The 115,343-nt window shown below is 71.6% G+C and carries 100 protein-coding genes and 4 pseudogenes (2 of these 104 cut by a window edge); 76 read left to right on the forward strand and 28 right to left on the reverse strand.

The window, feature by feature from the left end:
- Both ffh and ftsH read left to right on the forward strand, forming a co-directional pair.
- Positions 1–1,193, forward strand: the 3' portion of a protein-coding gene (gene ffh, locus IO33_RS0121255) for a signal recognition particle protein (RefSeq protein WP_031167316.1). Its footprint begins 358 nt before the window's first position; 1,193 of the gene's 1,551 nt are visible here — the last part of the coding sequence; the start codon falls outside the window, past its left edge; its stop codon occupies positions 1,191–1,193.
- 80 nt (positions 1,194–1,273) lie between these two features.
- On the forward strand, positions 1,274–3,214 hold the full coding sequence (ftsH, locus tag IO33_RS0121260) for an ATP-dependent zinc metalloprotease FtsH (protein WP_031167318.1): 1,941 nt from the start codon (positions 1,274–1,276) through the stop codon (positions 3,212–3,214).
- 3 nt (positions 3,215–3,217) lie between these two features.
- Here ftsH and IO33_RS0121265 read toward each other — a convergent pair whose 3' ends face one another.
- Positions 3,218–4,117 (reverse strand): hypothetical protein, encoded by a 900-nt coding sequence (locus tag IO33_RS0121265; RefSeq protein WP_031167320.1) that lies wholly within the window; start codon positions 4,115–4,117, stop codon positions 3,218–3,220.
- Between the two features lie 522 nt (positions 4,118–4,639).
- Here IO33_RS0121265 and IO33_RS0121270 point away from each other — a divergent pair.
- From IO33_RS0121270 to IO33_RS0121350, 17 genes are all read left to right on the forward strand, one after another.
- Positions 4,640–5,236: a hypothetical protein gene (locus IO33_RS0121270; protein WP_031167322.1), complete on the forward strand. Its 597-nt coding sequence runs from the start codon at positions 4,640–4,642 to the stop codon at positions 5,234–5,236.
- 316 nt (positions 5,237–5,552) lie between these two features.
- Positions 5,553–5,972, forward strand: coding sequence for a 30S ribosomal protein S16 (gene rpsP, locus IO33_RS0121275; protein WP_023546467.1), 420 nt, complete (start codon positions 5,553–5,555; stop codon positions 5,970–5,972).
- A gap of 5 nt (positions 5,973–5,977) precedes the next feature.
- A complete protein-coding gene (locus IO33_RS0121280) occupies positions 5,978–6,217 on the forward strand; it encodes an RNA-binding protein (RefSeq protein ID WP_003973401.1) in 240 nt (79 codons plus the stop codon).
- An 82-nt stretch (positions 6,218–6,299) separates the two neighbouring features.
- Positions 6,300–6,890 (forward strand): ribosome maturation factor RimM, encoded by a 591-nt coding sequence (rimM, locus tag IO33_RS0121285; RefSeq protein WP_031167328.1) that lies wholly within the window; start codon positions 6,300–6,302, stop codon positions 6,888–6,890.
- The gene (gene trmD / locus IO33_RS0121290) at positions 6,887–7,720 is read left to right on the forward strand and encodes a tRNA (guanosine(37)-N1)-methyltransferase TrmD (RefSeq protein WP_031167330.1); all 834 of its coding nucleotides are present in this window, start codon (positions 6,887–6,889) and stop codon (positions 7,718–7,720) included. Before rimM ends, trmD begins: the two co-directional genes overlap by 4 nt.
- Positions 7,721–7,855: 135 nt before the next feature.
- Positions 7,856–8,206, forward strand: coding sequence for a 50S ribosomal protein L19 (gene rplS / locus IO33_RS0121295; protein ID WP_019760519.1), 351 nt, complete (start codon positions 7,856–7,858; stop codon positions 8,204–8,206).
- Positions 8,207–8,251: 45 nt separating this feature from the next.
- Positions 8,252–8,953 carry a signal peptidase I gene (gene lepB, locus IO33_RS0121300; RefSeq protein WP_031167334.1) on the forward strand — a complete coding sequence of 234 codons (702 nt, stop codon included), beginning with the start codon at positions 8,252–8,254 and terminating at the stop codon, positions 8,951–8,953.
- A complete protein-coding gene (lepB, locus tag IO33_RS0121305; RefSeq protein ID WP_031167550.1) occupies positions 8,946–10,037 on the forward strand; it encodes a signal peptidase I in 1,092 nt (363 codons plus the stop codon). The genes lepB (IO33_RS0121300) and lepB (IO33_RS0121305) overlap by 8 nt, the downstream gene beginning before the upstream one ends.
- Positions 9,925–10,905, forward strand: a complete 981-nt coding sequence (gene lepB / locus IO33_RS0121310) for a signal peptidase I (RefSeq protein ID WP_167349461.1) — start codon at positions 9,925–9,927, stop codon at positions 10,903–10,905. Before lepB (IO33_RS0121305) ends, lepB (IO33_RS0121310) begins: the two co-directional genes overlap by 113 nt.
- A 172-nt stretch (positions 10,906–11,077) precedes the next feature.
- Entirely contained in the window at positions 11,078–11,830 is a 753-nt protein-coding gene (gene lepB, locus IO33_RS0121315) for a signal peptidase I (protein WP_031167338.1), read from the forward strand.
- Complete coding sequence (locus IO33_RS0121320; protein WP_031167341.1) at positions 11,820–12,344, forward strand: NUDIX hydrolase; 525 nt, start codon at positions 11,820–11,822, stop codon at positions 12,342–12,344. The genes lepB (IO33_RS0121315) and IO33_RS0121320 overlap by 11 nt, the downstream gene beginning before the upstream one ends.
- A 56-nt stretch (positions 12,345–12,400) precedes the next feature.
- Positions 12,401–12,709, forward strand: coding sequence for a DUF2469 domain-containing protein (locus IO33_RS0121325; RefSeq protein WP_003965949.1), 309 nt, complete (start codon positions 12,401–12,403; stop codon positions 12,707–12,709).
- A gap of 58 nt (positions 12,710–12,767) precedes the next feature.
- The gene (locus tag IO33_RS0121330; RefSeq protein WP_107069347.1) at positions 12,768–13,163 is read left to right on the forward strand and encodes a YraN family protein; all 396 of its coding nucleotides are present in this window, start codon (positions 12,768–12,770) and stop codon (positions 13,161–13,163) included.
- A gap of 1 nt (position 13,164) precedes the next feature.
- The gene (locus IO33_RS0121335) at positions 13,165–14,790 is read left to right on the forward strand and encodes a YifB family Mg chelatase-like AAA ATPase (protein ID WP_031167344.1); all 1,626 of its coding nucleotides are present in this window, start codon (positions 13,165–13,167) and stop codon (positions 14,788–14,790) included.
- Positions 14,787–15,947 carry a DNA-processing protein DprA gene (gene dprA, locus IO33_RS0121340; RefSeq protein WP_031167345.1) on the forward strand — a complete coding sequence of 387 codons (1,161 nt, stop codon included), beginning with the start codon at positions 14,787–14,789 and terminating at the stop codon, positions 15,945–15,947. The genes IO33_RS0121335 and dprA overlap by 4 nt, the downstream gene beginning before the upstream one ends.
- A 322-nt stretch (positions 15,948–16,269) precedes the next feature.
- Positions 16,270–17,112 (forward strand): RNA polymerase sigma factor WhiG, encoded by an 843-nt coding sequence (whiG, locus tag IO33_RS0121345; RefSeq protein WP_031167347.1) that lies wholly within the window; start codon positions 16,270–16,272, stop codon positions 17,110–17,112.
- A gap of 118 nt (positions 17,113–17,230) precedes the next feature.
- Positions 17,231–17,788: a TetR/AcrR family transcriptional regulator gene (locus tag IO33_RS0121350; protein WP_031167350.1), complete on the forward strand. Its 558-nt coding sequence runs from the start codon at positions 17,231–17,233 to the stop codon at positions 17,786–17,788.
- Between the two features lie 48 nt (positions 17,789–17,836).
- On the opposite strand, the gene IO33_RS0121355 is transcribed toward IO33_RS0121350, so the two are convergent.
- Positions 17,837–18,424: a M23 family metallopeptidase gene (locus IO33_RS0121355; protein ID WP_245235844.1), complete on the reverse strand. Its 588-nt coding sequence runs from the start codon at positions 18,422–18,424 to the stop codon at positions 17,837–17,839.
- A gap of 273 nt (positions 18,425–18,697) precedes the next feature.
- On the opposite strand from IO33_RS0121355, the gene rpsB reads away from it, so the two are divergent.
- From rpsB to IO33_RS0121380, 5 genes are all read left to right on the forward strand, one after another.
- Entirely contained in the window at positions 18,698–19,603 is a 906-nt protein-coding gene (gene rpsB, locus IO33_RS0121360; protein WP_031167355.1) for a 30S ribosomal protein S2, read from the forward strand.
- A gap of 149 nt (positions 19,604–19,752) precedes the next feature.
- Positions 19,753–20,589 (forward strand): translation elongation factor Ts, encoded by an 837-nt coding sequence (gene tsf / locus IO33_RS0121365; RefSeq protein ID WP_031167357.1) that lies wholly within the window; start codon positions 19,753–19,755, stop codon positions 20,587–20,589.
- Positions 20,590–20,816: 227 nt separating this feature from the next.
- Positions 20,817–21,575: a UMP kinase gene (gene pyrH / locus IO33_RS0121370; protein ID WP_031167360.1), complete on the forward strand. Its 759-nt coding sequence runs from the start codon at positions 20,817–20,819 to the stop codon at positions 21,573–21,575.
- A 175-nt stretch (positions 21,576–21,750) separates the two neighbouring features.
- Complete coding sequence (gene frr / locus IO33_RS0121375) at positions 21,751–22,308, forward strand: ribosome recycling factor (RefSeq protein ID WP_014675285.1); 558 nt, start codon at positions 21,751–21,753, stop codon at positions 22,306–22,308.
- Positions 22,308–23,453, forward strand: a complete 1,146-nt coding sequence (locus tag IO33_RS0121380; RefSeq protein ID WP_078963822.1) for a phosphatidate cytidylyltransferase — start codon at positions 22,308–22,310, stop codon at positions 23,451–23,453. Before frr ends, IO33_RS0121380 begins: the two co-directional genes overlap by 1 nt.
- 78 nt (positions 23,454–23,531) lie before the next feature.
- Here IO33_RS0121380 and IO33_RS0121385 read toward each other — a convergent pair whose 3' ends face one another.
- Complete coding sequence (locus tag IO33_RS0121385) at positions 23,532–24,182, reverse strand: YceI family protein (RefSeq protein ID WP_031167365.1); 651 nt, start codon at positions 24,180–24,182, stop codon at positions 23,532–23,534.
- 181 nt (positions 24,183–24,363) lie between these two features.
- On the opposite strand from IO33_RS0121385, the gene IO33_RS51735 reads away from it, so the two are divergent.
- Positions 24,364–24,861: a hypothetical protein gene (locus IO33_RS51735; RefSeq protein ID WP_031167367.1), complete on the forward strand. Its 498-nt coding sequence runs from the start codon at positions 24,364–24,366 to the stop codon at positions 24,859–24,861.
- Between the two features lie 79 nt (positions 24,862–24,940).
- Positions 24,941–25,240: a hypothetical protein gene (locus IO33_RS0121395; protein WP_031167369.1), complete on the forward strand. Its 300-nt coding sequence runs from the start codon at positions 24,941–24,943 to the stop codon at positions 25,238–25,240.
- 95 nt (positions 25,241–25,335) lie between these two features.
- Here the strand turns inward: IO33_RS0121395 and IO33_RS0121400 are convergent, their stop codons facing one another.
- A complete protein-coding gene (locus IO33_RS0121400; RefSeq protein WP_031167371.1) occupies positions 25,336–25,776 on the reverse strand; it encodes a VOC family protein in 441 nt (146 codons plus the stop codon).
- A gap of 129 nt (positions 25,777–25,905) precedes the next feature.
- On the opposite strand from IO33_RS0121400, the gene rlmN reads away from it, so the two are divergent.
- The 5 genes from rlmN to IO33_RS0121425 all read left to right on the forward strand — a co-directional run bounded on the left by rlmN (position 25,906) and on the right by IO33_RS0121425 (position 31,812).
- A complete protein-coding gene (gene rlmN, locus IO33_RS0121405) occupies positions 25,906–27,012 on the forward strand; it encodes a dual-specificity RNA methyltransferase RlmN (RefSeq protein WP_031167372.1) in 1,107 nt (368 codons plus the stop codon).
- A 213-nt stretch (positions 27,013–27,225) separates the two neighbouring features.
- Complete coding sequence (locus IO33_RS0121410; protein ID WP_031167374.1) at positions 27,226–28,299, forward strand: thiamine ABC transporter substrate-binding protein; 1,074 nt, start codon at positions 27,226–27,228, stop codon at positions 28,297–28,299.
- A gap of 38 nt (positions 28,300–28,337) precedes the next feature.
- On the forward strand, positions 28,338–29,939 hold the full coding sequence (locus IO33_RS0121415; RefSeq protein WP_031167376.1) for an ABC transporter permease: 1,602 nt from the start codon (positions 28,338–28,340) through the stop codon (positions 29,937–29,939).
- Positions 29,940–29,968: 29 nt separating this feature from the next.
- Positions 29,969–30,988, forward strand: coding sequence for an ABC transporter ATP-binding protein (locus IO33_RS0121420; protein WP_031167379.1), 1,020 nt, complete (start codon positions 29,969–29,971; stop codon positions 30,986–30,988).
- Positions 30,989–31,014: 26 nt separating this feature from the next.
- Positions 31,015–31,812, forward strand: coding sequence for a maleylpyruvate isomerase family mycothiol-dependent enzyme (locus IO33_RS0121425; protein ID WP_031167381.1), 798 nt, complete (start codon positions 31,015–31,017; stop codon positions 31,810–31,812).
- 131 nt (positions 31,813–31,943) lie between these two features.
- Here IO33_RS0121425 and IO33_RS0121430 read toward each other — a convergent pair whose 3' ends face one another.
- From IO33_RS0121430 to IO33_RS0121455, 6 genes are all read right to left on the reverse strand, one after another.
- The gene (locus tag IO33_RS0121430; protein ID WP_031167385.1) at positions 31,944–32,642 is read right to left on the reverse strand and encodes an LAETG motif-containing sortase-dependent surface protein; all 699 of its coding nucleotides are present in this window, start codon (positions 32,640–32,642) and stop codon (positions 31,944–31,946) included.
- 261 nt (positions 32,643–32,903) lie between these two features.
- Entirely contained in the window at positions 32,904–33,311 is a 408-nt protein-coding gene (locus IO33_RS0121435) for a VOC family protein (protein ID WP_031167387.1), read from the reverse strand.
- A gap of 108 nt (positions 33,312–33,419) precedes the next feature.
- On the reverse strand, positions 33,420–34,847 hold the full coding sequence (locus IO33_RS0121440) for a hypothetical protein (RefSeq protein WP_031167389.1): 1,428 nt from the start codon (positions 34,845–34,847) through the stop codon (positions 33,420–33,422).
- Positions 34,829–35,569, reverse strand: a complete 741-nt coding sequence (locus IO33_RS0121445; RefSeq protein ID WP_031167392.1) for an ABC transporter ATP-binding protein — start codon at positions 35,567–35,569, stop codon at positions 34,829–34,831. Before IO33_RS0121445 ends, IO33_RS0121440 begins: the two co-directional genes overlap by 19 nt.
- A gap of 210 nt (positions 35,570–35,779) precedes the next feature.
- Entirely contained in the window at positions 35,780–37,144 is a 1,365-nt protein-coding gene (locus tag IO33_RS0121450) for an aspartate aminotransferase family protein (protein ID WP_031167394.1), read from the reverse strand.
- Between the two features lie 19 nt (positions 37,145–37,163).
- Positions 37,164–37,685 (reverse strand): Lrp/AsnC family transcriptional regulator, encoded by a 522-nt coding sequence (locus tag IO33_RS0121455; protein WP_031167396.1) that lies wholly within the window; start codon positions 37,683–37,685, stop codon positions 37,164–37,166.
- 205 nt (positions 37,686–37,890) lie between these two features.
- Here IO33_RS0121455 and IO33_RS0121460 point away from each other — a divergent pair, with 205 nt between their 5' ends.
- Positions 37,891–39,327 (forward strand): gamma-aminobutyraldehyde dehydrogenase, encoded by a 1,437-nt coding sequence (locus tag IO33_RS0121460; protein WP_031167398.1) that lies wholly within the window; start codon positions 37,891–37,893, stop codon positions 39,325–39,327.
- 66 nt (positions 39,328–39,393) lie between these two features.
- Here the strand turns inward: IO33_RS0121460 and IO33_RS0121465 are convergent, their stop codons facing one another.
- Positions 39,394–40,398 carry an aldo/keto reductase gene (locus tag IO33_RS0121465; RefSeq protein ID WP_031167400.1) on the reverse strand — a complete coding sequence of 335 codons (1,005 nt, stop codon included), beginning with the start codon at positions 40,396–40,398 and terminating at the stop codon, positions 39,394–39,396.
- 141 nt (positions 40,399–40,539) lie between these two features.
- On the opposite strand from IO33_RS0121465, the gene IO33_RS0121470 reads away from it, so the two are divergent.
- The 9 genes from IO33_RS0121470 (at position 40,540) to IO33_RS0121510 (ending at position 48,583) form a co-directional block, all read left to right on the forward strand.
- On the forward strand, positions 40,540–41,388 hold the full coding sequence (locus IO33_RS0121470) for a helix-turn-helix transcriptional regulator (RefSeq protein ID WP_051926881.1): 849 nt from the start codon (positions 40,540–40,542) through the stop codon (positions 41,386–41,388).
- Between the two features lie 122 nt (positions 41,389–41,510).
- Positions 41,511–42,674 (forward strand): ABC transporter substrate-binding protein, encoded by a 1,164-nt coding sequence (locus IO33_RS0121475; protein ID WP_209438891.1) that lies wholly within the window; start codon positions 41,511–41,513, stop codon positions 42,672–42,674.
- Between the two features lie 133 nt (positions 42,675–42,807).
- Entirely contained in the window at positions 42,808–43,758 is a 951-nt protein-coding gene (locus IO33_RS0121480; RefSeq protein ID WP_245235845.1) for a hypothetical protein, read from the forward strand.
- Between the two features lie 31 nt (positions 43,759–43,789).
- The gene (locus IO33_RS0121485; protein WP_031167409.1) at positions 43,790–44,446 is read left to right on the forward strand and encodes a hypothetical protein; all 657 of its coding nucleotides are present in this window, start codon (positions 43,790–43,792) and stop codon (positions 44,444–44,446) included.
- Positions 44,430–45,389, forward strand: a complete 960-nt coding sequence (locus IO33_RS0121490; protein WP_063765771.1) for an inositol monophosphatase family protein — start codon at positions 44,430–44,432, stop codon at positions 45,387–45,389. The genes IO33_RS0121485 and IO33_RS0121490 overlap by 17 nt, the downstream gene beginning before the upstream one ends.
- 142 nt (positions 45,390–45,531) lie before the next feature.
- The gene (locus tag IO33_RS0121495; RefSeq protein ID WP_037685759.1) at positions 45,532–46,380 is read left to right on the forward strand and encodes a helix-turn-helix domain-containing protein; all 849 of its coding nucleotides are present in this window, start codon (positions 45,532–45,534) and stop codon (positions 46,378–46,380) included.
- Positions 46,352–46,624 (forward strand): DUF397 domain-containing protein, encoded by a 273-nt coding sequence (locus tag IO33_RS0121500; RefSeq protein ID WP_031167415.1) that lies wholly within the window; start codon positions 46,352–46,354, stop codon positions 46,622–46,624. The genes IO33_RS0121495 and IO33_RS0121500 overlap by 29 nt, the downstream gene beginning before the upstream one ends.
- Before the next feature lie 88 nt (positions 46,625–46,712).
- Complete coding sequence (locus tag IO33_RS0121505) at positions 46,713–47,651, forward strand: NAD-dependent epimerase/dehydratase family protein (protein WP_209438890.1); 939 nt, start codon at positions 46,713–46,715, stop codon at positions 47,649–47,651.
- Positions 47,648–48,583 carry an RNA polymerase sigma-70 factor gene (locus tag IO33_RS0121510; protein ID WP_390990920.1) on the forward strand — a complete coding sequence of 312 codons (936 nt, stop codon included), beginning with the start codon at positions 47,648–47,650 and terminating at the stop codon, positions 48,581–48,583. The genes IO33_RS0121505 and IO33_RS0121510 overlap by 4 nt, the downstream gene beginning before the upstream one ends.
- A gap of 61 nt (positions 48,584–48,644) precedes the next feature.
- Here the strand turns inward: IO33_RS0121510 and IO33_RS0121515 are convergent, their stop codons facing one another.
- Positions 48,645–49,937 carry an ArsB/NhaD family transporter gene (locus IO33_RS0121515; RefSeq protein ID WP_425347970.1) on the reverse strand — a complete coding sequence of 431 codons (1,293 nt, stop codon included), beginning with the start codon at positions 49,935–49,937 and terminating at the stop codon, positions 48,645–48,647.
- A gap of 101 nt (positions 49,938–50,038) precedes the next feature.
- On the opposite strand from IO33_RS0121515, the gene IO33_RS0121520 reads away from it, so the two are divergent.
- Both IO33_RS0121520 and IO33_RS0121525 read left to right on the forward strand, forming a co-directional pair.
- Complete coding sequence (locus IO33_RS0121520; RefSeq protein WP_031167424.1) at positions 50,039–55,930, forward strand: WD40 domain-containing protein; 5,892 nt, start codon at positions 50,039–50,041, stop codon at positions 55,928–55,930.
- An 86-nt stretch (positions 55,931–56,016) separates the two neighbouring features.
- A complete protein-coding gene (locus tag IO33_RS0121525; RefSeq protein WP_031167426.1) occupies positions 56,017–56,538 on the forward strand; it encodes a hypothetical protein in 522 nt (173 codons plus the stop codon).
- Positions 56,539–56,732: 194 nt separating this feature from the next.
- Here the strand turns inward: IO33_RS0121525 and IO33_RS0121530 are convergent, their stop codons facing one another.
- Together IO33_RS0121530 and IO33_RS0121535 are read right to left on the reverse strand one after the other, a co-directional pair.
- On the reverse strand, positions 56,733–57,419 hold the full coding sequence (locus tag IO33_RS0121530; RefSeq protein ID WP_031167428.1) for a glycerophosphodiester phosphodiesterase: 687 nt from the start codon (positions 57,417–57,419) through the stop codon (positions 56,733–56,735).
- A 20-nt stretch (positions 57,420–57,439) separates the two neighbouring features.
- Positions 57,440–58,589: pseudogene (locus IO33_RS0121535) on the reverse strand (adenosine deaminase).
- A gap of 232 nt (positions 58,590–58,821) precedes the next feature.
- Between IO33_RS0121535 and IO33_RS0121540 the strand changes: the two are divergent.
- Both IO33_RS0121540 and IO33_RS0121545 read left to right on the forward strand, forming a co-directional pair.
- Positions 58,822–59,547: a DUF4190 domain-containing protein gene (locus tag IO33_RS0121540; RefSeq protein ID WP_031167432.1), complete on the forward strand. Its 726-nt coding sequence runs from the start codon at positions 58,822–58,824 to the stop codon at positions 59,545–59,547.
- 108 nt (positions 59,548–59,655) lie between these two features.
- Entirely contained in the window at positions 59,656–60,111 is a 456-nt protein-coding gene (locus IO33_RS0121545) for a DUF4190 domain-containing protein (protein WP_031167434.1), read from the forward strand.
- Between the two features lie 86 nt (positions 60,112–60,197).
- Here the strand turns inward: IO33_RS0121545 and IO33_RS0121550 are convergent, their stop codons facing one another.
- A complete protein-coding gene (locus IO33_RS0121550) occupies positions 60,198–60,761 on the reverse strand; it encodes a riboflavin biosynthesis intermediates N-glycosidase (RefSeq protein ID WP_031167436.1) in 564 nt (187 codons plus the stop codon).
- 209 nt (positions 60,762–60,970) lie between these two features.
- Between IO33_RS0121550 and IO33_RS0121555 the strand changes: the two genes are divergently transcribed.
- The 8 genes from IO33_RS0121555 to IO33_RS0121590 all read left to right on the forward strand — a co-directional run bounded on the left by IO33_RS0121555 (position 60,971) and on the right by IO33_RS0121590 (position 70,790).
- On the forward strand, positions 60,971–62,506 hold the full coding sequence (locus IO33_RS0121555) for a gamma-aminobutyraldehyde dehydrogenase (RefSeq protein ID WP_031167438.1): 1,536 nt from the start codon (positions 60,971–60,973) through the stop codon (positions 62,504–62,506).
- 85 nt (positions 62,507–62,591) lie between these two features.
- The gene (locus IO33_RS0121560) at positions 62,592–63,839 is read left to right on the forward strand and encodes an ABC transporter substrate-binding protein (protein WP_031167440.1); all 1,248 of its coding nucleotides are present in this window, start codon (positions 62,592–62,594) and stop codon (positions 63,837–63,839) included.
- Positions 63,840–63,847: 8 nt separating this feature from the next.
- On the forward strand, positions 63,848–64,999 hold the full coding sequence (locus IO33_RS0121565; RefSeq protein ID WP_031167442.1) for an ABC transporter ATP-binding protein: 1,152 nt from the start codon (positions 63,848–63,850) through the stop codon (positions 64,997–64,999).
- Positions 64,999–65,928 (forward strand): ABC transporter permease, encoded by a 930-nt coding sequence (locus tag IO33_RS0121570; RefSeq protein WP_031167444.1) that lies wholly within the window; start codon positions 64,999–65,001, stop codon positions 65,926–65,928. Before IO33_RS0121565 ends, IO33_RS0121570 begins: the two co-directional genes overlap by 1 nt.
- Positions 65,928–66,728, forward strand: a complete 801-nt coding sequence (locus IO33_RS0121575) for an ABC transporter permease (protein WP_031167446.1) — start codon at positions 65,928–65,930, stop codon at positions 66,726–66,728. Before IO33_RS0121570 ends, IO33_RS0121575 begins: the two co-directional genes overlap by 1 nt.
- A gap of 37 nt (positions 66,729–66,765) precedes the next feature.
- The gene (locus tag IO33_RS0121580; RefSeq protein ID WP_031167448.1) at positions 66,766–68,196 is read left to right on the forward strand and encodes an NAD(P)/FAD-dependent oxidoreductase; all 1,431 of its coding nucleotides are present in this window, start codon (positions 66,766–66,768) and stop codon (positions 68,194–68,196) included.
- Between the two features lie 180 nt (positions 68,197–68,376).
- Positions 68,377–68,835, forward strand: coding sequence for a hypothetical protein (locus tag IO33_RS0121585; RefSeq protein WP_031167450.1), 459 nt, complete (start codon positions 68,377–68,379; stop codon positions 68,833–68,835).
- Positions 68,836–68,978: 143 nt separating this feature from the next.
- Entirely contained in the window at positions 68,979–70,790 is a 1,812-nt protein-coding gene (locus IO33_RS0121590) for a chitinase (RefSeq protein WP_031167453.1), read from the forward strand.
- 70 nt (positions 70,791–70,860) lie between these two features.
- Here the strand turns inward: IO33_RS0121590 and IO33_RS52565 are convergent.
- Together IO33_RS52565 and gabT are read right to left on the reverse strand one after the other, a co-directional pair.
- A pseudogene (locus IO33_RS52565) lies at positions 70,861–71,115 on the reverse strand (phosphatase PAP2 family protein); the annotation flags it as partial.
- Between the two features lie 660 nt (positions 71,116–71,775).
- A complete protein-coding gene (gabT, locus tag IO33_RS0121595) occupies positions 71,776–73,110 on the reverse strand; it encodes a 4-aminobutyrate--2-oxoglutarate transaminase (protein WP_031167455.1) in 1,335 nt (444 codons plus the stop codon).
- A gap of 313 nt (positions 73,111–73,423) precedes the next feature.
- On the opposite strand from gabT, the gene IO33_RS0121600 reads away from it, so the two are divergent.
- The 4 genes from IO33_RS0121600 to IO33_RS0121615 all read left to right on the forward strand — a co-directional run bounded on the left by IO33_RS0121600 (position 73,424) and on the right by IO33_RS0121615 (position 80,961).
- Positions 73,424–75,904 carry a hypothetical protein gene (locus IO33_RS0121600; protein ID WP_031167457.1) on the forward strand — a complete coding sequence of 827 codons (2,481 nt, stop codon included), beginning with the start codon at positions 73,424–73,426 and terminating at the stop codon, positions 75,902–75,904.
- Positions 75,905–76,002: 98 nt separating this feature from the next.
- Entirely contained in the window at positions 76,003–77,694 is a 1,692-nt protein-coding gene (locus tag IO33_RS0121605; RefSeq protein WP_031167459.1) for a PucR family transcriptional regulator, read from the forward strand.
- A gap of 220 nt (positions 77,695–77,914) precedes the next feature.
- Positions 77,915–79,360: an aldehyde dehydrogenase family protein gene (locus tag IO33_RS0121610; protein ID WP_031167461.1), complete on the forward strand. Its 1,446-nt coding sequence runs from the start codon at positions 77,915–77,917 to the stop codon at positions 79,358–79,360.
- A gap of 230 nt (positions 79,361–79,590) precedes the next feature.
- Positions 79,591–80,961, forward strand: a complete 1,371-nt coding sequence (locus IO33_RS0121615) for a S53 family peptidase (protein WP_031167463.1) — start codon at positions 79,591–79,593, stop codon at positions 80,959–80,961.
- On the opposite strand, the pseudogene IO33_RS52570 reads toward IO33_RS0121615, so the two are convergent.
- The 3 genes and pseudogenes from IO33_RS52570 to IO33_RS0121625 all read right to left on the reverse strand — a co-directional run.
- Positions 80,873–81,627 (reverse strand): annotated as a pseudogene (locus tag IO33_RS52570) (fibronectin type III-like domain-contianing protein); the annotation flags it as partial. The gene IO33_RS0121615 and the pseudogene IO33_RS52570 overlap by 89 nt on opposite strands.
- Positions 81,594–82,514, reverse strand: a complete 921-nt coding sequence (locus IO33_RS0121620; protein ID WP_037685762.1) for an alpha/beta hydrolase — start codon at positions 82,512–82,514, stop codon at positions 81,594–81,596. The pseudogene IO33_RS52570 and the gene IO33_RS0121620, both read right to left, overlap by 34 nt.
- 76 nt (positions 82,515–82,590) lie before the next feature.
- Entirely contained in the window at positions 82,591–83,460 is an 870-nt protein-coding gene (locus IO33_RS0121625) for an alpha/beta fold hydrolase (RefSeq protein WP_031167467.1), read from the reverse strand.
- A 102-nt stretch (positions 83,461–83,562) separates the two neighbouring features.
- On the opposite strand from IO33_RS0121625, the gene IO33_RS0121630 reads away from it, so the two are divergent.
- The gene (locus IO33_RS0121630; protein ID WP_037685763.1) at positions 83,563–83,934 is read left to right on the forward strand and encodes a winged helix-turn-helix transcriptional regulator; all 372 of its coding nucleotides are present in this window, start codon (positions 83,563–83,565) and stop codon (positions 83,932–83,934) included.
- Here IO33_RS0121630 and IO33_RS50475 read toward each other — a convergent pair.
- Positions 83,926–84,063: a hypothetical protein gene (locus tag IO33_RS50475; RefSeq protein ID WP_157857882.1), complete on the reverse strand. Its 138-nt coding sequence runs from the start codon at positions 84,061–84,063 to the stop codon at positions 83,926–83,928. The genes IO33_RS0121630 and IO33_RS50475 overlap by 9 nt on opposite strands.
- Before the next feature lie 326 nt (positions 84,064–84,389).
- Between IO33_RS50475 and IO33_RS0121640 the strand changes: the two genes are divergently transcribed.
- Positions 84,390–85,511: an FAD-dependent oxidoreductase gene (locus IO33_RS0121640; protein ID WP_031167472.1), complete on the forward strand. Its 1,122-nt coding sequence runs from the start codon at positions 84,390–84,392 to the stop codon at positions 85,509–85,511.
- A 276-nt stretch (positions 85,512–85,787) separates the two neighbouring features.
- On the opposite strand, the pseudogene IO33_RS47570 reads toward IO33_RS0121640, so the two are convergent.
- Both IO33_RS47570 and IO33_RS44365 read right to left on the reverse strand, forming a co-directional pair.
- Positions 85,788–86,021 (reverse strand): annotated as a pseudogene (locus tag IO33_RS47570) (hypothetical protein); the annotation flags it as partial.
- A complete protein-coding gene (locus tag IO33_RS44365; RefSeq protein ID WP_037685766.1) occupies positions 85,984–86,169 on the reverse strand; it encodes a hypothetical protein in 186 nt (61 codons plus the stop codon). The gene IO33_RS44365 and the pseudogene IO33_RS47570, both read right to left, overlap by 38 nt.
- Positions 86,170–86,252: 83 nt before the next feature.
- On the opposite strand from IO33_RS44365, the gene IO33_RS0121655 reads away from it, so the two are divergent.
- Positions 86,253–86,732: a hypothetical protein gene (locus IO33_RS0121655; protein WP_031167476.1), complete on the forward strand. Its 480-nt coding sequence runs from the start codon at positions 86,253–86,255 to the stop codon at positions 86,730–86,732.
- A gap of 884 nt (positions 86,733–87,616) precedes the next feature.
- Positions 87,617–89,554: an acyl-CoA dehydrogenase family protein gene (locus IO33_RS0121660; protein ID WP_031167478.1), complete on the forward strand. Its 1,938-nt coding sequence runs from the start codon at positions 87,617–87,619 to the stop codon at positions 89,552–89,554.
- Positions 89,555–89,588: 34 nt separating this feature from the next.
- Here the strand turns inward: IO33_RS0121660 and IO33_RS0121665 are convergent, their stop codons facing one another.
- Complete coding sequence (locus tag IO33_RS0121665) at positions 89,589–90,068, reverse strand: hypothetical protein (RefSeq protein ID WP_031167481.1); 480 nt, start codon at positions 90,066–90,068, stop codon at positions 89,589–89,591.
- A gap of 347 nt (positions 90,069–90,415) precedes the next feature.
- Between IO33_RS0121665 and dxr the strand changes: the two genes are divergently transcribed.
- The 6 genes from dxr (at position 90,416) to IO33_RS0121695 (ending at position 97,679) form a co-directional block, all read left to right on the forward strand.
- A complete protein-coding gene (gene dxr, locus IO33_RS0121670) occupies positions 90,416–91,687 on the forward strand; it encodes a 1-deoxy-D-xylulose-5-phosphate reductoisomerase (protein ID WP_031167483.1) in 1,272 nt (423 codons plus the stop codon).
- Between the two features lie 8 nt (positions 91,688–91,695).
- Entirely contained in the window at positions 91,696–92,985 is a 1,290-nt protein-coding gene (locus IO33_RS0121675; RefSeq protein WP_209438894.1) for a M50 family metallopeptidase, read from the forward strand.
- 170 nt (positions 92,986–93,155) lie between these two features.
- The gene (gene ispG / locus IO33_RS0121680) at positions 93,156–94,313 is read left to right on the forward strand and encodes a flavodoxin-dependent (E)-4-hydroxy-3-methylbut-2-enyl-diphosphate synthase (RefSeq protein WP_031167487.1); all 1,158 of its coding nucleotides are present in this window, start codon (positions 93,156–93,158) and stop codon (positions 94,311–94,313) included.
- A gap of 175 nt (positions 94,314–94,488) precedes the next feature.
- A complete protein-coding gene (locus tag IO33_RS0121685; protein ID WP_031167489.1) occupies positions 94,489–95,337 on the forward strand; it encodes a GNAT family N-acetyltransferase in 849 nt (282 codons plus the stop codon).
- Positions 95,338–95,357: 20 nt separating this feature from the next.
- Entirely contained in the window at positions 95,358–95,888 is a 531-nt protein-coding gene (locus IO33_RS0121690) for a GNAT family N-acetyltransferase (protein ID WP_031167491.1), read from the forward strand.
- Between the two features lie 87 nt (positions 95,889–95,975).
- The gene (locus tag IO33_RS0121695; protein ID WP_031167493.1) at positions 95,976–97,679 is read left to right on the forward strand and encodes a proline--tRNA ligase; all 1,704 of its coding nucleotides are present in this window, start codon (positions 95,976–95,978) and stop codon (positions 97,677–97,679) included.
- Positions 97,680–97,801: 122 nt separating this feature from the next.
- Here the strand turns inward: IO33_RS0121695 and IO33_RS0121700 are convergent, their stop codons facing one another.
- From IO33_RS0121700 to IO33_RS0121710, 3 genes are all read right to left on the reverse strand, one after another.
- A complete protein-coding gene (locus IO33_RS0121700; protein ID WP_031167495.1) occupies positions 97,802–98,719 on the reverse strand; it encodes an aminoglycoside phosphotransferase family protein in 918 nt (305 codons plus the stop codon).
- Positions 98,720–98,780: 61 nt separating this feature from the next.
- Positions 98,781–99,290 (reverse strand): ferritin-like domain-containing protein, encoded by a 510-nt coding sequence (locus IO33_RS0121705; protein ID WP_031167497.1) that lies wholly within the window; start codon positions 99,288–99,290, stop codon positions 98,781–98,783.
- The gene (locus IO33_RS0121710; RefSeq protein WP_031167499.1) at positions 99,287–99,790 is read right to left on the reverse strand and encodes a hypothetical protein; all 504 of its coding nucleotides are present in this window, start codon (positions 99,788–99,790) and stop codon (positions 99,287–99,289) included. The genes IO33_RS0121705 and IO33_RS0121710 overlap by 4 nt, the downstream gene beginning before the upstream one ends.
- Positions 99,791–100,098: 308 nt before the next feature.
- Between IO33_RS0121710 and rimP the strand changes: the two genes are divergently transcribed.
- From rimP to IO33_RS0121755, 9 genes are all read left to right on the forward strand, one after another.
- Positions 100,099–100,626 carry a ribosome maturation factor RimP gene (gene rimP, locus IO33_RS0121715; protein WP_031167502.1) on the forward strand — a complete coding sequence of 176 codons (528 nt, stop codon included), beginning with the start codon at positions 100,099–100,101 and terminating at the stop codon, positions 100,624–100,626.
- Between the two features lie 2 nt (positions 100,627–100,628).
- On the forward strand, positions 100,629–101,615 hold the full coding sequence (nusA, locus tag IO33_RS0121720; protein WP_031167504.1) for a transcription termination factor NusA: 987 nt from the start codon (positions 100,629–100,631) through the stop codon (positions 101,613–101,615).
- Between the two features lie 122 nt (positions 101,616–101,737).
- Positions 101,738–102,034 (forward strand): YlxR family protein, encoded by a 297-nt coding sequence (locus IO33_RS47580; RefSeq protein WP_078963826.1) that lies wholly within the window; start codon positions 101,738–101,740, stop codon positions 102,032–102,034.
- A gap of 145 nt (positions 102,035–102,179) precedes the next feature.
- Positions 102,180–105,260: a translation initiation factor IF-2 gene (gene infB / locus IO33_RS47585; protein WP_078963828.1), complete on the forward strand. Its 3,081-nt coding sequence runs from the start codon at positions 102,180–102,182 to the stop codon at positions 105,258–105,260.
- A gap of 192 nt (positions 105,261–105,452) precedes the next feature.
- Positions 105,453–105,746 (forward strand): DUF503 domain-containing protein, encoded by a 294-nt coding sequence (locus IO33_RS0121735; RefSeq protein WP_031167509.1) that lies wholly within the window; start codon positions 105,453–105,455, stop codon positions 105,744–105,746.
- Positions 105,747–105,797: 51 nt separating this feature from the next.
- Positions 105,798–106,250: a 30S ribosome-binding factor RbfA gene (gene rbfA / locus IO33_RS0121740; RefSeq protein ID WP_031167510.1), complete on the forward strand. Its 453-nt coding sequence runs from the start codon at positions 105,798–105,800 to the stop codon at positions 106,248–106,250.
- Complete coding sequence (gene truB, locus IO33_RS0121745) at positions 106,247–107,152, forward strand: tRNA pseudouridine(55) synthase TruB (protein ID WP_031167511.1); 906 nt, start codon at positions 106,247–106,249, stop codon at positions 107,150–107,152. The genes rbfA and truB overlap by 4 nt, the downstream gene beginning before the upstream one ends.
- 257 nt (positions 107,153–107,409) lie before the next feature.
- Positions 107,410–111,942 (forward strand): hypothetical protein, encoded by a 4,533-nt coding sequence (locus tag IO33_RS45980; RefSeq protein WP_425347971.1) that lies wholly within the window; start codon positions 107,410–107,412, stop codon positions 111,940–111,942.
- Positions 111,943–112,081: 139 nt separating this feature from the next.
- A complete protein-coding gene (locus IO33_RS0121755; RefSeq protein WP_031167516.1) occupies positions 112,082–113,029 on the forward strand; it encodes a bifunctional riboflavin kinase/FAD synthetase in 948 nt (315 codons plus the stop codon).
- An 82-nt stretch (positions 113,030–113,111) separates the two neighbouring features.
- Here the strand turns inward: IO33_RS0121755 and IO33_RS0121760 are convergent, their stop codons facing one another.
- Positions 113,112–115,343, reverse strand: the 3' portion of a protein-coding gene (locus tag IO33_RS0121760) for an SCO5717 family growth-regulating ATPase (protein ID WP_031167517.1). It continues 1,476 nt past the right edge of the window; 2,232 of the gene's 3,708 nt are visible here — the last part of the coding sequence; its start codon lies off the right edge, out of view; it ends in the stop codon at positions 113,112–113,114.

Raw genomic sequence — 115,343 nt, forward strand, 5'->3', positions numbered from 1 at the left:
TCGCCCGCTGGCTGAAGGAGCAGGGCCACTCCCCGCTGCTCGTCGCCTGTGACCTCCAGCGCCCCAACGCCGTGAACCAGCTGAGCGTCGTCGCCGAGCGTGCCGGTGTCGCGGTCTACGCGCCCGAGCCGGGCAACGGCGTCGGCGACCCGGTCAGGGTCGCCAAGGACTCCATCGACTTCGCGAAGTCCAAGGTCCACGACATCGTGATCGTGGACACCGCCGGCCGCCTGGGCATCGACCAGGAGATGATGCAGCAGGCCGCGGACATCCGGGACGCGGTCTCCCCGGACGAGATCCTGTTCGTCGTCGACGCGATGATCGGCCAGGACGCCGTCAACACGGCCGAGGCCTTCCGCGACGGCGTCGGCTTCGACGGCGTGGTGCTCTCCAAGCTCGACGGTGACGCCCGCGGTGGTGCCGCCCTGTCGATCCGGCAGATCACCGGCAAGCCGATCATGTTCGCGTCGAACGGCGAGAAGCTGGACGAGTTCGACGCCTTCCACCCGGACCGGATGGCCTCCCGCATCCTCGACATGGGTGACCTGCTCACCCTGATCGAACAGGCGGAGAAGACCTTCAGCCAGGAAGAGGCCGCCAAGATGGCCTCGAAGCTGGCGTCCAAGAAGGGCCAGGACTTCACCCTGGACGACTTCCTGGCCCAGATGGAACAGGTCCGGAAGATGGGCAGCATCAGCAAGCTGCTCGGCATGCTCCCGGGCATGGGCCAGATCAAGGACCAGATCCAGAACATCGACGAGCGCGACGTCGACCGCATGGCCGCGATCATCAAGTCGATGACCCCGGCCGAGCGCCAGGACCCGACGATCATCAACGGCTCCCGCCGCGCCCGTGTCGCCAAGGGTTCCGGCGTCGAGGTCAGCGCGGTCAAGAACCTGGTCGAGCGGTTCTTCGAGGCCCGCAAGATGATGTCCCGCATGGCCCAGGGCGGCGGTATGCCGGGCATGCCGGGGATCCCCGGCATGGGCGGCGGCCCCGGCCGGCAGAAGAAGCAGCAGAAGAAGGCCAAGGGCAAGCAGCGCTCCGGCAACCCGATGAAGCGCAAGCAGCAGGAGCTGGAGGACGCCCAGCGCCGCGAGGCCGCGGCCCAGGGCGGGAACGCCTTCGGGCTGCCGCAGCAGGGCGGCCAGGACTTCGAGCTGCCGGACGAGTTCAAGAAGTTCATGGGCTGAGCGCGCCCCGCCGGCTCCGGGTCCGTCCCGGGTTCGGCGCTGGGCATGCCAGGGGTTGGTCATTGTCGTACGGTCCCGATATGACCAACCCCGCGCCGCCACGCAAGTCACCCGACCAGCCCTGGCGTACCGAGGGCGCTCCCGACGAGCCGCCGCCGCAGCCGCCCGGCGGGCGCCGGATGCGTGGCGGCTGGTGGCGGTTGGCCGTCACCGCGTTGATCGTGTACCTGATCGCCAACCTGGTGCTGTCCTACTTCGACCAGGCCAACGAGCCCACGATCTCGTACACCGAGTTCAGCAGGCAGGTCGACGACGGCAACGTCGCCAAGATCTACGCCAAGGGCGACTCGATCCAGGGCCAGCTGCGCAAGGGGCGGAAGAACCCCGAGGGCGGCGGGAACTACACCAAGTTCAACACCGAGCGCCCCTCCTTCGCGCACGACGACCTCTGGGCGAGCCTGACCAAGCACGACGTCACGGTCACCGCCGAACCGGTCGTCCAGCACCGCAGCTTCCTCGCCAACCTGCTGATCTCGCTGGCGCCGATGCTGGTCATCGTCGGCCTGTGGATCCTCGTCGCCCGGCGGATGAGCGCCGGCCTCGGCGGCGCGGGCGGCATGCTGGGCCGCAAGGCGCCGCCGAAGCCGGTCGAGCTGGTGCCGGGGGAGAAGCGCACCACCTTCGAGGACGTGGCCGGCATCGACGAGGTCGAGGGCGAGCTGAACGACGTCGTCGACTTCCTGAAGAACCCCGACGCCTACCGCCGTATGGGCGCCAAGATGCCCCGCGGGGTGCTGCTCGCGGGCCCGCCCGGCACCGGTAAGACGCTGCTCGCGCGGGCGGTCGCCGGTGAGGCGGGCGTGCCGTTCTTCTCCGCGTCCGCGTCCGAGTTCATCGAGATGATCGTGGGCGTGGGCGCCTCCCGGGTGCGGGAGCTGTTCGCGGAGGCCCGCAAGGTCGCCCCGTCGATCATCTTCATCGACGAGATCGACACCATCGGGCGGGCCCGCGGCGGCGGCGCCTCGATGGGCGGGCACGACGAGCGCGAGCAGACCCTGAACCAGATCCTCACCGAGATGGACGGCTTCTCCGGCTCCGAGGGCGTCATCGTGATCGCCGCCACCAACCGCGCCGACATCCTCGACCCGGCCCTGACCCGCCCCGGGCGCTTCGACCGCATCGTCCAGGTCTCGCCCCCGGACCGCGGCGGACGCGAGGCCATCCTGGAGATCCACACGCGGGAGATCCCGCTCGCCGAGGACGTCGACCTCGCCCAGGTCGCCCGTACGACCCCGGGCATGACCGGCGCCGACCTGGCGAACCTCGCCAACGAGGCCGCCCTGCTCGCGGTCAAGCGGAAACAGGAGCGCGTCACCCGGTCCGACATGTCCGACGCCCTGGAGAAGGTCCAGCTGGGCGCGGAACGCCCCCTGGTGATGCCCGAGGAGGAGCGCCGGCGCACCGCCTACCACGAGAGCGGACACGCCCTGCTCGGCATGCTCCAGCCGGGCGCCGACCCGGTCCGCAAGATCACCATCGTGCCGCGCGGCCGCGCCCTCGGCGTCACCCTGTCCACACCGGACGCCGACAAGTACGCGTACACCGAGGAGTACCTGCGCGGCCGGATCATCGGCGCCCTCGGCGGGATGGCGGCCGAGCACGTCGTCTACGACGTGATCACCACCGGCTCCGAGAGCGACCTGGAGCAGGTCACCAACATCGCGCGCGGGATGGTCTCCCGCTGGGGCATGAGCGAGGAGGTCGGCCGCCTCTCCGCGCTGCCCAACGACGCCCAGCAGGCCTACGGCCTCGCCGCCGCCCCGCAGACTCTCGACGTGATCGACACCGAGATGCGGCGGATCGTGGACGAGTGCTACGAGGAGGCCTGCCGCAAACTCCGCGACCACCGCGGCCAGTTGGACGCCCTCGCGCAGGCGCTGCTGGCGAACGAGACGCTGGAGGAGGCGGACGCGTACCGGATCGCCGGGATCACGCGGCTGACCAAGGACCTGGACCGGTAGGGGTCAGGGCACGCGGGCCACGAGGTAGCGGAACACGTTCGGCATCCACACGGTCCCGTCCGGGCGCCGGTGCGGATGCAGGGCCTCCGTCAGCTCCTTGTCGACCTGCTTGGCGTCGGTCGCCGTGATCGCCGCGTCGAACAGGCCCGTCGACAGCAGCCCGCGTACGGCGCTGTCGGCATCGGCGTACCCGAACGGGCAGGCCACCCGCCCCGAGCCGTCCGGCTTCAGCCCCGCCCGCTGGGCGACCTCCTCCAGGTCGTCCCGCCGGGCGGGCCGCCAGCCGCGTGCGCGGCGCAGCGGATCGGCCAGTTTCGTCGCCATCCGCAGCACCGAGGAGGTGGCACAGCGCTCCGGCGGCCCCCAGCCGGCCAGCACGACCGCGGCCCCGTGCACGGCCAGCGGCAGCGCGTCCGCGAGCAGCTCGACCACCCCCTCGGAGTCACCGGCGCGGCAGCCGATCGGCTCGAAGACGGTCACCAGGCCGTACCCGGCCGTCTCCGCGCCGGCCGCCTCCCGGGGCGAGCCGTCGACGAGTCGCGCGAGCGCACGCGCGGGTGGACGGCTTCTTCCGCCGTGCCCGGCCGCGCCGCCGCTGCCGCCCCGCGGGGCGGCAGGCAGCAGACGTTCGCGGGCGAGGGCGAGCCGTTCGGGCGAGGCGGTGTCGACCCCCGTGACCACGGCACCTCTGCCCGCCGCCAGCAGCAGCGCGAGCCCGGCACCGCAGCGCAGGCCCAGCAGCCGGGTGCCGGGGCCCACTTCGAGCCGTTCGTAGACGGCTTCATAGAGCGGCACCAGCATCCGCTCCTGGATCTCGGACCAGTCACGCGCGCGTGCGCTCAGGTCCGCGCGGGGTGCGGAATCCGCGCCGGACACGTGCTGCCGCACGAGCGTAGGTGTCATAGGTAAGCGCCCCAATCCGCCGACAGTTCGCCGTTGTGCCAGATTGCGTGGTCCCCGTGCCGTACGCGCACACTTCCCACGTAAGCCAGGTAACTCCCGGCTCGCGGCTCCGTCCAGGGGGCGTGGGGTTCCGCTTGGGCTCGGGACGCGGGTGTGGCGAGATTTCACATGCCGGTCATCTGGACGGCCATACGGTGGCCGATTCCGGGGAACCGGCCGGTGCGGGGCGCCTGAGGGCAGGCGGTAACGTCACGGCCGTCACAGACGCTGACCGAGGTGAGGCGTCGCGACGAGAGAGGCCGAAACGTCTCTTGCGCAACCGCCGACCGCGGCTGCATGGGGCCCTACAGGCCGGGGCGTACGGAGGACTACGCGCCGGCTTGATATGAGCTGTGAGGCTTCTCCACAGATCAGCGCACCCGCCCTCGTCCGGACGCATCAGTGGCAACTGACGGGTACGTGCAAATTATTTGGGATGACCCCGAATAGGAACACATTCGAGCTCCCGCTCGTTGTCATTACGTGAGCACGACACAGACACCACCTGTTCTCGCCGCAGAGCTGGCGCAGGCGTGGGCCGACATTCAGCGGTACCACCCCGAGCTGCCGGACCTCGCCGCGCCAGAGTCCCTGATCGGGGAGTCGTCGTCCGCGTGCGGTCACGAACTCTCCTTCGAGCGACTGCTCCATGAGGCAGTCCACGGCATCGCCGCCGCCCGCGGGATCCGCGACACCTCCCGCGCCGGCCGCTACCACAACCGCCGTTTCCTCGTGATCGCCGAGGAACTGGGCCTCGACCACCCCGAGGAGCCGCACCCGAGCAGCGGCTTCTCGCTGGTCACGCTCAACCCCGAGGCCAAGCGCCGCTACCGCCCGACCATCGAGCGGCTGCAGCGCGCGCTGAAGGCCCACACGGCGGCCACCATGTCGGACACCACCCGCAGCTTCCGCGGCCCGGCCGCCCGGCACGGCTCCTCCGGCGGCGGCGTCCGGGTCAAGGCGGTCTGCGACTGCGGCCGCAACGTCCGTGTGGTCCCCTCGGTCCTGGCCCAGGCCCCGATCGTCTGCGGCGGCTGCGGCAAGCCGTTCCGGATCCCGGAGGTGGCGGGAGCGGCATAACCGCCGACGGGCCACGGAGTACCGGCATCTCGTGGGTGCCGGTGGCGGGCCGAGCGGCAACTACACAGCAGCGGGCGGCGCACCCGACGTGACCTCACCTCCACGCCGGGTGCCTCCCAGCCATGCCCGAGCGCGGCTCACACACCCTCGGCCGGAGGCGCCCCGCCGGGTGTGGCACAATGGCTAGCTGTACTCGACAGCCGCACAGGACCCCTCTCTCCTCCGGCTGACGCGTCCATCGGGCACTCGGGTACCGCAACCCCACGCGGCAGTCTCGCCGTGCCCAACCACGTCAAATCCAGGAGAATCCACTCCCGTGGCAGTCAAGATCAAGCTGAAGCGTCTGGGCAAGATCCGTTCGCCTCACTACCGCATCGTCGTCGCCGACTCCCGTACCCGCCGTGACGGCCGGGCCATCGAGGAGATCGGCAAGTACCACCCGACCTACAACCCGTCGGTCATCGAGGTGGACGCCGACCGCGTGGCGTACTGGCTGGGTGTCGGCGCGCAGCCGACCGAGCCCGTTCTCGCCATCCTGAAGAAGACCGGCGACTGGCAGAAGTTCAAGGGCGAGCCGGCTCCCGCGCCGCTGCTCGTCGCCGAGCCGAAGCCGGCCCGTCCGTCGTTCGAGGCTCTCGGCGGTGACGACGAGGGCAAGGGTGAGGCGATCACCCAGAAGAAGAAGGCTGAGAAGAAGGACGAGGCCGCGGCTGAGTCCGAGTCGACCGAGGCCTGAGCAGCATGCTCGAAGAGGCGCTTGAGCACCTCGTGAAGGGCATCGTCGACAACCCTGACGATGTGCAGGTCGCCTCGCGCAACCTGCGCCGCGGGCGCGTGCTCGAGGTCCGGGTCCACCCGGACGACCTCGGCAAGGTGATCGGCCGCAACGGCCGTACCGCGCGTGCCCTGCGCACCGTCGTGGGCGCCATCGGCGGTCGCGGTGTCCGCGTCGACCTGGTCGACGTGGACCACGTCCGCTGACGCTTCATCGCAACCGGCTCGGGCCGGGGAGGGCCACTGGGCCGTCCCCGGCCCGCAGTCGTATGACAGGAGATCAAGCACAGTGCAGCTGGTAGTCGCACGGATCGGCCGTGCCCACGGCATCAAGGGCGAGGTCACCGTAGAGGTGCGCACCGACGAGCCCGAGCTGCGGCTCGGCCCGGGCGCCGTCCTGGCCACCGACCCGTCCTCCGCCGGACCGCTCACCATCGCCGCCGGCCGCGTGCACAGCGGCCGCCTCCTCCTGCGCTTCGAGGGCGTCACCGACCGCAACGCGGCCGAGGCCCTGCGCAACACCCTGCTGATCGCCGAGATCGACCCGGAGGAACTGCCCGAGGGTGAGGACGAGTACTACGACCACCAGCTCATCGACCTCGACGTGGTCACCGAGGACGGTGAGGAGGTCGGCCGCATCACCGAGATCTCGCACCTGCCCTCCCAGGACCTGTTCATCGTGGAGCGCCCCGACGGCAGCGAGGTGCTGATCCCCTTCGTGGAGGAGATCGTCACCGAGATCGACCTGGAGGAGCAGAAGGCCGTCATCAGCCCGCCGCCGGGCCTGATCGACGACCGCGCCGAGATCGCCTCCCCGAGGGAGGACACCGGGGGAGAAGCAGGGGCGGGGTCCGGGGAAGAAGCCGGGGAAGACGCATGAGGCTCGACGTCGTCACGATCTTCCCGGAGTATCTGGAGCCCCTCGACGTCTCCCTCGTCGGCAAGGCACGCGCGCGCGGGCAGCTCGACGTCCATGTGCACGACCTGCGGGACTGGACGTACGACCGCCACAACACGGTCGACGACACCCCGTACGGCGGCGGCCCCGGCATGGTCATGAAGACCGACCCCTGGGGCGACGCCCTGGACACGGTCCTCGCTGACGGCTACGAGAGCGGTGCCCAGGCCCCCGCGCTGATCGTCCCCACCCCCAGCGGCCGGCCCTTCACCCAGGAACTGGCCGTCGAACTCTCCGAGCGCCCCTGGCTGATCTTCACGCCGGCCCGCTACGAGGGCATCGACCGGCGTGTGATGGACGAGTACACGACCCGAATGCCCGTCTACGAGGTCTCCATCGGCGACTACGTGCTCGCCGGCGGCGAGGCCGCCGTACTGGTCGTCACGGAGGCCGTCGCCCGGCTGCTGCCCGGCGTCCTCGGCAACGCCGAGTCGCACCGCGACGACTCCTTCGCACCCGGCGCGATGGCCGGCCTCCTCGAAGGCCCCGTCTACACCAAGCCGCCCGTCTGGCGCGGCCGGGACATCCCCGACGTGCTGCTCAGCGGCCACCACGGCAAGATCGCCCGTTGGCGCCGCGACGAGGCCCTCAGGCGCACGACCGCCAACCGGCCCGACCTGATCGAGCGCTGCGATCCCAAGGCCTTCGACAAGAAGGACCGCGAGATGCTCTCCATCCTGGGCTGGGAGCCCGACCCGGAGGGGGAGCCGTACGGCCGATTTTGGCGGCGGGCCGAGGGCGTGGAAGAATAGACCGCTGTTGTGTGTCCGTCCGGCGTGCGCCCCTGCCACAGGGGGAGACGACGTCCGCCCCGACCCGCACACGGCTTCGTGCAAACACCTAGTTTCCGTTGATGACCTGTGGCATCAGCGAAGAAAGCAGACGAAATGTCTCACCTGCTCGACTCCGTCGACGCCGCGTCGCTGCGCAGCGACGTCCCGGCCTTCCGCCCGGGTGACACCGTCAACGTCCACGTCCGCGTCATCGAGGGCAACCGCTCCCGTGTGCAGCAGTTCAAGGGCGTTGTGATCCGCCGCCAGGGCGCCGGTGTCCGCGAGACCTTCACGGTCCGCAAGGTCTCGTTCTCCGTCGGCGTCGAGCGCACCTTCCCGGTGCACACCCCGATCGTCGAGAAGATCGAGCTCGTCACCCGCGGTGACGTGCGTCGCGCCAAGCTGTACTACCTCCGTGACCTGCGCGGCAAGGCCGCGAAGATCAAGGAGAAGCGCGAGAGCTGAGCGCTCGCCGGGATCCATGGCGGGGCGGGATAGCATCTCGCTCCGATGGACACCGAAGCACAGCCGACGAAACGCGACCGCTCCTCCCACCCGGATTCCCCGGGGCCGGAGGAACGGTCGCGTTTCGCGTTGGTGGCGAGGGTCACCGACTGGCTGCCGGGCGGCCGGATCACCCTCACCCTCTTCGTCTGCCTGGTGTTTTTGCTGGTCCTCAACGCTTTCGTGGTGCAACCGTTCCAGATTCCGAGCGGATCCATGGAACAGGGTTTGAGGATCGGCGACCGCGTTCTCGTAAATAAGTTGGCGTACCGTTTCGGTGCTCAGCCGCGCCGCGGGGATGTGATCGTGTTCGACGGCACGGGGTATTTCGGGGACGCGGACTACATCAAGCGCGTCGTCGGGGTGGGGGGAGACCATGTCGTCTGCTGTGACAAGGAGGGAAGGATCGAGGTGAACGGCCGCGCGGTCGACGAGTCGGCGTTCCTCTATCCGGGGGACGGTGCCTCCAGCGTGCCCTTCGACATCGCCGTGCCCGCCGGCCGCCTGTTCGTCCTCGGTGACCACCGCAGCGACTCCAGCGACTCCCGGGACCATCTCGGCTCGCCCGGCGGCGGCATGATCCCGGTCGTTGACGTCATCGGCCGCGCCGACTGGATCCTGTGGCCCCGAGCCCACTGGACGCACCTGACCCGGCCGTCCGCCTACGCGCGCGTGCCCGCCGCCGCGGCGGAGGGCACCCATGGGTAACCGCGGCAAGCCGCGCGGGGTGCCCAGCAGCCCCGCCGAAAATCTGCTGCCCACCGGATCGCGCCGCGCCTCCGCGCCCAGCGGCGGCCGTACGCGCGCGGAGCGGCGGAAACTGCAGCGCAAGGTCAAACGCAAGCGCCGGCGTTCAGCCGTCCGGGAGATCCCCCTTCTGGTCGGTGTCGCCGTCCTCATAGCGCTGGTCCTGAAGACCTTCCTCGTCCAGGCCTTCGTGATCCCGTCCGGCTCGATGGAGCAGACGATCCGGATCGGCGACCGCGTCCTGGTCGACAAGTTCACCCCGTGGTTCGGCTCCAAGCCGCAGCGCGGGGACGTCGTGGTCTTCCACGATCCGGGCGGCTGGCTGGCCGACGAGCAGACGACCAAGAAGCACGACCCGGTCGTCGTCAAGCAGCTCAAGGAAGGCCTCACCTTCATCGGCCTGCTGCCGTCCGACAATGAGAAAGACCTGATCAAGCGGGTCATCGGGGTCGGCGGCGACCACGTCAAGTGCTGTGACGCGGGGGGCCGTGTCACCGTCAACGGCGTACCGCTGACGGAAGGTGACTACCTCTATCCGGGGAACGAGCCGTCCGCCACGCCCTTCGACATCACCGTCCCCAAGGGCCGGCTGTGGGTGATGGGCGACCACCGCGCCAACTCCGCCGGCTCCCGCGCGCACCAGAACACCGACTACGGCGGCACGGTCTCCGAGAAGTCCGTCGTCGGCCGGGCCGTCGTCATCGGCTGGCCGGTCGGCCACTGGACACGTCTGCGGGAACCTAAAACCTTCGCAAGCGTCACCGACTCCGTGTCGCGTACGACCGCCGGTCCCCGGGCGTCGCATAGGGTTACCTCCGAGAATCCGAACGGAATGACCGAGCTCCCGACCCCTGCGGAACTCCCGCTCGTTATGGGAGTGGTGGGCCTGCGTCGTATGTGGGGCAGGCGGCGGCACAGAGTAAGGAGTTGGCGTGGGGGACGTGGCGGTTGGCGCACGGTCGGGGCACGACGGCGAGGAGCACCGCGGGCACCCCGTGGAAGCGAACGCCCCCGTGCCGGACGGCGACATGACCTCAGAGAATGAACCAGCGGGCGCCGACGGCGGGCCGGAGGACGGGCAGCGGCCGACGACCGAGGGCGCGCGTACGGGCGATGCGCCCGGCAGGCCGAGGAAGCCACGCTCCTTCTGGAAGGAGCTGCCCATCCTCGTCGTCATCGCGCTGGTCCTGGCGCTGCTGATCAAGACGTTCCTGGTGCAGGCGTTCTCGATCCCGTCCGCCTCGATGCAGAACACCCTCCAGGTGGGTGACCGCGTCCTGGTCGACAAGCTCACCCCCTGGTTCGGCTCCGAGCCGGAGCGCGGCGAGGTCGTCGTCTTCCACGACCCGAGCGGCTGGCTGAACGGCGAGCCGACACCGACCCCGAACCCGGTGCAGCGGGTCCTCAGCTGGATCGGCCTGATGCCGTCCGCCAACGAGAAGGACCTCATCAAGCGCGTGATCGGGGTCGGCGGCGACACCGTGCAGTGCAAGAACACCGGCCCGCTGCTGGTCAACGGCAAGGCGCTGAACGAGCCGTACGTCTACCCCGGCAACACCCCGTGCACGGACGACGAGCTGGGCGGCCAGTTCAAGGTGACGGTCCCCAAGGGGTACATCTGGGTGATGGGCGACCACCGCCAGAACTCCCGTGACTCGCGCTACAACCAGTCCGACAAGTACCACGGCATGGTTCCGGTGAAGGACGTCGTCGGTCGCGCCATCGTCAAGGCCTGGCCGATCAACCGCTGGGGCACGCTGCCCGTCCCGGACACCTTCGACCAGCCCGGGCTGAACGACAAGGCGGCCGCGGCCGCGCTTCCGTACGCACCGCAGGGGCTCGCCTTCACGGCTCTCGTGCCGGTGGCCCTGTGGCGGCGCCGCGTGCGCGCCAAGGCCACGGCCGGGAAGTAGCCGCGGCGCGACCGCGCCGACCGGGTTCCTCAGGGCACCGGGGTCCGCGCCTGGTCGAGTACTGCGGCAGTGCATGGGGCGGTCCCCTCGGATTTCGATCCGAGGGGACCGCCCCAGCTGTTCACCTGGCGCGATATGGTGCTCTGCGCGAGGCGCGGGATCGGGAGTAGACATGACAAAAGCCGGGCGTGGCAAGGGAAACTCTGGTGCCGACTGGGGCGGAAGGCTCTCCGGCCTGGCCGTCGCCCTCGGCCTGCTGCTGTTCCTCGGCGGCTTCGGCTGGGCGGCGGTGAGCTACCGGCCGTACACCGTGCCCACCAGCTCCATGACCCCCACGATCGACACCGGTGACCGCGTGCTGGCGCAGAAGGTCGACGGTGGCGAGGTCAAGCGCGGTGACGTCGTCGTCTTCGAGGACAAGAGCTGGGTCACCGGCGCCAAGGTGGTCAAGCGCGTGGTCGCGGTCGGCGGCGACACCGTCTCCTGCTGCACCGACGGCAAGCTGACCGTCAACGGCAAGCAGATCGACGAGCCCTATCTGCCCAAGGGCAGCCTGGCCGAGAACAAGAAGATCCCGACGGTGACGGTCCCCGAGGGCCGTCTGTTCCTCCTCGGTGACGAGCGCCAGGGTTCCCTGGACTCCAGCGCCCACCTCACCGACGCCGCCAAGGGCACGGTCTCCCGGGACGCCGTGACCGCGCGGGTGGACGCCGTCGTGTGGCCCTGGAAGGGCCCGCTCAAGCGCCCCACCGGTTTCGAGGCGCTCGGCACCCTCTCGCAGCCCGGGCCGCTGCCCACCATCGAGCTGCTGATCGCCGCCGGCGCCGTCCTGGTCCTGGCCGGCGGCGCCTATGGCCCGATCGCCAAGCGCATGGGCCGCTCGCGTGCCGGCAGTGCCCGCCCGGAGGCGGCCGGTGTCCGCTGAGTCCACGCGGACCTGCGAGGCCTCCTGCGAGGGCGGCCTGCGCAAGGTCGCCCGGGTGGTCCTCCTCGATCCCGAGGACCGCATCCTTCTGCTCCACGGCCATGAGCCGGACGACAAGGCCGACGACTGGTGGTTCACCCCCGGCGGGGGCCTGGAGGGCGCCGAGACACGCGAGGAGGCCGCGCTCAGGGAACTCGCCGAGGAGACCGGCATCACCGACGTCGAACTCGGCCCGGTGCTGTGGCGGCGCAGATGCTCCTTCCCGTTCGCGGGCCGCCGCTGGGACCAGGACGAGTGGTACTACCTGGCCCGTACGGCGCAGACGGCGACCGCGCCGACGGGGCTCACGGAGCTGGAGCGGCGCAGTGTCGCCGGAGCGCGTTGGTGGACGTGTCAGGAACTGACCCGGTCACGTGAGACGGTGTATCCGACCAGACTCGCCGAGCTGCTGCGCACGCTGCTCGACGAAGGTCCCCCGGACAGTCCTGTGACCCTCGACCCGGAAATCGTCTGAGGACTCGTCGGACTGGCGCACAATGGGGGGATCGCACGGCTGAAGGGGAACATGCCATGAGCGCCGAGGACCTCGAGAAGTACGAGACCGAGATGGAGCTGAAGCTCTACCGGGAGTACCGAGATGTCGTCGGTCTGTTCAAATACGTGATCGAGACCGAGCGGCGTTTCTATCTCACCAACGACTACGAGATGCAGGTGCACTCGGTCCAGGGTGAGGTGTTCTTCGAGGTGTCGATGGCTGATGCCTGGGTCTGGGACATGTACCGGCCGGCGCGCTTCGTGAAGCAGGTCCGGGTCCTCACGTTCAAGGACGTGAACATCGAGGAGCTGAACAAGAGCGACCTGGAGCTGCCGGGCGGGTGACGGGGTTTTCCACAACGGCCGGGTGGTCCACCAAGATCAACACCGCTCGGCCGGATGCGTGACCGTTGGCGCCGGAGGTGGTGCCGACATGAGCAGGGCACGCAACGGACTCGGCAGGTACGGCGAGGACCTGGCCGCCCGGCGGCTGGCCGAGGGCGGAATGACGATCCTGGGGCGCAACTGGCGCTCCGGCAGGTCCGGCGAGATCGACATCGTGGCCAGGGACGGGGACGTCCTCGTCGTGTGCGAGGTGAAGACCCGCAGGGGCGGGACCTTCCAGCATCCGATGGCCGCGATCACACCCGAGAAGGCCGAACGCCTGCGCGGCCTGGCCGAACGCTGGACGCAGGCCCACGGCGGAGCCCCGCCGGGCGGCGTCCGCATCGACCTGATCGGCGTCCTGCTGCCCCGCCGCGGCGCCCCCTGTGTCGAGCACGCGCGGGGGGTGGCCTGACATGGGATTCGCCCGCACCTGCTCGGTGGCCCTGGTCGGCGTGGAGGGCGTCGTCGTAGAGGTCCAGGCCGACCTGGAACCCGGAGTCGCGGCCTTCACCCTGGTCGGCCTCCCGGACAAGAGCCTGACGGAGAGCCGCGACCGGGTCCGGGCCGCCGTGGTGAACTCCGGCGCGGCCTGGCCGTCGAAGAAGCTCACCGTCGGCCTCAGCCCGGCGTCGGTGCCCAAGGCCGGCTCCGGCTTCGATCTCGCCGTCGCCTGCGCGGTGCTCGGCGCCGCCGAACGGATCGATCCGCGCGTCCTCGCGGACATCGTCATGATCGGGGAGCTCGGCCTGGACGGCCGGGTCCGCCCGGTCCGCGGCATCCTGCCGGCCGTCCTCGCCGCGGCCGACGCGGGCTACGAGCAGGTGGTCGTACCGGAGTGCGCCGCCGCCGAGGCCTCGCTGGTCCCCGGGGTCTCGGTGCTCGGCGTCCGCAGTCTGCGGCAGCTCGTCGCGGTCCTCACCGAAGAGCCCGTCCCCGAGGAGGAACCGGACGGGCAAGGGCGTCCCGACCCCCTCCTGGCGGGCCTGCGCATGCCCGGTACGGGCGCGGCCACCGGCATGCACAGCGTCGGTGCCGCGCAGCACGACCACGATCACGACCTGGCGGACGTCGTGGGCCAGACCTCGGCCCGCACGGCCGTGGAGGTGGCCGCCGCCGGCGGACACCACCTGTTCCTCGAAGGACCGCCCGGCGCGGGCAAGACCATGCTCGCCGAACGGCTCCCCGCCGTCCTTCCCCGGCTCACCAGGGCGGACTCGCTCGAGGTCACGGCGGTGCACTCGGTGGCCGGGCTGCTGCCGCCGGGCAAGCCGCTCATCGACGTCGCCCCCTACTGCGCCCCGCACCACTCGGCCACGATGCAGTCACTCGTCGGCGGAGGCCCCGGCATCGCCCGGCCCGGCGCGGTCTCCCTCGCCCATCGCGGCGTGCTGTTCCTGGACGAGGCGCCCGAGTTCCGCAGCCAGACCCTGGACGCCCTGCGCCAGCCGCTGGAGTCCGGGCACGTCGTGATCGCGCGCAGCGCCGGTGTCGTCCGCTTCCCGGCCCGCTTCCTGATGGTGCTGGCGGCCAACCCCTGCCCCTGTGGACGCTTCTCGCTGCGCGACTCCCTGTGCGAGTGCCCGCCGTCGGCGATCCGCCGCTACCAGTCCCGGCTCTCCGGTCCCCTGCTGGACCGGGTGGACCTGCGGGTCGAGGTCGACCCGGTCACCCGTGCCCAGCTCACCGAACCCGGGGCCCGCGGCGAGTCCACGGCGACCGTGGCCGAGCGGGTGCGGCAGGCCCGCGAGCGTACGGCGGCCCGCCTGGCGGGAACCCCGTGGCGCACCAACAGCGAGGTGCCGGGCCGGGAGCTGCGCAGCCGCTACCACCCCCTGGCCGGCGCGATGGGCGAGGCCGAGCGCAGCCTTGAGCGGGGCGTGCTCACCGCCCGCGGCATCGACCGGGTCCTGCGCGTCGCCTGGACGGTCGCCGACCTCGCCGGACACGACCGTCCGGACGCTACGGACGTCGCCCTGGCCCTCCAACTGCGCACCGGGGTCCCCCGAGGAGTGCCGATGGCCATCGGGGCACTGACATGACCACGGACGAGGGCCCCGGGGACGAGCTGCTCGGGCGGGTCCTTCTCTGCCGGGTTCTGGAGCCGGGGGACGAGGCCGGCGGGCGCTGGGTCCGGGAGCTCGGGGCGGGGGAGGTGGTGCGCCGGTTACGGGAGGGCGTGCGGGCCCTGCCGGGTGTGAGCGAGGCGCGGTGGGCCGGGCTGGTCGAGCGGGCCCGGCGGGCCGAGCCGGAGCGGGATCTCGCGGCGGCGCGGGCCGCCGGGGCGCGGTTCGTGGGCCCCCACGACGCGGAGTGGCCCCGGCAGCTCGATGACCTCGGGGACGCCCGGCCGACCGGGCTGTGGGTGCGCGGGCGGCCCAGTCTGCGGATGTGGGCGCTCAGGTCGGTGGCCGTCGTCGGGGCCCGTGCCTGCACCGAGTACGGCACCCATATGGCCGCCACCCTCGCCGCGGGACTCGCCGAGCGCGGCTGGGTCGTGGTCTCGGGCGGCGCCTACGGCATCGACGGCGCCGCCCACCGAGGCGCCCTCGCCGCCCGCGGGGCCACCGCCGCCGTCCTGGCCTGCGGCGTCGACCGGCCGTACCCACGCGGTCACGCCGCCCTGATCAGCCGGATCGCGGACCAGGGACTGGTGGTCGGTGAGCTGCCCCCGGGCGACCATCCGACGCCGAGCCGGTTCATCCTGCGCAACCGCGTCATCGCCGCGCTGACCACGGGCACCGTCGTCGTGGAGGCCGCCGCGCGCAGCGGCTCGCTGGCCACCGCGCGGGCCGCGGCCCGCCTCGGACGCTTCACCATGGGCGTGCCCGGCCCCGCCACCAGCGCCCTCTCCGCCGGCGTGCACGAACTGCTGCGCGGTGAGGCAACGCTGGTCACCGATGCGGCGGAAGTCGTGGAACTCGTGGGTGACATGGGTGAGCTGGCGCCGGCCCGCAGGGGCCCCGTCCTCCCACGCGACCTGCTGGAACCCCCGGTCCGGGCGGTCCTCGCCGCCCTGCCCGGCAACCGCGCGGCGACCGCCGAGGAGATCGCGCTCGGCACGCCGACCACGCGGGACGAGGCGATCGCGAGATTGTACGAACTCCGAGCACTTGGATACGTCGAACGACACGGCGACGGCTGGAAGTTGACACGCCAGGCCGTGATGTCGGTCCGCAGGGGTCACCGTCCGTGCTGACCGAGCGTGTTCGGCCGTCCGGGGGAATGCCCGACGCCCTTGAGGTTTCCCGGAGTTGGCGCTCCGACCGGTCACGCAGAGCGAGCCGCGGAAGGCGCGCGCGAGGCCGGCGGGAGCGCCCCGCGCACGGGTGGTGCCTCGGTGTTCGCACACCGCGACAGCTCAGTCACGCTACGCTCACGAAGGCGACCGCACAGATCCCGCCAACTCGACACCAGACCGACAGCCCACCCAGTCAGCCCGCTTCCCCGCACCCCGTCCCACTCTCCCCTTCTTCACAGCACTTCACGGCACTTCACGGCAGAACGGCACAAGGCGACGAATGCCCCAGCACACCTCCGGGTCCGACCGGGCGGCGATCCCCCCAGCCGCTCGCGACGGTGGCAGCGTGCGGCCGCCCGCTCCCTCGACGCTCGACGAGCTGTGGCGGTCGTACAAGGCGACGGGGGACGAGCGGCTGCGGGAGCAGCTGATCCTGCACTACTCGCCGCTCGTGAAGTACGTGGCGGGGCGGGTGAGCGTGGGGCTGCCGCCCAATGTGGAGCAGGCCGACTTCGTCTCCTCGGGCGTCTTCGGGCTGATCGACGCGATCGAGAAGTTCGACATCGACCGGGAGATCAAGTTCGAGACGTACGCGATCACCCGGATCCGGGGCGCGATGATCGACGAGCTGCGGGCGCTGGACTGGATCCCGCGGTCGGTGCGGCAGAAGGCGCGGAACGTGGAGCGGGCCTACGCCACGCTGGAGGCGCGGCTGCGGCGCACCCCCACCGAGGGCGAGGTGGCCGCGGAGCTGGGCATGGAGGTCGACGAGCTGCACGCCGTGTTCAGCCAGCTGTCGCTGGCCAACGTGGTCGCGCTGGAGGAGCTGCTGCACGTCGGCGGTGAGGGCGGGGACCGGCTCAGCCTCATGGACACGCTGGAGGACACCGCCGCGGACAACCCGGTGGAGGTGGCCGAGGACCGGGAGTTGCGCCGCTTTCTCGCGCGGGCGATCAACACGTTGCCCGAGCGGGAGAAGACCGTGGTCACCCTCTACTACTACGAGGGGCTCACCCTCGCCGAGATCGGCAACGTGCTGGGTGTCACCGAGAGCCGGGTCAGCCAGATCCACACCAAGTCGGTCCTGCAGCTGCGGGCCAAGCTGGCGAGCTTCGGGCGCTGAGCCGCCGGCGCCGGCGCCCGGCGCCACAAGAGAGACCGGCGGCGCGGTGGTGAGTGGCTCCCGTTCGGGTGGGGTCCTCCGTAAAGTGGTTGACGTGCCAAGGATTCGAGCGGCCTCCGTGGCCGAGCACCGGTCGATGCAGCGAGCCGCCCTGCTGGACGCGGCGCGGTCCCTGCTGTCCGAGGGCGGAACCGATGCGCTGACCTTTCCCGCGCTGGCCGAGCGGACGGGGCTGGCGCGGTCGTCCGTGTACGAGTACTTCCGGTCGCGGGCCGCCGTGGTCGAGGAGCTGTGCGAGGTCGACTTCCCGTTGTGGGCGGCCGAGGTGGCTGCCGCGATGGAGCGCGCGCCGTCCGCCGAGGGCAAGGTCGAGGCCTATGTCCGGCAGCAGCTGGCGCTGGTCGGGGACCGGCGGCACCGGGCGGTCGTGGCCATCTCCGCGAGCGAGCTGGACGCCGGGGCGCGGGAGAAGATCCGGGCCGCGCACGGGGGACTGGTCGCGATGATCGCCGAGGCGCTCGGCGAGATGGGGCACGAGCAGCCCCGGCTGGCGGCGATGCTGCTGCAGGGGGTCGTGGACGCGGCGGTGCGGCGCATCGAGCTCGGTGCCGCCGAGGATCCCTCCGTGGTGACGGACGCGGCGGTGGCCATGGTGCTGCGAGGCGTCAGAGGCTGAGCCCGGCCACGGCGGCGCGGCGCTCGCACGGCGGCCGCCGTGCGAGCGCTACCCCGGCAGGGGCACGCCCAGCACCGGCAGCAGTCTCGGCGGCCCCCCGTGCAGCAGCCAGGGCGGGAGGAGGGACAGGGGGTCCAGGTAGGCCTCACCCTGGCGCAGACCCCAGTGGACGCAGGTCGCCGCACCGCAGTGGGACCCCGTCGGCTCCACCGCCCCCACGACCTCGCCCGGCCCCACGGTGTCCCCCTTGCGCACCGACGGAGTCACCGGCTCGTACGTCGTACGCAGATCCGTGCCCGCCAGGCCGACCGAGACCACCCCCTTCCCCGCCACCCGGCCCGCGAACGTCACCCGGCCGGCCGAGACCGCGCGGACGGGTGCACCGGCGGGCGCGGACAGGTCCACGCCCCGGTGGCCGGGGCCGTACACCGTCGCCGGGGGCTCCCAGCCCCGTAACACCAAGGGGCGTACGCCCACCGGCCAGATGCGCGCGACCGCCGGGACCGGGGGCCGGGAGGGTGGACCGGGGGCCGGCGCAGGGGCGTCCGCCCAGGCCCCGGGGGACAGCAGGGCCACCGGCCCCAGGCCGAGGAGCAGACCCGCCGACACCAGGGCATTTCGCATCGCTCGTCGCATGCGGCCACCGTCCCGCATCCCCGCCGATCATGGCCGGAGCCTGTGGACCACGCCCCGGTTGTGGACAGCGGCGTCACCCGGCGCCCCGGCGGTCCCGTACACTTCTTCTGGCGATCCGGGTCACCGGGTCGACTTCGCACGCCCCGACACCAGTCCGCCCAGCGGTCGGTGTCAGCGCCTCTCGGTCCTCAGCGGCAAGGCGCGTCGCGGGCGTCAGGCGCGGGAGCCGTCCGGCATCCGCGGCACAACCGAGAACACCAAGGAGATACGGCCATGGCCGTCGTCACGATGCGGGAGCTGCTGGAGAGCGGCGTCCACTTCGGTCACCAGACCCGTCGCTGGAACCCGAAGATGAAGCGCTTCATCTTCACCGAGCGCAACGGCATCTACATCATCGACCTGCTCCAGTCGCTGTCGTACATCGACCGCGCCTACGAGTTCGTCAAGGAGACCGTCGCCCACGGCGGCACGGTCATGTTCGTCGGCACCAAGAAGCAGGCGCAGGAGGCCATCGCCGAGCAGGCCACCCGCGTCGGCATGCCCTACGTCAACCAGCGCTGGCTGGGCGGCATGCTCACCAACTTCTCGACCGTCTACAAGCGTCTGCAGCGCCTCAAGGAGCTTGAGCAGATCGACTTCGAGGACGTCGCCGCGTCCGGTCTGACCAAGAAGGAGCTTCTCGTGCTCTCGCGCGAGAAGGCCAAGCTGGAGAAGACCCTCGGCGGTATCCGCGAGATGCAGAAGGTGCCCAGCGCCGTCTGGATCGTGGACACCAAGAAGGAGCACATCGCGGTCGGCGAGGCCCGGAAGCTCAACATCCCGGTCGTCGCGATCCTCGACACCAACTGCGACCCCGACGAGGTCGACTACAAGATCCCGGGCAACGACGACGCGATCCGCTCCGTCACCCTGCTCACCCGCGTGATCGCCGACGCCGTCGCCGAGGGCCTCATCAGCCGCTCGCGCGTCGCCACCGGTGACAAGGGCGAGAAGGCCGCGGGCGAGCCGCTCGCCGAGTGGGAGCGCGACCTGCTCGAGGGTGAGAAGAAGGACGAGGCTCCGGCTGCCGAGGCCGCTCCGGTCGCTGAGGCTGCTGCCGAGGCCGCTCCGGCCGCTGAGGCTGCCGCCGAGGCCGCTCCGGCCGAGGGCGAGAAGGCCGCCGAGGGCGAGCAGGCCTGACGTCAGCGTTGACAGCGGGGGCGGTGACATCAAGTCCGCCCCCGCTGTTCACCCGTAGGTCGGCACCGCGTACGGGATCCGCGGCTACATGTGGATCACGAACCGTGCGGATCTGACACCTCCAGACTTCGAGAAAGACTCACAGACTCATGGCGAACTACACCGCCGCCGACGTCAAGAAGCTCCGTGAGCTCACCGGCGCCGGCATGATGGACTGCAAGAAGGCGCTGGACGAGGCCGAGGGCAACGTCGAGAAGGCCGTCGAGGCGCTGCGTATCAAGGGCCAGAAGGGCGTCGCCAAGCGCGAGGGCCGCTCCGCCGAGAACGGCGCCGTGGTCTCCATCATCGCCGACGACAACTCCTCCGGCGTCCTGGTCGAGCTGAAGTGCGAGACGGACTTCGTCGCCAAGGGCGAGAAGTTCCAGGCCGTGGCCAACGCCATCGCCGAGCACGTCGCGAAGACGAACCCGGCCGACCTGGAGGCCCTGCTCGCCTCCGAGATCGAGGCCGGCAAGACCGTCCAGGCGTTCGTGGACGAGGCCAACGCCAACCTCGGCGAGAAGATCGTCCTGGACCGCTTCGCGCAGTTCGCCGACGGCTTCGTGCTCGCCTACATGCACCGCACCATGCCCGACCTGCCCCCGCAGATCGGTGTCCTGGTCGAGCTGGACAAGCCGAACGCCGAGGTCGCCAAGGGCATCGCCCAGCACATCGCCGCCTTCGCGCCGAAGTACCTCTCCAAGGACGAGGTGCCGGCCGACGTCGTCGAGTCCGAGCGTCGGATCGCCGAGGAGACCACCCGCGCCGAGGGCAAGCCCGAGGCCGCGATCGCCAAGATCGTCGAGGGTCGCCTCAACGGCTTCTTCAAGGACGCCACGCTGCTCGGCCAGCCGTACGCGCTCGACAACAAGAAGTCGGTCCAGAAGGTGCTGGACGAGGCCGGTGTCACCCTGAAGCGCTTCTCGCGCATCAAGGTCGGCATCTGAGTCCGTACCGTGATCGACGCACGGCCCACGGAGGGATTCCGGGAACAATCCCGGGAGGAATCCCGATAGGGTCGTAAGCAGTCGTCCGCGCACACCGCCACACCCCGGCGTGGGGCGGACGGCAGCAGATCTGACGAGGAGGCCATTGCCGCGCATGGGAGCGAAAAGCGACCCCATCGGCAATGGCCTTCTTCGTATGTGCAACACGTGAAAGAGGCGGGATCCCCATGACCACCAAGGCCCAGAAGAGCGACGACGGCAAAGTACGCGGCCGGTTTCTGCTGAAGCTGTCCGGAGAGGCCTTCTCCGGTGGCGGGGGCCTGGGCGTGGACCCGGACGTGGTGCACAAGATCGCCCGCGAGATCGCAGCCGTCGTGCGCGACGGCGCCGAGATCGCGGTCGTCATCGGCGGCGGCAACTTCTTCCGCGGCGCCGAACTCCAGCAGCGCGGCATGGACCGGGCCCGCTCCGACTACATGGGCATGCTCGGCACCGTCATGAACTGCCTCGCCCTCCAGGACTTCCTGGAGAAGGAGGGCATCGACAGCCGGGTGCAGACCGCCATCACCATGGGCCAGGTCGCCGAGCCGTACATCCCGCTGCGCGCCGTGCGCCACCTGGAGAAGGGCCGCGTGGTCATCTTCGGCGCCGGTATGGGCATGCCGTACTTCTCCACCGACACCACCGCCGCCCAGCGCGCCCTGGAGATCGACGCCGAGGCGCTGCTCATGGGCAAGAACGGCGTGGACGGGGTCTACGACTCCGACCCCAAGACCAACCCGGACGCGGTCAAGTTCGACGCCCTCGGGTACGGCGAGGTCATCACCCGCGACCTCAAGGTCGCCGATGCCACCGCCATCACGCTGTGCCGCGACAACAAGCTCCCGATCCTCGTCTTCGAGCTTCTCGCGGAGGGCAATATCGCCCGCGCCGTCAAGGGTGAGAAGATCGGCACCCTGGTGGGTGACCAGGGCAGCCGGGACTGACCCGGGATCAACCCGGCCGGTGGTGTGCGGCCCTGTAAGGGGGCCGGACCCGGGCCGGGGGATGGACAATGTCCTGCCGGTCGGGAACCGTGCAGGAAGAAGACGCGACGCAGCCGGCCGCCGCCCGACAGAGGAACCGCAGCCGGGCCTTACTCAAGACACGCAGGAGCAAGTGGTGATCGAAGAGACCCTCCTCGAGGCCGAGGAGAAGATGGAGAAGGCCGTCGTGGTCGCCAAGGAGGACTTCGCCGCGATCCGCACCGGCCGTGCGCACCCGGCGATGTTCAACAAGATCGTGGCCGACTACTACGGCGCCCCGACGCCGATCAACCAGCTGGCCTCGTTCTCCGTGCCGGAGCCGCGCATGGCGGTCGTGACGCCGTTCGACAAGAGCGCGCTGCGCAACATCGAGCAGGCGATCCGCGACTCCGACCTGGGCGTCAACCCCAGCAACGACGGCAACATCATCCGGGTGGTGTTCCCCGAGCTGACCGAGGAGCGTCGCCGCGAGTACATCAAGGTCGCCAAGGGCAAGGGCGAGGACGCGAAGGTCTCGATCCGTTCCGTGCGCCGCAAGGCCAAGGACGCCATCGACAAGCTGATCAAGGACGGCGAGGTCGGCGAGGACGAGGGCCGTCGTGCGGAGAAGGAGCTCGACGACACCACGGCGAAGTACGTCGCCCAGGTGGACGAGCTCCTGAAGCACAAGGAAGCGGAACTGCTCGAAGTCTGATGAGCGACTCTTCCTGGGGGGCGCCGCCACCGGCGGGGCAGGCCCGCTACTGGGGGCCCACCGAGGGTGGGCCTGTCCAGGGGGCCGCCCCGGCGGGTCCCGCGTACGATGCGCCCAAGGCGCAGCACACTCGCCCCATGCCCATCGTGCCCGACGAAGCCGCCTACGGCGGAGCCCAGGACGACGACCGGCGGGCCGCTCGGGTGAGCGGCTCCCTGTTCCAGGACGAGTTCCGCCCCGAGCCCGCGCCGGTCCGGACCGTCCCGGCCGAGAACCAGAATCCGGAGCCCATGCCCGACGCCCAGCAGGCGGCGCCAGCGCCGCGGAAGAAGAGCGCGGGCCGTGACCTGAGCGCGGCCATAGGGGTCGGGGTCGGGCTCGGTGTGGTGATCGTCGCCTCCCTGTTCGTCTGGAAGCCCGCGTTCGTCGGCGTCATCGCCGTCGCCGTGGTCGTCGGGCTGTGGGAGCTGACCAGCAGGCTGCGGGAGCGCAAGGGCATCAAGGCGCCGCTGGTGCCGCTCGCGGTCGGCGGTGCGGCCATGGTCGTCGCCGGGTACGTCCGCGGCGCCGAGGGGGCGTGGGTCGCCATGGCGCTGACGGCCCTGGCCACCCTGGTCTGGCGGATGACGGAGTCGCCGGAGGGCTATCTCAAGGACGTCACGGCGGGCGTCTTCGCCGCCTTCTACGTGCCGTTCCTGGCCACGTTCGTCGCGATGACGCTGACCGCGAAGGACGGGCCGTGGCGGGTCCTGACCTTCCTCCTCCTGACGGTCGTCAGCGACACCGGCGCGTACGCGGTCGGCTGGCGGTTCGGCAAGCACAAGCTGGCCCCGCGCATCAGCCCCGGCAAGACCCGCGAGGGCCTGCTCGGCGCGGTGCTGTTCGCGATGGTGGCGGGCGCCCTGTGCATGCAGTTCCTGATCGACGGCGGCACCTGGTGGCAGGGCCTGCTGCTGGGCCTCGCGGTCGCGGCCAGCGCCACGCTGGGCGACCTCGGCGAGTCCATGATCAAGCGCGATCTGGGGATCAAGGACATGGGCACCCTGCTCCCCGGCCACGGCGGCATCATGGACCGGCTCGACTCGCTGCTGCCCACCGCGCCGGTGGTCTGGCTGCTGCTGGTGATCTTCGTAGGTTCCGCCTGACCTCCGTGTCGTACGCCTCCGGGCCCCCGTCCTGTGTGCAGGACGGGGGCCCGTCGCCGTGACCGGCCGAATGCGGTCTCAGGTGGCGCGGATGGCGGCGATGTCGAACTGGAGTCGGACCTTCTCGCTCACCATGGATCCGCCCTGGACCAGTCTGGCGTCGTAGGTCAGCCCCCAGTCGGACCGGTTGATGGTGGTCGTGCCGTCGAATCCCACCCGCTCGTCACCGAACGCGTCGGTGACATGGCCGATGTAGGTGAGCTCCAGGTCGACGGGGCGGGTGGTGTCCCTGATGGTGAGATCGCCGGTCATGAGGTAGACGTCCTTGCCGGCGAGCCGCACGGTGGTGCTCGTGAAGGTCATCCGCGGGTACGTCGCCGCGTCCAGGAACTGGCGGCCCGCCACGTGGGCGTCACGCTGCTCGACACCGGTGTCGACACTGGCGGTGTACAGCACGAGGTCGGCGCGGGAACGGGCCGGGTCGCGGCCGTCGAAGTACAGACGGCTCTCGTACTGCGTGAAAGCACCGCGGACGGTCGTCACCATCGCGTGCCGCACGGAGAACCCGATTCTGCTGTGCGCCGGGTCGATCAGCCACTCGCCGGTGAGGCCCGCCAGCTCCGGGTCGGGCAGTACGGCGGTGGCACTGGCCACCGGGGCGGCGGTCGCCACGGGAGCGGGGGACGGCTGCGCGCGCCGCTGGAAGGAGTTGCGGCCGAAAAGGTTCATGGCTCATCTGGTTACGTCAGCCCACGGGGTGGGACAAGGCCCGACCAGGAAACCCGACCGTTCGTCAGCAGAACTTCACAGCCGTCTCGGCTCCACCGGCCGCGTGTGTCTGCGGGCACAACGGGTGATCCGTTCGGCGTGGAACGCCGTACGTCCTGCCCCAAGCCGTTCACTGGGAGGTGTGATCAGGCTCGATACGGTGCTCGCAGGCCTCGGCGGAGCCCTTGGCGGAGGTTTCTGCGGGGCCACGGCCCACTACGCGATCAGGACTCTGAGACAGCGCCGCAGGGACGAGGACTCGGGGCTCAGAGCTCAGCGACAAGCCGTCCACCAGCAGTTCGTGCAGGTGTGCGCGGCAAGGGATTGGGTGGCTGGGCTACCGCAGGTGATCAGCGCGTCGGACTCCCCCGGGCACCGGCAGCAGATCCAGGACGAAGCGATGCTGCACCACAGCGCGTGCCACGCGACCTGGGACATGGCCCAGGCGGACATCGACAGTGACGAGGTGCGCTCGGCCACGGCGAGGCTCGATCGGGAGATCGCCGCCGTGTTGGGTCAGGTGGCGAAGGGGGACTTCGCCCCGGATCTGAATCCGCTGGCGCAGCGCCTCGACGAGCTGACGGCCGCCGCGAAGCACCGGCTCAGCGCCAGCCCGCGATCTTCCAGGCCGTCACGCTGAGTGAGCGGCTCAGCGGGGCCGGAGCGGGTGCCGATCCGATGCGGCGCATGAGGCCCCTCCCGGTGACAGGATCGGAGTTATGAACACCAATACGGACTGGGCGTACCGGGTGTTCGAGCCGCACGGCTCCGAGGGCTGGCGCCCCTACGGCAGCGACCCCGACCGGTGGCAGGGCGCGATCACCGCCCCCGACTCGGCCGAGGGAGCCAAGCACGCCATCGGCCGCATCGTCGCGGACCTGATGACCGAGTGGGAGCGGACCGGCCTCCACCACGCGATGCACGTGCGGGTCTTCCTCTGGCATGACGAGGAGGGCGACATCAGCGACGCGGACTTCGTCGTGGAGGTCCGGCCCCGGTCGGACTTCGACACAGCGTGAGGGTTCGTGCGGTTCGGCGGCCCGAATCCGCGTCGGCGGCGTTACCCGCCGGTAGGCACCCGAGAGCCTCGGCTGCCTGGTGCGGTTCGTCCTGCTCAGCGCAGTTGCTCGGCCAGTCCGACGATGATGCCCTCTGGGCCGCGGAGGTAGCAGAGCAGACAGCTGTCCTCGAACCGGGCGATCTCGCCGACGAGTTCGGCGCCGTGCGGGCGCAGGCGGGCAACGGTGTCCTCGATGTCGTCGACGGCGAACATGACGCGGTGCGTGCCCACGATGTTGTGCGGCCGGTTGCGCGGCCCGGCGCCGATCACCGCGGGGCTGCGGTACTTCGCCAGTTCGAGCCGGCTGTGACCGTCCGGGGTCCGGAGCATCGCGATGTCACAGCGGACGCCGTCGAGTCCGGTGCACCGGTCGGCGAAGAGACCCTCGACCTCCCCCCTGCCCTCCAGCTCCATACCGAGTTCCACGAAGAACGCGATGGCGGCGTCCATGTCCTCGACGACGATCCCGACGTTGTCCATCCGCTGAATCGCCATGCCGGCCTCTCCTTCTTCCTCGTGCGGCCGGTGGTGGCCGCTGCTGTCCCCGGGACGGAGCCGGTGGCACGTTCTCGACATCCGCACACCGCCGAACCCCCAAAAATGATCTGCGACACTGGTTAGGCCATGCCTAAGCCCGGAGAACTCACTTTCGTCGCCCCGCGCGGAGCCAAGAAGCCGCCGCGGCATCTCGCCGACCTCACACCCGCCGAGCGCAAGGACGCGGTGGCCGAGATCGGTGAGAAGCCGTTCCGTGCCAAGCAGCTCTCGCAGCACTACTTCGCGCGGTACGCGCACGACCCGGAGCAGTGGACCGACATCCCCGCAGGGTCGCGCGCCAAGCTGCAGGAAGCGCTGTTCCCGGAGCTGATGACCGTCGTACGGCATCTGTCCACCGACCAGGGGGCCACCCGCAAGACGCTGTGGCGGCTGTTCGACGGGACGCTCGTCGAGTCCGTGCTGATGCGGTACCCGGACCGGGTCACCATGTGCATCAGCTCGCAGGCCGGCTGCGGCATGAACTGTCCGTTCTGCGCCACGGGACAGGCCGGGCTCGACCGGAACCTGTCCACCGCCGAGATCGTCCACCAGATCGTGGACGGGATGCGGGCCCTGCGGGACGGGGAAGTGCCCGGGGGACCCGCCCGGCTGTCCAACATCGTCTTCATGGGCATGGGCGAGCCGCTCGCCAACTACAAGCGGGTCGTGGGCGCCGTTCGCGCGCTGACCGATCCCGCCCCGGACGGGCTCGGGCTGTCGCAGCGCGGGATCACCGTGTCCACCGTCGGGCTCGTGCCGGCCATCCACCGGTTCGCCGACGAGGGCTTCAAGTGCCGGCTCGCGATCTCCCTGCACGCGCCCGACGACGAACTGCGCGACACCCTCGTCCCCGTGAACACGCGGTGGAAGGTGCGCGAGGTGCTGGACGCCGGCTTCGAGTACACCGAGAAGAGCGGGCGGCGGCTGAGCATCGAGTACGCGCTCATTCGCGACATCAACGACCAGGCCTGGCGTGGTGACCGGCTCGGCCGGCTGCTCAGGGGCAAGCCCGTGCACGTCAACCTCATCCCGCTCAACCCGACGCCGGGATCCAAGTGGACCGCCTCGCGGCCCGAGGACGAGAAGGCGTTCGTGGAGGCCATCGCCGCTCATGGTGTGCCGGTCACGGTCCGGGACACCCGTGGTCAGGAGATCGACGGAGCCTGTGGTCAGCTCGCGGCCACCGAGCGGTAATCTGGCCACGTCCACACATCTTCATATTCCGACAGGGGAGCGCCACAGCGCTGAGAGTGCGGCGGACAGGGCCGCAGACCCTCTGAACCTCGCCCAGGTCATTCTGGGTAGGGAGTTCGGTCATCACTCAAGCTGTTGCGCCCTGCCCGGGCTCCTCCCACGGAGCCCGGGCAGGGCCGCGTCTCTTCCTGGCCAACCCCAGGAGGACATCCAGTGCAGAACAAGACCTTCGTGGCCGTGGCGGTCGGGCTCGGCCTGATCAGCCTGTCCGCGTGCGGTTCCGGTGGGAGTACGTCGTCCGCGGACTCCAAGACCGTGACCCTCGTCAGCCACGACTCGTGGGCCGTCTCCAAGAACGTGCTCCAGGACTTCGAGAAGCGGTCCGGGTACAAGGTCAGGGTCCTCAAGGACGGCGACGCCGGGCAGGCGGTCAACAAGGCGATCCTGACCAAGGACAACCCGCAGGGTGACGTCTTCTTCGGCGTCGACAACACCCTGCTCTCCCGTGCCCTGGACAACGGGCTCTTCCAGCCGTACGAGCCCAAGGGCGGCGACCTGGTCCTGCCCCAGTACCGCGTCGACCAGGACAAGCACCGCGTCACGCCCATCGACACCGGCGACATCTGCGTCAACTACGACAAGGCCTACTTCAGCGAGCACAAGCTGACCCCGCCGCAGTCCTTCGCCGACCTCGCCAAGCCCCAGTACAAGAACCTCCTCGTCACCGAGAACGCCGCGACCTCCTCGCCGGGCCTCGGCTTCCTGCTCGGCAGCGCCGCCCGGTTCGGCGACCACGGCTGGCAGGACTACTGGAAGAAGCTGAAGGCCAACGGCGTCAAGGTCGTCGACGGCTGGGAGCAGGCCTACTACCAGGAGTTCTCGGGTTCGTCGGAGGGCAGGAAGGCGGGTGGCGACCGCCCGCTGGCGGTGTCGTACGCCTCCTCCCCGCCCGCCGAGGTCATCTACGCCAAGAAGCGGCCCAGCACCGCCCCGACCGGCGTGTCGTACGGCACCTGCTTCCGGCAGACCGAGTACGCCGGCCTGCTGAGCAACGCGAAGAACACCAAGGGCGGCAAGGCGTTCCTCGACTTCCTGCTCACCAAGGAGTTCCAGGACGACATGCCGCTGAACATGTTCGTCTACCCGGTACGCAAGGCCGCCCAGGTGCCGCCGGAGTTCGCACAGTACGGCCCGCAGGCCAAGCACCCCGAGACCATGGCCCCCGGCAGGATCGCCGCCAACCGTGACCAGTGGGTCAAGTCGTGGACCTCGCTCGTACTGAAGTAGCGAAGCCCCGGCGGGGGAGCGCGGCGCGGCTGGGCCTGATGGCCCTGCCCGTCGCGTTCTTCGCCGTGTTCTTCGCCTGGCCCGTCGCCGCGATCGTCGCGCGCGGACTGAAGGCGGACGGCACCTGGCGGTTCGGGCGGATCGGGGACGTGGTCACGCAGCCGGACATCCGGCACGTGCTGTGGTTCACCACCTGGCAGGCGCTGGCCTCCACCGCGCTCACCCTGCTGCTCGCGCTGCCCGCCGCGTATCTCTTCGCCCGCCTGGACTTTCCGGGCAAGCGACTGCTGCGGGCCGTGGTCACCGTGCCGTTCGTGCTGCCGACCGTCGTCGCGGGCAGCGCCTTCCTCGCCCTCGTCGGACACGGCGGACTGCTCGACCAGCTGTGGGGCGTACGCCTGGACACCACGGTGTGGGCGATCCTGCTGGCCCATGTCTTCTTCAACTACGCGGTCGTCGTACGGACCGTCGGCGGGCTGTGGTCCCAGCTCGACCCCCGGCAGGAGGAGGCGGCCCGCGTGCTCGGCGCGTCCCCGCTGCGCGCCTGGCGGAAGGTCACCCTCCCGGCCCTCGCCCCCGCCGTGGCCGCCGCCGCGCTGATGGTGTTCCTGTTCACCTTCACCTCCTTCGGTGTCGTCCAGATCCTCGGCGGCCCCACCTTCTCCACCCTCGAAGTGGAGATCTACCGGCAGACCTCCGAGGTCTTCGACCTCTCCACGGCGGCCGTCCTCACCCTCGTCCAGTTCGTCGCCGTCGGCGCGATCCTCGTCGTGCACGCCTGGACGGTACGACGCCGGGAGACCGCCCTGCGGCTCGTCGACCCCGGGACCACCGCCCGCCGCCCGCGCGGCGCCGGGCAGTGGGCCCTGCTCGCCGGTGTCCTCGCCACGATCGCGCTCCTGCTGGTCCTGCCGCTCGCCGTCCTCGTCCGCCGCTCCCTGGACGCGCCCGGCTTCGGCTACTACCGCGCACTCGCGAACTCCGACGGTGGTACGTTCCTGGTGGCGCCCGTGCACGCGGTGTGGACCTCGCTCCAGTACGCCGTCGCCGCCACCGTCCTCGCCGTCGTGATCGGCGGCCTGGCCGCCGCCGCGCTGGCCCGCCGGGACGCGGGCCGCCTGGTGCGGGGCTTCGACGCGCTGCTGATGCTGCCGCTCGGCGTGTCCGCGGTGACCGTCGGCTTCGGTTTCCTGATCGCCCTCGACAAGCCGCCGCTGGACCTGCGCCAGTCCTGGATCCTGGTGCCGCTCGCCCAGGCGCTGGTCGGCGCCCCCTTCGTCGTACGGACCATGCTGCCGGTGCTGCGCGCGGTGGACGCACGCCTCCGGGAGGCCGCCGCCGTGCTCGGTGCCTCGCCCTGGCGGGTGTGGCGGGAGGTGGACCTGCCGATGGTGCGGCGGGCGCTGCTGGTCGCGGCCGGGTTCGCGTTCGCCGTCTCGCTCGGCGAGTTCGGGGCGACCGTGTTCATCGCGCGGCCCGACAACCCGACGCTCCCGGTCGCCGTGGCCCGGCTGCTCAGCCGCCCCGGGGACCTCAACTACGGCCAGGCCATGGCCCTTTCGACCATTCTGATGGTGGTGTGCGCCGCCGCGCTGCTGATCCTGGAGCGGCTGCGCACCGACCGGACGGGAGAGTTCTAGATGCTGCAGGCCGGACCGGGGAGCTCTGGATGCTGCTGAGCCTCGATGCCGCGACCGTGCGCTTCGGCGGGCGGGCCGTGCTGGACGCGGTCGGACTCGACGTCGCCGAGCACGAGGTGGTGTGCGTGCTCGGGCCCAGCGGCAGCGGCAAGTCGACCCTGCTGCGGGCGGTCGCCGGGCTGCAGCCCCTGTCCGGTGGACGGGTGCTGCTCGACGGCCGCGACCAGGCGGGCGTGCCCGCGCACCGGCGCGGTATCGGCCTGATGTTCCAGGACCACCAGCTCTTCCCGCAGCGGGACGTCGGCGCGAACGTGGCCTTCGGGCTGCGGATGCACGGCGTGGCCAGGGGTGAACGGGACGCCGAGGTGGGGCAGTTGCTGGAGCTGGTCGGGCTGCCGGGGGCCGCCCGGCGGGCCGTGGCCTCCCTGTCCGGCGGCGAGCAGCAGCGTGTCGCGCTCGCCCGGGCGCTCGCGCCCCGGCCCCGGCTGCTGATGCTGGACGAGCCGCTCGGCCAGCTCGACCGCTCGCTCAGGGAACGCCTGGTGGTCGAACTGCGGGAGCTGTTCGGCCGGCTGGGCACCACCGTGCTCGCCGTGACCCACGACCAGGGCGAGGCGTTCGCGCTGGCCGACCGGGTGGTGGTGATGCGGGACGGGCGGATCGCCCAGTCCGGTACGCCCCTTGAGGTGTGGCAGCGGCCCGCCGACGCGTTCGTGGCCCGCTTCCTCGGCTTCGACAACGTCGTCCCGGCGACCGTCGCGGGCACGGCCGCCGACAGCCCCTGGGGCAAACTGCCGGTGCCCGAGGGGTCCGCGCAGGGCGCCCGCACCCTGCTGGTCCGGCCCGCCGGGGTACGGCTCGTGGCCGCCGACGCGGGCCTGCCCTGCACGGTGACCGCCCGCACCTTCAAGGGCACCCATGTGACCGTCCGTCTGCAGCCCGGGGACGGGCCGCGTCTGGAGGCCGCCTGCGCGCTGCGACACGCGCCGGAGGTCGGGGACGGCGTGGGCGTGGAGTTCGACGCGGCCGAAATCGTCGTCCTCGACTGATCATCGGACGCTCTAGGGTAAGGCGCATGACTGTGCTTGCCCATGACCGTTACTGTGATGAAATCGCCCGTCAGGTCGAGCAGTTGAGGGCCGTGGTGACCTCCGGCTGCGACCTGTCAGCGACCGTGCCGACCTGCCCGGAGTGGTCGCTGGAGCACCTCGTACGGCACACGGGTGGCGCGCTGCGCTGGGTGGACACCCTCGTGCGCACCCGGGCGCAGGAGAACGTACCGCCGGAGCAGGTCCCGCTCGGCCGCGGGCCCGAGGAACGGGGTGACGCGAGCGCCCTGGACAAGTGGCTCGCGGAGACCGGCGAGCTGGTCGTCGGCGCGCTGCGGGAGGCGGGGCCGGACACCGCGGTGTGGGCATGGGCCGGAACGATGAACTCCGGCTTCTGGGCCCGCCGTATGGTCCACGAGATCACCGTCCACCGCGCGGACGCCGCACTCGCCGCCGGACTGCCCTACGAGGTCGCCCCCGACATCGCCGCCGACGCGGTGGACGAGTGGCTTCAGATCGTGGAGTGGGCGCAGCGGAACCTGCCGCGGGACCCGGCGAAGGACCTGCGCCGGCCGGGCAGCAGCATCCACCTGCACGCCACCGACGCCGACCCGGCGCTGCACGCCGAGTGGCTGATCGAGCTGGGCGAGGAGGGTGTCGTCTGGCGGCGTGGCCACGAGAAGGCCACGGTCGCCCTGCGCGGCCCGCTCACCTCGCTGCTGCTGGCCTTCTACCGCCGGCTGCCGCTGGACAGCCCCGGCCTCGAAGTCCTCGGCGAGCGCGAGGTGCTGGAGTTCTGGCTGGAGCGGGCCACCTTCGGCTGAGCCGGGCGGGCCACGTTCGGCTGAGCCGGGCGGGCCGGCGGCCGGCGGCCGGCGGGCGCGCCGGCGGACGACCGCGGCCCGTCCCCTGGGGATAGGAGGACGGGCCGCGGTGGTGTACGGAGGGTCAGGCGTCAGCCGTTGCCGCGCGTTCCGCGACGGCGCATGCCGAAGAAGACCGCGCCGCCGCCGATGACGACCAGCGCGCCCGCGATCCCGGCGATCAGGCCGGTGTTGGAGCTGGCGCCGGTCTCGGCGAGGTTCGATTCACCGACCGCCGGGGACGGCGCGTTGCTCGGCACGGTCGCCGGGGCGGAGCTGGACTCGGAGGCCGACGGGGTCGGGGTCGGGGTCGCCGGCTCGGCCGGGGCGGACTTCGACGGCTTCGGCTTCGGCGTCTTGGAGGCCGGCGGCGTCGGCGTCGAGCTCTCGGTCTTGCAGGCGGTGGACGCGGTCACCAGGTCGGGCTGGACGTCCTCGTCGACGATGTTGGCCGCCTTGACGTGGACCCGGTACGTCGCGCTCGGCTTCCAGTCCTCCGGGAAGCTGACCGGCGTGCCCAGGGCCGAGCCCTTGACCTCCTGCTGGCCCACCTTGGTCTCGACGCCGCCGCTGCTCTTGAGGAACACGGAGATGACGGCGGGGGTGCCGGCGGCGTCGGTGTCGGTGACGACGATGACGCCCTTGTCGCCGTCGCACTTGGCTTCGGCCTTGAAGTCACGGATGTTGCAGGCGAGGGCGGAGCTGGACAGACCCAGCACCACCGCGGCCGAGGCGGAGGCGACACCCAGGATGCGCACGGAACGGCGTGCGCTGCGGCGAGTTATGGACACGTTTGTCCTTTACAGAGTGCACAACTGCGGGGGGCTGTAGGGGGAATTGGAGCAACGGATGAGGTGAGGCCCCAGCTCCCCCAGGAGGCTCACAGGTCTATAAGCGCTCCATAAGCAGTGTCAACGCATATGCCACTCACGGCCGTTGGCTTTACCCGCTTATTAACCGCCGCGACGTTTGATCGCGTCCGAAGCCGGCTCGATCCGGTCACCGAGGGCGATACGGGACTTGGGCGGTCCGCACCTGTGCGTCCGTGGTGTTCAGCTCTGGATCGCCGCCGGGTCCATCCACATGATCTCCCAGGTGTGGCCGTCGAGGTCGTCGAAGGCGCGGCCGTACATGAAGCCGTGGTCCTGGGTGCGCCCGCTGGCCGTGCCGCCCGCCGCGATCGCCCGGTCGACCAGCTCGTCGACCTTCTCGCGGCTCTCGGCGCTCAGACAGACCAGCACCTCGCTGGTCGTGGTCGCGTCGGCGATCTCCTTCTTGGTGAAGGTGGCGTAGAACGGCTTGGTCAGGAGCATCGCGACGATCGTGTCGCTGATCACCACGGAGGCGGCGTTCTCGTCGCTGAACTGCGGGTTGATCGTGTAGCCGAGCTCCGTGAAGAACTTCTTCGAGGCGTCGAGGTCGTTCACGGGCAGGTTCACGAAGATCATCTGCTGGTACATGAGGTTCTCGCTTCCGTGGTGCGTCCTGGAGTCAGCGTGTTCGGTGGGGTAGACCCAGGGCTCCGGGAGAACTCATCGGTCGCCGGAGATTTTTCTGCGGCGGGTGGCTCAGCGGGTCACGGGGAGCGCGGCCAGGGCGGCGACGCCGAGGGTGAGCGGGCCGAAGAACGCCAGCAGGGCCGCCGCGCGGATGGCCACGGCCATGCGCAGCATCGTGGCCGGGGCGCCGAGGCGGAGCAGCGCGGCGGTCGTGCCGGCCCGGCACTGGCGGGTCTCCACCGCGGCGGTGACGAGGGTGGCGACGGTGCAGCCGGCGACGAGGAGCGTGCCGAAGGTGGTCAGGGGGCCGAACGCCGGTGCCGAGCCGGTGTACAGGGTGGTCATGGCGAAGCCGGCGGACGCGACCGCGCAGACGACGCCCAGGGGGCGGCCGATGCGGGTGGCCTCCGTCATGAGGACGCGGCCGGCGAGGAGGCGGAGGGCGCCGGGGCGGGTGGACTGCAGGAGCCAGCCGCACACGTGGGTGAGACCGGGGGCGGCGAGGACGAGGCCGCTCGTGGTGAGGAGCCAGCCGGTGAGGATGGCGAGGGACGAGCGGCCGGCGTAGGCCTGGGCCGTCAGACCGCTGGCGAGGAGGGCGATGCCCCAGGGGAGGCCGGTGGGGGCCTCTCTGGGGGGCTTGGCGGTGAGGTCGCTCCAGTCGGCGTCCGGAGCGGGGGTGCCGGCGCTGCCAGGGGGTGGTGGGGTGGGGTCGGTCGCGCTGCCCGGCGCCGACGGGGTGCCCGGCGGCTGGGGGTCGGTCGCGCTGCCCGGCGCCGACGGGGTGCCGTCCGCGTCCACCCGTGCCGCCCCGGCGGCAGGACTGCCCGCGGACTGACGGAGGCTCGTGGGGTCGTCGGCCGGTGTGGGGCGGCGGGCGAGGCGTGCTCCGAATCTTGCGCACGTGCCGAACGTCTCCCGTGCCACCGAGTGGCCGAAGGCGCCGAAGCGGCCGTACGCGCGGTGGGCCGGCGCGGCGGGGCCGGGGTCCTTCGGACGCAGGGCCAGGGCCACCGCTGACGAGGCGATGGCCGGGGGCAGGGTCAGCAGGGTCAGGGTCGCGGGCCCGGGGAGGCGCTGCCCGGCTGCCAGGACGTCCGCCGCCGCACCGTCGAACGGCACGCCCGTCAGGTCGCCGCGCAGATGCAGGAAGACGAGCAGGGCCAGCAGCGAGCCCAGGGAGCAGGACAGGGCCGTCGTCAGCGCGGAGACGGCCATCAGGCGGGCCGGGCCGAGGCCGACGGCGGACAGGCCGGGGCGCGGCCGGGCGCCCGGGTCGGTGCGGGCGACGGCGAGCGCCAGATACCCCGTGGCGGCGAGCGGCACCGTGCACCAGGCCAGGCGCAGCGCGGCGGCGGACGCGGACCCCGGGTGGTTCAGGGCGTAGCCGAGGCAGGACAGGAGCAGGAAGCCGGTGCCCGCCGAGGCCGCGGCCACCAGCAGACGGCGCAGCTGGACGGCGGGCCGCGCACTGCGGGTCAGACGGAGAGCGACCACGCGACCCGGCCTTCCGTGTCGGGTACGTCCGGCAGGTGCAGGGTCCGTACGCTCCGGCCGTCCAGCAGGTGCACGGTGCGGTCGGCCTGGGCGGCGGTCTCGGGGTCGTGGGTGGCGAGGACCACGGTGATGCCGTGCGAGCGGGCGGCCGAGGTGAGGGTGCGCAGGACCTGGGTGCGGTCGGCGCGGTGCAGCGGCGCCGTCGGCTCGTCGGCGAAGAGGATCGTGGGGGCCGTGGCCAGTGCCCGGGCGATCGAGACCCGCTGGCGCTCGGCCTGCTGCAGCGCGTGCGGCCGCTTGCGGCACTTGTCGCCGACGTCGAGCCGGACCAGCCACTCCAGCGCGGCGACCTTGGCCCTGCGCCGGCCGACCCCGCGCAGCATCAGCGGCAGCGCGACGTTCTCCCAGGCGTTCAGCTCGGGGACCAGGGCGGGCGCGGGGTCGATCCAGCTGAAGCGGTCCCGGCGCAGCTGCTCGCGGCGCATCGGGCCGAGTGTGTGCAGGGGCGTGCTGTTGAACCACACCTCGCCGTGCCGGACCGGGACCAGGCCGGACAGGCAGCGCAGCAGGGTGGTCTTGCCGCTGCCGCGCGGACCGGTGACGGCGACGATCTCGCGGTCGCGCACGGCGAGCGCGACCCCGGCGAGTCCGGGCGACCCGTCGGGGTGCCTGAAGTGCAGCGAGCGTGCCCAGAGCACGTCGTTGTCCGGCGGGGCCTCCATGCGCGTCCACCTCGGTTCTGATCCGCTTTTCCTGCCTGGTCCCCCGTGCGGGGGAACGAAGGGTGGGCCGATCGGTCACTGGAACGCTAGGCAGGTCCCCTGCGGCAGCCCGGACAGCGCGCGGCCCCGGGCCTCCGTTCCCACTCGAACGGAGGCACCGGGGCCGGGTGCCGATCAGCCAGTCGGATGATCGGGCCTTCCGGGGAAGGCTCAGAGCTTCGTCCACGCCTCCGTGAGGGTGGCGCGCAGGATCTGCTCGATCTCGTCGAAGGTCTCCTGGTTGGAGATCAGCGGCGGGGCGAGCTGGATGACCGGGTCGCCGCGGTCGTCGGCACGGCAGTACAGGCCGTTGTCGAACAGCGCCTTGGAGAGGAAGCCGTACAGGACGCGCTCGGTCTCCTCCTCGTTGAAGGACTCCTTGGTGTTCTTGTCCTTCACCAGCTCGATGCCGTAGAAGAAGCCGTTGCCGCGGACGTCGCCGACGATCGGCAGGTCGTGCAGCTTCTGCAGGGTCTGCAGGAAGGCACCCTCGTTGTCGAGCACGTGCTGGTTGATGTTCTCGCGCTCGAACAGGTCGAGGTTGGCGAGACCCACGGCCGCGGAGACCGGGTGGCCGCCGAAGGTGTAGCCGTGCAGGAAGGTGTTGTCGCCCTTGTAGAACGGCTCGGCGAGGCGGTCGGAGACGATGCACGCGCCGATCGGGGAGTAGCCCGAGGTCATGCCCTTGGCGCAGGTGATCATGTCCGGGACGTAGCCGAACTTGTCGCAGGCGAACATGGTGCCGAGGCGGCCGAAGGCGCAGATGACCTCGTCCGACACGAGCAGCACGTCGTACTGGTCGCAGATCTCGCGCACGCGCTGGAAGTAGCCGGGCGGCGGCGGGAAGCAGCCGCCGGCGTTCTGCACCGGCTCCAGGAAGACCGCGGCGACCGTCTCCGGGCCCTCGAAGAGGATCTGCTGCTCGATCTGGTCGGCGGCCCAGCGGCCGAAGGCCTCGGGGTCGTCGCCGTGTATCGGGGCGCGGTAGATGTTGGTGTTCGGCACCTTGTGCGCGCCCGGCACGAGCGGCTCGAAGGGGGCCTTCAGAGCGGGCAGACCCGTGATGGACAGGGCGCCCTGGGGGGTGCCGTGGTAGGCGACGGCACGGGAGATGACCTTGTACTTGGTCGGCTTGCCCTGCAGCTTGAAGTACTGCTTGGCGAGCTTCCAGGCGGTCTCGACGGCCTCGCCGCCACCGGTGGTGAAGAAGACCTTGTTCAGGTCGCCCGGCGCGTGGTCGGCGAGGCGCTCGGCCAGCTCGACGGCCTTCGGGTGGGCGTAGGACCACACCGGGAAGAAGGCCAGCTCCTGGGCCTGCTTGAAGGCGGCCTCGGCGAGTTCCGTGCGGCCGTGACCGGCCTGGACCACGAACAGACCCGCGAGACCGTCGAGGTAGCGCTTGCCCTTGTCGTCGTAGATGTAGGTGCCCTCACCCCGGACGATGGTCGGGACCGGGGAGTTCTCGTACGAGGACATGCGGGTGAAGTGCATCCACAGGTGGTCGTACGCGGTGCGGCTGAGGTCCTTGTTGCTCACGGTTATCGGGTCCTCACGGTTATCGGGTTCCCCACATGTAGGTCTGCTTCTTCAGCTTCAGGTAGACGAAGCTTTCGGTGGAGCGCACGCCGGGCAGCGACCGGATGCGTTTGTTGATGACGTCCAGCAGGTGGTCGTCGTCCTCGCAGACGATCTCCGCGAGGATGTCGAACGAGCCCGCGGTCATCACCACGTACTCGACTTCCGACATACCGGTCAGCGCGTCCGCGATCGACTCGACATCGCCCTCGACGTTGATCCCGACCATCGCCTGCCGGCGGAAGCCCACGGTGAGCGGGTCCGTGACGGCGACGATCTGCATCACGCCCTGGTCCAGCAGCTTCTGCACGCGCTGCCGCACGGCCGCCTCGGACAGGCCGACGGCCTTGCCGATCGCGGCGTACGGCCGGCGGCCGTCCTCCTGGAGCTGCTGGATGATGGCGAGGGAGACGGCGTCCAGCTGGGGGCTGTTGCCGTTCCTGGACTCGCGGGTGGAGTCCCTCTGGTCTGCGCTTCGACTGGCCACGACCTCACTGTGCACGACGTCTCGACAGTTTCGCAACCCTCAAGCGATGAAATTCGTTGTCTGAGGCTCGTCGTCTTGCGGATTTCGCAGAAGTGCTTGGGGTGGGGGTGTTGAAAACGTCGGTGTGCCGATTAGGGTGGGGTGTCTCAGCGATCGGACAGCCGAGCAGGCTGGCCGTGCTGGACAGCTCGAACCCTCGAACCAGATCAGGAGGCCGGCAGTGAGCACCGAGCTGCGTCGTCTGCGCAACTACATCGACGGTGAGTTCCGGGACGCCGCCGACGGACGGACCACCGAGGTGGTCAACCCCGCGACGGGCGAGGCGTACGCCACCGCGCCGCTGTCCGGCAAGGCGGACGTGGACGCCGCCATGGAGGCCGCCGCCCGCGCCTTCCCGGCCTGGCGCGACACCACCCCCGCCGAGCGTCAGAAGGCCCTTCTCAAGATCGCGGACGCGTTCGAGGAGCGTGCCGAGGAGCTGATCGCGGCCGAGGTGGAGAACACGGGCAAGCCCACCGGGCTCACCCGCTCCGAGGAGATCCCGCCGATGGTCGACCAGATCCGCTTCTTCGCGGGTGCGGCGCGACTGCTGGAGGGCCGCTCGGCCGGTGAGTACATGGAGGGGATGACCTCGATCATCCGCCGTGAGCCGGTCGGCGTCTGCGCCCAGGTCGCCCCCTGGAACTACCCGATGATGATGGCGGTGTGGAAGTTCGCCCCGGCGATCGCCGCGGGCAACACGGTCGTCCTGAAGCCGTCGGACACCACCCCCGCCTCCACGGTCCTGATCGCCGACATCATCGGCTCGATCCTGCCCCAGGGCGTCTTCAACGTCATCTGCGGCGACCGGGACACCGGCCGCCTGATGGTCGAGCACGACACCCCGGCCATGGCCTCCATCACCGGCTCGGTCCGCGCGGGCATGTCCGTCGCCGAGTCCGCCTCCAAGGACCTCAAGCGGGTCCACCTGGAGCTGGGCGGCAAGGCCCCGGTCGTCGTCTTCGAGGACACCGACATCGCCAAGGCCGTCGAGGACATCTCCGTCGCGGGCTTCTTCAACGCCGGCCAGGACTGTACGGCCGCGACCCGCGTCCTCGTCCAGGAGTCCATCCACGACGAGTTCGTGGCCGCGCTCGCCAAGGCGGCGTCCGAGACCAAGACCGGCCAGCCGGACGACGAGGACGTGCTCTTCGGCCCGCTGAACAACCCGAACCAGCTCAAGCAGGTCGCCGGCTTCATCGACCGCCTGCCGGCCCACGCCAAGGTCGAGGCGGGCGGCCAGCAGGTCGGCGACAAGGGCTACTTCTACGCCCCGACCGTCGTCTCCGGCCTGAAGCAGGACGACGAGATCGTCCAGAACGAGGTCTTCGGCCCGGTCATCACCGTGCAGTCCTTCGCCGACGAGGACCAGGCCGTCCAGTGGGCCAACGGCGTCGAGTACGCCCTCGCCTCCTCGGTGTGGACCAAGGACCACGCCCGCGCGATGCGCATGTCCAAGAAGCTCGACTTCGGCTGCGTGTGGATCAACACCCACATCCCGCTGGTCGCCGAGATGCCCCACGGCGGCTTCAAGAAGTCCGGCTACGGCAAGGACCTGTCGGCGTACGGCTTCGAGGACTACACGCGGATCAAGCACGTGATGACGTCGCTGGACTGACGTTCTCACCGGCACCGTGCGGCGCGGCCTCGGACGGGTTCACCTCCCCGTCCGGGCCGCGCTGTCTCATTCCCCCGTCACGAACCCCAGCTCCTCCTCGGTGAGCCGGAGGGTGGCCGCCCGCGCCCAGTCCGCGGTCTGCTCCGGACTGCGCGCTCCCGCGATCGCCCCGGTGACGCCCCGCCGGGCCAGCACCCAGGCGATCGCCACCGCGCTCACCGTCGTCCCGTGCGCCCGCGCGACCGTCCGGAGCCGGTCCACCGTACGCAGGTGGGTGTCCAGGTGCGTCGTGAAGTCGGGGTGGGTGCGGCGCCAGTCGGACGGGTGCAGGCGGGCCAGCCGCTCGCGGGTGAAGGTCCCGCTGAGCAGGCCCGAGTGGAGCGGCTGGTAGGGGATCACGCCGGTGCCGTGGTCGGCGGCCCAGTCGATCTCCGGCTCGGCGGCGCGGTTGAGGAGGGACAGCGGGGGCTGGATCGCGTCGACCGGGGCGATGCGGTGCGCGGCCGCCAGCTGTTCGGGCGAGTGGTTGGAGAGCCCGATCGCCCGCACCTTGCCCTCCGCCTTCAGGTCGGCCATCAGCTGCCAGTACTCCTCCAGCGGGGTGGCCCGCGCGTCCTCGGGGGGCTCCGTGCCGTCCCAGTTCAGGGACGCGCCGGTGTCCGGCCAGTGCACCTGGTACAGGTCGATCGCCTCCACGCCGAGCCGGCGCAGCGAGTCCTCGACCTCCCGCCGTACGCTGTCGGGCCGCATGATCCGCCGGGGTGCCGCAGCCGGGTTCTCCGGGTCCCACACCAGGCCCGCCTTCGTGAACACATACGGGCGGTCGGCGTGCGGCAGCTCGGCCAGCGCCTTGCCGACCACCTCCTCGGAGTGGCCGAGCCCGTACACGGCGGCGGTGTCGATCCAGTTGACGCCCAGTTCGACCGCCCGGTGCACGGTCTCGATCGACCGCCGGTCGTCCTGCGCGCCCCACGTGAAGCGCCAGCCGTCGCCGCCGAACGACCAGGCGCCCAGCCCGATCACGGAGATGTCGAGGCCGGAAGTGCCGAGGGGGCGGAGGGGGAGAGTCATCGTCGTACGTCCTTGTCGCACTCGTCGTTTCCCTGACGTCCACGACTCTGCGCCCTGCGCAACCGCCCTCAACAGGCCCGTTTTATAGGGGGGAAAGACTTGGCCACCCTTGTTCGGCGCAGGTCCCGGATACTCGTGGGCATGACGACTCCCGGCGAACGACGCAGCGAACTCAGCCAGTTCCTCCGGTCCCGGCGGGCCCGGCTCACCCCGGCCGACGTGGGGCTGACGGCGCACGGGCCCCGGCGCGTGCCCGGGCTGCGGCGCGAGGAGCTGGCGCAGCTGGCCGGGGTGAGCGTCGAGTACTACGTACGCCTGGAGCAGGGTCGCAACCCGCATGTCTCGGACGCGGTGCTGGAGGCCGTCGGCCGGGCGCTGCGCCTGGCTCCGGCCGAGCGGGCACACCTGCGCAACCTGGCCCGCCCGGACCGCGCCCTGCCGGACGCGACACCGGCCACCGAGACCGTACGGCCCTCCCTGCGCCGGCTGATCGACGCCCAGCCCGGCCCCGCCTACGTCTGCGGTCACCTCACCCAGGTGCTCGCCTGGAACCCGCTCGCCGCCGCCGTCTTCGGCGACTTCGGTGAAGTGCCGTGCGAGCGGCGGACGTTCGCGCACCTGGTCTTCCTCGACGCCCGCTACCGCGAGCTGTTCGCGGACAGCTGGCGCCCGAAGGCCGAGTCGACCGTGGCCTTTCTGCGGGTGAGCGTGGGCCGTTACCCCGACGACCCGGCGCTGGCCTCCCTCATCGGACGGCTCGCCATGCGGAGCGAGGAGTTCGCCGCGCTGTGGGCAAGGCAGGACGTGGCGGACAAGGGCCCCGGCCGCTACACCCTGCACCACCCGCTGGTCGGCCCGCTCACCCTGGACTTCGAGGTGCTGCACACGAACGAACCCGGCCAGCTCCTGGTCAGCTATCTTCCGGCGCCGGACACCGAGGCGGCCGAGGCCCTGGGGCTGGTCGGCAGCTGGGGCGCGGACGGTGCGTGAACGGCGCTGATCGACAAGGTGTCGGGGAGAGGGGGCCGCGCTCGACGCAGCGTCGATTGTCCGTGGAACGCGCCAGACGGCATCCTTCCGGAGTGCCCCAGACTTCCTCGCGTACGTCCGTGATGCCCCGCCGCTCCCTCCTGCGCGCACTCGGCGGCACCGCCGCGCTCGGTGCCCTGGCCGGCTGCGGGGTGCCCGCCGCCTATGTCGCGCCCGGCGACCGGGCCGTAACCGACGAGTCCACGGCCGACAGGAAGCTGACCTGGGCGAACTGGCCGCTGTACATCGACACCGACGACGACAACCCCAACCGGCGCCCCACCCTGGAGGCGTTCGGGAAGCGCACCGGGATCCGGGTGGACTACGTCGAGGAGATCAACGACAACGACGAGTTCTTCGGCAAGATCAGCCCCGCCCTGATGAACCACCAGTCCACCGGCCGCGACCTGATCGTCATCAGCGACTGGATGTGCGCCCGGTTCGTCCGGCTGGGCTGGGTCGAGGAGATGGACCGCGCCCGCCAGCCGAACGTGGCGAAGTACCTGGACCCGCTGCTGCGTACGCCCGCCTTCGACAAGGGCCGCAGGTTCACCGTGCCGTGGCAGTCGGGCATCACCGGCATCGCCTACAACCGCAGGAAGCTCGGCCGCGAGATCCGGCACGTCAAGGACCTCTGGGCGAGCGACCTCAAGGGCCGGGTGACCCTCCTGTCCGGCCTGGACGAGTCGTTCGCGCTCCTCATGCAGGGCAACGGCGTGGACATCAGGAGGTGGACGGCGGACGACTTCCACCGCGTCTGCGACCAGGTGGAGCGGGAGGTCCACCGCGGCCAGATACGCCGCTTCACCGGCAACGACTACACAAAAGACCTGGTCAGCGGGGACGTGCTGGCCTGTCAGGCGTACTCCGGCGACGTCATCCAGCTGCAGGCGGACAACCCCGACATCCACTTCGTCGTGCCCGAGGAGGGCGCCGAGCTGTGGTCGGACTCCCTGATGATCCCCAACCGGGCCCGCCACAAGGCCAACGCGGAGCGGCTGGTCGACTACTACTACGACCCCGCCGTCGCCGCGAAGCTGGCCGCCTGGGTCAACTACGTCTGCCCGGTGCCGGCCGCCAAGGAGGTCCTGGCGGCGTCGAAGGACAAGGACACCGCCGCCCTCGCCGACAACCCGCTGATCTTCCCGGACACCGGCATGCGGTCCCGCCTCGCCATCGCCCGGGACATCACCTCCACGGAACGTGTGGAGTACGCGAAACGGTGGAACACGATCGTGGGCCTGTAGGGCACGGCGGGACGTCCCCCGCGACCGGCACCGCGACCTCCGCCGAACGCCCCGCCGCCGACGGCTGATTGACGCATGGCTGACGGCGTGTCCTTGCTCCTACGATGGAAGCCACCGTCGGGGGAGGGTGGACGTGACGCGCAGTACGCCACAGGGTGCCGGGCGCCGGCTGGAGGACGCGATCGCCTGGGCGGTCCGCAACGCGGACGGGATCGTCGCCATCGGCGTCGCCCTGGCCGTCGGGCTCATGGACGTCCTCAACCAGAACATGTCCGACAACATCGTCTCCGGCGCCACCCTGCTCGTCCTCGCGGCGCTGGTGTACGGGGGGCTCACCGAGCGCCGCCGCCGGGTGAGCGACATCCGGGCCGCGACCGCCGGGACCAGCCGGGCCATCGAGGACCTGGCGATGGTGCGCACCCTGTCCGGCGCCGAGGTCGCGCTCGCACACGAACGGGCCCGGCGCGCCACCACCCGCTGGGTGTTCAAGGGCGGCACCGGCACCTACCTGCGCGCCGTCACGCTGCCCGAGTGCGTGCTGGAGGCGCAACGGCAGCGGCGTTCCCTCAGCATGAAGATCGACATCATCAACCCCGCCGACGACCAGGTGTGCACCGCGTACGCGCGGTTCAGGAGCACGTTCGGCGGCGGCTTCGGCGAGTGGACCGTCGAGCGCACCCGCAAGGAGGCGTACGCCACCGTCGTCGCGGCCGGCTGGCACCGGCAGCGGCTGGACACCCTGGAGATCGACGTCCACCTGTCCTCCGTGGCACCGGCCCTGCGCTTCGACCTCTCGGACACCTGCCTGATCATCACCCAGGACGACCCGAGCCGCGTCAGCCTGTCCGTGGACCGGGACCGGCCGCTCTACGACTACTACGTCACCGAGCTGCACCAGAGCCGCGAGCAGGCGGTCAAGCTCGATCTGCGCGAGGCCGTCCCCCTCTCCGACGAGCCGACCGTCGACGAGGTCAGACGCCTGCTCGACCGGCTCGGCCTGCCACTCCCGTCGAGCTTCACCGATCGTGACGTCGGCGACATCATCGACAAGGCGCTGCGCGCGGAGAACCCGTACCGCAGGTGAGCGTCGTGTTCCGGCCAAGGGGGGAAGGAACATGGACTACCCGGCCCTGGAACGGGCCGCCCGGCGGCACGCCACCGCCGAGCTGATACGACACGCCACAGCGGAACTGGACGGGATCGCCTCGGGCCGCCGCGCCCTGCGCGCGGTGCGCCATCCCCTGGGCTTCGTCTGTCTCCCCGTCCTGCGCGACGGCGCCGACGGCGTCTGCGTCCACGTCTTCAGCACCCCGGAGGCGGAGCCCGACCGGACCGCCGCCCAGGTGCACTGCCACAGCTGGGACCTGACCAGCACCGTGCTGTACGGGCGGCTGGGCAACCGGCGCGTGCACATCGAGGACGACGGCGGCGAACCCACCCACCGTGTCTTCGAAGTGCTCAGCGACCCCTCGGGCGTCGACGAACTGCGCCCCACCGGACGCCTGGTGCGCTGCCGGTCCGGAATCGAACACACCAGCGGGCCCGGCCAGACCTACGCCCTCCCGGCGGGTGAATTCCACACCACCGTGGTGCCCGACGACCACCCCACCGCCACCCTGGTGCTGGGGCGGACCCTGCCCGGCCGGGTGGACCTCTCGCTGGGCCCGCTGTCCGCACCGGGGCACCGCGTGGTCCGCAGCACGTGCGACGCGACCCAGACCGCCCGGATCGCTCGGGCCGCCCTCAGGAGGATCCATGAGCCCGAACCGTGACCCCGGCTACACCGGCGAGCACCGCACGGCGGTGACCGCCGCCGAGGAGGCCGGGACGCTGTTGCGGTCCCGTTTCCCCGACGGCTTCGCCGCGCGGCAGAAGGGCGAACTCGGGGACGTCGTCACCGACCTGGACGTGGCCGCCGAGCAGCTCGTGGTCGACCGGATCCGCGCCCGCTACCCGCACGACCGCATCCTCGCCGAGGAGTCCGGTGAACTCATGGGCGACGGTGGCGGCCGTACCTGGCTGATCGACCCGCTCGACGGCAGCAACAACGTGGTCATCGGGCTGGCGGTCTACGTCGTCGGCATCGCGCTGTGTGTCGACGACACGCCCGTCGTGGGAGTCGTCCACGATCCGATGACCGGCCGTACCTGGTCCGCCCTGCGGGGCGGTGGGGCGCACGGCCCGGCCGGACGGCTGGCCACGTCCGCGGACGTCCGCCTGCCGCCTTCGGCCGGACCGCTGCTGGCCTGGACCCAGGGCCACGGCGTCTCCCGCGACGACCCCGTGGCCTGCGCCCTGAGGCACACCCTCGAACTGCGCTCCCGGCGCCTGCTGCAGCTCTGGGCGCCCCTGGTGGCCTGGTCGATGCTGGCCCGCGGGGACATCGACGGCTTCGTCGGCTACCGCGCGGAGGCGATCGACCTGCCCGCCGGCGCGCTGCTCGCCCGCGAGGCCGGGATCGCCCTGCGGCACCTGGACGGCGCCGAGTTCGGCGGCGGCTTCGGCGGGCCCGACACCGGGCGCTCCTTCGTCGCCGGCCGCCCCGAGATGCTGCCGCACCTGCTCGACCTCGTCAGCCCTTTCTCTCCCGGCACCGCGCGCACTCACACGGCGGGAACCGCCCCGACAGGTCCAGCGGCGCCGCGTTCTTCGGCGGCCGGTACGTCGTCGTGGGCCCCCACGTCCGGCCCCCGTCCCGGGACACCCTCAGTGTGAGGTACACGTCGACGAACCCGTCTTCTTTGTCCTGCATGCCCGCACCTTTCACTTTCCGTGGCGATCCATGCACAGAGTGATGTGGGCGGGGGTACCTTCGGAAGATGACCGAGCGTGACAACGCAGTGCGCAACAGGGGGAGTTGAAGGCGTGGCCATCGAGGACAACCCGATCTCCCGGGTGCGGTACGGGGGAGGAACTCAGGCGGCGCAGGGAGGCCGCGGGTCTCACACAGGAGGAACTGAGCCAACGTGTCGTGATGTCCCGCACGCACATCGCCCACATCGAGGCGGGGCGACGGCGGCCGGACGTGGAGGATGCGCGCCGCCTGGACCAGGTGCTGGGTACGGACGGGTTCTTCGAGCGGTTCCTGCCGACGCTGGATGGCAAGAAGGTCGCGGAACACTTCAAGGGTGCGCTGGAATTCGAGGGCCAGGCGACCGAGATCCGGGTATACGCACCCAAGTTGGCGCCCGGCATCCTGCAGACGCCGGCATACGCGCTCGAAGTGCTCAGCTCCGGCGCCTCGCCCAAGAGCCCGGAAGAACGCGACGAGCTGCTCACCACACGCCTTGAGCGTGGCCGCATCCTCGACAACTTCCAGTCACCGAAGGTGTGGGCGCTGCTCGACGAGGCGGTGCTACGACGCCCCATCGGTGGCCCGGCGGTGATGTGCGAGCAGCTCCGGCACATCGCGATCCTGGGTGAGAGCCACCGCATCCGCGTGCACGTGCTGCCCTTCTCGGTCGGCTACCACGCCCTGCTGGAGGGGTTCGTCTCGCTCATGTGGTTCGAGGACCTTCCGCCCGTCGCCTACACGGAGGGTCTGAAGTCGGGCCGTATTTGGGAACTTTCGTCCGTGGTCCGCGAGTGCCAGGTCGCCTACGATCATGCGCTGGGCGACGCCTTGTCGCACCGTCAGTCCCTGGCCCTGATCAGGGCGGTTGCGGAGGATTTCGAGCATGAAGCAGAACGGGCCCAGCGTCCCTGACGCATCCGTACTGACACATTGGCGCAAGTCGAGCCACAGCGGTGACAGCGGCGGTGACTGCCTCGAAGTCACGGCTTGGCGCAAGTCGAGCTACAGCGGCGGCAGCGGCGGCTCCTGCCTCGAAGTGAACGACTCCGCCGCCCCCACCCACATCCCCGTCCGTGACAGCAAGAACCCCTCCGGTCCCGCCGTCGTCTTCTCGGCGTCCGCCTGGGTGGCGTTCGTGGGCGCTGTCAGCCGCTGAGGAACAGCCCTCCCCGAGACCCCGTGTCACAAACGACCGGGCTGTCTTGTCTCAGGTGACGAGGCAGGACGCTTACGTCGGGAGGGTGATGGGGATGCGGGTGTTCGTGGCAGGGGGGTCCGGGGTTCTGGGGCGGCGGCTGGTGCCGCAACTGCTGGCCCGAGGCCACCAGGTGACGGCTACGACCACGAGCGCGGCCAAGCTGGGCCTGCTGGCGCAGCTGGGCGCGGACGGTCTGGTGATGGACGGGCTGGACGCGGCGTCCGTGGGGGAGGCGGTGGCCAAGGCCCGGCCCGAGGTGATCGTGCACCAGATGACCGCGATCTCCATGGCGCACGCCGGCAAGCCCGACATCAAGCATCCGGACCGTTGGTTCGCCCTCACCAACCGGCTGCGTACCGAGGGGACGGACCACCTGCTGGCGGCGGCGCAGGCGACCGGTGTGTCCCATGTCGTCTCCCAGGGCTATGCCTCCTGGAACGGCATCCGCGAGGGCGGCTGGGTGAAGACCGAACGGGATCCGCTGGACCTGCTGGAGGGGACGGCGGCGCATGTGGGCCTGAAGGCGCTGCTCCATGCCGAGGAGGTGGTCCTCAAGGCCGGCGGGGCGGTCCTCAGGTACGGCGCGTTCTACGGTCCGGGCGCCATCGACGACCAGGTCGAGCTGGTGCGCAAGCGGCAGTACCCGCTGGTCGGGCGTGGCACCGGCCACAGCTCGTGGGTGCACCTCGACGACGCGGCCGCCGCGACCGTCCTGGCCGTGGAGCAGAAGGCGCGGGGCGTGTTCAACGTCGTGGACGACGAGCCGGCTCCGGCGAGCGAGTGGCTGCCCCATCTGGCGGCCTGCGCGGGCGCCAAGCGCCCGATGCGGGTCCCGGTGTGGCTGGCCCGGCTGCTGGCCGGGGACCAGGCGGTGGTGATGATGACCGAGGGGCGCGGCTTCTCCAACGCCAAGGCCAAGCGGGAACTCGGCTGGCAGTTGCGCTATCCGTCCTGGCGGCGGGGGTTCGAGGAGGAGCTGGCGTGAGCCGGGGCGTGGAGAAGACGGCGGAGTTCGAGGAGCTGCGGCCGCTGCTGTTCTCGATCGCGTACCGGATCCTGGGCAGCGTGACGGAGGCCGAGGACGCCGTTCAGGAGACCTGGCTGCGTTACGAGGCGTCCCCGACGTCTCCCGCTTCGGCCAAGGCGTTCCTGTCCGCCGTGGTCACCCGCGTCTCGATCAACGTGCTGCGCTCGGCCCGGGTGCGGCGCGAGGAGTACGTCGGGCCGTGGTTCCCCGAGCCGCTGCTGGCCGACCCCTATCAGGACCCCGAGCGCTCGGCCGAGCTGGCCGACTCGGTGTCGATGGCCGCACTGCTGCTGCTCGAACGGCTCACCCCGCTCGAACGCGCGGCGTTCGTGCTGCGGGAGGTGTTCGGTTTCGGCTTCCCGGAGATCGCCTCGGCGGTGAACCGCTCGGAGGCGGCCTGCCGTCAGCTGGTGGTACGGGCACGCCGTCACATGAGCGAGGGGCGGCGCCGGTTCGAGGCCGACCGCCGCGAGCGCGAGGAACTCGCGGCGCGGTTCTTCGGGGCCCTCTCCGAGGGGCACGTCGACGGGCTGCGGGAGCTGCTCGCCGCCGATGTGCAGCTGGTCGCGGACAGCGGCGGCAAGGCCCCGCAGTGGGCCAGGGGCTTCTTCGGCGCCGGCGAGGTGTCGCGGGTGCTCGCCGCGCTCCTGCCGCCGTTCGTCCGCATCGGTGGCGTCGTCGAACCGCATCAGGTCAACGGCCAGCCGGGCGCGATCTTCCGCGATCCGGACGGCAAGGTCATGAACACCTGGACGCTCGACATCCTCGACGGGCGGATCCAGGCGATCCGCACGGTGAGCAACCCCGACAAGCTCGGGCATGTGGGCCCCGTGGCGGATGCCTGGGCGGTCCTGCGCGAAACGCAGCGGGCCCGCCGGCACGCGAACTGACCGGAAGAACACCCGAACACCGACATCGTGATCCGCCGCGAAACGCTCGCCAGGAGCACGCCTAGCGCGTCAGCGCCAACACGGTCACCGACGTGACCACCGTCGCCGTCGCCAGCACCGCACCCGTACCCATCAGGCGTGCCACCGGCACCCGCACCCCGTACGCGTGGCACCGCTCGTACCACAGCAGCGTGGCCAGGGACGCCCACGGTGTGATCACCGGGCCGGCGTTGGTGCCGACCAGCAGCGCGAGGAGCTGGTCGTGGTTGCCCCACGGCACCGCCGCCTCCCCGGCGAGATAGACGGGAAGGTTGTTCAGGGCGTTGGACAGGCCGCCGCCGACCGCGGCCGCGCGGAAGAGACCGAGCGTGCCGCCGTCGGCGCCCACCGCCGAGGCCAGCAGCCCGTGCAGCCCGTGCACGTCGACCGTCTCCACCACCAGGAACATGCCCGGCACCATCACCAGCAGGCGCCAGGGGACGAGCGACAGCCGCAGCGGGGAGCGGTCGCGGACCGCGAAGGCCGCCACGGCGACGGCCGCCGCGGTCGCGGAGGCCGTCCACAGCGGGACGTCGGCCACCAGGATGGCCAGCAGGAAACCGGCACAGGCCAGGGCGCAGGCGCGAAAGAGCACCGGGTCGGCGGGGCGGTGGACGACGGGCGGCGCATAGCGGTCGCTGCCGTCCGGCCGGACATCCGCCGCACGCGCCGCCCCCGGCCCCGACACCGCCGCCGGGGCCGGCAGGCCGGACCCGTCCACACCGGGCACCACGGGCGCCCCACGCCTGCCCCGGCGCCAGAAGAACAGCCACAAACAAGCCATCGTCACCGCCACCGCCGCCAGTTGCGGCGCCCACATCCGGGCCGCCAGTCCCAGCGGCGACAGCGCGACCCGGTTGGCGGCCAGCAGGTTCGTCAGGTTGGACACCGGCAGCAGCAGGCTCGCCGTGTTGGCGAGCCACACCGTCGTCATCGCCAGCGGCACCGGCGCGATGCCCACCCGGGAGGCGAGCGCCAGCATCACCGGAGTCAGCAGGACGGCCGTCGTATCCAGGTTCAGGGCGATGGTGGTGACCGAGGCGAAGAGCACGCACAGCAGGAACAGCAGCGCGTAACTGCCCCGCCCCGCCCGCGCCACCCGCGCCGCCACCACGTCGAACACCTCGGCCCGGCTGGTCAGTTCGGCCAGCACGATGACCGTGCCCAGGAACGCCAGCAACGGGGCGATGCGTGTCAGCGCGTCGGAAGCGGAGCGCTCCGGCAGCAATCCCGTGGCCACACAGAGCAGTCCGGTCCCCAGCAGGCCGATCGCCACCCGGTCCAGGACATGCAGACGCAGTAACAAGGCACGCACGCCTGGAAGGGTCGCACGTTTGTACGTCGCTGTGACCAGGGCGTCGTCGAAGGCCTGGAAACGACCGGTATCAACCTCTCTTTTCACGGCATCATCAATACATGGTGGCTCGTCAGGACAACCCGGGGGACACCGGGCCATTGGACTTCTTCATCAGCTACTCACCGGCCGACGAACGCTGGGCGTCCTGGATCGCCTGGACGCTGGAGGAGGCCGGATACCGCACGGTCCTGCAGGCCTGGGACTTCGTGCCGGGCACGAACTTCGTGGACTTCATGGACCGGGGGGTGAGCGGGTCCGCCGCCGTCATCGCCGTACTGTCCAGGAACTACGAGCGCTCGCGGTACGGGCGGATGGAGTGGCAGGCCGCGTTGCGCGCCGATCCGGACGCGCCGGAGCGGCGGCTGATCACCGTGCGGGTCGAGGACATCCCGGTGGAGGGGCTGCTGGCCACCATCACCTATGTGGACCTGGTGCCGGTCGCCGAGCCGGGAGCGGCGCGGGAACTGCTGCTCGCCCGGGTGCGGCAGGCGCTGGACGGGCGGGCCCGGCCCAGCCTGCCGCCCGGCTATCCCGGTGCGCACGGCCGTCCCGTACCGCCCGCCGCGACCGCCCCGGGGCCCGGGCGGCCGCTCGGCGGGCCGGGGTGGGCGGGGCGGCGCCGACCCGCCGCGCCGCCGTCGTATCCGCGGGTGTCCGCGGCGCCGGGCGAGCGGGAGGCGGTCACCGTGCTCCAGCTGGCCGGGCCCGCCTTCGGCCGGGGGCAGGAGCCCGCCGAGCTGCAGGCGGCGATCTGGGGGGACCTGGTCGAGCTGGCGGATGCCGGGGCGCCCTCCCCGGACCTGCTGGTCGTCACCGGTGATCTGACCGCCTCCGGCAGCCGGCGCGAGTTCGAGCAGGCCCTCGCCTTCCTCACCGGGCTGCGCGCGCTGCTCGGGCTCGAACCGCACCGGGTCGCCCTCGTCCCGGGCGGCCAGGACGTCAACCAGGCGGCCTGCCAGGCCTACTTCAGCACCTGCGAGGCCGACGAGATGCCGCCCCGGCCGCCGTACTGGCCCAAGTGGCGGCACTTCGCCCGGCTGTTCCAGGAGCTGTACCAGGGGCTCGACGTCGTCTTCGACAGCGATCAGCCGTGGACCCTCTTCCCCGTGCCCGAGCTGCACACCGTGATCGCGGGGCTGAACTCGTCCATGGCGTACAGCCATCGGCGTGACGACCAGTACGGGCTGATCGGGCGCGAGCAGGCCGCCTGGTTCGCGCAGGCCCTGCGGCCCCACGAGAGCGAGGGCTGGCTGAGGATCGGCGTCGTACGGCACGCGCCGGGGGCCGCCCGGGCCGCCGCCCCCGGTGTCCGCCGGGCCGGTGCGCCGGGCACGGTCGCGCTGGACGGTGCCGGGCCGCTGCGCGACACCGACGTGCTGACCCGGCTGACCGCTCCCCGGCTGCACCTGCTGTTGCACGGCCCGTCCGACGCCGGTGCGCTGCCCGTCCTCACCCCCGCCGCCGGCGAGGTGCCGGTGATCGGCGCCGTCGGCCCCGGCCGGCACCAGCTGCTGCGGGTCGGCCGGGACGGCGTGTCCGTCTGGGAGGGGCCGCAGGAGCCGCGGCGCAGGCCGGTCCGGTGGCACCGGGCCCACCGCGCCTTCGGCCCCGAGGCCGCCGGCGCCGCAGGGGACACAGGCGATTCCGGCGGTGGTGTGCCCGGCACCGGCACCGGCCCCGTGCCCCCCGCCGGCCGGACCGGCGGCCCCGAGTCCGAACCGGAGCCGCGCGCCCTGACGAGCCCCGCCGAGATACTGCTCGCCCGGGTCGCCGAGGTGTGCCGCACCCGCCACGAGGGCGCCCAGATCCGTCACGTCGACGGGCCGCTGCCGCAACTCCTCGTCACCTGGACCCAGTCCGGCTTCGTCCGCCAGCAGCGCGTGGCCGTGCTGCTCGGCACCCCGGCCGCGCAGGACGTCGACCGGTTCGTGGCCCTCGTGCACGCCGCCGACGCCGAGACCGAGGCCGAACTCGTCCACGACGGCCCGCCGCCCGCCCGCGAGCTGCGCGACGCGGCCCGCCGCCGGGGCGTGCGCGTCCGCAGCTTCACCGAGTTCCAGGGCCTGCTGGACCTGCGCGGCTACGTCGCCGCACAGAGCGAGCGGCTGCGCACCGACCCGCGCTACCCCCCGGGCATGTACCTGCCGCAGCGCTACCGGGAGGTGGAACGCCTCGACGCCGAGGACCGCGACGGGCTCGTCGACGAGATGCTGCGGCTGCTCGACTCCGACCAGGGGCGCTTCCTGCTGCTCCTCGGCGACTTCGGGCACGGCAAGACCTTCGCGCTGCGCGAGCTCGCCCGCCGCGTCCCCGCCGAACTCCCGCACCTGGTCCCGCTGCTGATCGAACTGCACGCGCTGGACCGGGCCTATTCGTTCGAAGGCCTGGTCGCCGCGCACCTCGCCGCCCACGGCGTCGACAACATCGATCTGCGGGCCTTCCGGTACATGCTCCAGCAGGGGCGGATCGTGCTGCTCTTCGACGGCTTCGACGAACTCGTCAACCAGGTCACCTACGACCGCGCCGCCGAACGCCTGCAGGTGCTGCTGGACTCCGCCGTGGACAGCGCCAAGATCGTGGTCTCCAGCCGCACCCAGCACTTCCGCTCCCAGGGGCAGGTGCTGACCGCGCTCGGCGAACGCGTCGGCCTGCTCCCGCACCGCCGGGTCCTCGCCGTCCAGGAGTTCAGCCCGCAGCAGATCCGCGCCTACCTGGTCAACCGCTACGACGGTGACGAACGGGCCGCCGAGCACCGGCTGGCGCTGCTGGACGCCATCCCCGACCTGCTCGCCCTGTGCCGCAACCCCCGGCTGCTCGGCTTCGTCGCCGACCTCGACGACGACCGGCTGCGCGCGGTCGCCGGCGCCGGGCGCGCCCTCAGCCCCGCCGGGCTGTACGAGGAGGTGCTCACGGCCTGGCTGAACTTCGAGGTCCAGCGCGCCGGCAGCAGCCCCGGCCGGGCGCCCGGCCTGTCCCTGGACCAGCTGTGGGACGCGGTCACGGCACTCGCCCTGCGGCTGTGGGAGAGCGGCCAGGACTCGCTGCGGCTGGACGAGCTGACCGACGTGGCCGAGACCCTGACCGGGCTCGCCGAGGCCCGGCTGTCGGTGCCGCAGACCGCGCACGCCATCGGCTCCGGCAGCCTGCTGGTGCGCAGCCACGACGGCGTGTTCCGGTTCATCCACGGCTCGGTGGTGGAGTGGCTCGTCGCCCGCGAGTGCGCCCGCCGGCTCACCGACGGCGACAGCGCCCTGCTGGGCCGGCGCCAGATCGGCCAGCTGGCCGTCGAGTTCCTGTGCGACCTCGCCGACCACCGGATCTGCCAGGCATGGGCCGAGCGGGAGCTGTCCGGCTCGCCGGGGGACGCCTCCTCGGACGCCGGCCACGCCAACGCGGTGAAGATCCTCAGCCGGCTCCGGGTGCCTGCCCACACCGATCTGCGCGGCGCGGCCCTGGCCGGGGAGGACCTGTCCCACCGCGACTTCTCCGGCGTCGACCTCACCCGCGCCGACCTCACCGACGCCCGGCTGGTCGGCGCCCACCTCTCCGGTGCCGTCCTGCGCGGCGCACGGCTGACCGGCGCCCGGCTCGACGGCGCGGATCTGACCGGCGCCGACCTGCGCGGCGCCGACCTCAGACGGGCCCGGCTGATCGGCACCGACCTGACCGGCGCCCGGGTGGACGGGGGCCGGTGGCGGCGGGCGGCGCTGATCTCGGCGACCACCGGGCCCCTGGCGCGGACCCCCGAACTCCGGGGCGCCGCCATCGCGCCCGGCATGGCCGTCGACTCCGGATTCCGGCCCTCCGCGGTGGGCGTCCCGTACGGCTTCGACATGCGCACCAGCCGGCTGCCCGAGCCCATCTCCTACAGCCCCGACGGCGAACTGCTCGCCGTGGGCAGCGAGGACGGCGGGGTGCTCGTCTGCGACGCCGCGACCGGCACCCCCCTGCGCACCCTGCAGGGTCACACCGGCCGGGTCTACGCCGTCAAGTTCCGCGACCGCGTCCTGGCCACCGGCAGCTCCGACGGCACCGTGCGCCTGTGGGACCCGGTCTCCGGCCGCTGTCTGCACCGGCTGGAGATCCACGCGTACGGCGTCTGGCCGGTCGTCCTCGACGCCGAGGGCGCCCTGCTGGCCACCGGTGACGCGGACGGCGTGGTCACCGTCTGGGACACCGCCTCGGGCACCGCGCTGCACCGGCTGCCCGGCCACACCGCGCCCGTCTACACCGTGGCGTTCTGGCCGGACGACGCCCTTCTGGTCACCGGGGACGCCTCCGGTGCCGTACGCCTGTGGGACCTGGGCACCGGGCAGACGCGCGGCGAACTGACCGGACATCAAGGTGCGGTGTACCGGGCACGGCTGAGTCCGGACGGCACCGTCCTGGCCACCGCCGACCAGGGCGGCGAGCGGCAGGGCGGCACGGTGCGGGTGTGGGACCTGGCCACCGGGACCGTGCGGCACGCGTTCACCGGGCACTCCGGTCGCGTCTACACCCTGGACTTCCACCCCGGGGGCGCGCTGCTGGTCAGCGGTGACACCAACGGCGAGGTACGGCTGTGGGACCTGGTGGCGCACCGCTCGGCCGGCCTGCTCGGCGGCTGCCGGGGGGCCGTGTACCAGGTGCTGTTCGACCCCGACGGGACCCTGCTCGCAGCCGGGGACAGCGCCGGGGCGGTTCGGCTGTGGCGGATCGACCCGGAGGCCGACCCGGTCGCCACGCCGCTGAACCGCCAGCCCGCCGAGCACCGCGGGTCGGTATGGGTGTGCAAGTTCCGTCCGCACGGCGACACGCCCGCCCAGGGCCCGGGCACGCTGCTGGTGACCGGCGGCAACGACGGCGTCGTACGGCTGTGGGAGCCGGCCACCGGGCAGGGCCGGCGCATCCTGCGCGGCCACGGGCGGCGGATCGGCACCCTGTCTTTCAGCGCAGACGGCTCGATGCTGGCGGCCGGCGGCAACGACGGTGTCGTCCGGGTGTGGCACGCCGCCTCCGGCCGGCGGCTGCGCGAACTGACCGGGCAGAGCGACCGCCTGGTCTCGGCGGTGTTCGGGCCGGCGGGCCCGCTGCTGGCCACCGCCAGCAGCGACGGCGACGTCTACCTGTGGAACGCCGCCACCGGCGAGTACCAGCGCGAACTGGACGTCGAGACCGACCATGTCTGGGCGGAGGCGTTCAGCGCCGACGGCGAGCTCCTCGCCACCGCCAACGACGACGACACCGTACGGCTGTGGTACCGGGCCACCGGGGCGCACGTCGCCACCATCACCGAGCACTACGGGCGGGTCCGCGCGATCGACTTCCGGTCCGACGGCGCGGTCCTGGCCACCGGCTGCGACGACCGCAAGGTGCGGATCTGGGACGTGGACGGCGCTCGGATCGCCGCGGAACTCGACGGCCACACCGACCGGGTGTACGCCGTGGCCTTCGCCCCCGACGGCTCCTGGCTCGCCAGCGCCTCCTGGGACGGTACGGCGGTCGTCTGGAAGGACGGCGAGGTGGGCCATCGGCTGACGGGCCACACCGGCAAACTCTGGACCGCGGCCGTCCACCCCGCCCGCCCCCTGCTGGCGACGGCGGGCGACGACCGGACCGTCCGCCTGTGGAACCCGGACACGGGCGCGCAGAGCGCTGTTCTGACGGGCCACACCGGGCGGATCCTCGCCGTGGCGTTCAGCCCCGACGGCTCCCTGCTGGCCAGCGGCGGCGAGGACGGCACGGTACGGCTGTGGGACGTCCCGGCCGACGCCCCGGCCGCCCTGCGGGTCACCCTCGTCGGCATGCCGGGCGGCTGGGCGGCCCTCGCCCCGTCCGGCGGCTACAAGTACGAGGGCGACGTCACCGGCGAGTTCTGGCACGCGGTCGGCATGTGCCGCTTCGAACCGGGCGAGCTGGACGGGCATCTGCCGGGGGTGTGGCAGGTGCCGCTGGACGACCGGCTCGGGTGAGGGGGCCGACACGAGGGTGCGAGCAAGGGGGAGTTCAGGGAGGGCCCGCTTTTGAACACGTTCAAATGGAGGCGTACGCTGCTGCCATGAGCGACAGAGCCGCCCTGCTGAAGGGCATCCGCGTCTGGCTGGCCCTCTTCGTCGTGTGCCTCGTGCTCAGCGGGGCCACGGCCTTCCCCCTGGTGCACGAACTGCGCTGGACCGACAGCGCGCTGCGGGCGCTGTCCGCGCCGGAGTACCTGCCCGCGCTGACGGAATGGATCACCCGGGTGCGCGACGGCCTCGCCACCGCCGACGCCGAGTACCCGTTCCTGCTCTACGGCACCGACTGGCTGGCCTTCGCCCACCTCGTCATCGCGGTCGCCTTCTACGGCCCCTACCGCGACCCGGTGCGCAACATCTGGGTCGTCGAGTTCGGGATGATCGCCTGCGCCGGGATCATCCCGCTCGCCCTGGTCTGCGGTCCGATCCGCGGGATCCCGTTCTGGTGGAGCGTGATCGACATGTCCTTCGGGGTCGTCGGAGTCGTCCCGCTGTACGTCGTGCGCAGGAAGATCAAGCGGCTGGAGGCGCTCAGCTCGCCGCTTGCCGCTCCGGCTGCTGCCTGACGGTCGCCCGCACGATCCGCTGGGCCACCGGCTCGGCCCCCTCGCCCTTGGCGTCGGTCGAGTTCACCGAGTACACCAGCTGCGGCTCAGGCCGGACGACCCGGCGACGGTGGCGCAGCGCTCGTGCGTGCGGGCGGCGGGGCGCCCCGGGACCGCCGCACCACGGGGACGCTGAACCCCCGCCGGTGCGGTGCTCAGCCGCCGTTGCGCAGGGCGTGCAGGACGTCGACGCGGTTCGTGGTGATCGAGTCGACGCCCAGGTCCAGCAGGCGGCTCAGCGAGCGGCGGGTGTCCGGCGTCCACACGGACAGCAGGTGCCCGCCGTGGTGGACGCGGGCCGCCAGTTCGCGGCTCACCAGGGAGAAGCGGTAGTTGAGCCAGCGCGGGCGGATCACGTCCAGCAGCGCGGGCCGGGGCGGGGCGAGGGTCGTCCAGGTCAGGGCGATCTCGGCGGCCGGATCGGCGGCGCGGACGGCGAGCATCGCCTCGGCGCCCGCGCAGTAGTAGACGCGCTCGCGGGCCCCGCTCTGCCGGACCACGTCCATGATCCGGTCCACCATCCGCCGACCGGGCCGCCCGCACAGGTCCACCATCACCCGGCGGTCGCCGGTCGCGGCCAGTGCCTCCGCGAGCGTCGGCACCCCGCCCGACGTGAGCCCGCGCAGCTCCGCGGCGGACAACGCGCCCAGCGGCCGGTCGAGTTCCCACAGCCGCTTGAGCGTCTCGTCGTGCAGCAGCACGGGGACGCCGTCGCGGGTGAGCCGTACGTCGATCTCGACCGCGTCCGCGCCTCGGTCGAGCGCGGAGCGCAACGAGTCGACGGTGTTCTCGCGGAAGCGGTAGGGGTCGCCGCGGTGGGCCACGGCGGTCACGGTCTGCATGACCCCCATTGTGGTGGGCGTCAGGAGGCGAGCCAGGTGCTGGTGTACGCGTCGATCTCCGCCGCGATCCTGGCCTTGCCCGGCGCGTCCAGGAAGGACGCCTCCACCGCGTTCCTGGCGAGGTCGGCGAGGCCCCGCTCGTCCAGGTCCAGCAGCCGGGCGGCCACCGCGTACTCGTTGTTGAGGTCCGTGCCGAACATCGGCGGGTCGTCGGAGTTGATCGTGACCAGTACCCCCGCCTGCACGAAGTCCTTGAGCGGGTGCTCGTCCAGGGTGGTGACCGCGCGGGTGGCGATGTTGGAGGTCGGGCAGACCTCCAGCGGGATGCGGTGCTCGGCGAGGTGCGCGAGCAGCCTGGGGTCCTGGGCGGAGCTGGTGCCGTGCCCGATGCGCTCCGCGCGCAGCTCGGTCAGCGCGTCCCACACCGTCTCGGGGCCGGTGGTCTCGCCGGCGTGCGGCACGGAGTGCAGGCCCGCGGCGATGGCCCGGTCGAAGTACGGCTTGAACTGCGGCCGGGGCACGCCGATCTCGGGCCCGCCGAGCCCGAACGACACGAGCCCCTCCGGGCGGATGCGGTCGTCGGTGGCGAGCCGTGCCGTCTCCTCGGCGGACTCCAGCCCGGCCTCGCCGGGGATGTCGAAGCACCAGCGCAGCACGGTCCCGAACTCGGCCTCGGCCGCCTTGCGGGCGTCCTCGATCGCCGCCATGAAGGCCAGCTCGTCGATGCCGCGCCGGGTGGAGGAGAAGGGGGTGATGGTCAGCTCGGCGTACCGCACCTGCTGGCGGGCCAGATCGCGGGCGACCTCGTAGGTGAGCAGCCGGACGTCCTCCGGGGTGCGGATGAGGTCCACGACCGACAGGTACACGTCGATGAAGTGGGCGAAGTCCGTGAACGTGAAGAAGTCGGCCAGGGCCTCGGGGTCGGAGGGCACCTTGGAGTCGGGGTGGCGGGCGGCCAGCTCCGAGACGATGCGCGGGGAGGCGGAGCCGACGTGGTGGACGTGCAGTTCGGCCTTGGGCAGCCCGGCGATGAAGGTCCGCAGGTCCCGGTCGGCGGTGCCGGCGGCGGGTACGGAGCTGCTGTCGGTCATGGGGTCCTCCCCGGACAGGGCGCCGGCGCCCCGGTACGGGCGCGGCGCGGGTGATCGGCTGATCGGCGGTACGCAGCACATCGTAGGCGGGGAGGGGGTACGGGGTGGCGGGTGCGGGGCGGTCCGCGGGGTCAGGGCCGGCTGGTCGGTGCGGGGTGCGGGGCGGTCTGCCGGCGAAGGGTCCTTCCGGCGGGCCCGGGGCGTCGCGGAGGTACTGGCTCCGGATCCGCGTCCCGGGATCCACCGCGCGGCCCGTGCGCTGCGGGAATCCGGGGTACCGGGCCGCAGGGGTGCGGAGGTGAGGCCGTAGCATGGCGGCACGAACGACCGAGGGGGACATGCCCGTGAGCGACGGAGCGCAGCCGAGTGGGGCCGCGGGGGGCGACTACAACCCGTGGGCGCCGCCCGAGCACCGGCCTTCGCTGGAGAAGAAGCCGGGCGAGCCCCAGGACCAGCCGCCCGTGCGGCCGCCGTCCGTGCACGACCAGGCGACCATGACCTCCCTGCAGCCCGACGGCTTCGCCCCGCCCGCGGCCGCTCCCGGTTTCGGCATACCCGGCGCGGCCCCGATGGGCGGCGAGGCCGTACCGCCGCCGCCGATCGCGCCCTCGGGCCCCGGTATACCCGCACCCCCCGCTCCCGGCGGCTACGGCTACCCCGGCTACCCCGCGGGCTACGGCTGGACCGGTATGCCGATGGCCCCGCAGAACGGCATGGGCGTCGCGGCGATGGTGCTCGGCATCCTCTCCCTGTGCCTGTTCTGCATGTACGGCGTGGTCTCGGTGGTGCTGGGCATCCTCGCGGTGGTCTTCGGCATCAAGGGCCGCAAGCGGGCCCAGCTCGGCGAGGCCACCAACCACGGCCAGGCCCAGGCGGGTCTGATCATGGGCATCATCGGCATCGTGGTCGGCATCGCCGTGATCGTCCTGCTGGCGATCGGCATCACCGCCGCCATCCATGAGGGCCGCACACACTCCGGCCCGTACGACGACGACTCCGCCCGCGGTGTCTCGGTGACGGTGGCCACCGGCCGCTGATTCCATCGGGTCCTGGCCGTTCGGGCGCCGGTCGGCCGGAACCCGCTCCCTCCCGTCGCGCGCGGCCATTACGATGCCCTCGATCGTCAACGGAGGGGAAAGCGCGTCATGTCCAACATCAACCCCGGAGCCGGTGGATACGGTCCGCCGGCTCCGCAGCAGCCGCCGGGATACGGATACCCGCAGCAGCCCGGGCCCGGCTACGGCTACCCCCAGGCGGGGCCGGGGCCGTCCTACCCGGCCGCCCCGCCCACGGCGTACCCGCAGGGCCCCGGCTACGCGATGCCGATGCAGCCGAGCAACGGCATGGGGACCACGGGACTGGTGCTGGGCATCATCGGAGTGGTCTGCAGCCTCACCATCGCCATGGAGATCCTCGGGATGATCCTGGGCATCCTGGCGATCATCTTCGGTGCCATCGGCAGGGGCAAGGCCAACCGGGGTGAGGCCACCAACAAGGGCGCGGCGACCGCCGGTCTCGTCTGCGGCATCATCGCCACCGTGCTCCTGCCGCTGCTGGTCTTCGCGTTCTTCGCCAGCATGTTGGGCGTCAGCACGTTCTGACGTCCCGGCGGGCCGGGAGGCGACACGGGGGCCGGCCGTCAGGCCGGCCCCTCAGCATGTCGGCCGGGCCCCCGGCTCCGGCCCGCTCAGGCCCCTGCCCCCGCCAACCGCTCCCGCGCCTCCATCAGCGCGAAACCCAGCAGGTTCGGTCCGCGCCACCGCTCCGGATCCGAGGCCGCCTCGTCGTCCGCCGCGAGGCCGATGCCCCATACACGGTCCAAGGGGCTCGCCTCCACCAGGACCCGGTCGCCCGTGCCCAGCAGGAACGCCCGCAGATCGTCGTCCGCCGCGAACTTGTGGACGCTGCCCTCGACCACGATCCGGAAGCGCTCCCGCTCCCACACCGCCTCGTCGAAGCCCCGGACCAGCCGGCCCTCCTTCTTGACCTGCGCAGGATGCTCCGCGGCCAGCACCCGGCGCTCCGCCTCCGCGTCCCCGAACAGCCGCGCCTTGCCGGCCATCATCCAGTGCTCGGCCGTCGCGTACTCCACCCCGTCCGCCACGAACGGTGACGGCCACCACTGGCTCAGACAGCTCGCGCCGATCCTGCCGTCCGGCCGCGGCCGGTGCCCCCAGAAGTGCAGATACCTGATCCGGGCCCCTGCCCGGACCTCGCTGATCAGGGCTTCCAACCCGTCGATCTTCCCCATGCACGCGAGTGTGGCACGTACCACTGACACTCCGTCCGGCCTTTTCCCTCCACACTCGACACCTGGTCGACAGATTCCGTTGCGTAACCAAAAGGCAACAACGGAATCACTTGTTGGAGTGCACTCTCTCTGTCAGGATCGGCACTCAAATCGAGCTGGAGCTACGCCACCCACCCCCCGGGACGGGGCAAACGGCGGAGGAGAGCGACATGCACAACCCGGGCACCGCCACCCCGGAACGATTCCCCGCCGAGGACCGGTTCGCCGAGGGCGCGCAGTTCATCGCGGGCCGGCTGACCAAGGGCACCTCGGGCCGTACCCACGCCGTGGTCGACCCCGCCACCGGTGAGGAGGTGTACACCTACGAGCTGGCCGGCACCGATGACGTCGACGCGGCCGTCGCCGCCGCGCGCGCGGCCTTCCCGGGCTGGGCCGCGGCCACCCCGGGCGAACGCTCGGACGCGCTGCACCGGTTCGCCGCCGTGCTCGCCGAGCGCGCCGAGGACTTCGCCCGCGCCGAGTCGCTGCAGTGCGGCAAGCCGCTCAAGCTGACCCGCGAGTTCGACGTCCCCGGGACCATCGACAACATCGCCTTCTTCGCGGGCGCCGCCCGGCATCTGCAGGGGCAGTCCGCCGGTGAGTACTCGGGCGACCACACGTCCTACGTCCGGCGCGAGCCGATCGGCGTGGTGGGCTCCATCGCGCCCTGGAACTACCCGCTGCAGATGGCTGCCTGGAAGATCCTCCCGGCGATCGCCGCCGGCAACACCATCGTGCTGAAGCCGGCCGAGCTGACCCCGCTCACCTCGCTGCTCTTCGCCCAGGCCGCCACGGACGCCGGTATCCCCGACGGCGTGATCAACATAGTCACCGGGACCGGGAGGGAGGCGGGGGAGCACCTCGTCGGCCACCCCGATGTCGCCATGACCTCCTTCACCGGCTCCACCCCCGTCGGCAAGCGCGTCGCCGAGGTCGCCACCGCCACCGTCAAGCGGCTCCATCTGGAGCTGGGCGGCAAGGCACCCTTCGTGGTCTTCGACGACGCCGATCTGGAGGCCGCCGTCCACGGCGCGGTCGCCGGTGCGCTCATCAACACCGGGCAGGACTGCACGGCCGCCACGCGCGCGTACGTGCAGCGCCCGCTCTACGACGCGTTCGTGGAGCGGACCGCCGCCCTGATGGAGACCGTGCGGCTGGGCGACCCCTTCGCCGCCGGTACCGATCTCGGTCCGCTCATCTCGCACGTCCAGCGGGACCGGGTCGCGGCCTTCGTGGACCGGGCGCGTGCCTACGCGCGCGTGGTGACCGGCGGTGAGGCACCGAAGGGCGACCTGGAGGACGGCGCCTACTACCGACCCACCCTGATCGCCGACGCGGCACAGGACAGCGAGATCGTCCAGTCCGAGATCTTCGGTCCGGTACTGGTCGTGCTGCCGTTCGACAGTGATGATGAGGGCATCCGGCTGGCCAACGACACCCCCTTCGGCCTCGCCGCCTCCGCGTGGAGCACGAACGTCTACCGCGCCAACCGCGCCAGCCGCGAGATCAAGGCGGGCTGCGTGTGGATCAACGACCACATCCCGATCATCAGCGAGATGCCCCACGGAGGCTACAAGGCCTCGGGCTTCGGCAAGGACATGTCGGCGTACTCCTTCGAGGAGTACACCCAGGTCAAGCACGTTATGTTCGACAACACCGCGGTCGCCAGGAAGGACTGGCACCGCACGATCTTCGGGGACCGGTAGCAGCCGATTCACCGGCAGCCGCCGGGCGTGACGATGGCCCTCGACCAGGCCGACCGACCCCTTCCTCCCGAAAGGCACCACGCGCATGGAGCAGTACGAGCCCGACCGCCCGACACCGGTCGAAGTCGCCGCGATGCGGCGCAGTCTGCGCGACGGCCGGGCCGCGATGACCCGCCGGTCGCTGCTGCGGGCCTCCGCGGGCGGCGCGCTCGCGGTCGGCGGACTCGGGGCGCTGAGCGCCTGTGGCATCCCCGCGGCCACGAAGACGCAGGGCGGTGTGTCCGCCGACGACCACTCGGCCAAGGAGAAGGTCGTCAACTTCTCCAACTGGCCCGAGTACATCGACGTGGACGACAAGGGCAAGCGCCATCCCACGCTCGACACGTTCGCCCGGCGGACCGGCATCCAGGTCAAGTACACCGAGGACATCAACGACAACGACGAGTTCTTCGGCAAGATCCAGCCGCAGCTCGCCGCCGGCCAGGACACCGGCCGTGACCTCATCGTCCTCACCGACTGGCTGGCCGCCCGCATGATCCGCCTCGGGTACGTCCAGAAACTGGACGCGTCCAACCTGCCGCACGCCTTCGCCAACCTCTCGGACCAGTTCCGCGACCCCGACTGGGACCCGGGCCGCGCCTACTCGTACCCGTGGCAGGGCATCTCGACCGTCATCGCGTTCAACAAGCAGGCGCTCGACGGCGTCGAGGTGAAGTCGATCTCCGACCTGCTCGACAACCCCAAGCTCAAGGGCCGTGTCGGCTTCCTGACGGAGATGCGCGACAGCGTCGGCATGACCATGCTCGACATGGGCGTCGACCCGGCGAAGTTCACCGCCGACGACTACGACAAGGTGATCGCCCGCCTGCAGCAGGCCGTCGACAAGGGCCAGATCCGCCGCTTCACCGGCAACGACTACACCTCGGACCTCACCAAGGGCGACCTCGCCGCCTGCGTGGCCTGGGGCGGCGACATCGTCCAGCTCCAGTCGGACAACCCGCACGTCGGCTACGTCATCCCGGACGCCGGCTACATGACGTCGACCGACAACATGCTGATCCCCAACAGGGCACGCCACAAGACGAACGCCGAGCGGCTCATCGACTACTACTACGAGCCGGGCCCGGCCGCCGAGCTGGCCGCGTACATCAACTACGTGAGTCCCGTCGCGAACGTACAGCCCTACCTTGCGAAGATCGACAAGACGGCGGCGAGCAACCCGCTGATCATTCCCGACAAGGCCATGCAGGCGAGGTCCCATGCCTTCCGCGCGCTGACGCAGAAGGAAGAGACGACCTACCAGCAGAAGTTCTCGAAGCTCACAGGGGCGTGACGACGACGATGACGACACCAGACAACAGCGGCGACGTCCGCCTCTCCGGTATCAGCAAGACCTACGACAACGGCTTCACCGCCGTACAGCCGCTCGACCTGACCGTGCCGCAGGGCTCCTTCTTCGCCCTGCTCGGCGCCTCCGGCTGCGGCAAGACCACCACCCTGCGCATGATCGCCGGCCTGGAGGAACCTTCCTCCGGGACCGTGCGCCTCGGCGACCAGGACGTCACCCACCTGCCGCCGTACAAGCGCCCGGTGAACACGGTCTTCCAGTCCTACGCCCTCTTCCCGCACCTCGACATCTTCGAGAACGTCGCCTTCGGCCTGCGCCGGCGCGGCATCAAGAGCGTGAAGAAGCAGGTCGAGGAGATGCTGGAGCTGGTCCAGCTCGGTGAGCAGGCCCGCAAGAAGCCGCACCAGCTCTCCGGCGGCCAGCAGCAGCGCGTCGCCGTCGCCCGCGCGCTGATCAACCACCCGAAGGTGCTCCTCCTCGACGAGCCCCTCGGCGCTCTCGACCTCAAGCTGCGCCGCCAGATGCAGCTGGAGCTCAAGCGCATCCAGACCGAGGTCGGCATCACCTTCGTGCACGTCACGCACGACCAGGAGGAGGCCATGACCATGGCCGACACGGTCGCCGTGATGAACGCCGGCCGCGTCGAGCAGCTCGGCTCCCCGAGCGACCTGTACGAGAACCCGCAGACGACGTTCGTCGCGAACTTCCTCGGCACCTCCAACCTCATCGAGGCCGAGGTCGACACGAAGAACGGCGACGACATCGTGCTCAAGGCGGGCGGCGGCAAGCTGGTGCTGCCCGAGGCGCGATGTTCCGCCCCGACGACGACCGGCGGCAAGGTGCTGGTCGGCATCCGCCCCGAGAAGATCTCCCTCACGCACGCCGACGACGCGGGCGAGATCCCCGAAGGCCGCAACCGCCTCACCGGCAGGATCGCCGACGCCAGCTTCATCGGTGTCTCCACCCAGTACGTGATCGACAGCCCTGTCTGCGACGAGCTGTCGGTGTACGTCCAGAACGTCGAGCGCGACGGCCGGCTCGTCCCCGGCGCGGACGTCGTCCTGCACTGGAGCCCGGCACACACGTTCGGCCTGGACGCGGCCCAGGACATCGACGCGGGCACCGAGGAAGAGGCGGCCGCCTGATGTCGACGCTCACCGAGGCGCCCCCGCCTCTCGCCCCCACCGCACCGGAGAAGAAGCCCCCACGCAAGCGCGGCCGGTTCACCCCGTACTGGCTGCTGCTGCCCGGCATGCTGTGGCTGGTCGTCTTCTTCGCGCTGCCGATGATCTACCAGGCCTCCACCTCCGTGCAGACGGGCTCCCTGGAGGAGGGCTACAAGGTCACCTGGCACTTCGTGACCTACTGGAACGCGCTCAGCGAGTACTGGCCGCAGTTCCTGCGCTCGGTCTTCTACGCGGCCGCCGCGACCGTGCTGTGCCTGCTGCTCGGCTACCCGCTGGCCTACCTCATCGCCTTCCGCGCGGGCCGCTGGAAGAACCTGCTGATGATCCTGGTGATCGCGCCGTTCTTCACCAGCTTCCTGATCCGGACCCTGGCCTGGAAGACGATCCTCGCGGACAACGGCCCGGTCGTGCACACCCTGAACTCGCTGCACATCCTGGACCTCACCAGCTTCCTCGGCTGGACGGCCGGCGACCGCGTGCTCGCCACACCCCTGGCGGTCGTCTGCGGTCTGACGTACAACTTCCTGCCGTTCATGATCCTGCCGCTGTACACCTCGCTGGAGCGGATCGACGGGCGGCTGCACGAGGCGGCCGGCGACCTGTACGCCAAGCCCTGGACCACCTTCCGCAAGGTCACCTTCCCGCTGTCGATGCCGGGCGTCGTCTCCGGCACGCTGCTGACCTTCATCCCCGCGGCCGGCGACTACGTCAACGCCGAACTGCTCGGCTCCACCGACACCCGCATGATCGGCAACGTCATCCAGACGCAGTTCCTGCGGATCCTGGACTACCCGACCGCCGCGGCCCTCTCCTTCATCCTCATGGCCGCGATCCTGGCCATGGTCACGATCTACATTCGCCGCTCCGGGACGGAGGATCTGGTCTGATGCCCTTCGTCACCTGGCTCAAGCGCCGTCTCGTCGTCATCGCTGGACTGCTGACGCTCGCGTACCTGCTGCTGCCCAACGTCATCGTCACCGTGTTCTCCTTCAACAAGCCGAAGGGGCGCTTCAACTACGAGTGGCAGCAGTTCTCGCTGGACGCCTGGAAGCAGCCGTGCGGCGTCGCCGACATGTGCGGCTCGCTGTCCATCAGCCTCCAGATCGCCGTGTGGGCGACGATCGGCGCCACCCTGCTCGGCACGATGATCGCCTTCGCGCTGGTCCGCTACCGCTTCCGGGCCCGCGGCGCCGTGAACTCGCTGATCTTCCTGCCGATGGCGATGCCCGAGGTCGTCATGGCCGCCTCGCTGCTCACCCTGTTCCTCAACATGGGCGCACAGCTCGGCTTCATGACGATCCTCATCGCCCACATCATGTTCTGCCTCAGCTTCGTCGTCACCGCGGTCAAGGCACGTGTGATGTCGATGGACCCGCGCCTGGAGGAGGCCGCCCGGGACCTGTACGCCGGCCCCGTGCAGACCTTCCTGCGGGTCACCCTGCCGATCGCGGCACCCGGCATCGCCGCGGGCGCGCTGCTGTCGTTCGCGCTGTCCTTCGACGACTTCATCATCACCAACTTCAACGCCGGCTCGACCGTCACCTTCCCCATGTTCGTGTGGGGTTCGGCGCAGCGCGGCACGCCCGTCCAGATCAACGTCATCGGCACGGCCATGTTCCTCGTCGCCGTGCTCTTCGTCCTGACCTCGATGGTCATCAGCAACCGCCGTAACAAGCAAAAGGCATAGGCCTTTTCCGGAAAGTCCTCTGTAGGGAGTTGAAATCATGGCCCCAAGCGCCATGAGCCGTGGCAAAGACAGCTGGATCTCCTCTCTCTCCGAAGCCCAGCCGGTCCCGTACTGGCTGGAAGACCCCGGTAAGCCCGCCGCCGAGCCCGCCCTCACCGGCACCGACACCTGCGACCTGCTGGTCGTCGGCGGCGGCTACAGCGGGCTGTGGACCGCGCTGAACGCCAAGGAGCGCGACCCGCAGCGCGACGTGGTGCTGCTGGAAGGCCGCGAGGTGGGCTGGGCCGCCTCCGGCCGCAACGGCGGCTTCTGCGCCGCCTCCCTCACGCACGGCCTGCCCAACGGGCTGACCCGTTGGCCCGACGAGATCCAGCGGCTGGAGGAGCTGGGCCGGCGCAACCTCGACGAGATCGAGGCCGCGGTCGCCCGGCACGGCATCGACTGCGACTTCGAGCGCACCGGCGAGATCGACGTCGCCACCGAGACCTACCAGGCCTGGGAACTGCGCGACTGGCACCGGGAGCTGGAGGAGAAGGGCCTCGCGGACGGCGTCGAGTTCCTGGACGCCGACGCCGTGCGCGAGCAGGTGAACTCGCCCACCTTCGAGGCCGGCCTGTGGGACCGCCGGGGCGTGGCCATGCTGCACCCGGCCAAGCTGGCCTGGGGTCTGAAGCGGGCGTGTCTGCGGCTCGGGGTACGGGTGTACGAGCACACACCCGCGCTGAGCCTGAAGCAGTACGGCGCCGGGATGGCCGTACGCACCCCGTACGGCGCGGTCCGCGCCCGGCAGGTCGCGCTCGGCACGAACATCTTCCCGAGCCTGCTGCGCCGCGTGCGCTCCTACACCGTCCCGGTCTACGACTACGCGCTGATGACCGAGCCGCTGAGCACCGACCAACTGGCCTCGATCGGCTGGAAGAACCGGCAGGGGCTCGGGGACAGCGCCAACCAGTTCCACTACTTCCGGCTGTCCGCCGACAACCGGATCCTGTGGGGCGGCTACGACGCGATCCACCACTACGGCGGCCGGGTGCGCGCCGAGTACGACGACCGGCCGGAGACCTACGCCAAGCTCGCGGGCCACTTCTTCACCTGTTTCCCGCAGCTGGAGGGCGTCCGCTTCACCCACGCCTGGGGCGGCGCGATCGACACCTGCTCGCGCTTCTCGGCGTTCTTCGGCACGGCACACCAGGGGAAGGTCGCGTACGCGGCGGGCTACACGGGCCTGGGAGTGGGCGCCACCCGTTTCGGCGCGGACGTGATGCTGGACCTGCTGGACGGGGAGCGCACCGAGCGGACGGAGCTGGAGATGGTCCGCAAGAAGCCGCTGCCGTTCCCGCCGGAGCCGTTCGCCTGGACCGGAATCGCGCTCACCAAGTGGTCCCTGGCCCGCGCGGACGCGCACGGCGGCCGCCGCAACCTGTGGCTGCGGGCGATGGACCGGCTGGGGCTGGGCTTCGACAGCTGAGCGCAAGCGCGGTCTTCCCCCTGCCCCTCCGGGCTGCGTCAAGCCACGATGAGGACTGAAATGTGACCTAGGTCACTCGAAGCGGGCGTGGAATCCGCGTAATGCTCCCCGGAAGGCCTCCCTCTCTCCTCTGGCGCGACCGCGCGGAACGGTCGGGCGAGAGAAGAGGGAGGCTTTCTGGTGACTGGGGCGAAGACGGCCGTCGAATGGCTCGCATCCGTCGCACCGGATCCCGAGGCCTGCCGCTGGGAGTGGGAACGCAACCCCCTCGGGGTGGCCCTGCTGCCGGCCGGCAGGGCGTGGGACGTGTTGATCCTGCCGGGGGAGCTCGGCTACCCGACCCTGGACGTGCTCACCCGGATCCTCGACCGGCCCGGCCCGGTGCTCGCCGACTTCGGCGACCACCGGGTCGGGTTCTTCGTGCCCCCGGGCACCGCGGCACGCTGGCTCGGCACCGGCATCCGTACCGCCGGCACCGGCACCTGGATCGTCGTGCCCCATCCCGGCCGGGCGGCCCGGGGTGTGCGCTGGCTGATGCCGCCGGACGGCGCCGGCACGCTGACCGACCCGGCGCTGCTGGAGCTGGCGATGCACGAGGCGGCTGCGGGGCTGGCCGGGAAGCGGGACGGGGACGGGTAGCGGCCGTACCGGTAACGGCCGTACGGGTAGCGGTCGTACGGGTGGCGGTCGTACGGGTGGCGGTCGTACACCTTGACAACGGGATTGGTCTGGACCAAATTGTGTGCGCTCCGCTCCTCCAACTCCCCGCCACGGAGGCCCCTGTGGAACGCGCCAGACGCCCCGGATCCGTCCTCGCCCTGCTCGCGGCCGCCCTGCTGGCCGTGCCCGGTGTCACCGCGCTCTCGTCGGCCGCCCGTGCGGCCGACGCGGACCTCGCGACGAACGGCGGCTTCGAGTCCGGCCTGACCGGCTGGACCTGCACCGCCGGCAGCGGAACGGCCGTTAACTCGCCCGTGCACAGCGGGAGTTCCGCCCTGCAGGCGACCCCGGCCGGCAGCGACGACGCCCAGTGCGCGCAGACGGTGACGGTCCGGCCCAACGCGTCGTACACCCTGTCCGGATACGTCCGCGGCTCGTACGTCTACCTCGGTGCGACCGGCACCGGCACCACCGACGTCTCGGCCTGGACCCAGTCCGCCCCCGACTGGCAGAAGCTCACGACCACCTTCACCACCGGCGCCGCCACGACGAAGGTCACCATCTCCACGCACGGCTGGTACGGCACCGGCGCCTACCAGGCCGACGACATCTCCCTGGTCGGCCCGGGCGCGAGCACCGGGCAGCCACCCGCCGCGCCGACCGGCCTCGGAACCGGCACGGTCACCTCCTCCTCCGTGGCGCTGTCCTGGTCGGCGGTGACCGGCGCCACGAGTTACGCCGTCTACCGCGGCGGGGTCAAGGTCCAGACGGTGAGCGGCACTTCGGCCACCGTCACCGGACTCGCGCCCTCGACGGCGTACAGCTTCCAGGTCACCGCGAGCAACGACGCCGGCGAGTCCGCCAAGTCGGCCGCGGTGACCGCGACGACCACGGCAGGATCCGGCGGCGGCTCGACCGACCTGCCGGCGCACGCCCTGGTCGGCTACCTCCACGCAAGCTTCGCCAACGGCTCCGGCTACACCCGCCTCGCCGACGTGCCCGACAGCTGGGACGTCATCGACCTCGCCTTCGGCGAGCCCACCTCGGCCACCTCCGGCGACATCCGCTTCCACCGCTGCCCGGTCACCGAGTGCCCGAACGCCGAGAGCGACGCCGACTTCAAGGCGGCGATCAGGGCCAAGCAGGCGGCCGGCAAGAAGGTGCTGATCTCGATCGGCGGCCAGAACGGCCAGGTCCAGCTGACGACCACCGCGGCCCGTGACGCCTTCGTCTCCTCGGTCTCGGACATCATCGACACCTACGGCCTCGACGGCCTCGACATCGACTTCGAGGGCCACTCGCTCTCCCTGGACGCGAACGACACCGACTTCAGACACCCCACGACACCCGTGATCGTGAACCTCATCTCGGCCCTGAAGACCCTGAAGGCCGCCTACGGCGCCAAGTTCGTGCTGACCATGGCCCCGGAGACCTTCTTCGTGCAGAACGGCTACCAGTACTACGGCACCGGCAAGTGGGGCGGCCAGGACCCGCGCTGCGGCGCGTACCTCCCGGTGATCCACGCCCTGCGCGACGACCTCACGCTGCTGCACGTCCAGGACTACAACTCGGGCCCGGTCATGGGCCTGGACAACCAGTACCACTCCATGGGCGGCGCCGACTTCCACATCGCCATGACCGACATGCTGCTCACCGGCTTCCCGGTCGCGGGCGACCCGGACCACGTGTTCCCGCCCCTGCGCCCCGACCAGGTGGCCATCGGCATGCCGGCGTCGACGAACGCGGGCAACGGCTACGTGGCTCCCGCCGAGGTCACCAGGGCCCTGGACTGTCTGACGAAGAAGACGGACTGCGGCGCGTACGCGACCCACGGAACCTGGCCCTCGCTGCGGGGTCTGATGACGTGGTCGGTGAACTGGGACCGCTACGCGAACTGGGAGTTCCAGAAGAACTTCGACGCGTACTTCGGCTGACGCGGCCGGCGAGCAGGGCCAGGGCGGCCAGCAGCACGGTGCCCAGACACCAGCCGGCCACCACGTCCAGCGGCCAGTGATAGCCGCGGCGGACCAGGCCGTACGACACCCCGAGCACGAGGGCCGCGCACCCCACGACCAGGGCACGGCGGGCGGCCGCGGAGCGCAGCCAGGGGAGGAGGAGCAGGGTCGCGGAGCCGTAGGCGACGGCCGCCGTGGTGGTGTGGCCGGAGGGGTAGTACCCCGACCCCGGGGGCATCACGGGCGTCCCCGGCCGCGCGGTCCAGTCCTTGAGCGGTACGACGACCGCCGGGACCAGCGCCATCAGCACGGCCGCGGCGAGCGGCGGCAGCCACCACCGGTCCGCGCCGGCCGCACGGCCCCGCCCGGCCGCGTACCCCAGGGCCAGGACCAGCGCGGGGACGGCGACCTGGATGTCTCCGAGGTCGGAGAGGAACCCCGAGAACCGGTCCGGATGGACGAGGGCCCGGCTGAGACGGGCGTCCAGGCGCAGCAGCGGGCCGTGAACGGCCACCTGCCAGGTGATGAGCGCGAAGAGGACGGCCGGGAGGCCGAGGAGCGGGGCGCGGCGGACTGCGGTCGACACGGCGCTCAGCTTGTCAGACGGGCTCGGAGAGAAGGAGGTCGGCCGCCCCGGAACAGGGGGGGTGGTTCCGGGGCGGCCGTCCGGATCGGAACGTCGCGCGCCCCGGGGGGTTTGGGGCGGCGACCGTCCGATCGGTGAGGAGATCCCGGAGCCTTCAGGCGCCGGTTGTGTGCGCGAGGGCACGACCAGGTCGAAGCTGGGGAGGCCCCGCCCTGAAATCGCCCACAGTCCCCTGTGGGCGGGGTGTATCTCTCATCTGGGTAGAACCTACGGCAGGCCGAGGCGCTTGGGCAGACGGAATCGCGTCCCGCCATCCACCTCGCACACCTTCTTCACACGGCCTGCCGCAGGGGCCCGCCGCAGGTGCGGGCCACTCGCTCAGATGCGCGAGAAGGCCTGCTCGATGATGTCGAGACCCTCGTTGAGGAGGTCCTCGCCGATCACCAGCGGGGGCAGGAAGCGCAGCACGTTGCCGTAGGTGCCACAGGTGAGGACCAGCACGCCCTCGGCGTGGCAGGCCTTGGCGAGCGCGGCGGTGGCCTCCGGGTTCGGCTCCTTGGTGGCGCGGTCCTTCACGAGCTCGATCGCGATCATCGCACCGCGGCCCCGCACGTCACCGATGATGTCGAACTTCTCGGCCATGGCGGTGAGGCGACCCTTCATGATCTCCTCGATGCGCCGGGCCTTGCCGTTGAGGTCGAGCTCCTTCATGGTCTCGATGGCACCGAGCGCACCCGCGCAGGCGACGGGGTTGCCGCCGTACGTACCACCGAGCCCGCCGGCGTGCGCGGCGTCCATGATCTCGGCGCGCCCGGTGACGGCGGCGAGCGGAAGCCCGCCGGCGATGCCCTTGGCGGTGGTGATGAGGTCCGGGACGATCCCCTCGTCCTCACAGGCGAACCACTGGCCGGTCCGGCAGAACCCGGACTGGATCTCGTCGGCGACGAACACGATGCCGTTGTCGTTGGCGAACTTCACGATCTCCGGCAGGAAGCCCTTGGCCGGCTCGATGAAGCCGCCCTCACCGAGCACCGGCTCGATGATGATCGCGGCCACGTTGTCCGGGCCGACCTGCTTGGTGATCTGGTCGATGGCCTGCTTGGCGGCCTCCGGGCCGGCGTTCTCCGGGCCGGTCGGCCAGCGGTAGCCGTACGCCACCGGCACCCGGTACACCTCGGGCGCGAAGGGCCCGAACCCGTGCTTGTACGGCATGTTCTTCGCCGTCAGCGCCATGGTCAGGTTGGTCCGCCCGTGGTACCCGTGGTCGAAGACCACCACGGCCTGCCGCTTGGTGTACGCGCGAGCGATCTTGACGGCGTTCTCGACGGCCTCGGCGCCGGAGTTGAACAGCGCGGACTTCTTGGCGTGGTCACCCGGGGTCAGCTCGGCGAGGGCCTCCGCGACCTCCACGTACGCCTCGTAGGGGGTGACCATGAAACAGGTGTGGGTGAAGTCCGCGAGCTGGGCGCTCGCGCGCCGGACGACGGCCTCGGCCGACGCGCCGACGGAGGTCACGGCGATACCGGAGCCGAAGTCGATCAGGCGGTTGCCGTCGACGTCCTCGATGATGCCGCCGCCCGCGCGCGTGGTGAAGACGGGCAGCACGGAGCCCACGCCCTGCGCGACCGCGGCGGTACGGCGGGCCTGCAGCTCCTGCGACTTCGGGCCGGGGATGACGGTGACGACGCGGCGCTCCTGCGGAAGTGCGGTCATTGGGGGCTCCCTGATGATCTTGCGTGGATCTGCGTACCGGGCGGTCCGGACGATTCCGGGCGGTGCGTTTTTCGGCCGCTTACCTATCTTTCTTCGCAGGCTAGGGCCGGGGGTGGGGGGTGGGCATGCTCCATGTGGGCGTTGTCGGCGAGAACGGTTGTCCGGAGTGGATATAGAGGAACTGGGAGGGCGACACGATGGCGTGCACACATCTCCCCGCGTGCCCTGCCGTGCAATCGCTGAACTCCCTTGGCGAGGGCATTAGATTGACTCGCTGACGGTGGACGGAGCGGCTGGTCAGGGGGCAAGGGCGATGGACAGCGACGGAACCCAGGACGCGCAGGGCACACATGCTCACCATGTACCGCGCCCAGCGGAGCCGACGGATGTGCCCGCGGCGCCCCGGAGTGTGCCCGCGACGCCGTACAACGGTGCGGCGTACGACGCCCCCGCCGTGCCACCCCGGCCGGCACGGGCGCCGCACGTGGAGCCGTCGGCCGGGCCGCCGGGATACGCCCCCGGCCCACCGCATCCCCGCTCGCCCGTCGCGGACTGGCTCGACACGCCGCGCCCGGCCGTCGAGCCCGGTATCTGGCGCTACGGCTACCACCTGCCCAAGGCTGCACGCCAGACACAGCGACTGGCCCCCGTCACCGTTGTCGGTTTCGTCGTCCCTCTGGCGGCGGGACTGCTTCTGTGGTCATTGTGGCGGCACGGCAGCCTCCCGTACCAGTGGACCGTTCTCAGGCTGCTCACCCCCGACGACTGGTGGTGGAGCGGCACCACATCACCGAAGAGCTACCAGGGTGCCGAGGCCAAGACGGTTGCCGACGGTGTGTTCTTCGCGATCCTCGTCTACGCCATGGCGCGCCTGGGCAGCTGGCCCGACATCATCAGGCACGTCGTCGCCCAGCGCGAGCAACCCGTTCGTGCCCTCATCGCCGCCCTCGGTGCGCTGATCGCGCTGGCCTTCGTCTTCCCGAACGCCTTCGGCCTCGGCTGGGACGCCCTGCCCGTTCAGGATCCGTTGTTCTCCCTGATCGTTCTGATCACCGGCGATTACGGGGTGTTCGCCTCGGAGTGGGTCACCGACGGCTTGTATGCGCTCATCACGCTGCTGGTGCTGGGGCCGTTCGCCCGGATCGGCGGCTGGTGGCCCCTGACAAAAGAGGCGCTTGCTGCGCGGGCGCAGGCCAGGACGGCCGACACCGCGTCGCCGGCCGTTGACCGGCGGCCGTCGGAGTGGCCCGAACTGCGTGAGGCCGGTCAGTATCAGGCCGCGGACGTGCTCGTCGCTGAAGTGAACGCCGGCCGGATGAACGACGTGGATTGCGCCAGGATCGGCCATATGTGGACCGTGGCACGTGCCCGGGCCCGCGTCTCCTCCTTCGCCGACACGGTTCTGCGCGAGGGCGGCGCCGCCTGGACCCACCCATCCGGCGACCGTGACCTGCCCGGCCGGGCCGGGCGGCATGATCTGCTCGTGGGGCAGGTGCACATCGGGCAGTGGGTGGCAGGGGACCGCACCCCACCCGCCTATGGCGGTGCCGGAACCGCTCTCGCGCCGGACACCCTGGGCACCTCTCTGCTGGCCGTCGGACCTTCGGGCTCAGGCAAGACCCGCCACCTGATCCGGCCCGTCGTCGAGTCGCTCGGCCTTCAGGCGCTCGCCGGGCAGTGCGCCGTGGTCGCCGTGTGTGCGGCCGGCACCCCGCTCGGACCCGACTCGGCCTACGACGTGGTGGTACGCCTCGGCGACCCGGCGTCCGTGCATGACCTCGACCCGTACGCGGACGCCGACGACCCCGACGTGGCGGCGGCCGTTCTGGCGGAAGGGCTGGCCGGCGACCTGGACTCGGTGAGCGGTCAGCGCGCGGTCACCGCGCTCGCCCAGCTCCTCGGCCCCTACCGGGCGGCCTACGGTCGCTTCCCGACTCTGCCCGTGCTGCGGGAGCTACTCGAAGGCGAGCCCTCGGCCCTTGCCGCACTGCACGGTGCGCTTGCCGGGGACGAGTACATGGTGATGCGCCGCGAACTCGATGCGCGGGCCCGGCAGTCGGGCACTGCAGGCGATCCCGGGCCGGTACTTGCCGACCGGCTCGCCGTGCTGGACCGGCCGGCGTTCGCCGGGTTCTTCGGCGGGGACGGGGGGAGCACTCGGCCGTTCTCCCTGCGCGCCGTCGCCCATCACCCGCTGCGGGTTCGTATCGACCTGCCCCACCGCGGACACGAAGAGGCGTCCCGGATCGTGACCCGGCTGCTGCTGGCCCAGTTCGGCGCTGTGGCGTCGGCAGGCGAACGGACCCACTTCGCCTGCCTCGTGCTGGACGATGCCGCCGGTGCGGTGACAACCGAGTCCGTTCGCCGCATCCAGCGCTTGCGTTCCTGCAACGCGGGCGTGGTGCTCGCCCTGCGTACGGTCGGCGACGTCCCCGAGGTGTTGCACGGGCCGTTGTACGCGGCCGTAGGCTGCCGTATGGCGTTCTCCGGGGTGACGACTTGGGACGGCGGCAGGTTCGCGGACGCCTGGGGCACACAGTGGGTGGAGACCCGGGACGTGGCCCGGCACACCGTGTTCGCGGACCAGCCGATGACACGCGCCATTCATGCCCTCCGCAAACTGGTGACCGGCAAGGCGGTGACAACAGAGGCCGTCACCGTGCGGCAGGTCGAGCGGGAGCGTTGGTCGGCTTCTGAGTTGGCTCATGGGGTGCCGGCGGGGCATGCCGTGTTGTCGTTGACGAGTGTGCGCGGGGAGCACGCGCCGCCGTTGTTGGTGGACCTGCGGGGGTGAGGGGGCGGCACGGGACCGTACGGTGAGGCAGAATCGGCACAGGCCGTTCATACGTCGCGGCCAAAAGATCACCGGATCTCCCTCACCGTGAAGGCCCCATGCCCCCGACCCTCGCCTCGCTCGTCCACCACTCCGCGCTCAAGCTGACCGTGCGCGCGGGCGAGGACCGCCTCGACGTGCCCGTCCGCTGGGCCCACGTCAGCGAGCTGGCCGACCCCGTGCCGTACATGGAGGGCGGCGAGCTGCTGCTGATCACCGCCCTCAAGCTGGACGCGGAGGACCGGGAGGCCATGCGGCGGTATGTGAAGCGGCTGGTCGGGGCCGGTGTCGTCGGGCTCGGGTTCGCCGTCGGGGTGAACTACGAGGAGATCCCCGAGGCGCTGGTCGAGGCCGCCCGGGAGGAAGGGCTGCCGCTGCTGGAGGTCCCCCGCCGCACCCCCTTCCTCGCCATCAGCAAGGCCGTGTCCGCCGCCATCGCCGCCGATCAGTACCGCGCCGTCACGGCAGGGTTCGCCGCGCAGCGGGAGCTGACCAAGCAGGCCCTCAACGCCGGACCCGAGGGGCTGCTCGGCGCGCTCGCCGCCCAGGTCGACGGGTGGGCGGCCCTGTACGACGCCTCTGGTGCCGTCGTCGCCGCCGCGCCCGAGTGGGCCGGGCGGCGTGCGGCGCGGCTGACCGCCGAGGTCGAGCGGTTGCGGGAACGGCCCGCTCCGGCCTCCTCCGTGGTCGGCGGACCCGATCACGAGGACCGGGTCGAGTTGCACTCCCTGGGGACGGGACGGCGGCCGCGCGCCGCGCTCGCCGTGGGTACGGCCGCGGCCCTCGGCACCGCCGAACGGTACGCCGTCCACTCCGCCATCGCCCTGCTCACCCTCACCACCGAACGCTCCCGCTCCCTGTACGCGGCCGAGCAGCGCATCGGCACGGCGGTGCTGCGCATGCTGCTCGCCGGGCAGCCCGACCACGCCCGGTCCGTCGCCGGGGACCTGTACGGCGGGCTGCTCGACGCGCCGTTCCGGATGATCGTCGCCGAGTCGGTGTCCGGCTCGGCCGCGCGGGCGCACGCGGATGCCCATGCCCATGCCCACGCGCCCGCCCCGGCGCGGGCGCCCGGTGCTGCCCAGCAGGCGTCCGCCGCTGCCGCTCTGGCCGCCGCCGGCACCGGCGGGGATCCGCTGGGCGGGCTGACGGAGACCGTGGAGTCCGCCGCCGCCCGCTCCGGGGAGTCCGTCCTGGTCGTGCCCGAAGGGGACCGGCTGGTGGTGCTCGCCGCCGACGGGGGCGCGGCGGTGGCCGCCTGTACGCGGTACGCGGCGGCACTGGAGGCGGCGCGAGCGGTGCCCGAGCAGAACGGGTCCGACGAGGACGAGCTGGTCGTCGGCCTGTCCGCGCCGGCCGGTCCGATCGCCGCCGCGGCGGCCTACAAGCAGGCCGAGCAGGCGCTGTCCGTGGCGCGGCGGCGCGGGCGCGTGCTGGTGGAGCACGAGCAGCTGGCCGCGGGGTCCGTGCTGCCGCTGCTGGCCGACGACGCGGTGAAGGCGTTCGCCGACGGGCTGCTGCGGGCGCTGTACGAGCACGACGCGACGGGGCGGGGGGATCTGGTCGCCTCGCTGCGGGCCTGGCTGTCGCGGCACGGGCAGTGGGACGCGGCCGCGGCGGACCTGGGCGTGCACCGGCACACGCTGCGGTACCGGATGCGCCGGGTCGAGGAGATCCTGGGCCGGTCCCTGGACGACCCCGACGTCCGGATGGAGCTGTGGCTCGCCCTGAAGGCGACGTCGACGGAGTGACCGCCCCCGGGGCGCCCCGCGCGCTGCGCCCCGGACTCGCTCACCTCCCGGGCACCGGAGTCGACCCCGCCCCTTCCACCCCGCCTTCCACCCCGCCATTCCGGCGCACCCCCCGCCCCGAGTGCTACGACTCGGACAAGCGACCCCCGGCCGTCCCCGCCCTACCGTGGACAGCGAACCGAAAGAACACCTCCAACGCGGAAGGGCCGGGACTCACGACATGACTTCCACCCACGCCTTCTGGCTCGCCGGCCGCCAGGTCACCGGCGAGGACACCTTCGACGTCACCTCCCCGTGGGACGGCCGGCTCGTCGGCAAGGTCAGTGTGCCGACCGACGCCCAGGTCGAGGAGGCCGTGGCCGCCGCGTACGCCGTACGGGACGAGTTCGCCGCCACCCCGGCGCACGTGCGCGCCGCCGCCCTCGACCACGTCAGCAAGCGGCTGGCCGAGCGCACCGAGGAGATCGCCCAGCTGATCTCCGCCGAGAACGGCAAGCCCATCAAGTGGGCCCGCGGCGAGGTCGGCCGGGCCGTGTCCGTGTTCCGGTTCGCCGCGGAGGAGGCCCGGCGGTTCAACGGCGGCGAGGCCCAGCGGCTCGACACCGACGCCGGCGGCCAGGGCCGGCTGGCCATCACCCGCCGCTTCCCGAAGGGTGTCGTGCTCGGCATCGCGCCGTTCAACTTCCCGCTGAACCTGTGCGCCCACAAGGTCGCCCCCGCGATCGCCGCCGGTGCCCCGATCATCCTCAAGCCGGCCCCGGCCACCCCGCTGTCCGGCCTGGTCATCGGCGAGCTGCTCGCCGAGACCGAGCTGCCGGCCGGCTCCTGGTCGATCCTGCCGGTCGCCAACGACCGCATGCCCGCCCTCGTCCAGGACGAGCGCCTGCCGGTCATCTCCTTCACCGGTTCGGAGAAGGTCGGCTACGCGATCATGGACTCGGTGCCGCGCAAGCACTGCACGCTGGAGCTGGGCGGCAACGGAGCCGCGGTCGTCCTCGGCGACTACGCCTCCGACGCGGACCTGGACTGGGCCGCGACCCGCATCGCGACCTTCTCCAACTACCAGGGCGGCCAGTCCTGCATCTCGGTGCAGCGCGTGATCGCCGACGCGTCGGTGTACGACCGTCTGCTGCCGCGTATCGTCGCCGCCGTCGAGGCCCAGGTCACCGGTGACCCGAGCGACGCCAAGACCGACGTCGGCCCGCTGGTCAGCGAGGACGCCGCCCAGCGCGTCGAGTCGTGGGTCAAGGAGGCCGTCGAGGCCGGTGCCACGCTCCTCACCGGTGGCGACCGCGACGGCGCCTCCTACGCGCCGACCGTCCTCACCGACGTACCGGCGGACACGACGATCGCCTGCGAGGAGGTCTTCGGACCCGTCCTCACCGTGCAGAAGGTGGACGGCGAGGCCGAGGCGTTCGCCGCGGTCAACGACTCCAAGTACGGCCTCCAGGCGGGCGTGTTCACCCACGACGTGCAGGTCGCCTTCCGCGCCCACCGCGCCCTGGAGGTCGGCGGTGTGGTGGTCGGCGACGTCCCGTCCTACCGCGCCGACCAGATGCCGTACGGCGGTGCCAAGCAGTCCGGTGTGGGCCGCGAGGGCGTGCGGTTCGCGATGGAGGACTACACCTACGAGCGCGTGCTGGTTCTCACCGGTCTCGCGCTCTGACCTGCCACGGACAGGTCAGCCGGAACGGCCGGAGCCCACTGTGCGGGGGCTCCGGCCGTTCACGTGTGCGAGTGTCCGGGGTAGCCTGTTTTCTGCCTGCTGGTAAAGGATTTGATATCGGCGGTTCAAGAGTCTTGTTCTGTCCATGACTCTCCCGATGAGATGCGCCTGACCAGTTCGTCCAGCCGGTTCGTCCGGCTCGGGGCGTCTCAGGACACTCAGGGGACCACATGCACATAGCCCGTACCGGGCGCGGCGTCGCGGCGTCCGCCGCCACCGTCGCACTCGTCGCCGCCGCACTGGCGGCCACCTCCCAGGCCGGCGCCACCACCGCCGCGCCCGCCGGCGTACCGCACACCTTCGCGCAGCCGGCCGTTGCGGGGCACGCCCTCGTCCACGGCGTGGCCAGCCCGCTGCCCATCGCGCAGTGCCAGGCCAAGTGGCACATCAACTGCTACAACCCGCTGCAGTACCGCACCGCGTACAACCTGAACCCGCTGTACAAGAAGGGCATCACGGGCAAGGGCCGGACGATCGTCATCGTCGACTCGTTCGGGTCGCCGACCGTCCAGCACGACCTGGACGTCTACAGCAAGCAGTTCGGGCTGCCCAGCACCAAGGTCAAGGTCGTCAAGTGGGGCCACGTCCCCGCGTTCGACCCCAAGAACTCCGACATGACCGGCTGGGCCGGCGAGACCACGCTGGACGTGGAGATGGCCCACGCCGTCGCGCCCGGCGCCAAGATCGTCCTGGTGGAGACGGCGGTCTCGGAGACCGAGGGGACCACCGGTCTGCCGGAGATGATGTCCGCCGAGAAGTACCTGATCGACCACGGCGTCGGCGACGTCATCAGCCAGAGCTTCGGCGCCACCGAGAACACCTTCCCGGGCTTCGGCAGGGGCGACTTCTCCAGCATCAAGAAGCTGCGGTACGCCTTCGAGGACGCCCAGCGCAAGCACGTGACCGTCCTCGCCTCCTCCGGTGACGGCGGCGCCACCGACAACAAGCTGGACGGCAAGACGTACTACAACAAGCGGGTCAACTCCTGGCCTTCGGCGGACCCGTTGGTCACCTCCATCGGCGGCACCCAGCTCCACCTGAACGACAAGGGTGAGCGGGTCAAGCCGGACAGCGTCTACAACGACTACGGCGCGGGCGGCGGCGGCCAGTCCCACGTGTTCACGCGGCCGTCCTTCCAGAACGGCGTGAAGAACGTCGTCGGCACCCGCCGCGGCACCCCGGACATCTCGATGGCCGCCGCGGTCAACGGCGGTGCCTGGGTCTACTCCAGCTACGACCCGACCGCCACCGGCTGGGACGTCAGCGGCGGCACCAGCGAGGCCAGCCCGCTCTTCTCGGGCATCGTCGCCCTCGCCGACCAGGTGGCCGGACACCGTCTGGGCGACATCAACGGGGCCCTCTACACCCTTCTCCAGCAGAAGAACCCGGGCGTCGTCGACGTCAACGACGGCACCGACAACAGCTACGAAGGCGTCAAGGGCTACAAGGCCGTCAACGGCTACGACATGGCCACGGGCGTGGGCACCCTGAACGCCCTCCGCTTCGTGCCGGCCCTGGCGAAGGCGGCCCACCACAGCTGACGCCTCGGCACTCGACAGGGCTCGCGCCCTGGCGCCCCGCCCTCAGGACGGCCCGGGTCCCCGACCCGGGCCGTCGGCATGTCCGCGTCGCGGGCCGCGAAGGGCCGCCCGGGCGGTAGACCAGTTCCCCGGTCCCGCTCCTCGCCGGGGTCACCGCGTCGCCCGCCGTCCGGGTCCTCTCCACGCTCGCGACGCCGGACTGCTCGTCGAAGTCGGCGCACGCCAGGCCGCGCCGGGCCACCGGGCTCGGGGCGGGCGGCTCACCGTCGAGCAGGACGGTCGTCCGCGGCCGGACGTCCTCGCTGGACGCGCCGATCAGCGGGTCGTACAGGCCCTGTTCGAGAACCCGGCCGCCCCGGCCACGTCCCGCGAACTCCGGTGACGAGAGCGGTACGTCGAAGGAGACCTCCGCCCGCTCGCCGGGGGCGAGGGTGAGCCGCCGGTGCGCCGACAGGCCGGCGTAGGCGAAGGACGCGTAGGACAGGCCGTGCCCGCAGGGGAAGAGGGGGTGCCCTCGAAGTACAGGTACGTCTGGCGGCTGCCGATCACGTCGTAGTCGCGGACGTCGGGCAGATCGGCGTCCGAGGCGTACCAGGTCTGCGGGAGGCAGCCGGAAGTTCTCATGACAGGGGTCAGTCGGGCAGAAGATCGCGTGCCGGTTGTTTCAGTGCGGTTCGGACGAACTGGCCCGCGCGGTCGAGCGCCCACGCGCCCTCGTCCAGGACCGGCGCGAAGCCCTGGAAGACGTGTGGCACTTCCGCGGTGATGTCGAGGATGACCGAGACGTCGGCGGCTGCGAGGCGGGAGGCGAGCCGGATGGAGTCGTCGAGCAGTGTTTCGTGCGTTCCGACCTGCACGAGAGTGGGCGGCAACCCGTGCAGGCCGTCGAACAGCGGGCTGTGCTCCCGCGCCGCGGCAGCACCTTCGCCGGCGTAGTCGAGCACGCGCCGGGCGAGCGCTTCGCGATTCACCGCGACGTCCACCGACGCCCGCGTTGTCATCGAGTCGCCGGCCAATGTCAAGTCGATCCAGGGCGACAGCAACACCGCGCCCGCCGGTACGGGCCGGTTTCCCGCCACCAGTGACGTGAGCAGTCTCAGTGCCACCCCGCCTCCGGCGGACTCCCCGATCACGATCAGTTCGTCGGCGCGGATACCCGAGTCCAGCAGCGCTTCATAACACGTCGCGGCATCGGTCGCCGCGGCCGGTGCCGGGTGCTCCGGCGCAAGCCGGTAATCCACCGTGACGACCCGCAGTCCCGATCGCCGGGCGATCTGGGTCACCAAGCCCAAGGAACTGTTCGCCGAACCCAGTGCGAACGCGCCGCCGTGGAAGTAGAGCGCGGTGCCCACCGGTTGCGGCGCACCGCTGATCGTGACCGACAGCGCGGCGACACCCGCCAGGTCGAGCTTCTCGACGATGGCGTCGGTGGGCACCGGCCGCGAGCTGAGGATCTGTTCGAACAGCGGCCGTTGGACGTCGAGATCGCCACCCAGGTCGAGCGGCGAGTTCCGCCGGAGTTCGCGGACCTGCTCGCGTTGCTCACGGCTCATGCTGTCACCTGCCTGGTTCCGAGGCCGGTGCGGTGTGGACGTTCGACCGGGCCGAGGACGACGGTGCGCGTGTTCGTCATGATCGCGCCTCCGCCGACTTGACGTGCTGCGCTACCAGTGCCGAAAACTCTTCGGGCTCGTCGATCGGAACGATGTGGCCGGCGTTGGGCAGCAGGCTGGCCGTCAACTTCCTGCTGAACGAGGCGAGTTGACGCGCGGTGCCCTCGCCGACCGCGCCTCCGCCGATCGTGAGCACCGGAAGTGTGAACACGTTGTGCGTCACCCACGAGGAGATCCAGCCCGCGTTCGCGGGCATCGCGCGGTAATGCTCGAAAGCGGCCCGCAAGGACTCCCGCCCACGGTACGCCTCGACGATCCGGGCGGTCAGCGCCTCCGAGAGCCCGCGGCGGCTTCCGCCGTCGAGGAAGAACCGGATGTAGCGGTCTTCCCGTCCCTCCAGCAGGTCCTCGGCGAACCCGCCCGGAGCCGAGTGGAACCCGAACCACCAGGGGGCGCCGCTCGCCGTGAAGGATTCGGCTCCGGGCAGTGTGCCGATCAACGCCTCACTCAGCGTCAGGCTGGACACCCGGTGCGCGTGGGTCGCGGCCAGCGCGAACGCCGGTGCGGTGCCGAGGTCGATGCCGACGACGTGCGCCCGGTCGATGTCAAGCGCGTCGAGGAGCCCGACCAGATCCCCGGCGAGCTCGGTCGCCAGGTAACCGCCGGCCGCTCGGTCGCTGTCGCCCAGACCGCGTAGATCCGGCGCGACGACACGAAGCCCGGCCGCCGTCAGCAGCGGCGCGACTTCGGACCAGATCGCCCGCGTGTGCGGAAAGCCGTGCAGCAGCAGGACCGCGGGGCCCTCACCCGCCACCTCGACCGCGAGGCGGACGTCGTTCACCGAGATGTACCGCGCTCGGGCGTCCGCCAGGTAGGCAGTCAACATCGTTCATCTCATCCAGTCGGTTACCATCGGATACCAGGCGAACATAGGAGACCGACCGTGGACGTTCAAGGAGGCACTTCCCGGAACCCTGGTCACCTCGGGGTGACCCCTCACCGCGGCGACCTCTTCGACGCAGCCTGCCCCACCAGGCAGCTGCTCGACCGGGTCGGCACGAAATGGACGACCATGCTCGTCCTGACCCTCGACCAGGCCGATGGCGAACTTCGTTTCACCGAACTCAAGCGAGCCCTGACCGGGATCTCCCAGAAGATGCTGACGCAGACCCTGAGGTCGCTCGAACGGGACGGCCTCGTCACCCGCCGGGTCGAGCCTTCCGTTCCGCCACGGGTGTTCTACGGGCTCACCGTGCGTGGAAAGTCGTTGGCACAACCCCTGTCACAGTTGCGCGAGTGGGCGGAGATGCACATGCCGCAGATTCAGCTCGATCAGGACGCGTTCGACCGTTCACTCTGAGAGCAGGGCTGGTCCACGGCCGGCCAGGTCGGCGAACTCGATGACGGGCTTCGAAGAGTCGTCCCCCGGCTCACGCTCCTGGTTCACCACCACCCCCTCGGCGCGCAGCCCGTAGCGGCTCAGCCGCATCTGCAGCCGTGCCTCCCACCTTCGGCGGCGAGGGCATCGAGCTTGTCGCAGGCGCCTTGGGCATTGGGGTGGCTGCCTGATGGGGGGTGCAGTGCAGCGTGAACGTACCGTCGGCGCTTCCGGTGTCGGCGGTCGTGACCGGCAGTTGGGTCTCGGGCGCCGCGTGAGCTGCGGGCGCGCTGAGTGGCAGCCCATCTGATCTGTGGTGCCGGTGGTATGTCGGAGCACTGTCGGTCGGATGTCGGTGGCTCGTCGGCGGGGGCTGGCACCTTTCCAGGGACGGCCGGCCGGAGCTCACCGGGCGGCCCGATCCAGAAGGAGCCACCATGCACACCCCAGTCACGATCGTCGGCGCCGGACTCGGCGGACTCACGCTGGCCCGCGTCCTGCACGTTCACGGAATCCCGGTCACGGTCTACGAGGCGGAGTCCTCTCCCTCGGCGCGCGCGCAGGGCGGACTGCTCGACATCCACGACTACAACGGGCAACTCGCACTCAAGGCGGCCGGGCTGATGGACGAGTTCCACGCCATCGTTCTGGAGGGCCGCCAGGCGCTGCGGGTCCTCGATCCGGACGGGACTGTCCTGCTCGACCAAGCCGACGACGGCACGGGCGGACGCCCCGAGGTGCAGCGCGGTGACCTGCGACAGGTCCTGCTCGACTCACTCCCGGCAGGCACCGTGCGGTGGGGGTACAAGGTCAGCCGCACCCGTGCCCTCGGCGAGGGTCGCCACGAGGTGACGTTCGCCGACGGCACCACCGTCGTCACCAGCCTGCTGGTCGGCGCGGACGGCGCGTGGTCACGGGTCCGGCCGCTGCTGTCCACCGCCACACCCGAGTACACCGGCACTTCGGTCGTCGAGACCTACCTGTTCGACGCCGGCACACGGCACCCGGCCGCCGCGAAAGCGGTCGGCGGCGGGATGCTGATCGCTCCCTCGCCGGGCAGGGAGATCTTCGCTCACCGGGAAAAGGACGACACTCTGCACGCCTACGTGGGGCTGTCCGAGCCGCAGGACTGGTTCGCCGCCGTCGATTTCGCCGATGCCGCCACGGCCACCGCGCGGATCGCGCAGGAATTCGACGGCTGGGCACCGGAACTCACCGCACTGATCACCGACAGCGACACCGCACCGGTCTGGCGCCCCCTCTACGCTCTGCCGACCGGGCACCGGTGGGACCGGGTGCCCGGGGTGACCCTGCTCGGCGACGCCGCCCACCTCGCGGCTCCCAACGGCGAGGGCGCCAACCTGGCCATGCTCGACGGCGCCGAACTCGGTGAAGCCCTCGCCGCGCACCCCGACGACATCGAAACGGCGCTCAGCGAGTACGAGCAGGCCATGTTCCGCCGCAGCGCCGAGACCGTCACCGACGAGATGCCCGGGATCGACTCCGCGGACAACACAGCCCACGGCCTGATCAACATGTTCACCGAGAAGGGCCAATGACCCACCCAAGCCCAGACTGATGCCCTCCTCACCGACATCAGCCACGGCCCAGGGCGAGGATGAAGAGCAGGTCGGGGCAGCGGTGCTGACAGAGGGTGGGGAAATTCAGGAATCCTCGTCAGGGCGGGGCTGGGGGCAGGCCGGACCGGCAGCCGGCTATGGCTGCCGAAGACAGGTGCGGCGTTCCTCGGCCAGGGCGCGCCAGCGGTCCCGGATGGTGTGGGCGTTGTCGAGCCACCGGATGGCGGGCCCGTGGGGCTGCGGCATGTTGCCCATGGCGGAGAGCGGGTCGGTCTCGATCTCACGGACGGTCCAGCCGCGTTCGGTGAGGCCTGCCCGGACGGTGCGGATGATCTGGTCCATCGGGGCGGGGTTCTCGGTGGCGACGTCCAGGTCCTGGGAAAGCCGGTCGAGCAGACCGTTGGCCTGCACGGCGTACCCACCGGTGATGACCAGCGGGTACGGGACAGGTTCACGGGGCCTTCGCACGGGCCAGCTCGGGGAAGGCATCCTCCCACGCGTCGCGGATGAAGCCGCTGATCAGGGTGCGCAGGATGGGCCACTGGCTGATGAGGAGGTCCCGGTTGAGCAAGGCCTGCAGGTCCTGGCGCACCTTGGCGGCGTCGGGGACGGCCGAGCGGGGAGACATGACGGCCATGGGGCCAGTATCGCCTGCCGTGTCACAGCCACGCGTAGCGAAAGCACTGGTGCCGGCGCACCGGTTTCGACAAGCTGCGACACATGGACTGGACGCCCCTGCTCTCCACACTGACCGGTGCCGTCATCGGCATCGCAGCCACTCTGATCGCCGACCGCAACCGGTGGCGGCGGGAGGAAGCCAGGCACGCTCTGGAAGTACGGCGCGAGGTCTACACGGAGTACGTTTCCGCCCTCAAAGCCGCGGGGGAGGAGATACGGGCCGTCGCCCTCGGCGACCACATGTCCGAGTCGGCACGCGACGCGGCGGTGCGGGAAGCCCTGCGCGGCACCGGCATCTACACGGCGAGCGAACGCCTCTGGCTCGTGGGCCCCCCGCAGGTCGTGGAGGCGGGGAACGAGGCGTTCCACCGCCTGCGCGCGATCCGCGACGCCTATGCCCGTGGAGTGGCTGTCGGTTCCGCCGACGACGCGCCCCTGATAGAGCGGCGACGCAAGGCTATGGCGCAGATGCGTCGCCTCATGCGTGAGGACCTGGGCGTCGGACCCCTCGGCATCGAGTGATGCGCCACCAGCCCTGAGCTCGTCCCAGCCTCCCGAGGACCCGTTGATCGGGCGGAACCCCCCACGCCAGCTGATCCTTCTACGGCTGATCCTTCTACGGCTGTGTGCAGGTCAAGCGAGGGTGTGCCATCGGGTGCGGGTGGCCTGTTCGCTGTCCAGCCACTGCGGCGTCGCGTGGTCGGCGGGGAGAGGGTAGTAGGCGTAGTGCCCGTTCTGGGTCTGCTCGCGCAGCCGGGCAAGGGTGGCGGCGAGTGCGTCGTGGTCTTCGAGGACGGCCTGGCGGAACGGTGCGTCCGGCGTCCGATGTCGCCTGCGGGAAGCCGGGTGACGTCCACCGCGGGGATGACAACCTCTGGGGTCAGGACAAGAGCACCGGCAGCCAGTGCGCCTGGGGCGACTCCCGCTCCGGCTCGACGATCTCCTGGGGGACGTCGTACTCCTGGCCGAACGACAGCAAGGGAAAGGACTCGGACGTCAAGTCCTACGCCGGCGCGGCGCTCGGCCGGCACTGGGGCTGGAAGACCGACAAGGCGGCCACCGGGCCGCCCCTCCGGGCCGGTGACCGCAACAAGGTGTACTCCTTCGTACGTCGTACCAACACCACCGGCGCGACCCTGAACCTGGACGACTTCACCCAGGCACTCGTCCGGCGCAAGCTGCTCGGCAACGAGAAGTACGTCTCCGGCACCGAGGTCTTCAAGGGCTCGGAGCGCCTCGACACCACGTCCTGCTCGGTCGACATCGGCCGACCGCCCGGCCGGATATCCGCTGAACGGACGCGCGAGGGGTGGTGGGGTCGGCCCGTTTCGGGTACCAACGATCCAGTAGCACTGGTCGGTAACGAACGGTCCGCAATCATCCCTCTTCGCGGCGAGGTGAGCCTCATGTCCGCCCCCACCACTTCACGAACCACCGTCACCGAGCGCGAGGCACGCCAGGTGGCGGAGGCCGCCCGGCAACAGGACTGGCACAAGCCCAGCTTCGCCAAGGAACTGTTCCTCGGGCGCTTCCGGCTCGACCTCATCCACCCCCATCCGCTCCCCGACGACGAGTCCGTCCGGCGCGGCGAGGAGTTCCTCGCCAAGCTGCGCGCGTTCTGCGAGAGCACCGTCGACGGAGCCCGCATCGAGCGCGAGGCCCGCATCCCCGACGAGGTCGTGGCGGGCCTGAAGGAGCTCGGCGCCCTCGGCATGAAGATCGACCCCAAGTACGGCGGTCTCGGTCTCACCCAGCTGTACTACAACAAGGCCCTCGCCCTGGTCGGCTCCGCGAGCGCCGCCGTCGGCGCGCTGCTCTCCGCCCACCAGTCGATCGGCGTCCCCCAGCCGCTGAAGATGTTCGGCACCCAGGAGCAGAAGGACGCCTTCCTGCCCCGCTGCGCCCGCACCGACATCTCCGCCTTCCTGCTCACCGAGCCGGACGTCGGCTCCGACCCGGCGCGGCTCGCCACCACCGCCGTACCCGACGGCGAGGACTACGTCCTCGACGGGGTGAAGCTGTGGACCACCAACGGCGTGGTCGCCGACCTGCTCGTCGTCATGGCGCGCGTGCCGAAGTCCGAGGAGCACAAGGGCGGCATCACCGCGTTCGTCGTGGAGGCGGCCGCGGAGGGCATCACGGTCGAGAACCGCAACGCCTTCATGGGCCTGCGCGGCATCGAGAACGGCGTCACCCGCTTCCACCGGGTGCGGGTGCCGGCCGCGAACCGCATCGGCCCCGAGGGAGCGGGCCTGAAGATCGCGCTGACCACCCTCAACACCGGCCGGCTCTCGCTGCCGGCGATGTGCGCGGGCGCCGGCAAGTGGTGCCTGAAGATCGCCCGCGAATGGTCGGCGGAGCGCGAGCAGTGGGGCAAGCCGGTGGCGCTGCACGAGGCCGTCGGCTCCAAGATCAGCTTCATCGCGGCCACCACCTTCGCCCTGGAGGCCGTCCTCGACCTGTCCTCGCAGATGGCCGACGAGGACCGCAACGACATCCGCATCGAGGCCGCGCTCGCCAAGCTCTACGGCTCCGAGATGGCCTGGAAGATGGCCGACGAACTGATCCAGATCCGCGGCGGACGCGGCTACGAGACCGCCGAGTCCCTCAGGGCGCGCGGCGAACGGGCGGTCCCGGCCGAGCAGATGCTGCGCGACCTGCGCATCAACCGCATCTTCGAGGGCTCGACGGAGATCATGCACCTGCTGATCGCCCGGGAGGCCGTCGACGCCCACCTCTCGGTCGCCGGTGACCTCATCGACCCCGACAAGTCCCTGTCCGACAAGGCGAAGGCGGGCGCCAGCGCGGGTGTCTTCTACGCCAAGTGGCTGCCGAAACTGGTCGCCGGACCGGGTCAACTACCCACTTCTTACGGCGAGTTCAAACACGACGTCGATCTGTCCGGGCATCTGCGCTACGTCGAGCGCACCGCCCGCAAGCTGGCCCGCTCCACCTTCTACGCCATGTCCCGCTGGCAGGGCCGGATGGAGACCAAGCAGGGCTTCCTCGGGCGGATCGTGGACATCGGCGCCGAACTGTTCGCGATGAGCGCGGCCTGCGTCCGGGCCGAACTGCTGCGCAGCCGGGACGAACACGGCCGCGAGGCCTACCAGCTGGCCGACGCCTTCTGCCGGCAGGCCCGCATCCGGGTCGAGGAACTCTTCGACCGGCTGTGGACCAACACCGACGCCCTCGACCGGAGTGTGGTCAAGGGCGTTCTCGGCGGTGCCTACACCTGGCTGGAGGAAGGGGTCATCGATCCGTCCGGAGACGGTCCGTGGATCGCCGATGCGACCCCCGGAGCGTCCACACGGCAGAACGAGCGCCGCCCCTTCGGCGGCTGAGCCCCTCCTGGTCCGACAGGCCGGGCGCCTGGGGTCAGTTGCCCCAGGTGCCCTGGTTCACGGCGCAGGTCCAGCCCGAGCCGCGCAGGGTGAACTTCACCTTGTAGGAGTGGGTGTTGAGCAGGTGCGTCTGCACCTTGACGCCGAGGCTCGCCTTCTTGTTCAGCGTCCCGGTGTACACGGTCACCGTCTTCGAGGTCTTGTGGGTGACCCGGCCGCCCGTGGCCTTGGCCGAGCCGAAGCGGATGTTGGCGACGTCCGTGACGGTGAAGCTGACCTTCTTGAAGCTCTTGGTCGTGCTCTTGTTCTTGATGCCGAAGTACAGACCGCCGTTGGTCACCCAGTGGTTCGAGTTGATGTAGAAACGCGTCGGGTAGCTCAGGCTGAGCGGGCAGCCGGAGCCGCTGCTCGGCGTCTTGGCGGCGGCGAACGCGCCCCCGGCCAGGCCGAGCTGAGCGGCGGTCAGCAGACCGGTCGTCGCCAGGACGGCCGTCGTCGTACGCATGCGGTTCATGGTGGTGACTCCTCCCCGTTTGGCCCCTCTTCGCGGGCCCCGACGCAGAAGGATGCCATCACCGAAGCCCCGACGCGCGCGATTTCGGCAGTACTCGTCGTCCGGAACACCGTCCCCCCGACCCGGGCGCGACGGTCCCGGTCCTTGTCCGGCACGGTGTCCGGGCCGCGATCGGGGTGGATCCCCTGCACTCCCCGGCGCCGATCTTGAGACCGAACTGTTATCACACGATCTTCACGGATGCCTCACAACGGGAAAACCGCTCCACCCCGCGGCGCCCCCTCCGCGCACCCCCGCCCGGGGGACGCCCTGTCCTGGCACTCACCGCATGCGGCCACAATGGAGGGATGACCGACAGCCCCGCCCATCCGGCGCCCCTCGCCGACCCGCACCTCGTCTACGACCCCCGCGCGGGCGACGGCCCCAAGGACGTGGTGATCCTCGGCTCCACCGGATCCATCGGCACCCAGGCCATCGACCTCGTGCTGCGCCACCCCGACCGCTTCCGGGTCACCGCCCTGTCCGCGAACGGCGGCCGGGTCGCCCTCCTCGCCGAGCAGGCCCGCCGGCTGCGGGTGCGGACCGTCGCGGTCGCCCGCGAGGACGTCGTACCCGCCCTGCGCGAGGCGCTCGCCGCCGAGTACGGCCCCGGCGAGCCGCTCCCCGAGATCCTCGCCGGAGCGGACGCCGCCACCCAGGTCGCCGCCTCCGACTGCCACACGGTGCTGAACGGCATCACCGGCTCCATCGGGCTGGCCCCCACCCTCGCCGCCCTGGAGGCGGGCCGCACCCTCGCGCTCGCCAACAAGGAGTCCCTGATCGTCGGCGGGCCGCTGGTCAAGGCGCTCGCCAAGCCCGGCCAGATCATCCCGGTCGACTCCGAGCACGCCGCCCTCTTCCAGGCCCTCGCCTGCGGCACCCGCGCCGACGTCCGCAAGCTGGTCGTCACCGCCTCCGGCGGCCCCTTCCGCGGCCGCACCAAGGCCGAGCTGGCGCACGTCACCGTCGAGGACGCCCTCGCCCACCCCACCTGGGCCATGGGCCCGGTGATCACGATCAACTCCGCGACCCTCGTCAACAAGGGCCTGGAGGTCATCGAGGCACACCTTCTCTACGACATTCCCTTCGACCGCATTGAGGTGGTCGTGCATCCCCAGTCGTATGTCCACTCGATGGTCGAGTTCACCGACGGATCCACGATCGCCCAGGCGACGCCCCCCGACATGCGCGGGCCCATCGCCATCGGTCTGGGCTGGCCCGAACGCGTCCCCGACGCCGCGCCCGCCTTCGCCTGGAACCAGGCCTCCACCTGGGAGTTCTTCCCGCTGGACAACGAGGCCTTCCCGTCGGTGAACCTCGCCCGGCACGTGGGGCGGCTCGCGGGGACCGCCCCGGCGGTGTTCAATGCGGCCAACGAGGAGTGCGTCGAGGCCTTCCGCAGCGGCGCGCTGCCCTTCAACGGGATCATGGAGACCGTCACCCGGGTCGTCGAGGAGCACGGCACCCCGGCCACGGGAACTTCTCTCACGGTGTCGGACGTCCTCGAAGCGGAGACCTGGGCCCGCGCCCGGGCCCGCGAACTGACAGCCACGACGGCAACCGCGGAGGCGCGTGCATGACGACGTTGATGTTCATCCTGGGCATAGGGGTCTTCTTCGTCGGCCTGCTCGTCTCGATCGCGTGGCACGAACTGGGGCACCTGTCCACGGCCAAGCTCTTCGGCATTCGCGTCCCGCAGTACATGGTCGGCTTCGGGCCCACCATCTGGTCGCGGAAGAAGGGCGAGACCGAGTACGGCTTCAAGGCGATCCCGCTCGGCGGCTACATCCGCATGATCGGCATGTTCCCGCCCGACGAGGAGGGCCGGGTGTCCGCCCGCTCGACCTCGCCGTGGCGCGGCATGATCGAGGACGCCCGCTCCGCGGCGTTCGAGGAACTGCAGCCCGGTGACGAGACCCGCATGTTCTACACGCGCAAGCCGTGGAAGCGCGTCATCGTCATGTTCGCCGGCCCCTTCATGAACCTGATCCTCGCGATCGCCCTGTTCTTCACCGTGCTCATGGGCTTCGGCATCCAGCAGCAGACCACCACCGTCGCCTCCGTCTCGCCCTGCGCCATCGCCCAGAGCGAGCACCGCGACACCTGCAAGAAGTCGGACCCGGTCTCCCCGGCGCAGAAGGCCGGCCTGAAGGCGGGCGACAAGATCGTCTCCTTCGACGGCGTGCGGACCACCGACTGGAACACCCTCTCGGACCTCATCCGCGACAGCGCCGGAAAGAACGTCGCGATCGTCGTCGACCGCAAGGGACAGCAGCAGACCCTGCACGCGACGATCACCAAGAACAAGGTCGCCAAGAAGGACGCCGGCGGACAGTACGTCAACGGCTACGTCGAGGCCGGTTTCCTCGGCTTCAGCTCCGCCACCGGCGTCGTCCACCAGGACTTCGGCCAGTCCGTGACCTGGATGACCGACCGGGTCGGCGACGCCGTCGACTCCCTCGCCGCCCTGCCCGGCAAGATCCCGGCCCTGTGGAACGCGGCCTTCGGCAACGGCCCGCGCGAGCCGGACTCCCCGATGGGCATCGTCGGCGCGGCCCGCATCACCGGCGAGATCGCCACCCTCGACATCCCCGCCTCCCAGCAGGTGGCAGGGTTCGTGATGCTCCTGGCCGGCTTCAACCTCTCCCTGTTCCTCTTCAACATGCTCCCGCTGCTCCCGCTCGACGGCGGGCACATCGCCGGCGCCCTGTGGGAGGCGCTGCGGCGGAACGTGGCCAGGGTGCTCCGCCGCCCGGACCCGGGACCGTTCGACGTGGCGAAGCTGATGCCGGTGGCGTACGTGGTGGCCGGGATCTTCGTCTGCTTCACCGTCCTGGTGCTGATCGCGGACGTCGTCAACCCGGTGAAAATCTCCTAGCCGCCCGATGTTCGACGCGGCCCGGGACCCTGTGCTCCGGGCCGCCTTCCATCGAGTGGGTTTGCCGGGTGGGATGTGCTCGGGCCAAGGCCCGTGCCGTAATCTCGAAGCCTGGAGCCCGCCCGCCCGCGGGGCCGGACCTTGATCCACGACTTGGGGTTGCACAGCAGATGACTGCGATTTCTCTCGGCATGCCGTCCGTTCCGACCAAGCTCGCCGAGCGCCGGAAGAGCCGGCAGATCCAGGTCGGAAGCGTGGCGGTCGGCGGAGACGCGCCCGTCTCGGTCCAGTCGATGACCACGACCCGGACGTCCGACATCGGCGCCACGCTGCAGCAGATCGCCGAGCTGACCGCGTCCGGCTGCCAGATCGTCCGCGTCGCCTGCCCCACCCAGGACGACGCCGACGCCCTCGCCACCATCGCGAAGAAGTCCCAGATCCCGGTCATCGCCGACATCCACTTCCAGCCCAAGTACGTCTTCGCCGCCATCGAGGCCGGCTGCGCCGCGGTCCGCGTCAACCCCGGCAACATCAAGCAGTTCGACGACAAGGTCGCGGAGATCGCCAGGGCCGCCAAGGACCACGGCACCCCCATCCGCATCGGCGTCAACGCCGGCTCCCTCGACCGGCGCCTGCTGCAGAAGTACGGCAAGGCCACCCCCGAGGCCCTGGCCGAGTCGGCCCTGTGGGAGGCGTCCCTCTTCGAGGAGCACGACTTCCGGGACATCAAGATCTCCGTCAAGCACAACGACCCGGTCATCATGATCGAGGCCTACCGCCAGCTCGCCGAGCAGTGCGACTACCCCCTCCACCTCGGGGTCACCGAGGCCGGCCCGGCGTTCCAGGGCACGATCAAGTCGGCGGTCGCCTTCGGCGCCCTGCTCTCCCAGGGCATCGGCGACACCATCCGCGTCTCCCTGTCGGCCCCGCCCGTCGAGGAGGTCAAGGTCGGCCTCCAGATCCTCCAGTCCCTCGGCCTGCGCCAGCGCGGCCTGGAGATCGTCTCCTGCCCGTCCTGCGGCCGCGCCCAGGTCGACGTCTACAAGCTCGCCGAAGAGGTCACCGCCGGCCTGACCGGCATGGAGGTCCCGCTGCGCGTCGCCGTCATGGGCTGCGTCGTCAACGGCCCCGGCGAGGCCCGCGAGGCCGACCTCGGCGTCGCCTCCGGCAACGGCAAGGGCCAGATCTTCGTCAAGGGCGAGGTCATCAAGACCGTCCCCGAGTCCAAGATCGTGGAAACCCTCATCGAGGAGGCCATGAAGCTGGCCGAGCAGATGGAGGCCGAGGGCGTGCAGTCGGGCGAACCGTCGGTGTCCGTGGCGGGCTGAGCCTCTCGGCCCCGGCGGGTGCAGCGCCCCGGAAGGGGCGCGGGGAACCGCGCGACCAGCCGCACCCGGCCCTCAGCCGCCGGTGAACCGGGGCCGCCCGAGCGGGAAGGCGCACCGCCAGACAGGCGCAGCTATAGTGCGGGGATCAGCAGAACCCCAGGGTGAGGCCCCGTACGTGTTGACCCAGACCACCTCTCGGGTGCTCGAACCGAGTGACCTCGACGCCGCGCTCGCCGTCCTCGACCGCGAGCCGGTGGCGAACGCCTTCGTGACCGCCCGGGTCCGGGTCGCCGGACTCGACCCGTGGCGCCTGGGCGGCGAGATGTGGGGCTGGTACGAGGACGGCATGCTCACGTCCCTGTGTTACGCGGGCGCCAACCTGGTCCCGGTCTGCGCCACCCCGCGCGCCGTCCGGGCCTTCGCCGACCGCGCCCGCCGGGCCGGCCGCCGCTGCTCCTCCATCGTCGGCCCCGTCGAACCCACCGCCGCGCTGTGGCGCCTGCTGGAGCCCAACTGGGGTCCCGCCCGCGAGGTCCGCGCCCAGCAGCCCCTGATGGTCACCGACCGCATGCCCGCCGGCATCGCCCCGGACCCCTACGTCCGCCGCGTCCGCAAGGACGAGATGGAAACGATCATGCCGGCGTGCGTGGCGATGTTCACCGAGGAGGTGGGCGTATCGCCCATGGCCGGCGACGGCGGCCTGCTCTACCAGGCCCGCGTCGCCGAACTCGTCGGCGCGGGCCGCTCCTTCGCCCGCCTGGACCAGCACGGCAAGGTCGTCTTCAAGGCGGAGATCGGCGCGGCGACCCCGCACGCCTGCCAGATCCAGGGCGTATGGGTGGCCCCGGAGTACCGGGGCAGGGGCCTGGCGGCGCCGGGCATGGCCGCCGTCCTGCGCTACGCCCTCGCCGACGTGGCTCCGGTGGTCAGCCTGTACGTGAACGACTTCAACACGGCGGCGCGGCGGGCGTACCGCAGAGTGGGCTTCCAAGAGGTGGGCGCCTTCATGAGTGTGCTGTTCTGAAGGCCCTGTACGCTCCCCGCATGGACCTCGTGATCGGCCCCCTGGACCTCGCAGCCCACGTCGACGAGGCCCTCGCCGTCCAGGCCGTCGCCTTCGGCCTCGGCCCCGAAGAGGTCGCCGTACGACGGCAGATCGTCCAGCGCCACATGCAGTACCAGGGCGCGCGGGCCCTCGGCGCGAGCGTCGGCGGACACCTCGTCGGGTTCGTGTACGGCATGCCCAACAGCCGTACCCACTGGTGGTCCACCGTCGTGGAGCCCTACCTGCGCGCGGGCGGCAACGACTTCTGGCTGGACGACTCCTTCGTGATCACCGAACTGCACGTCCACCCCGGCCATCAGAACCGCGGCATCGGGCGCCGTCTGATCACCACGATCACCGACACCGCCACCGAACCCCGCTCGATCCTCTCCGCGATCGACACCGACAGCCCGGCCCGCGGCCTGTACCACTCCCTCGGCTATGTGGACCTCGCCCGCCGGGTCCACTTCCCGAGCGCGCCACGGCCGTACGCGGTGATGGGCGCCCCGCTGCCGCTGCGCCGCGCATAGCGCCCGTGTCCTAATGGATTTCCACCGGCACAGCCAGCCCGGCTAACCTCCTTGCCATCACCCTTACCCGGCAGGAGTACGAGAACCATGGCCAACGCACCGGTCCAGCGCATGTCCCAGTTGATGGCGAAGACGCTGCGCGACGACCCGGCGGACGCCGAGGTCCTCAGCCACAAGCTCCTCGTCCGCGCCGGCTACGTCCGCCGCACGGCCGCCGGCATCTGGAGCTGGCTGCCCCTCGGCAAGAAGGTCCTCTCCAACGTGGAGCGGATCGTCCGCGAGGAGATGGACGCCATCGGCGCCCAGGAGGTCACGCTGCCCGCCCTGCTGCCCCGCGAGCCCTACGAGGCGACCGGCCGCTGGGACGAGTACGGCCAGGAGCTGTTCCGGCTCCAGGACCGCAAGGGCGGCGACTACCTCCTCGGCCCCACCCACGAGGAGATCTTCACCCTCCTGGTCAAGGACCAGTGCACGTCCTACAAGGACCTGCCGGTGATCCTGTACCAGATCCAGACCAAGTTCCGGGACGAGGCCCGCCCTCGCGCCGGCATCCTGCGCGGCCGCGAGTTCCTGATGAAGGACTCGTACTCGTTCGACCTGGAGGACGAGGGGCTGGCTCGGTCCTACGCCCTGCACCGTGCGGCCTACCAGCGGATCTTCGAGCGCCTCGGCCTCGACTACCGCATCTGCGCGGCCACCGCCGGCGCCATGGGCGGCTCGAAGTCGGAGGAGTTCCTGGCCCCCGCCGAGGCCGGCGAGGACACCTTCGCGGACTGCCCGAACTGCGACTTCGCCGCCAACACCGAGGCGATCACCTACGCGCTGCGGCCCGTCGACGGCTCGGACGTCCCCGCGCTGGAGGAGATCCCGACCCCCGACACCCCCACCATCGAGACCCTGGCCGCCTCCCTCGGCGTCCCCGCCTCCGCCACGCTGAAGAACCTGCTGGTGAAGGTGGACGGCGAGATCGTCGCCGTCGGCGTGCCCGGCGACCGCGAGGTGGACCTCGGCAAGGTCGAGGCGCACTTCGCCCCGGCCGCCGTCGAGATGGTCACGGAGGCGGACTTCGCCGGCCGTCCCGACCTGGTCCGCGGCTACGTCGGCCCGCAGGGCCTGGGCGAGAAGGTGAAGTACATCGCCGACCCGCGCGTGGCCCCCGGCACCGCCTGGATCACCGGCGCCAACAAGGAGCACACCCACGCGAAGAACGTCGTCGCCGGCCGTGACTTCGAGGTCGACGACTACGTGGACGTCGTGGTCGTGCAGGAGGGCGACCCCTGCCCCCAGTGCGGCACCGGCCTGAAGCTGGACCGCGCCATCGAGATCGGCCACATCTTCCAGCTGGGCCGCAAGTACACCGACGCCCTCAAGCTCGACGTCCTCGGCCAGCACGGCAAGCCGGTCCGCGTCACCATGGGCTCCTACGGCATCGGCGTCTCCCGCGCCGTCGCCGCGCTCGCCGAGCAGACCGCCGACGACAAGGGCCTGGTGTGGCCCAAGGAGGTCGCCCCGGCCGACGTGCACGTGGTCGCCGCCGGCAAGGCCCTGCAGACCGAGCTGGCCCTCGACGTCGCCGAGAAGCTGGCCGCCGCGGGCGTCCGCGTGCTGGTCGACGACCGCGCCGGCGTCTCCCCGGGCGTGAAGTTCACCGACGCCGAGCTGATCGGCGTCCCGCAGATCCTGGTCGCGGGCCGCCGCTCCGCCGAGGGCGTCCTGGAGCTGAAGGACCGCAGGACCGGTGAGCGCGAGGAGCTGTCGGTCGAGGACGCGATCGCCCGTCTGACGGCGTAGTCAGGGGGTGGTTCCCCGCGCCTGGAGGGGCGCGGGGAACACCGCGGGCGGCCGAAGCGCGACCCGCGGTGTCACGACGGTTCGGATGACCCCGGGTCGCCACGGCCGGCAGCGCGGCCGGCTCACAGCCACCCGGCGAACTCCAGCAACAACTCCCCGTCCTTCGGCCGCCCCACCCGAAGGGCTCGCACCCCCGACTCCACGGCCCGGAACAGCGTCCACCCGCGCAGCCGCTCCTGGTCCACCTCCAGCGACTCCGCGAGCCGCTTGACGCGCCGCCGGACGATCGCCGCTCCGGACGGAGCCGCGATCAGGTCCTCCACCCGGTCCCGCACCAGCCGCGCCAGATCGAACGCACACTCGCCGACCACCGGATCCGGCCCCACCGCGAGCCACGGCATCCGCTCCGCGGCGAGCACCTTGCTCTGCCGGAACGTGCCGTGCAGCAGCAGTCGCTCGGGCGGCGCGGCCACCAGCTCCTCGCGGGCCGCGAGCGCCGCGTCGACCAGCGCCGCCGCCTCGGGGGCGGCCTCGGCGCCCGCCCGCATCGCCGTCGCCTGCCGGCCGGTGCGCTCGGCGACGGTCTCGAAGACCGGACCGGCCGGCGGCTCGACCCACAGCCGCCGCAGCGTCCCCGCCGCCTCCAGCAGTGCCTTCGCCTCCGGCAGCGACCGCACCGACACATCCGGGTGCAGCCGCTCCAGCAGCAGCACGCCCGTCTCGGCGTCCGCGGCGTCCGCGGGGGCTCCTTCCAGCAGCTGGACGGCGCCCAGTCCGGCCCAGTGCGCCAGCGCCGCCCGCTCGCTCTCCGGGCGGCCCCTGGGCGGGGCCAGCTTCAGCACGGCAGGGGTGCCGTCCGCCCGCCGTACCAGCACCACCAGGCTGCTGCGCCCGCCCGGCACCTGGACCCGCTCCACGGTCAACCCGCGCCCGGCGACGGCCCGTTCGGCGATCGCGGGCAGCTCCGCCAGCCAGGCGTCCTGGGCCGGTGCCGTCTCACCGAGCGCCCGTACCAGGCGCGGCGGCGGTTCGAAAGCCATGCGCGAGTTGTTCCCTTCCAGTCCGGATCCTGTCGTCAGGGTCGTACGGGCGCTCACCGGGTCACCGTGACGGTGCCACCGAGGCGGAGGCCGACGGGGCCGCGCCGGCCGCGCCCGTCCCCTCGTCGGCCCGCTCGGCGAGCCCAGGGAAGGCTACGCTCTCCCCGCTCCAGCGCACCGCGCGCACCGCGGCCTCCCGCAGCGCCGCGGCGGCCGTACCGCGCCGGGCACCCGTCGCCGCCCGCACCAGGTCCGCGTACGCGCCGGCCAGCCCTTCCTCCAGCCGGGCGGCGAGCCGTACGGCCGCGGCCGGGTCCGGCACCGGGAACGGCAGCGCGTACGCGGCGTTCGCGGCGACCGGCTGGCCGCCCAGGTCACGGACGTCGAGGATCAGCGCGTCGCGGTGCGCCCGGTGGGCGTCGTACGCCGCCCGCGCCTCGCTCCGGCGTGCCGCGTCGACGCGCCCGCCGACGACGCCGTACCCGTACACCGCCGCGTGTTCCGCCGCCAGCGCCGCCTGCAGCGCGGTCAGCTCGGCCGCCTTCGCCTCGTCCTTCGCCCCGCCGCTCACTTCGCCGCCTCCGTCAGCAGGTACGCGTGCGCGGCACCCGCCGCCGCCACCGACGCCAGCAGCCGGGCCGTCTCACCGGGCACCTCCAGCAGGGCCTTGGCGCGCCGGTCGGCGAGGCTGCGCTCGTCGGCGGCCAGCCCGGCGAGCGCCTCCTTCTCGGTGGCCGGGACGGGGGCGGGGGAGGAGGACGCAGAGACCGGTGCCGACGGTGACGCGCCGTCCGTGAAGGCCGCGGCGTGGGCCGCGACCTGGGTGCGCAGCGGGCGCAGCCGCTCCGCGAGCCCCGGATGCGCGGCGAGGACGGCGTCGTACCGCTCCAGCAGCGTCCGGCTGTCCCGCGCCGCACGCGCGCGTGCCCGTGCCGTCCGCGACGGGCCGCCGCTGCCGCCCGAGTCCGGACCGGCCGAGCAGCCCGTCAGCAGGGCGGCGCCGGCGGCCGAGGCGAGCAGGGATCTTCTGCGCGGCCCCGAGGGGGTGCGCAGGGGTGGGGGGTACGGCACGGCTGACGTCCTCGGGGGCTCGTACGAACACACGGGCGGGCATTCATACCGCGCCGCCGTGATCACGGTACCCGCGAGGTCCGTCGACTCATGTCACCGGCTCAGTGGACCCACCCGAGGGGCGCGAGGAACTGCGCGACAAGCCACAGGACACCCGCACCCGCCGAGGAACCGCAGCCCCCCGAGCCGGCAGGCGCCCGGCGCCACCGCCGGAGGCACTCGCACGCAACACCCCCCGCGACCGGATACCCTTTGACCAGACACGCGACCCATCCCACAACAGCACACGCGGCCGAGGAGTCACCCGGATGAGCACCACCCAGAGCGAGAGGCTGCGAGAGCTGCTGGAACCGCTCGTCACGTCCCAGGGGCTGGATCTCGAAGAGATCGCCGTGGACTCCGTCGGACGCAAGCGGGTGCTGCGCGTGGTCGTCGACTCCGACTCCGGAGCGGATCTGGACGCCATCGCCGATGTGAGCCGTGCGCTCTCGGCGAAGCTCGACGAGACCAACGCGATGGGTGACGCGGCGTACGACCTGGAGGTCGGAACCCCCGGCGCGGAGCGCCTCCTCACCGAGCACCGGCACTTCGTGCGCGCCGTCGACCGGCTCGTGAAGTTCCAGCTGACCGAGGGCGGCGAGCTCCTCGCCCGGATCCTGCAGGCCGACGAGGACGGTCTCGACGTCGAGGTCCCCGGGGTCAAGGGCCGCAAGGCCACCACCCGCAGACTCGGCTTCCCGGAGATCGCCAAGGCGCGTGTGCAGGTCGAGTTCAGCCGCAAGGACAAGACCGACAAGACGGACAAGCAGAACATGAAGGAAGAGGAGGAGGCGTAGCCGTGGACATCGACATGAGCGCCCTGCGGGGCTTGGTTCGGGAGAAGGAGATCTCCTTCGACCTGCTGGTCGAGGCGATCGAGTCGGCCCTCCTCATCGCCTACCACCGCACCGAGGGAAGCCGCCGACACGCGCGCGTGGAGCTCAACCGGGAGACCGGGCATGTGACCGTGTGGGCGAAGGAGGACCCCGAGGACCTCGAGGAGGGCCAGGAGCCCCGAGAGTTCGACGACACCCCGTCCGGTTTCGGCCGTATCGCCGCGACCACCGCCAAGCAGGTGATCCTGCAGCGGCTGCGCGACGCCGAGGACGACGCGACGCTCGGCGAGTACGCGGGCCGCGAGGGCGACATCGTCACCGGCGTGGTCCAGCAGGGCCGCGACCCGAAGAACGTGCTCGTCGACATCGGCAAGCTGGAGGCCATCCTGCCGGTGCAGGAGCAGGTGCCCGGTGAGATCTACCCGCACGGCATGCGCCTGCGGTCGTACGTCGTCCGGGTGGCCAAGGGCGTCCGCGGGCCGTCGGTCACCCTCTCCCGGACGCACCCGAACCTGGTGAAGAAGCTCTTCGCCCTGGAGGTGCCGGAGATCGCCGACGGCTCGGTGGAGATCGCCGCGATCGCCCGTGAGGCCGGTCACCGCACCAAGATCGCCGTACGGTCCACCCGTTCGGGCCTGAACGCCAAGGGTGCCTGCATCGGCCCGATGGGCGGCCGTGTGCGCAATGTCATGGGCGAACTGAACGGCGAGAAGATCGACATCGTCGACTGGTCGGACGATCCGGCCGAGATGGTGGCGAACGCCCTGTCACCCGCTCGGGTGAGCAAGGTGGAGGTGGTCGACATGGCCGCCCGGTCCGCCCGGGTGACCGTGCCGGACTACCAGCTGTCGCTCGCGATCGGCAAGGAGGGCCAGAACGCCCGCCTCGCCGCCCGGCTCACCGGCTGGCGCATCGACATCCGTCCGGACACCGAACAGCCGGCCGGGTAATCGGCCGTCGCCGGGGGTCCGGCCGGGAACAGATCCAAGCCGTAGGTCGCTTGGTTTACGACAACAACCGTTCGATCTCTGCCCCAAAGGGGTGAGGTCGGTGCGGGGAGGTAGACTTAACGGTGTCTGGCCGGACGCACGCCCGAGCATGCCCTGAGCGCACCTGTGTGGGGTGCCGGGAGCGGGCGGCCAAGAACGATCTCCTGCGGATCGTGAGGATCGAGGACGCATGCGCCCCCGATCCTCGCGGTACGCTGCCCGGCCGGGGTGTCTACGTGCACCCCGCCCTGGTCTGTCTCGACCAGGCGGTACGCCGTCGGGCGTTCCCGCGGGCACTGCGCGTCCCGGGGCCGCTCGACACAAAGGCGTTGCGCCGATACGTCGAGCAGACAACAGTTGCCGAGCAGGCAACACCGTAAGACGTGCCGCACGGAACCCCGTGCGGCCTGGTACCTCGCGAGTCGAAAGCAGGTCGAGATTGCGATGAGCACTCGATGAGTACGCGATGAGTACGCCCATGAACTAGCGACGGTCCGGCTTCAACCCGGACCTCAAAGGAGCGAAGTGGCTAAGGTCCGGGTCTACGAACTCGCCAAGGAGTTCGGTGTCGAGAGCAAGGTCGTCATGGCCAAGCTCCAGGAACTCGGTGAATTCGTCCGTTCGGCGTCTTCGACCATCGAAGCGCCCGTTGTACGCAAGCTGACCGACGCCTTCCAGGGCGGCTCCGGCAAGTCCGCCGGCAAGCCCGCCCCGCGCAAGGCCGCCCCCAAGCCCGGCGCGCCCTCTCCGGCGCAGGCGGCGCGTCCGGCTGCCCCGAAGCCGGCGGCCCCCAAGCCTCCGACGGCGCCCGCTGCCCAGCAGCCGGCCGCCCCGGCGGCGCCCTCGGCGCCCGCCCCGGGCCCGCGTCCGGTCCCGGGCCCCAAGCCCGCGCCGCGTCCGGCTCCGGCCGCCCCGGAGTTCACCGCTCCGCCGGCCGCTCCGGCCGCCCAGACCCCGCAGGCCCCGGCCGCGCAGGGTCCGCGTCCCGGTGCCCGCCCGGGTGCCCCGAAGCCCGGTGGCCGTCCGGCTGCCGGCCAGGGCCAGGGCCGTCCCGGCCAGGGTGCCCCGCGTCCCGGTGGCCAGGCCCCGCGTCCGGGTGCCCGTCCGGCCGGTCCGCGTCCGGGTAACAACCCCTTCACCTCCGGTGGCTCCACCGGCATGGCCCGTCCGCAGGCCCCGCGCCCGCAGGGCGGTCCCCGTCCTGGTGGCCACGGCGGCCCCGGTGCCCCCGGCGCCGGTCCCCGTCCGCAGGCGCCCGGTCAGCAGGGTGGCGGTCCCCGTCCCCAGGCTCCCGGTGGGCACCCCGGCGCCTCCGGGCGTCCGTCGCCGGCCGGCATGCCCCGGCCGCAGGGCGGCCCGCGTCCCGGCCCGGCCGGTCCGCGTCCGAACCCCGGCATGATGCCGCAGCGTCCCGCTGCCGGCCCGCGTCCCGGCGGCGGTGGTCCCGGTGGCCGCGGTCCCGGTGGCGGCGGTCGTCCCGGTGGTGGCGGCGGCGGTCGTCCGGGTGGCGGCGGCTTCGCCCGTCCCGGTGGCGGCGGTGGCGGCTTCGCCGGCCGTCCCGGTGGTCCCGGTGGCGGTGGCGGCGGCGGCTTCGCCGGCCGTCCGGGTGGTCCCGGCGGTGGCGGCGGTGGCCGTCCCGGCTTCGGCGGCCGTCCCGGTGGTCCCGGTGGCCGTGGTGGCACGCAGGGCGCCTTCGGCCGTCCCGGCGGTCCCGCGCGTCGTGGCCGCAAGTCGAAGCGGCAGAGGCGCCAGGAGTACGAGGCCATGCAGGCCCCGAGCGTCGGCGGCGTGATGCTGCCGCGCGGCAACGGCGAGACCATCCGTCTCTCCCGCGGCGCGTCGCTCACCGACTTCGCGGAGAAGATCAACGCCAACCCGGCGTCGCTCGTCGCGGTCATGATGAACCTCGGCGAGATGGTCACGGCCACGCAGTCCGTCTCCGACGAGACGCTGCAGCTCCTCGCGGGCGAGATGAACTACGCGGTTCAGATCGTCAGCCCCGAGGAGGAGGACCGCGAGCTGCTCGAGTCCTTCGACATCGAGTTCGGCGAGGACGAGGGCGACGAGGAGGACCTGGTGGTCCGTCCGCCGGTCGTCACCGTCATGGGTCACGTCGACCACGGTAAGACCCGGCTCCTCGACGCCATCCGCAAGACGAACGTCATCGCGGGCGAGGCCGGCGGCATCACCCAGCACATCGGTGCCTACCAGGTCGCGACCGAGGTCAACGACGAAGAGCGCAAGATCACCTTCATCGACACCCCGGGTCACGAGGCGTTCACCGCCATGCGTGCCCGTGGTGCGAAGTCGACCGACATCGCGATCCTGGTCGTCGCGGCCAACGACGGCGTCATGCCGCAGACGGTCGAGGCGCTCAACCACGCCAAGGCGGCCGACGTGCCGATCGTGGTCGCGGTCAACAAGATCGACGTCGAGGGTGCCGACCCGACCAAGGTGCGCGGTCAGCTGACCGAGTACGGCCTGGTGGCCGAGGAGTACGGCGGCGACACGATGTTCGTCGACATCTCCGCCAAGCAGGGTCTGCACATCGACTCGCTGCTGGAGGCCGTGATCCTCACGGCCGACGCCTCGCTCGACCTGCGGGCCAACCCGGCCCAGGACGCGCAGGGCATCTCGATCGAGTCCCGCCTCGACCGCGGCCGCGGTGCCGTGGCGACGGTCCTCGTCCAGCGAGGCACGCTGCGGGTCGGCGACACGATGGTGGTGGGCGACGCCTACGGCCGCGTGCGCGCCATGCTCGACGACAACGGCAACAACGTCGCCGAGGCCGGCCCGTCGACGCCGGTCCAGGTCCTGGGCCTGACCAACGTCCCGGGTGCGGGTGACAACTTCCTGGTGGTCGACGAGGACCGTACGGCCCGTCAGATCGCCGAGAAGCGTGCCGCCCGTGAGCGCAACGCGGCCTTCGCCAAGCGCACGCGCCGCGTGTCCCTGGAGGACCTGGACAAGGTGCTCAAGGCCGGCGAGGTCCAGCAGCTGAACCTGATCATCAAGGGTGACGCTTCTGGTTCCGTCGAGGCCCTGGAGTCCTCCCTGCTCCAGCTGGACGTCGGCGAAGAGGTCGACATCCGCGTCCTGCACCGCGGTGTCGGTGCGGTCACGGAGTCCGACATCGACCTGGCGATGGGCTCCGACGCCATCGTGATCGGCTTCAACGTCCGTGCGGCCGGCCGCGCGGCGCAGATGGCGGAGCGCGAGGGTGTGGACGTCCGGTACTACTCGGTCATCTACCAGGCGATCGAGGAGATCGAGGCGGCCCTGAAGGGCATGCTCAAGCCGGAGTACGAAGAGGTCGAGCTCGGTACGGCGGAGATCCGCGAGGTCTTCAAGTCGTCCAAGCTGGGCAACATCGCCGGTGTCCTCATCCGCTCGGGCGAGGTCAAGCGCAACACCAAGGCGCGCCTCATCCGCGACGGCAAGGTGGTCGCGGAGAACCTCAACATCGAGGGCCTGCGTCGCTTCAAGGACGACGTCACCGAGATCCGCGAAGGCTACGAGGGCGGTATCAACCTCGGCAACTTCAACGACATCAAGGTCGACGACGTCATCGCGACGTACGAGATGCGGGAGAAGCCGCGGGCGTGACGCCCACGGTTCGCGCTGGCCGACGGGACTCCGGTCCTGTCGGCCAGCGCGCCGTTCCTGGGCTCCTGACGCAGCCCAGGGTGCGGTAAAACCCCGTCGAGCCTCCGGCAGGAACGGGGTACCGTTCTTGATGACCCCGGCCACACGGACCCGGGGCCATCGATCCCGTACCGGCGGGTGAACCGGCTACACATGTACGTGGGGACTCTGTCCTTCGACCTCCTCCTCGGCGACGTCCACTCGCTGAAGGAGAAGCGCTCCGTCGTCCGCCCGATCGTCGCCGAACTCCAGCGGAAGTACGCGGTGAGCGCGGCAGAGGTGGACCACATGGACCTCCACCGGCGAGCCCTCATCGGCCTCGCCATGGTCTCCGGCGACGCGGCGCACCTCACCGACGTACTGGACCGGTGCGAACGGCTGGTCGCCGGCCGCCCCGAGGTCGAGCTGCTGTCCGTGCGACGGCGCTTCCACGGCGAGGACGACTGACGACCAGACCCAACACCAGAGCAAGCAGAAGAAAGAACGGGAGACGGACCAGTGGCCGACAACGCGCGGGCGAAAAGGCTGGCGGACCTCATCCGGGAGGTGGTGGCCCAGAAGCTGCAGCGCGGGATCAAGGACCCGCGGCTCGGCTCGCACGTCACCATCACGGACACCCGGGTCACGGGTGACCTGCGGGAGGCGACCGTCTTCTACACGGTCTACGGCGACGAGGAGGAGCGGAACGCGGCGGCAGCCGGCCTGGAGAGCGCCAAGGGCATCCTGCGCTCCGAGGTCGGCCGTGCGGCGGGTGTGAAGTTCACCCCGACCCTCACCTTCGTCGCGGACGCCCTGCCGGACACCGCCCGGACCATCGAGGACCTCCTCGACAAGGCCCGGCAGTCCGACGCCGCGGTGCGCGAGGCCTCCGCGGGCGCCAGCTACGCGGGCGGCGCGGACCCGTACCGGAAGCCGGCCGACGACGAGACGGACGGCGACGCCGCGGAATGACCCAGAAGCACACCACGCCCGACGGCCTCGTCATCGTCGACAAGCCGTCGGGCTTCACTTCGCACGACGTGGTCGCCAAGATGCGCGGGATCGCCAGGACCCGCCGCGTCGGCCACGCCGGCACCCTCGACCCGATGGCGACCGGCGTCCTGGTCCTCGGGGTCGAGCGCGCCACCAAGCTCCTCGGGCACCTCGCGCTGACCGAGAAGGAGTACCTGGGCACCATCCGCCTGGGCCAGAACACGGTCACCGACGACGCCGAGGGCGAGATCACCTCGTCCACCGACGCCTCCAAGGTGACCCGGGACGCCATCGACGCCGGCATCGCCAAGCTGACCGGCGACATCATGCAGGTCCCGTCCAAGGTCAGCGCCATCAAGATCGACGGCGTACGGTCCTACAAGCGGGCCCGCGAGGGCGAGGACTTCGAGATCCCCGCCCGGCCGGTGACGATCTCCTCCTTCGCGGTGTACGACGTCCGGGACGCCGTCGCCGACGACGGCACCGCGGTGCTCGACCTGGTCGTGTCCGTGGTCTGCTCGTCCGGCACGTACATCCGTGCCCTGGCCCGTGACCTGGGCGCCGACCTGGGCGTCGGCGGTCACCTCACCGCGCTGCGCCGGACCCGCGTCGGACCGTACAAGATCGATACGGCGAGGACACTGGACCAGCTCCAGCAGGAACTGACCGTGATGCCGATCGCGGAGGCCGCCGGGGCCGCGTTCCCCCGCTGGCAGGTGGACGACCGGCGCGCCCGGCTGCTGCTGAACGGCGTCCGGCTGGAGATGCCCGACGAGTACGCCGGCGCCGGACCCGTCGCCGTGTTCGGCCCCGAGGGCCGTCTCCTCGCGCTCGTCGAGCAGCAGAAGGGCAAGGCCAAGAGCCTCGCCGTCTTCGGCTGAGGCCCCTGCCATGGGCGCTGCCCGTGGAGCGGCGGCCGGCCACGGGGTGAGCCCCTGCCGCCGCTCCACGGTCCCCCCCTCGGTTCCCCCACCTCTAGGGTTATCCAACAGCCCCCGCCTATTCACCCGTCCGGGCAGGCGCTCGGAGTGAACCGGGGGAGCGGAAGGGGGCGCTTTCGCCACGCGATCTGTCCCGTCGATCACCGCGCGCCTACCGTCGGGACACAGGGCACGCGGGTACGGGCGGAGGTACGGCCATGGCGGGACGGGGCCCGAGCACCGGAAGCGGTCGCGGGGCGACGGCGGACGGTACGGGGGAACCGGCGTACGGCTTCCCACGGGAGGCTCGGGACCGCGGGGACGCCAGGGGCGCCGCCGCCCCTGCCGCCGACGCCGGCTGCACCACCGGCACAGCCGGCACCGGCTACACCACCGGTACCACGGGCTTCGGCCTCACCGGCGCCGATGACACGGGTATCGGCGGCACCGGCCCGACCGGCACCACGTACACCACAGGCACCAGCGGTATCGGCCCGACCGGGACCACCTACACCACGGGTACGAGTGGCGTCGGCGGCGTCGCGGGCCTCTGCGCCCCCACGGCCGGCGACAGCCCCGCGCACAGCGACAGCCCCGGCCCCGACCCCTCCCTGGTCCGGATCAGCGACCTCGCCGGACGTCCCCGGGGCGTCGGCTTCCTCGCCGATCACCAGGGCACCCTGCTCACCGGCCACGAGTCCGTCGACGGCCTGCCCCGGCTCGTGCTGCACACAGCGGCCCACCGCTCCTGTGTGGTCGACGCGGACGCCGTCACCCCGCTGCCCACCCTCGGCCTGGCTCTGATCCGCACCCAGGGCCTGGGCGTGGACCCGCTGCCACTGACCGTGCGGGAGCGCATCGACGCCGGAACATACGTACGGCTCCCGGCGGGCTGCTGGCGGGAGGCGCGGGTACTGGCCGCGACCGAGGTGACCTACACCGCCACCGACCGCGTCCACCTCCTCCGGGACGCGCTGGAGCTGGCCATCGGCACCGCCGGCCAGGACGCGCTGCGGCCGGGCGGCGGGGCGGCCGGGGGACCGGTGCTCGACGCGAGGACCGGCGCGGTGGTCGGCGTCCTCGGCACCGCCCTGCACTCGGCCCGGCGCGACACGGGCTTCGCGGTGCCGCTGCGGCCCGCCGCGGGCCCCCTCGCGGAACTGCTCGCACGCAACGAGGCCACCGTGCCCGCCTACGGCGCCGACCTCAACCTGGCCGCCCTCCTGCAGCTGACCGCCACCTCGGTCGGCCAGGACGGCCCGCGGGGCTTCCTCCCCGGCGCGCTGGAACCGGTCGAACGCGCCGACATCGTAAGGGAGTTGGACGCCTTCACGGACGGCGACCGGGCCGTGCTCGGGCTCGTCGGCGCTCCCGGCAGCGGCCGTACGACGGAGCTCGCCGCACTCGCCGCTCGGCGAGGACACGGCGAGCGGGCCGCCCCGACGCTGTGGCTGCGCGGAGCCGATCTGGAGGACACCGACGACTGCGTGGCCGACGCGGCCGGCCGCGCCCTGGAACGGGCCGCCCGGATCGTCGCCGCCGCCCGCTCGGTCCATCCCGCCGACCTGGGCGACCTCGGCCCCGAGCACCTGGCCCGCCTCGCCGCCCGGACCGGCCGCCCGCTCCTGCTGCTCCTCGACGGCCCCGAGGAGATGCCCCCCGTCCTCGCCCACCGGCTGCCCGAGTGGACCGGCGGAACGGCCGCCTGGCTGCGCGCGACCGGGGCACGGCTGGTGGTGGCCTGCCGGGAGGAGTACTGGCAGTGCGCGGGGGCGCAATTCCCCGCCGACCTGCTGCACACCCCACCGCCCCCGACCGCTACCCCGGCCCCGGCCACTGCGACGGCTTCCACGCGGATCCCTTCGACCGACCCGTGGCGCGGCGGAGCCCCCACCACCCCGCCCGGTGCTACGCCCGGCATGACCCCAGCCGAGCAGGCCGCTTGGACGGCTCCCACGGATCTCGCCCCTTCGCCCGCGTCCGCCGCTTCCGGGGGCCTGTTCGTGTCGGCTGGTGCGGCGGGTTCTGGGGTTTCGGCCGGGTCCGGGGGTTCTGGGGTTCCGTTCGTCCCGGCTGGTTCGGCGGCCTCCGGGGCTTCCGCCGGTTCCGGGACTTCCGGGACTTCCAGCGTCCCCGCTGGGCCGGTGGCCGGCGCGGCTCCGGGCGACCAGGTCGGTTCCGTGACTGCCGGGGCACCCGCCGCCCCGCGTGGTTTCGCGGCCCCCGCAGCGCCTGCCGCCTCCGGTGCGTCTGCCGCTTCCTTCGCGATGCCTGCCCCCACTGGCTTCGGTGCGCCAGCCGCTCCCGTCGCGAGGCCTGCCCCCGCGGCGTCCGCCGCCTCCGCTGTGCCCGCTGCCCCTGCTGTGCCCACCGCCTCCGGTGAGCCCGCAGCCCCCTACGCGAGGCCTGCGCCCGCTGACTTCGGGGAGCCCCGCGCCCCCTTCGTCACGCCCACCCCCACTGTGCCCGCCGCTCCCTTCGTCACGCCCACCCCCACTGCGCCCGCCGCTCCCTTCTCCACACCCACCGCCACCGCGTCCGCCGCCCTCTTCGCCAGGCCCGGTGCGCCCGCGCGGACAGAACCGCCGGCTCTCCTCCCGCCCTGCGTCCGTCTCCCCGATCTCACGGTGGGCGAGGCGTGTCTCGCGCGGGCCCGCTACTGGATCCCGGACGGGGTCCTCGCCGGCCGCGAGGCCCGGCATCCGCTGACCCTCCGTCTGCTGTCCGAGGTCCGCGCCGCCGCGCCGGACATGCCGGTCGCCGGGCCGGTGGACCGGCACGAGGTGTTCGCGGCGCACCTGGACCTGATGTGCCTGCGGATCGCGGTCCGGCTCGCCGCCGGGAGCGGTCTGCGCGGCACGGCCGTACGCCGGCTCGCCGCACGCGTCGCCGGCCAGGTGCACGAGGCCGCCAGGCGCAGCCTCGGACCCGGGCAGGGCGAGCTGGACCGGGAGTCCTTCGAAGAGGTGTTCCCCTGGGGGATCGCCCCGGCCCGGCTCGGCGGCGGCACCGGCTGGGCGTCCGCCGTGCTCACCGAGGGCCTGCTCGTCCCGGCCGGCGACGGCTACCGCTTCGCGCACGAGGAGCTGGCCGACTGGATCCAGGGCATGCACCTCGACCTCGACGAGGCCCTGCACGCCCTGGTCCACCGCACCCGCACACCGGGCGAGCCCCGGCCCGTGCCCGTGCCGCACCACCGCGTCGGCCCCGTCGTGCAGGCCCTGCTGCTCCTCGCCCGGCAGCACGGAGACCATCAACTCGCCGGCAAGCTGAGGGACTTGATGGAAGCCCTCGACCGGGACCCCGGCTCCTGGTGGGCCGCCGGGCTGCTCGCCCGCACCCTGCTCCAGGTCCCGGACGCGACGCCGTACACCGAGGAGCTGCGGCTGCTCGCCGACCGCATCGTCGGCTGGCGCCGCGCCCAGCGGCCCGTACCGGCCGAGTTCGGCCCCGCCTTCTGGACCGAGCTTCCGGTCCCCGACACCGAGCGGCTCGACCTGCTGCGCCGGCTCGTGCTGGCCGACCAGGCACCCCCGGAGGCCGGCGAGCGCTACCTGGACGCCGTCGCCCGGCTGCTCGCCGCCGCGCCCGCCGTCGTACAGCCGGGCCTGACGCGCTGGTTCGACGACGAACGGCCACTGCCCGCGACCCCGCACGCCACCGTCGCGACCGCCGCACAGGCCCTGCTGCACACCCACCGGCACGGCGCGCTGGACGACCTCACCGAGATCCTGGTGGCGAGCGCCCACCGGCGCGCCGACGAACTGCTCGCCACCCTCGCCGAGGACGAGCCGTCAGCCGTCTGCCGGGCCGTCGACCGCTGGGCGCACGACGAGCGCCCCGCCCGGCGCGTCGCGGCCGTGGCCTTCGGGCTGCGCGCCGCCCCGCACGTCCGCTCGGCGGCCGACCGCGAACTGCTGCGCTACGCCGCCCTCGCCCTGCTCGCCCGCCCCGCCGACTGCACCCTGCACGGCGGCGCCCTCGCCCTGCTGGTCCGCGACCCGCACAGCCGCGACCGGCACCTCGCCGAGGCCCTGCGACACTTCACCGACGGCGACCCGCAGTTCCCGCCGAGTGCCCTGGCCCCCGCCCTGAACACCCACCGCGAACAGGTCCTGGAGGCCTTCCGCGCCCGGCTGCGCGGCCCGCACCCGGACGAGGCGCTGGGCACCCTCACCGACGTCACCACCCCGGCCCTCGCCCGCCTCGTCCCGGCCCTGCTCCGGGAGGCGGTACGGCTGCACCCGCAGACCGCCGGGCGCATCGCCGCCCACGTCGACCGCCGCCTGGCCCAGGGCCCCACCAACCGCCCGGTCCTGCTGCCCCTGGTCACCGGGCTGCTCGACGACGCCCCCGAACAGCTCCGCGCGGCCCTCGCCACCGTCCTGGCCGCCCCCGCCACCCCCGCCTCCCGCCCCCTGCGCCGCGAGCTGCTCGAGTTCCTGCTCGCCCGGGAACAGCACCCGTACGTGCTGGACGCCGTCCTGCACACGGCGGCGGAGCACGGCGACGGCCGGGCGGAGGAGGAGGCCCGCGGGCTCGTCCACCGCACCGGCCTGCTCCTCGTCCGCACCCCCGAGGGCGCCACCCACTTCGACCGCGCCCTGGTCGACCTGGGCCGGCAGGTGCCCGGCTTCGCCGCCCGGATGGCCCGCTGGCTGGCCGCCGCCCCCGGGGACTGGGCCGCCGTCGTGGGCCCCAGCACCCGCCGCATGCTGGAGAACCTGGCGGGCATACGCGTACCGGCGTGAGCGGCCCCGGCGGGCAACGGCTGACGTGCGCCCGGTCACAGCCCCGACACCGATGCGGGCCCGGGGCACCCGGCATGGCACCCTTAGATCTGCACAGAGGTCAAGGTAGACACGGACACGGGTTCGAGGAGCGGTCACAGTGCAGCGCTGGCGTGGCTTGGAGGACATCCCCCAGGACTGGGGGCGCAGCGTCGTCACCATCGGTTCCTACGACGGCGTCCACCGCGGCCACCAGCTGATCATCCAGCACGCCGTCGACCGCGCCCGCGAGCTGGGCGTCCCGGCCGTCGTGGTCACCTTCGACCCGCACCCCAGCGAGGTCGTCCGCCCCGGCAGCCACCCGCCGCTGCTCGCCGCGCACCACCGCCGTGCCGAGCTGATGGCGGACCTGGGCGTGGACGCGGTCCTCATCCTGCCCTTCACCACCGAGTTCTCGAAGCTCTCGCCCGCCGAGTTCGTCGTGAAGGTCCTGGTGGACAAGCTGCACGCGAAGGCGGTCGTGGAAGGCCCGAACTTCCGCTTCGGCCACAAGGCCGCCGGCAACGTCGAGTTCCTCGTCGAGCAGGGCAAGGTCTACGACTTCGAGGTCGAGGTCGTCGACCTGTACGTCACCGGCGCGGCGGGCGGGGGCGAGCCGTTCTCCTCGACGATGACGCGCCGCCTGGTCGCCGAGGGCGACGTCGAGGGCGCCCGCGAGATCCTGGGCCGCCCGCACCGCGTGGAGGGCGTGGTCGTGCGCGGCGCCCAGCGCGGCCGCGAACTGGGCTTCCCGACGGCCAACGTGGAGACGCTCCCGCACACCGCGATCCCCGCCGACGGCGTCTACGCCGGCTATCTCCACGTCCAGGGCGAGGCCATGCCGGCCGCGGTCTCCGTGGGCACCAACCCGCAGTTCGACGGTACGGAGCGCACGGTGGAGGCGTACGCCATCGACCGTGTCGGCCTCGACCTGTACGGCCTGCACGTCGCCGTCGACTTCCTCTCCTATGTGCGCGGCCAGGCGAAGTTCGAGTCGCTGGAGGCCCTGCTGGAGCAGATGGCCGCGGACGTGAAGAGGTGCCGGGAGATCATCGCCGCCGAGGCGTAGAGCCGGCTTTCCCAGGGCTTTTCGCGCGACGAAAGGGCGGCCGGTGCGGAGAACGCACCGGCCGCCCTTTGTCCTGCCGTTGCTACTGCTGGGGCGGCTGCTGTCCCTGCGGAGGCTGCGGGTAGCCCTGCTGCGGCGGGTACGGCTGCCCGGGCTCCTGCGGCGGGTACGGCTGCCCCGGGGCCTGCGGGTAGGGCTGCTGCGCCTGCGGCGGCTGTGCCTGCTGCGGCGGGTAGGCCTGCGGCGGCCCGGTGTACAGCTCCTGACCGGGAGCCTGCGGGTACGGCTGCCCCGGCATCGGCTGGCCAGGCATGGGCTGCCCCGGCATCGGCTGGCCCGGCGCGGACTGTTCCGGCATCGGCTGTCCCGGCATGGGCGGCGCGGCCACCGGCGGCGGGTTGCCGTCGCTGGTCCACAGCCCCTGCGACTGCTGGTGCCGCACGAAGTCCTCGGCGACCAGCGCGGCGAGGTTGAAGTACGCCTCGCGGGTCCGCGGCCGCATCATGTCGAGGTCGACCTCGGCACCGGCGGCCAGGTGCTCGTCGAAGGGCACGACCACGACCCCGCGGGTGCGCGTCTCGAAGTGCGTGACGATGTCCTCGACCTTGATCATCTTGCCGGTCTCACGGACACCGGAGATCACCGTGAGGGACCGGGAGACCAGGTCGGCGTACCCGTGCGCGGACAGCCAGTCCAGCGTCGTGCTGGCGCTGCTGGCACCGTCCACGGACGGCGTGGAGATGATGATGAGCTGGTCGGCGAGGTCGAGCACCCCGCGCATGGCGCTGTACAGCAGGCCCGTGCCGGAGTCGGTCAGGATGACCGGGTACTGACGGCCGAGCACGTCGATCGCGCGCCGGTAGTCCTCGTCGTTGAACGTCGTCGAGACGGCCGGGTCCACGTCGTTGGCGATGATCTCCAGACCGGAGGCCGCCTGCGAGGTGAACCGGCGGATGTCCATGTACGAGTTCAGGTAGGGGATCGCCTGGACGAGGTCACGGATGGTCGCCCCCGTCTCCCGGCGCACCCGGCGGCCGAGCGTGCCGGCGTCCGGGTTCGCGTCGATCGCCAGGATCTTGTCCTGCCGCTCGGTGGCGAGGGTGGAGCCGAGCGCGGTGGTCGTGGTCGTCTTTCCGACGCCGCCCTTGAGGCTGATGACCGCTATCCGGTAGCAGGAGAGCACCGGCGTGCGGATCAGCTCCAGCTTGCGCTGCCGCTCGGCCTCCTCCTTCTTGCCACCGATCTTGAACCGGCCGCCCGCCGCCGGGCGCCCGCTCTTCGGCTTCTGCTTCCTGTTGTTGAGCAGTCGGTCCGAGGACAGTTCCACGGCGGCTGTGTAACCGAGCGGTGCCGCACCGGGGTTGGTCGGCTGGCGGTGGTCGTGCTGGAGGGGCTGCGGCCAGCCGGTACCGGACCGCGGATCGACCGGCCCCTGCGGGAATCCGTAACCGCCGGGCTGTGCCTGCGCGTTCGGGTCCGACTGGGGGAAATCGTAGCCGCCGGGCTGTGGCTGGGCGTTGGGGGTGCCGGGCTGGGGGAAGCCGTAGCCGGCGTGCGGGGTGGGGGCGTTGGGGTTCGCCTGGGGTGCCGGCGGCTCCCCGCCGGGCTGGGGCTGGGCGTTGGGGGTGCCCGGCTGGGGGAAGCCGTAGCCGGCCGGCGCGGGGGGCCCGGCGGGGGTCGGCTGCGGGGCCGGTCCCCCCGTCGGCTGACCCGGCTGCGGCGTTGCCGTGGGTGCGCCGGGCTGACCCGGCTGGGCGGCCTGGTCCCAGGCGGCGGGTGCGGGCTGCGGGGCCTGCGGCTGGAACGGCGGCTGCTGCCCGGGCACGCCACCGGGCCCCTGCGCGACCGCCGGCTGCGGCTGACCCGGCATCGGACCGGGCTGCTGCACCGGCCACTGAGCCGCCGGAGCGGGCGCCGCGGGCTGGTAGGAGGGCGGCAGCGGCGGCACACCGGCCTGCGGCGCGGGCGGAGGCGTCCAGGCGGGCTGGGCGTCCTGCGGAGCGGACGGGGCGACGGCCTGGGGCGCGCCGGGCTGCGGGGCGCTGTGGGCCTGGCTGCCCTGGGGCTGGGCACCGTTCTCCGGCGTGCCCGGCTGCGGCGCGGTGTGGGGTTCGGCGCCGTGCGCGGGCGCGCCCGGCTGCGGACCGGCGTCCTGGGCGGTGGCGTCCGCCGTCACCACGTCCTGGACCTTGGCGTCCTGGACCGAGGCCTCCGGGGCTGCGGCGTTCGGCGTCAGGGTGTCCGGGGCTGCGGCGTCCTGGGCCGAGGTGTTCGGCGTCACGGCGTCCTGGACCGAGGCATCCGGAGCCAAGGC

This window comes from Streptomyces durhamensis, assembly GCF_000725475.1.
GTDB lineage: Bacteria > Actinomycetota > Actinomycetes > Streptomycetales > Streptomycetaceae > Streptomyces > Streptomyces filipinensis.

Coding starts and splice junctions, on each gene's coding strand:
- IO33_RS0121665 (WP_031167481.1), bottom strand. CDS start 90,068: ATGAACCGCATGCGTACGACGACGGCCGTCCTGGCGACGACCGGTCTG.
- rlmN (WP_031167372.1), top strand. CDS start 25,906: ATGCCTAAGCCCGGAGAACTCACTTTCGTCGCCCCGCGCGGAGCCAAG.
- IO33_RS0121690 (WP_031167491.1), top strand. CDS start 95,358: ATGGACCTCGTGATCGGCCCCCTGGACCTCGCAGCCCACGTCGACGAG.
- IO33_RS0121335 (WP_031167344.1), top strand. CDS start 13,165: ATGGGATTCGCCCGCACCTGCTCGGTGGCCCTGGTCGGCGTGGAGGGC.
- IO33_RS0121400 (WP_031167371.1), bottom strand. CDS start 25,776: ATGGCGATTCAGCGGATGGACAACGTCGGGATCGTCGTCGAGGACATG.
- trmD (WP_031167330.1), top strand. CDS start 6,887: ATGAGGCTCGACGTCGTCACGATCTTCCCGGAGTATCTGGAGCCCCTC.
- IO33_RS0121355 (WP_245235844.1), bottom strand. CDS start 18,424: ATGCGACGAGCGATGCGAAATGCCCTGGTGTCGGCGGGTCTGCTCCTC.
- IO33_RS0121675 (WP_209438894.1), top strand. CDS start 91,696: ATGTTCATCCTGGGCATAGGGGTCTTCTTCGTCGGCCTGCTCGTCTCG.
- IO33_RS0121565 (WP_031167442.1), top strand. CDS start 63,848: ATGACGACACCAGACAACAGCGGCGACGTCCGCCTCTCCGGTATCAGC.
- IO33_RS44365 (WP_037685766.1), bottom strand. CDS start 86,169: ATGGCCGTCATGTCTCCCCGCTCGGCCGTCCCCGACGCCGCCAAGGTG.
- whiG (WP_031167347.1), top strand. CDS start 16,270: ATGCCCCAGCACACCTCCGGGTCCGACCGGGCGGCGATCCCCCCAGCC.
- IO33_RS0121490 (WP_063765771.1), top strand. CDS start 44,430: ATGAGCCCGAACCGTGACCCCGGCTACACCGGCGAGCACCGCACGGCG.
- IO33_RS0121610 (WP_031167461.1), top strand. CDS start 77,915: ATGACTTCCACCCACGCCTTCTGGCTCGCCGGCCGCCAGGTCACCGGC.
- IO33_RS50475 (WP_157857882.1), bottom strand. CDS start 84,063: ATGCGGCTGAGCCGCTACGGGCTGCGCGCCGAGGGGGTGGTGGTGAAC.
- IO33_RS0121475 (WP_209438891.1), top strand. CDS start 41,511: ATGCCCCGCCGCTCCCTCCTGCGCGCACTCGGCGGCACCGCCGCGCTC.
- IO33_RS0121620 (WP_037685762.1), bottom strand. CDS start 82,514: ATGAGCCGTGAGCAACGCGAGCAGGTCCGCGAACTCCGGCGGAACTCG.
- IO33_RS0121325 (WP_003965949.1), top strand. CDS start 12,401: ATGAGCGCCGAGGACCTCGAGAAGTACGAGACCGAGATGGAGCTGAAG.
- dxr (WP_031167483.1), top strand. CDS start 90,416: ATGACCGACAGCCCCGCCCATCCGGCGCCCCTCGCCGACCCGCACCTC.
- IO33_RS0121445 (WP_031167392.1), bottom strand. CDS start 35,569: ATGGAGGCCCCGCCGGACAACGACGTGCTCTGGGCACGCTCGCTGCAC.
- truB (WP_031167511.1), top strand. CDS start 106,247: ATGACCCAGAAGCACACCACGCCCGACGGCCTCGTCATCGTCGACAAG.
- IO33_RS0121735 (WP_031167509.1), top strand. CDS start 105,453: ATGTACGTGGGGACTCTGTCCTTCGACCTCCTCCTCGGCGACGTCCAC.
- rplS (WP_019760519.1), top strand. CDS start 7,856: ATGTCTCACCTGCTCGACTCCGTCGACGCCGCGTCGCTGCGCAGCGAC.
- tsf (WP_031167357.1), top strand. CDS start 19,753: ATGGCGAACTACACCGCCGCCGACGTCAAGAAGCTCCGTGAGCTCACC.
- lepB (WP_031167338.1), top strand. CDS start 11,078: ATGACAAAAGCCGGGCGTGGCAAGGGAAACTCTGGTGCCGACTGGGGC.
- IO33_RS0121660 (WP_031167478.1), top strand. CDS start 87,617: ATGTCCGCCCCCACCACTTCACGAACCACCGTCACCGAGCGCGAGGCA.
- IO33_RS0121505 (WP_209438890.1), top strand. CDS start 46,713: ATGGGGATGCGGGTGTTCGTGGCAGGGGGGTCCGGGGTTCTGGGGCGG.
- dprA (WP_031167345.1), top strand. CDS start 14,787: ATGACCACGGACGAGGGCCCCGGGGACGAGCTGCTCGGGCGGGTCCTT.
- IO33_RS0121470 (WP_051926881.1), top strand. CDS start 40,540: ATGACGACTCCCGGCGAACGACGCAGCGAACTCAGCCAGTTCCTCCGG.
- IO33_RS0121530 (WP_031167428.1), bottom strand. CDS start 57,419: ATGCAGACCGTGACCGCCGTGGCCCACCGCGGCGACCCCTACCGCTTC.
- IO33_RS0121385 (WP_031167365.1), bottom strand. CDS start 24,182: ATGAACCTTTTCGGCCGCAACTCCTTCCAGCGGCGCGCGCAGCCGTCC.
- IO33_RS45980 (WP_425347971.1), top strand. CDS start 107,410: ATGGCGGGACGGGGCCCGAGCACCGGAAGCGGTCGCGGGGCGACGGCG.
- IO33_RS0121485 (WP_031167409.1), top strand. CDS start 43,790: ATGGACTACCCGGCCCTGGAACGGGCCGCCCGGCGGCACGCCACCGCC.
- IO33_RS0121540 (WP_031167432.1), top strand. CDS start 58,822: ATGGCGGCACGAACGACCGAGGGGGACATGCCCGTGAGCGACGGAGCG.
- IO33_RS0121265 (WP_031167320.1), bottom strand. CDS start 4,117: ATGACACCTACGCTCGTGCGGCAGCACGTGTCCGGCGCGGATTCCGCA.
- rimP (WP_031167502.1), top strand. CDS start 100,099: ATGAGCACCACCCAGAGCGAGAGGCTGCGAGAGCTGCTGGAACCGCTC.
- IO33_RS0121420 (WP_031167379.1), top strand. CDS start 29,969: ATGCTGCTGAGCCTCGATGCCGCGACCGTGCGCTTCGGCGGGCGGGCC.
- IO33_RS0121560 (WP_031167440.1), top strand. CDS start 62,592: ATGGAGCAGTACGAGCCCGACCGCCCGACACCGGTCGAAGTCGCCGCG.
- IO33_RS0121395 (WP_031167369.1), top strand. CDS start 24,941: ATGAACACCAATACGGACTGGGCGTACCGGGTGTTCGAGCCGCACGGC.
- IO33_RS0121465 (WP_031167400.1), bottom strand. CDS start 40,398: ATGACTCTCCCCCTCCGCCCCCTCGGCACTTCCGGCCTCGACATCTCC.
- IO33_RS0121380 (WP_078963822.1), top strand. CDS start 22,308: ATGAGCGACTCTTCCTGGGGGGCGCCGCCACCGGCGGGGCAGGCCCGC.
- IO33_RS0121640 (WP_031167472.1), top strand. CDS start 84,390: ATGCACACCCCAGTCACGATCGTCGGCGCCGGACTCGGCGGACTCACG.
- IO33_RS0121415 (WP_031167376.1), top strand. CDS start 28,338: ATGGCCCTGCCCGTCGCGTTCTTCGCCGTGTTCTTCGCCTGGCCCGTC.
- IO33_RS0121570 (WP_031167444.1), top strand. CDS start 64,999: ATGTCGACGCTCACCGAGGCGCCCCCGCCTCTCGCCCCCACCGCACCG.
- IO33_RS0121525 (WP_031167426.1), top strand. CDS start 56,017: ATGAGCGACAGAGCCGCCCTGCTGAAGGGCATCCGCGTCTGGCTGGCC.
- IO33_RS0121655 (WP_031167476.1), top strand. CDS start 86,253: ATGGACTGGACGCCCCTGCTCTCCACACTGACCGGTGCCGTCATCGGC.
- IO33_RS0121605 (WP_031167459.1), top strand. CDS start 76,003: ATGCCCCCGACCCTCGCCTCGCTCGTCCACCACTCCGCGCTCAAGCTG.
- IO33_RS0121555 (WP_031167438.1), top strand. CDS start 60,971: ATGCACAACCCGGGCACCGCCACCCCGGAACGATTCCCCGCCGAGGAC.
- IO33_RS0121600 (WP_031167457.1), top strand. CDS start 73,424: ATGGACAGCGACGGAACCCAGGACGCGCAGGGCACACATGCTCACCAT.
- IO33_RS0121520 (WP_031167424.1), top strand. CDS start 50,039: ATGGTGGCTCGTCAGGACAACCCGGGGGACACCGGGCCATTGGACTTC.
- IO33_RS0121550 (WP_031167436.1), bottom strand. CDS start 60,761: ATGGGGAAGATCGACGGGTTGGAAGCCCTGATCAGCGAGGTCCGGGCA.
- IO33_RS0121695 (WP_031167493.1), top strand. CDS start 95,976: ATGGCCAACGCACCGGTCCAGCGCATGTCCCAGTTGATGGCGAAGACG.
- IO33_RS0121425 (WP_031167381.1), top strand. CDS start 31,015: ATGACTGTGCTTGCCCATGACCGTTACTGTGATGAAATCGCCCGTCAG.
- IO33_RS0121575 (WP_031167446.1), top strand. CDS start 65,928: ATGCCCTTCGTCACCTGGCTCAAGCGCCGTCTCGTCGTCATCGCTGGA.
- IO33_RS0121435 (WP_031167387.1), bottom strand. CDS start 33,311: ATGTACCAGCAGATGATCTTCGTGAACCTGCCCGTGAACGACCTCGAC.
- IO33_RS0121625 (WP_031167467.1), bottom strand. CDS start 83,460: ATGTTGACTGCCTACCTGGCGGACGCCCGAGCGCGGTACATCTCGGTG.
- gabT (WP_031167455.1), bottom strand. CDS start 73,110: ATGACCGCACTTCCGCAGGAGCGCCGCGTCGTCACCGTCATCCCCGGC.
- lepB (WP_031167550.1), top strand. CDS start 8,946: ATGGGTAACCGCGGCAAGCCGCGCGGGGTGCCCAGCAGCCCCGCCGAA.
- pyrH (WP_031167360.1), top strand. CDS start 20,817: ATGACCACCAAGGCCCAGAAGAGCGACGACGGCAAAGTACGCGGCCGG.
- rpsB (WP_031167355.1), top strand. CDS start 18,698: ATGGCCGTCGTCACGATGCGGGAGCTGCTGGAGAGCGGCGTCCACTTC.
- ftsH (WP_031167318.1), top strand. CDS start 1,274: ATGACCAACCCCGCGCCGCCACGCAAGTCACCCGACCAGCCCTGGCGT.
- IO33_RS0121500 (WP_031167415.1), top strand. CDS start 46,352: ATGAAGCAGAACGGGCCCAGCGTCCCTGACGCATCCGTACTGACACAT.
- IO33_RS0121545 (WP_031167434.1), top strand. CDS start 59,656: ATGTCCAACATCAACCCCGGAGCCGGTGGATACGGTCCGCCGGCTCCG.
- lepB (WP_031167334.1), top strand. CDS start 8,252: ATGGACACCGAAGCACAGCCGACGAAACGCGACCGCTCCTCCCACCCG.
- ispG (WP_031167487.1), top strand. CDS start 93,156: ATGACTGCGATTTCTCTCGGCATGCCGTCCGTTCCGACCAAGCTCGCC.
- IO33_RS0121615 (WP_031167463.1), top strand. CDS start 79,591: ATGCACATAGCCCGTACCGGGCGCGGCGTCGCGGCGTCCGCCGCCACC.
- IO33_RS0121580 (WP_031167448.1), top strand. CDS start 66,766: ATGGCCCCAAGCGCCATGAGCCGTGGCAAAGACAGCTGGATCTCCTCT.
- IO33_RS0121700 (WP_031167495.1), bottom strand. CDS start 98,719: ATGGCTTTCGAACCGCCGCCGCGCCTGGTACGGGCGCTCGGTGAGACG.
- IO33_RS0121280 (WP_003973401.1), top strand. CDS start 5,978: ATGCTCGAAGAGGCGCTTGAGCACCTCGTGAAGGGCATCGTCGACAAC.